We start from the raw sequence: 115343 nt of genomic DNA, 5'->3' as shown, positions 1-115343 counted from the left end.
GGTGACCCGATATTTACCGAAATTATGCACTTCGTTGATGCCCACACCCGACCGAACGGCACGAACTTCTCGGCCCGTTGCCACAAACGCATCGGACCTGCGGAACGAAGGCGTTTCAAAGCCAGGCTCACCGGCTTGGGCAAAATAATTAGGAACCTCCAGCCCATATTGCTGGCCCCAGACGGCGCCGAGATCGGTGAAAATGTCGTACATAGGCGTTGTTCGACAGGGGCGGGCGGCGGGCAGTTCCTCGTTCGGGTACGCGACACTGAAACGTTTCTGGTAGTTTTCGACCACTTTGGGGCGGGTGTAGCCTGGGCTGATCCAGTCGCCAAAACGGGCCACATCCATTGCGAACACGTCGCGCTCGGGCTCGCCTTCGATCATCCATTGCGCCAAGGTCAGACCAACGCCGCCGCCCTGACTGAAGCCCGCCATTACGCCACACGCTGACCAATAGTTGCGTAAGCCGGGCACCGGGCCCACCAAGGGGTTGCCATCGGGTGCGAAGGTGAACGGCCCATGGATCACGGATTTCACCCCGGCTTCAGCCAAAACGGGGAAGCGTTTATAGGCGAACTCAATACTGTCGGTGATCTTGTCGTAGTCATCCGGTAGCAACTCGTGTCCAAAGTCCCAAGGGGTCCCATCGACGGCCCACGGTTTGCAGGGTTGTTCATAAAAGCCGATGCACAGACCGCGTCCTTCCTGCCGCAGATAGCTCTCTCCGGCCGGATCCATGACATGAGGATGTTCACCCCCTGCGTCTATGATTGCTTCGATTTGGGGGATCGAGTCCGTCACCAGATACTGATGCTCCATCGGGTGCAAAGGAAAATAGACACCCGCCATGGCGCCCACCTCGCGGGCCCAGAGGCCACCGGCGTTGACCACATGCTCAGCGTGGATTGTGCCTTTGTCCGTAACCACGTCCCATGTTCCATCGGGCCGCTGGTTTGTTTCGCGGACCATGCAATGCGTTTCGATCGTGGCCCCACCCATACGTGCAGCTTTGGCATAGGCATGGGTCGTTCCCGATGGATCAAGGTGGCCGTCCAAAGGATCATACAATGCCCCGATGATGCCATCTGTATTGGTAATAGGGGCGATCTTTTTGATCTCATCCGGTCCGACGATTTCGGTTTCCAGACCCATGAACCGGTGTTTGGCCCGTTCGGCCAAGAGCATGTCAAACCGGTCCTGATTGTCGGCCAGCGTCACCCCGCCAACATGGTGCAATCCGCAGGACATGCCGGTAATCTCTTCCAGCTCTTTATAAAGACGGATCGTATACCCCTGTAGGGCAGCCATGTTGGTGTCGCCGTTCAGCGTGTGAAAACCACCTGCCGCGTGCCATGTGGACCCGCTGGTCAGTTCAGAACGCTCTAACAACATCACATCTGACCACCCAAGCTTGGTCAGGTGATACAGGACCGAGCATCCCACAACGCCGCCACCGATCACGGCTACCCGAGTTGTCGTTTTCATCGCATCACCTCCCATTGCATTTGGGTCAAAGCCTGTAAGGGGTTTTCCGGGTTTACTGTCCCGTTCCCGACATTCAGCGTCGTTTGAGGGGGCTTAGAGATGACGTATTTTCAGCTCGGTTATCCGATTGCCTTCGCGCGCCGTGACCTCAAAACGGAAGCCGTGAAACGAAAACACCTGACCTACAATCGGGATCATCTGCGCCTCATGGATCACCAGCCCTGCGACAGTGTTGGCTTCTTCGTCGGGCAGGGACCATTCCAGGGCGCGGTTCACATCCCGAATAGTCATTGCGCCTTCGACCAGAAACTGTCCATCCTCGGTGCGGGTGACAGGAACATCCTCTTCGATATCGAATTCATCGGCAATTTCGCCTACGATTTCTTCAAGAATATCCTCAAGCGTTATGAGACCGCGGAGCGAGCCATATTCATCCACCACCAGGGCAAAGTGGCTGTGCATCCGCAGGAATTCGCGCATCTGGTCGTCCAGAGTGGTCGTCTCGGGAACGAAATAAGGGTCGTTCGCAACTTTTGAGATATCGAATTCTTGCAGACGGTTGGTTTCGCCTTCGCTGCTGCCCGCATGGGCGTACATTGCGCGAAACAGGTCTTTTGCGTGCACGACGCCCACGATGTTCTCTGGCTCATCGCGGAAAACGGGTAACCGCGTGTGCGGGCTTTCGAGACATTGCTGCAAGATGGCTTGTGGCGCGTCGTCGGCGTCGATCATCTCGATGTTCGAGCGGTGGAGCATGATCTCTTCTACCGTGCGTTCCCCCAGATCAAGCGCACCCAAGATACGGTCGCGGTCTTCTTTTTCCACGACACCTTCCGAATGACCAAGCTGAAGAGCACCGGCAATTTCCTCGCGAACTGCAAGAATGTTGCTGTCCGGGTCGATTTGCACCCCAAACAGGCGCAAGACGCCGCGTACCAATAGCCGTACGGCTGCCACAACCGGCGAAAAGACGGTGACCACAACGCTGATGATCGGAGCAACCAGCGAGGCGGCTTTCTCGGCATTGGTGATGGCGTATGTCTTTGGAAGAACCTCGGCAAAAATCAGAACCAGCAGGGTCATAACCAGCGTTGCCAGCGCCACACCGCTTTCGCCGAACAGCCGTGTGAACAGGGCCGTCGCCAGCGATGCCGCAAGAATGTTCACCAGGTTGTTGCCCAGCAGGACCGAGCCGATCAGGCGTTCATTGTCATCCGTTATATCAAGCGCTTTTTGAGCCCCGCGCGAGCCCTTGTCGGCCTGTGCCCGTAGCTTGCCTCGTGACGAGGCCGTCAACGCCGTTTCAGAACCCGAAAAAAATCCTGACAGGATAAGCAAAAACAAAATGGCGCCGGTCGTAAACCAGAATGCGCCGTCGATCAGAGAAGAAGAGGGTTCCATCGGTCCTTGGTTGTTGGTGTTTTATGCATTCGTTATGGGGTCGCGTCCCCGCTGGATCAAGGGGTTAGCCCTTGGGTTCTGGGTCTTTCGCCAGCGGGTGATGCTCTAACACAAGCTCCGACAACCGCTCATCCAGCACGTGGGTATAGATTTCAGTCGTTGCGACATCGGCATGGCCGAGCAGAGTTTGGATCGATCGCAGGTCGGCCCCATTGGCCAGCAGATGGGTTGCGAAGGCATGTCGCAATGTATGCGGCGTGACCTTTTCCGGCGAAACGCCGCCCTGCACAGCCAGATCTTTGACCAGCTGAAAGAACATATGCCGGGTCAAATGGCCGGATTTCCCCCGGGACGGGAACAGAAAACGGGACCGTTGACCGCCATCGGCCACCACGCGATCCTCGGCCTCATCTCTGGTCTGTAGCCACAGCGCCAGCGCCTCACGAGCGGGCGGAGAGAGTGGCACCATGCGTTCTTTGCCGCCTTTGCCCATAACCAACAGCATCCTTGGATCGCCGCGTGCCGATGACACCGGCAGGGATACCAGTTCGGTCACCCGCATTCCGGTGGCATAGAGAACTTCCATCAGGCAGGTGTTGCGTATCTTGTCAGATTTCGAACGCCCGGTTTCTCGGGCGGCTTTCAGCAACCGGTCGACTTCGGGAACGTCCAGCGTTTTTGGCAGACGCTTTTTGCGTCCCGGTCCCTTAATCTGAATGGCGGGGTTTGTTTCGCGCCAACCTTCCTCAAACGCGAACCGAAATATTTGTTTTATCGCGGATAGTCGTCGTGCGCGCGTGGATTGCGACAGACCCTCAGCGTCGCAATCTATCAAATAGCGCTCGACATGATCACGCTCTGTGGTGTCAAAGGTCACCTTGCGGTGCGCTAACCAGGCTGCAAAGTCTTTCAGGTCCCGGCCATATGCCAGCAGTGTATTCGTGGCCGCCCCAAGCTCGGCAGCCTGGGCCTGCAGAAAGGTGGAAATCCAAAGCTCATATGTGGCAGGGGCGGTCATATTCAGCCATCCTGAAGGATCAGCAGGTTCAAAGCAGCCCTGCGTGCGGTGTCTTCCAGACCGACGCGGCGCAGCGTGGCAATCGCCGCTGTCAGATCGACAAGGTTGCCGCGTGACCCGTGGGCGAACAATTCCATCGTCTCCAGGATCGCTTCGCCAAGTTGGTCATTGGCCAACATGTTTTCGATATCGCGCGGAACGGGGGCCGACCAGGCAAACCCTTGTGCCACGGCATCCGCCAACGGCGAGGGAGAGCGCGCGCGCCCCGGGTCACCCTGGGCCAGCGCGGAAAGGAACTGAATGTCTTCGGCACGACTGGGTGGCTTTAACGCGGCGGTTTCGTACAGGTCGGACAGCAAAAGGACCCGCCAGCGCAGAGTTTCTGCGGCAGGGTCCGGCAGTTTCACTTGAGACAAACGGCCTGCGAAAAGCTCGGCAAAGGGCACCTCAAGGCCGACATTGCGCATCTGCGTCCATACTGTGGTCAGAGTGCGGGATATCGCGTCGGTGTCGCCAGCGTTCAATGCACTTTCAAAGCGCTGGATCGCTGCGACCCTGTCCCAGACCGCACCTGACGCAGCGGGTTTGCGTTCGGTATAGAGCCCCAGCAATTGGTTCGGTGTTAAGGCTCCGACACGGGTCAAACGCTCGGCAGCTTCGATCTGTGCCTTCCAGCCGGCAACATCCCTGAGATCGGCATTGGCAAAGGCGCGCGGCAGCGGGGCTGAAGGTAAACGTTCACCGATGGCCTCGAATAGCCGGAAGGTCAACGGATCGGGGTGGTCGGGCTGCGGCAGATACTCCGCTTCTTCAAAAAGCTCAGGACTAAGGAAGCGATCCAAGACATCCAAGTCTTCTGGTGGCAGAATCTGCAGGGCGTGCGCGGCTTCTAGTGTCAAAGCAGCCGAGGCCCAGTCACCACGGCGCGCCTTGCAGAATATCTGCGCCGCATAGTCTTGAGACAGATGAGGCTGTGCGATCAGAGCTGTGCAGCTTCGATCCTCGTCCCCGGTCAACAACGTGGCATCGAACCAGCGTTGGAACCGTTCTCGTGTATCCGTTGGACCCGCCAGTTGGACCAAAGACTGTGCAGGATCGGCGGCGCCCAAATGCATCAACCGGTCCAGCCGTGCCAAAAGCAGCGTTTCCTCGGCACCCGGTCCTGACGGCGCGCGGGCTTCGGTCAAAAGAAGCGTGAACAGCAAGCGTTGCATCGCAGGGTTATATTTGACCGGGACTTTGGCAATCAGGTCCGCTAATCGCTGGGGTTCACTGCTTTGCCACATACCCATCGGCAGACCCGTGACCTTGGAAGACACAAGGCCGAGCGGTTGCGATAGCGCTTCGAGTGAGGTGACTTCGATATCCGGTTGTATGCCGGTTTCCGACACCGGCGGTTCCAGCAGAACAGTGCCCGGCAGGTTCTCAGGCGGCTGGCTTAACCATTCTATCGCAGAAAGTGGTTCCTGTTGCGCTTGTGCCGCGCCTGCCAATAACAGCGCGATCACCGCAGCTTTATTCGACATTCAGTATTACCGGTTCACGTATTTCTTCCTGTGGCGCGGAGAAATCCACGCCAAAGACCGGCCCAAGATAGGCGTAACCCACCAGCCCGATGAAACACAGGCAAACCAGATATATCAGCAGTTTGATTAGACGGCCCATCGCTCAACGTTGCCTCAATTTTCTCTTTTGTCTCAGTTATAGCTGGCATTTTTCTTAAGATCACGTCATTCACGGTGAAATGAGCGAAATTAAGCATAACACTCACTCAGCGGACACGGTTCAGGGCTTTACCCTGCACAAAACAGTAGTTCTGGTTGGGATGATGGGGGCCGGGAAAACGGCCGTGGGTCGTGCGCTGGCCGCTCGGCTTGGTGTTCCCTTTCTGGACAGCGATGCCGAGATCGAATCAGCGGCAAATATGACCATTCCGGAAATCTTTGAACGCGATGGCGAAGCATTCTTTCGGACCAAGGAAACTCAGGTAATCAGCCGTCTTCTGGACGAAAAACGCGGTATTCTGTCGACGGGCGGCGGCGCCTTTCTTGCCCCGCAAAACCGCCACATGATCACCGAGCGCGGTGCCTCGGTCTGGTTGAAAGCCGACCTGAACGTGCTTTGGAACCGCGTCAAACATAAGGACACACGCCCGTTGCTGCGTACTGCCGACCCATATGCGACGCTGCGCGGATTGTACGAAGCACGTGTGCCAATTTATGAGCAGGCTGATCTTGCGGTGATTTCAGACGGTGAGGTCTCGATTGATAATATGGTGGACCGGGTTGTGAACGCGCTTACCAGTCGCCCTGATGTTTTGGAACGGAACTGATGCACCAAACGGTACATGTTGAACTGGGCGAGCGCTCTTACGACGTAGAAATCGGACCTGATTTATTGTCCCGCTCCGGAGGGTTGATTGCACCCTTGCTGCATCGACCCAGAGTGGCCGTCTTAACCGACGAGAACGTCGCAGCGTTGCACCTTGATGCGCTTCGTGATGGTTTGGCCACTGCCGGGGTTGAGATGACATCGCTGGCGCTACCGGCCGGTGAAGCAACGAAAAGCTGGCCCCATTTCGAACGCGCTGTCGAATGGCTTTTGGCCAAAAAAGTCGAACGCCGTGACGTCGTTATTGCCTTGGGCGGCGGTGTAATCGGAGATTTGGCGGGATTTGCCGCCGCTGTTCTGCGTAGGGGCGTGCGCTTTGTTCAAATCCCCACGTCTTTGCTGGCGCAAGTTGACAGCTCGGTCGGCGGAAAAACCGGAATTAATGCACCGCAAGGAAAGAACCTGATCGGCGCTTTTCATCAGCCTTCTCTGGTATTGGCGGACACATCCGTGCTTGGAACCATGACGCAACGGGATTTTTTGTCGGGTTATGGTGAGGTCGTGAAATACGGTCTGTTGGGGGATGCCGAGTTCTTTGACTGGCTCGAACAGAATGGAACGAATGTGTCAGGCGGTGATATGGCTGCAAGGGTCCGGGCAGTCACGCGTTCCGTTGAGATGAAAGCGGAAATCGTCGCCCGCGATGAGACAGAGCAGGGCGACCGTGCGCTGTTGAACCTTGGGCATACGTTCTGCCACGCTTTAGAGGCAGCGACAGGCTATTCAGATCGGCTTTTGCACGGCGAGGGGGTGGCGATAGGCTGTGCGCTTGCGTTCGAATTGTCGTCGCGTTTAGGGCTGTGTTCGCAAGAAGATCCAAGCCGTGTTCGCGCGCATTTGCGAGCAATGGGCATGAAAACTGATCTCGCAGACATCCCGGGAGAGTTGCCAAGCGCCGAGGCGCTGGTCGATCTGATGGCGCAGGACAAAAAGGTCATCGACGGTCAGCTTAGGTTCATTCTGGCGCGAGGAATTGGTCAAGCCTTTGTAACCTCGGATGTACCTCGTGATGCTGTTCTGACCGTTCTGCAGGATGCCTTGGAAACTGCCTGATCAGCGCCCGCTGAGAACCATCAACTCGCCGATGTTCTCGCGGGTGATATAGCCCACCATGTGCCCGGCTTTCGTGCAAACCGCTATAGCGGGTGCGCCTTGGTGCAGCTTGTCCAGTACGATTGCCAAACCGCTTGTTAATTGCACCCTGGGAATCTCTGTTTCCATGATGGATATCGCAGGTTCCGATCGTGGCGTGTCACCCGCTAGCGCGCTGAACAGGCGGTCGCGCGTGACAAACCCCAGCAAGTCGCCGCCTGTCTCGACAACTGGAAATTCGTGCTGAGTGGTGTGAATAACCGCCTGCGCCGCCGTTGCCAGAGTGTCATCAGGTGAAAGCGCCTGGAATTCAGTGATCATCGCGTCCCGGGCCAGAACCCGCCGTGTGACCGATCGCATCGCGACGTCCTGGCTCTCGGCGTTTGCGGCTACGAACACAAATACAGCGATCAGAACTAACAGTGGGTTCGCCAGACTGAGCCCCAGAAAGCCCAAGCCGACTGCAACGACTTGACCCGAGATTGCAGCGATCCGGGTGGCCTTCACCCGATCCATTTTCATGCAGAGAAGGGCACGAAAGACCCGCCCGCCGTCCATCGGAAAGGCCGGGATCATGTTAAACGCGGCCAAAAGAAGATTTACGTAAGCTAGCTGGTTCACCAGATCAGGAGTGCCGCTGTCCATTTGGGCCAAAGTTTCCATTGGCCTTCCCGCGCCGAACAGAAAAAGCACCAGCCAGATTGCAATATTAACCGCGGGTCCGGCTAGTGCGACCCAGACTTCTTGCATCGGCTTTTCCGGCATTCGTTCTAACCGGGCCAATCCGCCGATTGGCAATAGGGTGATATCCGGGGTTTTGATCCCATATCGGCGCGCCATCAACGCATGGCCGAACTCATGCGCAACGACACAAGCGAAGAGCGCGAGGACAAAGATTAGGTTTTCGAGAGCAGCGGACAGTCCGCCACTCGAAAAGGCGGCAAACCCAACCCAGGCGAGAAGCAAGAAGAAAGTGACATGGACCCTAAGTTCCGACCCAAGTAACCGGCCGAGAGAAAGGGACCACGCCATTTTATGTCTCCGTGTCGATTAGAACGGAATCTCGTCGTCGTCGATTCCGCTGGAAGCTGGGGCAGGGGAACTGGATGGCCCACCATAGGGATCGCCGTATCCGCCACCGGCCTGACCACCGCCATATCCGCCTGACTGTCCGCCGCCGTAGCCACCGCCACCGCCTTCACCTCGGGCGTCCAGCAAGGTCAGCTCACCGCGATATGGGCGTAGAACAACTTCGGTCGTGTATCTGTCCTGACCGGATTGGTCCTGCCATTTGCGGGTTTCCAACTGGCCTTCGATGTAAACTTTGCTGCCTTTGCGCAGGTATTGCTCGGCAATGCGCGCCAAAGGCTCCGAGAATATCGCTACGGAATGCCATTCCGTGCGCTCGCGACGCTCGCCAGTGTTCCGATCTTTCCAGGTCTCTGACGTTGCAATGCGCAGATTGCAAACCTTACCGCCGTTTTGGAATGACCGTACTTCGGGGTCGCGACCGAGGTTTCCCACAATAATGACCTTGTTGACTGAGCCTGCCATATACTTTCCCGTTCTTAACTGACTAGTGAGCGTCCGAATCTGACACCATGTATCCCTGCGACCCTATACGGCCTGCGTCATGGTTAAAACACAGTTGATTGGTACTGTTCTGACCGGGAATTTATTCGGATTAGATTAACCATGCTTTCATTTTTGGCTGAAATATCTATACTCAATCGGGTTCATGAGAGATCGGGACTGGCATTTATGCGTTTACGAGTTGGTTGTTTTTCGGTTCTGTGCTTTGCGCTGGTGGCTGGCCATGCGACAGCGGAAACGCTGTCGACCAAGAACCGCCGTGATATTTTCCTCAAACAATCCAAGGTTTTGGATACGCGGGCTGCAACTCAGTACCGGGGGTCGGAGCGACTTAAGCCTAAGACACCCAGACGTCAGTTCAGCCAACGCTATACCGGGAAATACAAAGGTGAGTACGTGACGCTCGCCCGTGAGGCTGCCCGAAAGCACAATGTCCCGGAAGAGCTTTTCTTGCGTCTTGTTCAGCAAGAAAGTGGATGGAACCCACGTGCCGTGTCCCACAAAGGGGCTTTGGGCCTTGCACAGCTCATGCCGGGCACCGCGCAGCTTTTGGGTGTGAATCCGCACGATCCAAAACAGAACCTTGAAGGTGGCGCGCGCTACCTGTCGTGGCAATACCGCAAGTTCAAATCGTGGCGCTTGGCGCTTGCCGCCTATAACGCGGGTCCCGGTGCCGTTGAAAAGCACGGCGGGGTTCCGCCTTACAAGGAAACCCAGAATTATGTTGAGGTTATCTGGGGCGGCTAACTCCACCGAAATGGGAAAAAAGAACCGGCTCAGAGGCCGGTTCTTTTTATGTTTCATTCGGCTGCGATTTTGATCACAGGCTCCATCTTGGCCAAAATATCCTCAGACAGATGGCATTTGACCTGATGGCCATCTTCCAGAGTCTGCACCGGTGGCACATGCGATTCACAACGGCCATCCGGTACTTCGGACTTCCAACGACAGCGTGTTTGGAACGGACAACCCGGAGGCGGATTCATGGCCGAAGGGATGTCGCCTTCCAATACGATGTGCTGTTTTTCAACGGACGTGTCCGCAATCGGAACCGCGCTCAACAGGGCCTCGGTGTAGGGATGGTAGGGTGGGCTAAAGACCTGATCGGTGGTGCCCAACTCGACCACATGGCCAAGATACATCACCATCACGCGGTCACTGAGATAGCGTACGATCGACAGATCGTGGCTGATGAACAGCAGGGTGGTCTTCTGCTCGCGCTGAATTTCCATCAACAGATCAGTGACCGCCGCCTGAACCGACACATCCAATGCAGACACAGGCTCGTCGGCCACAACGATACGGGCGTCGCCTGCAAAAGCACGCGCGATCCCCACCCGTTGTTTTTGCCCACCTGACAACTGACGCGGCATCCGGTCAGCGAAGGCCCGCGGCAACTTCACCAGATCCAACAGCTCGAGCATGCGTTTCTTGCGCTCGGCTTCAGAATTACCGACGCCGAAAATCTCAAGCGCGCGAATGATCTGTCGGCCAACTGTCATAGAGGGGTTGAGCGTATCAAACGGGTTCTGGAACACCATTTGAACCTCACCCACTGTCTTGGCATCCCGTTCCTCAATCGGAACAGCTTCGATATTGCGATTGTCCAGAAGGATCTGACCGTCAGTTGCCGTTTCAAGGCCCATAAGAACCTTGGCAAAGGTCGACTTGCCGCAACCTGATTCACCCACAATGGCGAGCGTCTCGGACTCATGTGCCTCAAAGCTGAGGGTTTCGTTGGCTTTAACGACTTTGGTTTCGCCGCCCCCAAACAAGGCGTTCGCGGCAACCTCATAGTATTTCTTAAGGTTGTCCATTTTCAGAACGGCCCGTCCAATCTCGGCCTTTTCTTTTTGCTCACCCACAGTGATTGGTGCGTTCCAGTCAATCTCCTGGAACTTCAAGCAACGCGTGTGGTGGCGGTCGTTGCCCGGCACAGCCTCCATAAGGATTTCTTTCGCGTCGCAACGGCCTTCTTCGAAATAGTCGCAACGCGGCCCGAAATTACATCCCGGCGGGCGTTCATGGGGCAGGGGAAAGTTCCCCGGAATAGCAACCAACGGGCGCGAGTTCTTATCGGCCCCGGGAAGCGGGATCGAACGGAACAGCGCCTGCGTGTACGGATGCTGCATCTCATCGAACACGTCCTTGATCGAACCGCGCTCAACCGCTTCACCCGAATACATCACACAGAGCCGGTCGCAGGTTTCCAGAACCAGCCCGAGGTTATGCGAAATAAACAGCATCGACGTGCCGTATTTCTTACCCAGATCCTTGACCAGCTCGACAACGGCGGCCTCAACAGTCACATCCAACGCTGTGGTCGGCTCATCCAGAATCAACAGCGCCGGTTTGGACATCAGCGCCATCGCGATCACGATCCGCTGCTGCTGACCACCCGACAGCTGATGCGGAAATGAGTTCAACATCCTCTCGGGGTCCGGCAAGCGCACGTCCGTCACAACTTCAAGTGCGCGGGCATAAGCTTCTTCCTGGCTCACACCTTCGTGGATCATCGGAACTTCCATCAGCTGCTTGCCGATTTTCATCGCCGGGTTCAGCGAGGCCATCGGCTCCTGATAGATCATGGCAATCTCATTGCCGCGAATGTCCCTCAGTTCTTCCGTAGTCATCTCGCCCAGATCACGGCCCTTGAACTTGATCGAGCCGCCAACAATGCGCCCGTTCTTGCCCAAATCCTGCATGACACCCAAAGCGACCGTGGATTTGCCGCATCCGGATTCACCCACCAGCCCGACGGCCTCACCCGGTTGTACACTGACCGAGAAATCCATAACGGCAGGAATTTCTCGCAGCCGGGTAAAGAACGAAATCGACAGTTTGTCGATCTCCAGAATAGGCCCGTCATAATCCGCCATTTTGCTCATCTTGTTACTCCTCGCGAGAGTCCGGGGGATCCCCTTCATCTGGCTAAAAATATCCCGGGGGTCCGGGAGCAGAGCCCCCGGCCTCGATCACAATCAGTCCTTCAGACTTTCTTCGCGCAGACCGTCAGCCAACAGGTTCAAACCAAGAACCAGAGACAACAGAGCCAACGCGGGCGGAAGGGCGGGGTGCAGGTAGATCGAAAGCAGCTTGCGCCCCTCATTGATCGTCGAACCCCAGTCGGGGCTTTCGGGCGGCAAACCCAGACCAAAGAAGCCCAATGTCCCCAAAAGGATGGTTGTGTACCCGATACGCAGACAGAAATCGACGATCAGCGGCCCACGCGCGTTAGGAAGGATTTCCCACAACATGATGTACCAAGGACCCTCACCACGCGTCTGCGCCGCAGCAACATAGTCACGCGTTTTGATGTCCAGGGCCAGACCACGGACAATCCGAAACACTGTCGGAGAGTTCACAAAGACAACCGACACAAAGACCACCAAAATACCGCCGGGAATGTCAAACAGGTCCAGATAGGTCGGCAGACCCCAGATCCCATAACTGTCCGTGCGAATGATGTATCCGTCAGTTGTTATCAAAGACAGGTAGAGCCACAGGGCGACACCCAGAACTCCGATCAGCAGGGGTGTCCGGAAATTCGGGCGCGTGTAGTAACGCGAATTGAGCAGCACGCCCAGGAAGATTATAGGGAACACGAACAGCACGGCCGCCATATAGTTCGGAACACCGGTTGCCACGATTTCAGGGGTCACCAGCAGATAGAACAGCAGGATAACAGGGAAGGCCAGGATCAGGTTGGCAAGGAACGAAAGCAACGTATCCAGACGTCCGCCATAGTAACCGGCAGGCAGGCCCAGCGTGATACCGACCATAAAGGCAAACATCGTCGCAAGCGGCGCAATCTGCACAACGATCCACGCACCCTTTACCATCCGGCTAAAGACGTCGCGCGCAAGGTTATCACCGCCCAGCAGGTACCAAGAATAGGCACCCTCTTCGGCACTTGGCAGGGGCGTGCCGGGAACCTTGTTCTTCATGCCTGAGACCTGGGACAGCGGATCATGCGTGACGATCAGATCCATCGCGCCAAAGATGCCGGTAAAGACCCAGAACATCACAAGGCCAAAGCCGATCATCCCAATCGGGCTGTCGAACAGTTTGCCGTACAAGCCCAGCTTGCGCTTAAAGGCAATCGACATGGCATAAAGGATAATCAGCGACAGCCAGACAGGCAAAAACTGTCGGGCAATTGCCCCAATGATGCCGGCGTTCGTGCCCATCACAATGCCAAGAACGATATAGCCCACGGCGATGCCGACGCTCGCCAGAAAGCTGTACCGCAAGGCGAGTTGGATCAGTATTCGCGTGCTCGAGTTGGACGTAAGTGTGCCATCGGGGTTCACGGTCATTTGGTCTTCGGGCAATACGATGCTGGCCAGCATCCAGACCACGATGGACAAAATCATCAGGCCAAGTGCCAATGCGAATAGCGGATTGAGGAAGGCAATAGAGCCGGTCCAGGTAAGTGGTTCCATGATCTAACCCTCCTTATGAAATGCGAATGCGCGGGTTGAGGTAGACATAGCCGATATCCGAGATCAGCTGCGTAACCAGCACCACAAAGACCGACACGACCGAGATCGCCAGAAGCAACTGAATGTCGTTATTGCCTGCCGCCTGAACCAGCGCCCAGCCAAAGCCCTTATAGTTGAACAGGGTCTCAACGATCACCACGCCATTCAGCAGCCATGGGAACTGCAGCATGATGACGGTGAAAGGGGCGATCAGCGCGTTGCGCAACGCGTGTTTCATGACGATGTTAGAGAACGATACACCTTTCAGACGCGCGGTCCTGATGTATTGCGCTGTCATAACTTCGGTCATGGACGCACGGGTCATGCGGGCGATGTAGCCCATCCCATAAAGCGCAATGGTTAGAACCGGTAAGAAAAAGTTCTCGAACGTCGGATTTTCCATCGCCTGCGTGGCGGTTCCCTTAAACCATTTCAACCCGACCGCGGACGAGGTGAAAATCGCGATGAATATAACGCCAGACACATATTCCGGTGTCGCTGTCGTCGTGATTGCAAAAGTCGAAAGCGTGCGGTCCGTTGCGGACCCTTCTTTCATGCCCGCAAGAATTCCAAGGACCAGCGCGGATGGAACCATCAGCAACATTACCCAGAACATCAGCCTTCCCGTCAAAGCCAAACGGTTGCCGACAACCGTCGAAACCTCTTCCTTAAAGACGGTGGAATATCCCCAGTAGCCTTGAAGAATACCACAGAAATTGGGTGACTCTTCGGCGGTTTTCCCGGGTAGGATGCATCTGCCCTGAACTGTTCCGTCCTCATTCGTGTGACGGTACGAGGGAAGAACACCAAGCCATTCGCCGTATTTTACAGGCGTAGACTGAAGGTAGCCGCCTTTTTCCAGAAAACTCTCGACCTGTTCATCCGACATCCGAAAGTTGCCTTGCGTCTTGGCCAGCTTTTCCAGATTTGGATAGAGATTGGTCAGGAAGAAGACCAAGAACGTCAGGCACAATGCTGTCAACAGCATGATACCCACGCGTCTAAGTATGAATAATCCCATGGTAGCCCCTGTTGGTCGGCTCGCGTGAATGGTTCAGACCTTCACGCTTTGCTATTTTTTGGGTCGCCTCATTCAGGACGAAAAGGCCGCACCGTTATGGTGCGGCCTGTTTGTTTTCGGCTTAGGATGTCAGGCCGAACTTATACAGCTGCGGCAGGTCCGCAATGTGCTTTTCGACGCCCACCATGTTGTCGCGGTGGTGGCGCATCGCTGTCCGCCAATAGGGCTGGATGGCGACGCCTTCGTCGATCATGATCGCCTGCAGTTTCGCCATCACTTCGCGGCGCATGTCGACATCCGCAAGTGAGTTTGCTTCGGCCAGCAGCTTGTCGAACTCTTCATTGGCAAAGCCGGTCTCGTTCCACGCAACGCCGGATTTGTAGGCCAGAGCCAGAACCTGTGTGCCCAGCGGGCGGTGGTTCCAGTTGGTCGACGAGAAGGCGTATTTCGTCCAGTCGTTCCAGAAGGTCGATCCGGGCAGAACCGTGTGCTTGGCCTTGATGCCTGCATCGTTGAGCTGAGCCACGACCGCCGCAGTGGTGTTCCGGCGCCAGTCGTCATCGATGGACTGAACTTCGTGCTCGTAGTCACCCATGCCCGCTTCGTCCATCAGCGCCTTCGCGCCCGCTGGATCATAAGGGATACGGGTCACGGCCGAGTCATACTCGGGGTGCATCGGGCCAACGTGGCAGTTCTCGGCTGGGATGCCGTATCCGGACATGCCGAGTTCCAGGCAGACCTCGTTGTCGACGGCCATGGCAAGCGCCTGACGGACGCGCTTGTCGCCATAGATCTTGTTGCCGTTTGCGTCTTCGGCCAGCTGGTTGGGACGAATGACGATGGTAAAGCCCGACGGAATTTCCGAGCGGACGAGGCCGATGCCGTCAAAGATGTCGACGAATTCGCCCACCGACTCCCAGTTCATGTCGATTTCTTCGGCTTCATAGGCCGCCAGGAACGCGGCTGGGTCTGTACCGTAGTCGATGAACTCGATCCGGTCGATATAGCCGCCTTTGCCGGCCTCATAGCCCCACCAGTCGTGGTCTTCATTACGGACAAGTACGCCTTTTACGCCCACTTCATGGCTTTCTGGCTTCATAAAGCCAGTGCCGATTGGGTTGGCCAGCATGTTGTTGGCGTCAAAGCTGCTGTGAACGATCGCGCCGGGATAGTCGGCCATGCCGGGGATAATCGTGATATCCGGTGCGCTGCACTTGAGTTTTACAGTATGCGAGTCGACGACAGTGATGGCGCCATCGGCGGCTTTCTGTGTGCTTTCGTCAACCAGAGAGGCCATCCGCGATGCCATCGAGTTGCCTTCCATCGAAGCATCACACCAACCTTCGATGTTGCGCGCCACGTCTTCGGCTGTGAAGTCATCACCGTTATTCCACTTAACGCCTTTGCGGACGTTCAGGGTGTATTCGGTGGCGTCATCATTCGCTTCCCAGCTTTCCAGCAGCATTGGCTTGAACGTACCGTCGTTGTTGTACTCAACAAGATACTCCAGCCAACCGGCGGTGTAGGTTGCGATTTGCGTCCAGTCATATGTGCGCGGGTCTTTCAGCGCGCGAACTTCCATTTGATAGCGGATCGTGCCACCGCGCTGCGGCTCTGCCGCTGCTGCCGGTGATTGCAAACCGATCATGCCATAGGCCGCCGGTACGGCTACACCCAGCGCGGTGACGCGTGCCAGGAATTCACGGCGGCTCAGATTGCCTTCCCGGTATTCCTTCGCGTGCATTTCCGCCGCCCAGTGCATCGGTGCTCCGGTCAATGTTTGGTTTTGCATTAATGTCTCTCCCTGTGACATAGATATTTTTTGATTGGATTACGGAACCGCTTTAAACCCTGTGGTGTTGGGCAGCAGGTTCGCAGGTTTTGGTTTTTTGGATACTCTTCATCCCCATGACCTCATTCCGCACCAGATTCCCGGTGAGGTCAATGTTCGAATTCGTCATTAAACGTACAAAAACGACATCGGGTCGCGTCCTTGACCGATTGTGTACCCGGTCGGTGCGCTATGGGCGGTGATTTGGTGCCATCTGAGGCAACAGATTCGAGCGCGCGAACGATTGCAAACCTGCGCAGGCAGATTTCAATCAACTATTTGTGGTATCACTTTGAGAAATCGATATGATTCCAGTTTTTCATACGTGCACGAAACCATGTGCGCTGTCGCTTGGCGAACTGTCTAGTGGAAATCGTTGCACGCTCACGCGCAGCGTCAAGCGTCAGGTCCCCATCCAGGTAGGCTATTAACTCGGGAACACCGATGGCTTTGAAGGCAGGAAGCGAAGGATCATAGAGCGCGCGCATAGCCTCGACCTCGGCCAGCGCGCCCGTCTCCAGCATTAGATCAAAGCGACGGGTCATCCTGTCCAAAAGCCATTGTTTATCCACGTCAAATACGATGGGTACAGTGTCCGCAAGGTCAAGTATCGGCGGTGGGGTACGGGCCTGCCAAGCGCGAAGCCCCAAGCCAGTGGACTGCAAGACTTCCCAAGCACGCTGAACCCGCGCACGGTTTTGTGTATCAATCGCGCTAAGCGTTTCGGCGTCTACGCCGCGGATCAGTGTCGGCAAATCCAACTGATCAGCTTCTGCTCTGACTTCCCGAGGGGTCGGCGGGATATCGACCATGCCTTCAGTCAAAGCAGAAAAATATAGACCCGTTCCACCGACAATAATGGGTCGTGGCCCGCCTTGCAGCAAAGGCTGCACGTCACGCAGCCAGTGACCGGTGGAATAGTCCTGATCATAGGTAACGTGGCCATAAAGTTGATGCGGCGCGCGGGCCTCTTCCTCGGCAGATGGGCGGGCCGAAATGACGCGCCAGCAGTCATAGACCTGACTTGCGTCGGCGTTGACGATTACGCCGCCATGGGTTTCAGCAATTTGCAGTGCCAGTGCGGATTTTCCCGAAGCTGTCGGCCCGGCAATCAGGACCGGTTTGTCGTCTGGTATGCAGGGCAGGCGGTCCCAAATCTGTTCTTCACTGGCATTGGTCATTCGGGAGTGCCTTGTTCCTTATGATCCGCATTGAACCCGCAGAGGTTTTGCTTCATTTTGCGCCGGAATTAAACCCGTGCCAGCCCGGAGCGCAACATGAGCCTTTCTCCTACAACCGACGCCGTTGAGACACCTAAAACCAAGTACAAACGTGTAATGCTGAAGATTTCCGGCGAGGCACTGATGGGTGATCAGGGGTTTGGCCTGCACCCGCCGACCGTTCAGCGCATCGCGCAAGAGGTAAAGTCGGTTCACGATCTTGGCGTTGAGATCTGTATGGTTATCGGTGGAGGCAACATTTTCCGTGGTCTGAGCGGATCGGCGCAGGGGATGGAGCGGACGACAGCAGACTACATGGGTATGTTGGCGACCGTTATGAATGCGCTGGGTATGCAGTCGGCCCTTGAAGAAGTTGGAGTATTTACGCGGGTTATCTCGGCCATTCGCATGGACGAAGTGTGCGAACCTTATATCCGCCGTCGGGCCGTCCGGCACCTTGAAAAGAAACGGGTCTGCATTTTTGCGGCGGGTACTGGTAACCCGTATTTCACGACAGACACAGCAGCGACTTTGCGAGCAAATGAAATGGCTTGCGAAGCGATCTTTATGGGTAAGAACGGCGTGGATGGGGTCTATGACAAGGACCCCAAGGAACACGCGGATGCGGTACGGTATGACACCGTTACATACGATGATGTTCTGGCCAAGCGGCTGCGGGTTATGGATGCCTCTGCGATCGCACTGGCGCGCGACAACAACCTGCCTCTGATCGTTTTCGGCTTGGATGAGCCGGGCGGTTTCCGCGGTATTCTGGCCGGCGAAGGTACCTACACAAAGGTACAAGGCTAATACCGCACCTGAGTTACTGAAAAGCCGGGCTTTGTGTCCGGCTTTTTCTTTCGTGAGTTGACCTCTGACCTGTGTCTGGGCAACGTGGCGCCGTTCTTGCACGCAGTAGGAACTGCCGACGCAATCACATCGGCTGGCTGGAAGACCTGCCATGATTTCCGAGGGGGACCGAAATCATGCCCCGGTCCCTCGTGGATAGGCTTGCATGACCAAGGAGGCACACGCCATGACCGCTCTGGATATCGAATTTGTCCGGTCTCAATTTCCAGCTTTTTCCGAGCCCAGTCTGCAGGGGCAGGCTTTCTTTGAAAACGCTGGTGGTTCATATACTTGTCAGCCGGTCTTGGATCGGCTCTTTCGGTTCTATACCCAACGAAAAGTGCAGCCGTACGCCCCGTATGAAACCAGCCGTGTGGCAGGCGCGGAAATGGACGAAGCCCGCACGCGTTTGGCTGCGATCCTTGGTGTTGACGATGACGAGCTAAGCTTTGGTCCGTCTACAACTCAGAACACATACGTGCTGGCCCAGGCGTTTCGCAGATGGATGCAGCCGGGTGAGGTGATTATTGTCACCAATCAGGATCATGAAGCGAATTCCGGCCCTTGGCGGCGTCTTGCTGAAGAAGGGATCGAAATACGAGAGTGGCAGATTGATCCGGAAACAGGTTCGTTGAACCTGCAAGACTTGGAAAACCTACTGGATGAAAGCGTCCGGCTGGTGTGTTTCCCGCATTGCTCGAATGTTATTGGGGAAATCAACCCTGTGACCGAGATTACGGCGCTTGCACATGCTGCTGGCGCTTTCGTGTGCGTTGATGGCGTATCTTACGCGCCGCACGGGCTGCCGAACGTCGGTGATCTTGGGCCAGATATCTACCTGTTTTCAGCCTATAAAACCTATGGGCCGCATCAGGGTTGTATGGTGATCCGACGCTCAATCGGAGAGCTGTTGCCCAACCAAGCCCACTATTTCAACGGAGGGACACTGCACAAACGGTTTACTCCTGCGGGCCCGGACCATGCTCAAATTGCGGCTTGCGCGGGGATGGCAGACTATGTCGATCTTTTGTGTAACCACCACGGCGGCCCCAAAACCGGTGCTACAGATCGCGGTGCATTTGTTCATGACCTGATGCGCGCGCAAGAGGTTACGTTGTTGCAGCCGCTTCTTGATGCCGTCAAGGATCGCAATGCGGTGCGTCTGATCGGTACGTCCGATGCAACTAAACGAGCCCCGACTGTCGCGATGGAGTTAAACAGAAACGCGGAAGATGTCGCCGAAGAATTGGCAGATCATGGAATTATGGCGGGGGGCGGTGACTTCTACGCTGTGCGGCCCTTGCAGGCGATGGGCGTGGATATGAACCAGGGTGTATTGCGCGTAAGCTTTACGCATTACACGTCGCAAAATGAAATCAATAAGTTATTAGGTGCACTTGACGCCGTTTTGTGATCCGCTGTTCGCTCTGCTTCGTATTGCGAAGAAAACATCGGTACCTGAATGGAAAAAGAGCAGCCACCAATCATTGTTTGGTTCCGACGGGATTTGCGCTTGTCGGACCACCCTGCTTTGGACGCGGCCGTTCGAACGGGCCGGCCGATCATTCCGGTTTTCATTCAAGACGAATTGGTCGACGCGTTAGGCGCGGCCCCAAAGTGGCGCTTGGGGCTGGGGCTGAGCGCGTTTGCGCAATCGTTGACCGAAATCAACAGCCGGCTGACCATTCGGTGTGGCGATGCGCTGGATGTCCTGTGGGATTTGCTGGAAAAGACCAAAGCCGATACCGTTTTTTGGTCGCGCAGCTATGACCCCGAATCCATCGCACGCGATACTCGAATAAAGTCGGCGCTTAAGGAAAAGGGCGTTGTGGCAAAGTCCTTTACGGGACACTTGTTGTTTGAACCTTGGGAAGTTGCCACAAAAACGGGTCAACCCTTTCGGGTCTTTACCCCAATGTGGAGGGCTGTGCAGGGTCGTGAAGTCCCAGCGCCAATCGAAGCACCCAGGGCCTTAAATGCCCCCAAAACCTGGCCCGATACCGAAAGCTTGAACGAACTTAACCTTTCCGCGGCCATGAACCGGGGTTCGACGGTGGTTTCGCGTCACGTGCGCCCGGGCGAGCAGGCCGCCTTGGACGTACTCCACAGTTTTTTGGACCGGATTAGCTCGTATCGCACTGATCGCGACAGGCTGGATGTCGATGGCACGTCGTGCCTGTCGGAATACCTTTCGCTCGGGGAAATCAGCCCTCGCACTGTTTGGTGCGCCGTTCAACGTGCTGCAATGAACGGTGCGTCCGGGACCGAGCCGTATTTGCGTCAGCTCGTTTGGCGTGAATTCGCATACCATTTGATGTTTCATACGCCGCACTTGCTTACAAGTAATTGGCGGCCAGAGTGGGACGGGTTCCCTTGGTCGACTGATGAGGATCATCCGAATGTCGCGGCATGGAAACGCGCGCAGACAGGTATCCCAATCGTAGATGCAGGCTTGCGTGAAATGTACGTTACCGGGCGAATGCACAATCGCGTGCGTATGATTGTAGCCAGTTACCTGACGAAGCATCTTATGACGCATTGGTCCGTAGGAATGAACTGGTTTGAAGAGTGTTTGGTCGACTGGGATCCAGCTTCGAATGCAATGGGGTGGCAATGGGTTGCTGGGTCTGGTCCAGATGCATCCCCGTTTTTTCGAGTCTTCAATCCGAACACACAACAAGAAAAGTTCGATCCCTTGTCCAAGTATGTACGGCGTTGGGTCGCCGAAGGGCAGAAGGATCCTCCGGTGACTGCGTTGTCGTATTTTGAGGCAGTGCCGCGTTCATGGGGGCTTAGTCCCCAAGCTGCGTACCCAAGCCCTGTTGTTGACCTAGCTTCAGGGCGGGCGCTTGCGTTGGCCGCATATGAGCGCCACAAAAACCGTTAAGGAACTGAAAACTTGCCACAAACACAAACTCAGCCTAGCCTGAAACAACAACCGCACAGGGGAGAGCGGATGATCCTTACGACGACAGATGGTCAGAAAGACTTGCCACGGTATTTTACGCAAGTGCGGAAGATGCTGGATAAAATGGAATCCGGACGGCTGGACATAGCCTTGCCTGATGGGCGCATTTTCCGATCGGAAGGTCCAAAACCGGGACCGGTCGCCCGCGTTGATATCCATAACCCGGATGTTTTTGCCCGATTGGTCCGTGAAGGCGAGCTAGGCTTTTCAGATGCCTATCTGGAGGGTGATTGGAGCACGCCTGACCTTCGTTCTTTTATGGATCTGGTGCATCTTGGCACAGAGACTGTGTATGACGACTTTACTGGCAAGTTCCTCGTCCAAGCGTATGAACGGCTTCGGTTCTGGCTGAATGGAAATAGTCGTAAGCAGGCTAAGAAGAACATCTCGTATCATTATGATTTGGGTAATGAATTTTACGGCCTATGGCTTGATGACACGATGACATATTCCAGCGCGTTGTTCGAAACCGGACAGGAAAGCCTGGAAAAAGCACAGACAGCCAAATACGCCAGTCTCGTGGATGAAATGGGCGCGAAGCCCGGTGACCATATCCTTGAAATCGGTTGTGGCTGGGGTGGGTTTGCCGAATATGCTGCGAAAGAGCGTGGCCTAAGGGTCACAGGTTTGACAATCAGCCAAGAACAGTTGAAGTACGCTCAGGAACGTATTGATAAAGCTGGTCTTTCGGACATGGTCGAGTTTAAGCTTCAAGATTATCGGGACGAGCGCGGCCAGTATGACGGAATTGCCTCGATCGAAATGTTTGAAGCCGTTGGTCAGAAATACTGGCCAGTGTATTTCGAAACAGTACGGGACCGGTTGAAACCCGGGGCACAGGCTACTCTGCAGATCATCACTGTCGCGGATCACAGGTGGGATGTGTACCGTAACGGCGTTGATTTCATTCAGAAATATATCTTCCCCGGCGGTATGCTTCCTGCGCCTTCCGTGCTGAAGGAGCAGGTGGAGAAAAGCGGTTTGAACGTTGTGACGTCCAAGGAATTTGGCAAAAGTTATGACCTGACGCTGCGCCGTTGGTATGAAACGTTCAACGACAAATGGGACGTTATTTCGGAATTGGGATTTGATGAGCGTTTCCGCCGCATGTGGAATTATTATTTGACCGCCTGCGGCGCAGCCTTTGACACCGGTAATTGCGATGTGACACAGATTACTGTAGCGAAACCAACGTAATGAACGGACCCACCCCATGCCCACCGCCTCGCGACTCGTAGCCGCCATATGCCTGATGGTTGTGGCGTTTATAGTGTCGAGCATGGTGATCCAGAACGGAGAAGAGGGCAAAGACTACGGGTACTTCACCTACGTCAACATGATCTTGGGCCTCGCATGCGGCTGGAAGATCATGGGAAAACGGGCAGGCCGCGGGTGGACATCTGCCGTTAATAACGGCCTGACCGGGATGTTGTCTTTGGTTTTCTGGGGACTTTTCGTGCAAGGTTGCTATGAGATGTTCCGCCTGGCAATGCGTCACCGCTACGATGGCCCCTTCGAGGCGCTTTTGGGGATATTGCAAATCGGTCTTGAGTTTGGACAGCAATTGCTGACGCCTGACATTTTATGGACGCTCGCCATTGGTGCACTGGTTGCGGGTCTCGCAACTGAAGAAGCCAGCCGTCGCTGGCGGTAGCACGTGTTGTTTCGAAAGTTGTGTTAGTGTCAGATTTGTTTTTCTACGGAACGCTCCGCCATATTCCACTGCTTGAGTTGGTACTGGGCCGCCCGGTTTCCGTTGCGGAAATGTCCGAAGCATTTCTAGCGGACCACGCGGTATACGCGGTGAGAGATGAAGCGTTCCCCATGATCGTTGCCGAAGAAAACGGCCGCGCACAGGGCATACTGCTAGAGGGTCTAAGCGGGGAAGACTTGCGGCGGTTAAGCTTTTACGAGGCAGGCTTTGAATATGATGTCACTCCTTTCGCTGTCGAGCGGGCAGACGGCGTGCGTGTAAAAGCCAATGTTTTCTTTCCCGAACCCGGGCTGTGGGAACCCGAAGAACCTTGGTCACTTCAGGATTGGGTGGACGAGTGGGGCGAAATGTGCCTGGCAGCCGCGCAAGAAGTGATGGGTTATTTTGGCAAGATCGATGGAAAGAAAATCGCGCGTAGTTTTCCCGCGATTGAAACCCGTGCTTGGGCGAAGATTGCCGCTCGAAAACGATTGACCGGCGATCCGCGAAACATCAGCAAAGATGTGATCCTGCACGATCGGTCTCATGAGTGCGTTGACTACTTTGGCATGGAAGCGATTGATTTCCAGCACCGGCAGTATGACGGCTCTATGGGCCCCGTCATGCATCGCAGCAGCTTAATGCAGGGCAGCGCTGTGGTTGTTCTTCCCTATGATCCGATCCGCGACGCCGTTCTTTTGGTTGAGCAGTTCCGGGCCCCAGTTTTTATGGCTGACGATCCCGAACCTTGGATGTGGGAACCTGTCGCTGGAATGATTGATCCCGGGGAAACTCCTAAGCAAGCGGCCCGTCGGGAAACGCTTGAAGAGGCTCAAGTCAATTTGCTTGCGTTGGAAAGTGCTGGTTCGGCGTATCCATCCAGTGGTTCGTCTACAGAATTTCTGTACCTATATGTTGGTTTGGCAGATCTAAACCGGACAATTGACAATGGTGGTCTGGCCTCTGAGGGTGAGAATATTCGCACTCAAATCCTGCCGTTTGTCGACTTTATGGACCAAGTGGATTCACACGGTTTCAAGGACTTACCCCTGCTTGCGTTGGCTCAGTGGTTGGGGCGCCATCGGAACCGTCTGCGCGCGTAAAGATCGCCGCTTGTGGTTGACGCACGGCATCTATAAATCTTCGTTGATACCTAAAGAAATGAGGGCGCCATGCGCATTGCACGAGACCTTGCCGACGCAGTCGGGAAAACGCCGCTGATCCGGTTGAAACGTATTAGTGAGGAAACCGGATGCGAGATTCTCGGTAAGGCCGAGTTCATGAACCCCGGTCAATCGGTTAAGGACCGCGCGGCGCTTTATATCATCCGTGACGCCATCGCGCGCGGCGATCTTAAACCGGGCGGAACGATTGTCGAAGGTACGGCTGGCAACACCGGTATCGGACTTGCGCTGGTTGGGGCCTCGATGGGCTTTAAGACAGTGATCGTTATCCCGGAAACGCAGTCGGAAGAAAAGAAGGACATGCTCCGCCTGGCTGGCGCGCAGCTTGTTCAGGTTCCAGCAGCTCCGTACCGCAACCCCAATAACTTTGTGCATTACTCGCGTCGGCTGGCCGAGGAACTGGCGCAAACGGAACCCAACGGTGCGATCTGGGCAAATCAGTTTGACAATGTCGCCAACCGTCAAGCGCATGTTGAGACGACGGGCCCCGAGATTTGGGAACAGACCGATGGTAAGGTTGACGGCTTTGTCTGCGCCGTCGGTTCGGGCGGAACACTGGCTGGGGTCGCGGATGCGTTACAGCCCAAAGGTGTGAAAATCGGTCTGGTCGATCCAATGGGCGCGGGGCTGTACTCGTATTACACTACCGGTGAAATCGCGATGGAAGGCAGCTCGATCGCGGAAGGAATCGGTCAGGTCCGCATCACCAAGAACCTCGAAGGGTTCAAACCGGACTTTTCCTACCAGATGTCAGACAACGAAGCGCTGCCATACATCTTTGATCTGCTACGCGAGGAAGGTCTGGTCATGGGTGGGTCGACCGCGATCAACATGGCAGGCGCGGTGCGTCTGGCCAAGGATTTGGGGCCGGGCCATACGATTGTGACGATCCTCTGTGATTACGGAACGCGTTATCAGTCGAAATTGTTCAATCCAGAATTCCTGCGCGAGAAAGAGCTGCCGGTGCCGGATTGGATGACAGAAGCGCCTCGTGGTATTCCCGGCGTTTTTGAGGACGTGTGATGCTGCAGCAGGTTCGCCTGTTCCTAGCACTGTTAACGCTGTGTCTTGCAGTCCTGGGCGGTCCTGCAGCCGCTCAGTTAAGCGACAGGCAAAGTGAGTATTACCAGGGCTGGATCAAGACGGCGGATCGTGCCGAAGCGGTTATCGAGGCTAATCGTGCGTCAAACGCGTCTTTAGAAAACCTGCGAGCCGAAATCCACCAATACCGCGACGATTTTAATCGGGCGCGAGGGGCGAATACTGAACGTATTCAAACGCTTGAAGCGCAAATTCAAACCCTTGGGCCCAAGCCCGAAGGCGATGCGACCGAACCGGCAGATATTGCAACCCTGCGTGCGCATCTTGAAGAGCAACTGAATACGCTTCAGGTTCCGCAGATTATTTCCGAAGAAGCGTTCAGTCGCGCCAACGGCCTAATCACTGAGATTGATCAGCTTCTACGCAACCGCCAGACCAAAGAGCTGTTGGAGCGTGGCCCTTCGCCGGTTAATCCAACCTTTTGGCACCCTGCCTGGATTGATGTGACCGAGGCTGCGCGATCACTTTTCAATGAAGCGCGCCGCAACTTTCAGACCGACGTCGTAAGAGAGCGACTGCGGGACCGTGGGCTGGGCATCTTTCTTTTAGTCGTCGTCGCCGGGGTTTTACTTGTCTATGGGCGGCGCTGGTCCGAACTGGCGGGCGAATACCTACGTCAATGGGGCGGGCAAGGTAGCGGTGTCTGGACGTTCCTGACCTCATTGCTGCGGATTGTCCTTCCTTGGGTCGGCGTTTGGCTGCTTGTAGAGGCGGTGGTTTTGACGGGGGTTCTGGGCCTTCGCGGTACGCTCCTGATGGATAACGTGCCGTATTGGGCGGCCATATTGTTGTACTTCGACTGGATTGGTCGGCAAGTCTATGTTTTGCAAAAGGCGCAGGGGTTCAAACGCCTCACGGCGAAACGTGTGGCCGAACTGCGTGTCTATCTGGATGTACTGGCGATCCTGCTGATCCTGCACGAACTGGTCAACCTGTTCGAGCAAATCGAGAATATCTCAGACGCGACGCGCGCAGTTGTTGGCTTTCCAATCACGATTGCCACTGCATTGGTTTTGCTGCGGGTCCGTTTGGTGCGCAGTACAGAAGTTCCTGTGCAGGAAGAGGATCCGTCGGCTACAGTTCGGGGGGCAGGGCTTAGCCAGTTGGTCGAATTCCTGCGTCGTGCGCTGTTCTTTTTGGGGATCGCCAGCCCAATTCTGGCGCTTATCGGGTATACAAACGCGGCCGAGGCCATCGTTTATCCAGCGGTCAAGACGCTGGTCCTGATTGCAGCATTGGTGATCGTCCAGCGGTTTTTGACATCGGTCTATGGCTGGATCACAGGGCAGGGTGAGGCCGCCAAGGATTCGCTTTTCGCCGTCTTGATCGGCTTTGGCATGGCCATCCTCGCGCTCCCTATTCTGGCTTTGTACTGGGGCGCGCGCCAGACTGATTTGCTTGAGGCATGGTCACGTCTGCTGCTTGGGTTTGATATCGGTGGCGTAACGATCTCACCCAGTAATTTCTTTACGTTCCTCGTCATATTTGCCATCGGCTACGGTTTGACCCGCATGCTCCAAAGCGGGTTGCGTACCTCGTTGCTACCCAAGACCAAGATTGACCCCGGTGGGCAGAACGCGATTGTTGCCGGCACGGGTTATGTCGGGATTTTTCTTGCCGCGTTGTCGGCGATCATGGTGGCCGGGTTTGATCTGTCGTCGTTGGCGATTGTTGCCGGTGCTTTGTCGGTTGGTATCGGTTTCGGCCTGCAGACCATTGTTTCGAATTTCGTGTCCGGAATCATCTTGCTGGTCGAACGTCCGATCTCGAAGGGGGATTGGATCGACGTCAACGGGATGATGGGCTATGTGGCCGATATCTCGGTTCGCTCGACGCGTATTGAAACATTCGACCGTTCTGACGTTATCGTTCCCAACTCTGATCTGATCAGCGGGGTTGTGACAAACTACACCCGCGGAAACACAATTGGCAGGGTCATCGTTCCGGTCGGCGTGGCCTACGGCACTGATACGCGACGGATCGAAAAGATCCTGGGCGAGATCGCGAATGCCCACCCCATGGTTTTGGCGCATCCGGCACCAAGCGTGGTGTTTCAGGGCTTTGGCGCAGACTCGCTGGATTTTGAAATCCGCGCAATTTTGCGAGATGTGAATTGGGTCCTGTCTGTAAAGTCGGACATGAATCACGAAATCAACCGCAGATTCCTTGAGGAAGGGATCGAAATCCCGTTCGCACAACGCGATGTCTGGTTGCGCAATCCCGAAACGCTGCGCGACTCAGGCCCTGCTGTTAAGCCAGAGACCGGGACATCAGGCGCTGCAACTGTCTCAACAAAGCCTGCTCGGATGACCGAGACAGACTTGTCAGACGGGGACGGCGACGAAGTTTAAGCCGTTTGTTCGGCAGGATCGGAATCGGTTGAATTTTCGCGATATTCGGGACTTGCAAATCCCCAAGCGATAGTCCAAATATCGCCCGCACGGAGAGGTGGCCGAGTGGTCGAAGGCGCACGCCTGGAAAGTGTGTAGGCGGGAAACCGTCTCCAGGGTTCGAATCCCTGTCTCTCCGCCACTTTATCATGTAAGTGTTTGAATTTAATTACTTTAATAGCGTGGTGATATTGATATCCCCCAATTTCTCCCTCTGGCGATGAGAATTGTCGGAAGACTTTCGTTGCTAGAAATGTTGGAGAAGGAAAGGCTGAATCGTGACCGCCAGGAATGATGCATCCAGCATTACCCGGTGGAATAACGAAATTTAAGTGAGAACCGTTGATTAGAAATCCATGAATAGCGGCAACGAGGAACGCGCTCATGTGTGTAGTGCCGCTCTCTCTTGCGAAATTGCGTCAACCTCGACCACCGGAGCGGTCTCGGCGCTCTAGCACAAGAACCTCGTTGCCATTGTCTCGCTACCCTGAAAAGTACACCGGTGGCAACCTTCGCTTTACAATCTCAAAGCCCGCGCCACCGTTTGTCCAGTTTGTGTGGCGAAAACACTCGGCCAATTCGTCGAAAGCTAGCTTGCTCAATCCCTTGATTCCGATTTTTGAACAAACGATGTCCCATCTTACGTCCCTGTCTATCGCAGGGCATGAGAGGAAATCGCAGAAAATTAGATAGTTCTCGCAGCTCATCCTTATTTCAAACTCTGGCGCGAGAATTCTATTTTTCATACGCTCTACAAAGGCAGCCTTAGTATCGGGGTTTATTTCCGAGCAAGAGTTGAGGATGTGTAGAGCACATAGAACTGAAAAATAGCACTGGTGCTTCCCAATCAGGACATTTTGCAGAACTCTGTCGCAACTTTTCTGGCTAACAAAAACGTCTGGGTCAACGATCAATCCCAGAATGAAGACGTTAAGAATCTCGAGTGGAAAGTCACTGTTTCGTTCATCGTAGTTAGACGCGATTAGCTCGCTCAACTCATAAACTAAGTACCCATGAGTAGCCTTCCGGTCAGATTCTGGAAACTTGTCCATCATCGAAACAACGCTCTTGATCAGAAGAGAGGCGCGTATCAGGGGCGGCACGCGGAAATCCAATGCAAGCAAATAGAAGAGCACTCTAACAACAACCTTCACGCGGCTTAGAAAGTCCTCTCTTTGCTCCGGGACTAGGTCATCAAGCGTTAAGGGCTTCAGTTCTTCGATGATTTGGCCAAGTGTTCGGAAAACTTCCGACATTGAGCTGGCCAGTAGCTTTCTTTCTGTACCACCAATGTGTCGGAGCGCATCGAGCGATGCTCGTGCGCCACTTCTCAGGTTTCGCGCTGCCTGACCATCATCAACGTCCGGGTGCGAAAGTAGGCCCAGTAGGGTATTTTTCAGGTCGGTGCATACCCTTGCTACTTCAAACTTCACGCGAGAAATGCCGGTTACGAAAGGTCTTTCGATTGTCTCAGATTTCTCCGTATTCAAAAACAGTTTGTAGTTTTCGAGTAGCTGGGCAAGCGAAGCTTCGATCCTATCGAGCTTTTCAGTTTCGTTTGCAAAGATATGAAAGTCATCGACGTATCTTCTGATTGTATAGTGTCTGTCGGCTACGTATCCGAACCGGTCTTCTAAAAAATGTTCAAGCTCAACATCAATTCTCTGTAGAATGATCTCGGCAAATATCCGAGACACTTCTGGCCCAACCAGTATTCCTGCCGTTTCATTGTAATTTGCGTGCTGCATTAAAGTGTCGAACTGCTGCTCGAACGAAAACTTTTGGCTGTACTGTTTGGAAAAATCTTTTTCTTTCAAAGCCCAACTAATGGAGTGTGTATAGATGTTAAAAAAGCAACGAGAGACGTCAAGCATTCTAAGTTTTGAATATCTTGCCTCTAGACGCACAATTTCGTTTGAAGAAAAAAATCGGTCCAACAAAAGGTACTTTCGGTACCCAAAAAATGAAGCGGAATATGGAGTTTTTATATCTTTACCGGGTTTTTCCTCCGGTAGAGCCATCGACCATCGCTTTCGTACGTCCTTGCTGCTTCCCTTAGAATAGATGCGAAGGGCTTCAGACGGATATCGGATCGAGAATGTACTTTTTGAGCAAGACTGTATGAAAGTTTGCTCAAAATTGGAATAAAACTCAGCCATTCTCAGTTGTACCGTGGGATGAATTAGGCCCAGAGTGTTTTTGCTGCGATGGGATCTATTAATCTTATACAAATATGGTTTGGTGTAGTCGCTGTTAGACCATCTAAGGGCATTCAAATATTTTTGCTGGATTTCGGACAATTCATCCTTTTTGAGTTCAGACAGAAAAAGATTCTCGTTTGTAAACCCAAAAGGTAGCTCGAATGGTAAAGTCTCGGTTAGAACCGCCCTGAGTTCGCTCATCCGCTGGTCTAGTTCATTCATCGCCCCAAACCCTATACATTGCTTTCATGCGCGCGCGAGAGAAACGACGCACTATCTGTTTCTTGTAACCTCTGGCAAAGGATATTCTGTTGAGCCTAAGCTTGTAGGCTTCAGACAAAGAGGCGATATCTTTTGAGAATTCACTGTTAGGCCCAAACAGTAGAGCTTTCAAAAATCCATCAAGTGCTACAAGTTCAAATGCGTGATGTTCAGTCTTTTGCTTTCCTTTCTTTGAGGGAGCATAGAAACCGCACTTTGGATAGTTGTAGTAAATCCCTGTGCGAACCTTTTGCCGAGTTGAACCGCGCGAGTGTTTAGTTTTGTAGACTGAATGGTTGGAACTTAGATAAACCAACCGGTCTACCAAAAGATCGGAATCTTTGTTCTTTTGGAACGCTTTTAGCGCAAGAATTACTCTGGTTCGACGCTTCGTGAGTTTTTTACTCGAAACGGAAACCGAAAACTCGCGACTCCTAAAGGACTGGGTGTGGTTACTTGCTTCTATAGAGTAACCTAGAAAGTCAAAAACTTCACTTGTTGGCGCTCCTAGTTTTGGCGGTTTTTCTGCCTGCACATATACTTCAAGAGTTTTTTCATTGAATTCCAAACCATGTGGCAACAACTTTTGCAGGTTATCCCTCAGGTTTAAGTTTGGAACAGAGAAGATGATAATATCGTCAGCAAATCTAAAGTACCGATGCACCCCTGAGATTTTTCGAACAGTTTTGTCGAACTCCCGCAAGGATAGTTCAGCTAGCACGGTACTCAACGCCAGGCCACGGGGAACAGAGTTCTGTGATACTCCTCCCCCGTGAGGATCAAAAATCCAATTGACCACGTTTCTTAAGCTGGCGTCTGTTCTAGTATCAGAAACTATGCTGCTCAATAGCGGGCGTGCGTCTGTACTTTCATAGAAAGATCGGATGTCGCACCTGGTGACGGTGTAGGGACTGCCCTCACTCACTGCTTCTAGAATACCCGATGTTATCGCGTCTCGGTTAGGAAGCCTGAGGTCATATTGTTGAGCAAGGCGACGGTAGGTTGCACGCAGAATCAAGTCAGTTTCAATATCACCGGCAAAGTAATGAACAACGCCAGATTTACTTGTCTTTGATTGTAAGGTTAGTATCGGTGGCACAGCGGACGCGTTGTGTGCCGCAGTCACCGAGATAGCTTGAAGATCATTATCTAAGTCGACTTTCCAACGGCTAGAATCGCCAACACGAAAACAACCTTTAAGTGCGTCTTCAGAATACGGCGAGGGAATCAATAGTACTTCTCATCGTGTTAATGGACTTACTTTTACATGCTTTCACTATGGTATTTACACGACATCGTGAAGGCTTACAGCGAACGGCGTCTTATGTTTGTTAAGTACCTCCACTCATAGCCAAGTGGTTCAGATGTGCAACTAAAAGGTGTCACGCACTGAAGACAGTGTTTTGATACGAATTCTCGCAAATTATTTGGTCGACAAAACCGACAAAACCGACAAAACCCGTACAAGTGTGAGTTCTGTCAGTTTTGTCGGTTTTGTCATGAGGCTGTTCACTGTTTCGCCAACTGGATCATCGGATTGACTATGTAGAGTCGAGAACGTCGCCCACCCGTTGTGCCTGAAGGTTGCTCCACCAATCGGATAATATCGCCTTCTTCCAACATCTTGAGGACTGGGTTTAATTCACCCGCTGTTGCCAATCCCGACCGGTCCAAGCGCAGAACCTCGCGAGATGTAAAGCGGTCCCAGGCTTGCTCGCGGATTACAGCCACCAAACGCCGTGCAGCCCGCTCGGTCTTGGACAGCGACGCCCTTGCATAAGCACGCTGCGCCATTGGCAAAGCGTAGGATGTGACAAACAACGCTGCCCGCTCAAAATCCGCTGCCGTGACTTGGTGCGCCTCATCTTCGATCCCCGATGCCCAATCGAGATAAGACAACACCAGGGCAAGCCGAATAGTCATGCCAGAGAGCTTACCTATATACGAGAGCAACAATCCGTCTGCTTTTGCCTCCAAGTCCCTTACGTAGCTACGTAACGTATCGAGGTGGTCGCGGGCTTCTTCCGTAAACGGAATGAGCCAAGGCCGGGTCACGTCGAATTCATCCGTTACCATACGTAGGGATAGGAGCCTGGTGAGCGCCCGATCAATAAACGCATCATCAGGAATGGATTGCGGGCGCTGTATCGGAACGGGGTCCGGCCAGATCGGTATTAACCGCGCCAACAGGCCGTCATCGTCAGAGTTGATCAGCAAGCCGTTCAATTTGTCTGGCTGGATACCACCCACCACGCCAATGGAGAGCCGGTCTATGTATACGGGATCACGCCCCATGCGTTCGACCGTATACGCGCGACCACCATAAGCTTCGAGCCAGAAAGGCCGATCCGAACCACCGCCGGAGTAGCGTGTCATGCCTTGCAGCCAACCCGCCAACTCATCCCGCGCTGCCAAAGTGCCGCGCGCCTGCTTCTCCAGGATCACAGCCAACCGCTCAACGGTGCCGTCAGCTACGCACAGACGCGGTAGAAACGGTTCTTGACCAGGATTAGCCGCATCAGGTCGTTCCGGCGGCGTGGACCCGTCTTTGATCGCGGCCTTGGTGGCTTCTTTCCAAGTGCTTTCCGCAATCTTGGCAATCTCTGCCCCCTCACGCCATTGGGCAAGCTCTCCCTCGGCACTCTTGCGGAGTTCCCGCTCAGCCTTGCGCAGCGGCGTCAGAACAGCATCCAAACCAGGAGATTTGCCGCTAGACGGCAAGCCGATTACCATCGTCCATAAAATTGGTGGTTCCGACCAGCCTGCCCAGGGAGACGCCCAACGGGTGTTTCCAATTAATGAACCGGCGACTGCCAACAGAGCGGCCACGATGTAGTCCGGCGGCGATGACTTTGCCTCAGCGGCAACCGTGATCCATTGCGCCCATTTTGGTCCAAAGACCTCTTCCAGAGGCAGCCTAGGCGCTGCGGTGCGTTCATCCCGCGAGAACCGCGATGCCGGCTCCGGCCAATCCGGCGCAAAACTCTCTTCTTTCGGATGGATTGTCATTGCGCTTTTGCCTTTCCCGTCAGCACGTCGTTCCAGTCGGTGCCGTCAGGTGCAGGCAGCAATGAGACACGCCAACCCAAGGCATAGGCACGATGAGCCAGCACTTGCGCTGCTGCGTTGCCAACCGCATCGCCATCCGACGCAATCACCAATTCGCCAGGATGATCCGGCAGGTTCAGGGATTTCATTCCGCTGGCGCTCAGCGCCGCCCAAACCTCTATGGGTCCATCCAGCAGGCCGGAAAGCAGCGACAACCCGGTTTCGATGCCTTCTGTTACCACAAGCCTACCCGGGGTATGGGTAAGCCGAACCGCGCCACCTTTTGTCGTGCCGAGCATGGCCTTACACGGGGTATACTGGGATTTGCCTGTGCCATCTTGGCTTAGGTAGGTTCGATGCACAGCATCCGATCCGCTACCCGTCACTTTGCCGACAAGCGCGGGCAGCCTTTTGGCCGCCGGATGCCAGCAATCGCCGTGAAAGCGAAGGCTTGCGGGCAATGCGCAGGTAATACCCCGTTTGCGTAGATAGGTTTCAGCCAGTGTGCCTTGTATGGGCTTGGTTTCCTGCCAGAGATTGCGCGCGATTTCTGCAAGGCGTTGCATGTGGCGGTGTTCGTTTTCACGATGCTTGTTCAAAACATCGCTGCCGATTGGCGAATTACCGACGATACCGCCTGCCAAACCCATCCCTTTGAGTGCATCCAGAACACTCACAAAGCTGCACCCGGCATGACAAGTCAGCAAAAGCTGACCTGAATGCCCGTTTGCGATGCTCAAGCTCGGCGAGTGGTCTTCATGGGCAGGACAACAAGCCGTCCCAGAACGCCCGGTCCAGCGTCCACCTAGGGCGCGCGTGATGGTTTCAGCATCCATTAATTCCAGCCTCCCGCCTTAAAGCACTCCGGGAGCGCGGCAAGTTCGGGCGATGAGACGCCCAGAAACCTGTGCTGGAACCGCAAAAGGGCGTTTCGGGTGGTGCAGTAGCCCAAGTTGCGCCACCGAGCTCCAGCACAGGTTTTAACCGTTACACGCTGTTGAAAGAGCCACTGAAGGTCATCTTTGCAAACCGCGACGCGATAGCGATCAAGGTTAAACAGTACACGTTCGTAGTTCGCCGATGTTTCGTGATGCTTTGTCATGGGTTCATGCCGCCTCGCTTGAGCGGCTTTCCAGCCAGGTCAAAACATCAGACTGACGCCAGCCCACAGCGCGCTTCCCAAGCTTGATCGGCTTTGGGAACGTTCCGTCGGCAATCATGGCGTAGATGGTAGACCGGGAAAGACCCACCAGGGATTCTACGTCTGGCCTGCGATAGATTTTGTCTTGCATTTCAATTTGCCTATTCGAGCGCCGCGCCATTTCTTTTGACGCGAACCGTTGTCGGCAGTATCGAGAAAGGCAGGGATTGCTCTAATTCCTAACTTTCCGTCGGTTCCGGTGTTGGCGCATCGGGGCCGACACGAAGCGCTAACTGCCAGTAAGCGCCGCGTAAGTCCGAATAAGCACAGCAAAAAACACCTGCCAACAGGCTCTCGAAGAGAGGGTAAAACCTTTTTGTTTCAATTACTTGTTTGGTGTCGTGGGGGACTAGGTAGGAAAATCAAGGAAAATGCAGTTTTTTTGGACGGAAATTCTAAGTGGCTGATTTTTCACTATTCTTTTTTCAAGAATTTTTCCCAGGCAACCATCATCTTACGGCGGCGCTCCAAGGCATCCGTTCTGCGGTAGGCGCGCACAACCATACTGTCTACATTATGCGCAAGTGCCAGTTCCGCCATGTGGTGATCGTAACCTTCCTCAGCCGCCCAATCGCGGAAGGTGGAGCGTAGCCCATGCGGAACGGCAGGTGATCCGCTTTTGGCGTCAAAATAGCCAGGGCCTTCTTTTGCGAGGTCAGCCTTGTGCATCTTCCGCATGACGGAAGACAACGCCATATCTGAAAGCATGCCGCCCTTGGCTCCAAAGAACATGTAGGGCGAGCCTTCGAGCCGAGGAAGCTCTTTCAGCATAGCAATCATGGAAGGGGTTAGCGGAACGCGATGCTGCCGCCGCGCTTTCATACGCGCCGCCGGTATGGTCCAGTGACCCGCCTCAAAGTCGACTTCATCCCAGACCATGCCTCTTACTTCGCCGGATCGCGAGACCGTCAGAGCCGCAAATTGTAGCGCCTTGATCGACATACCGTCCCGGCTTGAAAGGTCAGCCCACCAGCGCCCGGTGTCATTCTGCGCTAGCGCAGGGTGGTGCTTCACGGTCGTGACCTTACTTGGCTTAGGCAGGACTTCAGACAAGTTGCCTTTCCACCGCGCCGGATTGTCGCCAAAGCGCAATTCGTTTACGGTTGCCCAGGACAAGACCTTTTCGATGCGCCCGCGTAGGCGGCTGGCGGTTTCAGTCTTCTCTTCCCAGATCGGTTTGAGAACCGAGACAATGTCGGTGAGCTGGATAGCTGCCACTGACCTATGGCCGATCACTGGTATCGCGTAGGTGTCCAATGTCGCGCGCCATTGCTTCTTGTGTTTCTCGCTACGGAATTCCGCGAGCTTGGCCTCAAGGTACTTTTCGACAACGCTGGCAAAGTCTGTGTCCATTTTGGCTTTGCGTTTGTCGGCCAGAGGATCGCCGCCTAGATACGCCTTGCGTTTGTTCTCTACCGCTTGTTCCCGCGCCATCGACAATGTGACCAGGGGGTAGTTTCCAAGGCCAATTTCTCGCCGCTTGCCAGAGATTGTGATCCGCTGCACCCAATACTTGCGGCCATCTTTATCTATTCTTAGAAATAAGCCGTAACGGCTTTTGTCGAAGTATTTTCCTGGCTTGGCAATGTTCTTCACAAAGGTTGCCGTGAGGGCTTTTCCTGTTGCCATAAGTCTGTTCGTTCCGTGTTTTTATCCATCATTTTATCCCCCAATAGATGCTGGATTTTACCGGAACATACAAGACCATATCGGATGCTAAAACATGGAATTATTGTTTAAAAAAAATATCTTATTGGTATGAAGAGGATTTCATCGGATCATCAAATGGCTGCCTGTCTCTCCGCCACCAACCCTCACCACCGGTCTCTGGCGACAGGCTAACTGGCAAGCCCCCGAAACAGGCTGGCTTTTGGGCCTCAATCCGTTGTTCTGCGCCAACAACTTCCCCGAAACCCGGAGACACGCGCGCCATTTTGACGGTCTGTCTCTGCGCGTTTGATGCAAGGTCCGGTTTGGGCAATATCGGGGAATTTTTTGCCAATTCAGGTAAATAACAGGTGAGTTTGGGCCTATTAACTGGGCGTTTAACCCGTGACTTGGCGTGATTGAGACCGTGAAACGGGGTTTTTGGTCAATTTAGCGGGTAGCGCCAGCGCAGCTTCAGTCGATCAAATATTGCGCCAGCAGCTGCTTTTGCTCTGCCCAGCTTAAGGGTATGTCGAAACTCAGCAGACGCGCCAGCGTGAACTTTGTGATATGGCGTCCTTCGAAGATGACATTTTGCAACTCCGGTGCCAGAAAGGCGGGGCGGATCAGCGTTCGTCGGTAGCAGTCTTTGGAAGCATCGTCGAACCAGGGCATGCCTTTGCTGTCGCGCTCCAGCATTGCGTGCGCATCGCGCAGGGCTTTGACAAGCACCGGATCCGGGCGGCTGACAGGTGTATACGCAAGGATGATCTGTGGCGCGCCGTCTTTGCTGCCGACGCAGATGGGTAGTGACAGTCTGACCCATTTTGGATGCGCCGCATCTTCACAGACATCCTTATCCGGTTGCAGCTTTTCACGGATTTGATCGATGTATCGTCGTCCAAGCCATAGAGTCACGCGATCCGATTGCACGTCGATGCGTTTGATGAGAGATAGTTTGACTTCAACTTGTTCGGGCATCAAACGCCGCAAGGCATCGGCGAGCGCGCCTTCGAGCTTCTCCGAGGACACCCGCATAAGCGGTGTGGCATCGTCTCCGTCGTGATGCTTCACAGAATTTGCCAGATAGTAGCGGTAAAGTTTGCCATGCCGGCCGTTAGAGAACGTGGGTGTCATGGGACGACCGTGCGGGTCGAAGATGCGTCCCGCCAGTGGAGATCTGACCACCTGTTGTCGTGTCGCGCGGCGGCGGACCGAGTTCCTGTCGAGCTGCTGCTGCACGACACCGAACAAAACGGGATCGATGATCGCCGCGTGTTGGACAGGATAGCTTTTGTCCTCGTGCACGGTCTCGCCAAGATAGGTGCGGTTGCGCAGCAGGTGAAACAACGCGCCACGGCTGAAGACCTGATCGCCGCGGACCTTGCCGGCGCTGGTTACATAGCGCTTCGATCTGATGCCTGCTTTGTACAGGGTGCTTTCCAACTTGTGGACAAAGCCAAGCGCGAGATAGGTCTCGAAAATGTGCCGTACGGTATCTGTTTCTTCTGGGTTGACCTTCAGACTACGGCTTCCGGGATCAGGCGCATCGTATCCCAGTGGCAGACCGCCGCCCATCCACATGCCTTTCTTTTTGGAGGCCGCGATCTTGTCGCGGATGCGCTCCCTAGTGACCTCGCGGGTCATGTCAGATTAACTCTGCTTGAGCGGGGCAGGGCGGTCGCGAAGTTTCTGGCAATGACCAAACCTGCCTCCTTCAAGTACTTCAAAACCAGTCCCGAGATCATCTGCCTGGCGGTAATGCTGTACATCCGATTCCCGCTTTCCTTGCGTAATGTCGAAGACTTACTTCACGAACGCGGCATCGATGTCAGCCATGAAACCGTCCGATATTGGTGGAATAGGTTCGGCCCGGTGTTTGCTGCGGAGATCCGAAGAAAACGCGTCCAACAACTTCGCGCATTCTCGAAATGGAAGTGGCATGTGGATGAGGTTTTCGTAAAGGTGAACGGCAAGAGACACTATCTTTGACGCGCGGTCGATCACGAAGGTGAGGTGCTCGAAGCTGTCGTCAGGAAACGACGAAACAAATCTAAATCATTGAAATTTCTAAATAAATTGATGAAGCGCCATGGTTGCGCAAATGAGATCGTGGCCGGCCGTTTTGCATCCTATAAGACGGCGCTCCGAGAAATAGGCGCGGTGGACAAACAGCGTACGGGCAGGTGGCTCAACAACCGCGTTGAGAACTCGCATATTCCGTTCCGATGAAGAGAACGCGCCATGCAACGTTTCAGACGCATCCGAAGTTTGCAGAAATTCGCCTCCGTCCATTCCTCCGTCTACAATCATTTCAACCAGGAAAGATCAATCGCAAACAGAGACACCTTCAAGCTGATACACGCCGCGGTTCTTACCGAGTGGCGCGAACTTGACGGGGGATAAAGGACAGCCTCACTGGCCTAACAGAGACGAGTTCGAATACGTCTGACAGCACCGTTTTCGTTATATAATTACTTCAATTAGCAAGGATTTTTCGTCAGTCGAGACAACTTCAAACTAACACGCACCGCCGCACTTAGCGAGTGGCGACAACTTTGTTCAGGATAGTTTCGTGGTTTGGTTTCCCAAACCCAGTCTAAGTTGTTTGGCGAAAATACTTGAACAATATCCTCGATCGGGACCATTGTCTCGTAAAGCCCCGCACGCGACCGGTACTGGGGTTCAAAGCCTGGATAGCAGCGACTGTAACCTTGAACGCAGCGAACTCCCAAACATGATCCACAAACATCATTTCACGTCGGAGCTCTGTCCGTTTCGGCAATGCGCAGAACTGGCCACCTAGCTGCAGTGCATTCGTTTGAACCGGCCGCCGTTCTCCAAAGACTACAAAAGATACGTATAGCGTCGTTTCATCGACCAATATGCATCGCTCGGCCATGATATCTCCTGGGGCTCGGTAAGAAACGCTGTTCTGATATTGAAGTACTCAGTGCGCCGGACAACATCCGTCGGACAAAGCTTTTCGCCTACCACGCATTGAACTAATGAATTTCAACGACCAAAATTTTGCAACCGATGCTACGGCACCTCAAAAAAGACTATTGCACTTTGTTTTTCCCTTGCTGCCCAATCCTAAGCACAAAGCTAACGGTTTGCTTCAACGTCGCCACGAGCAAATAATGACGATCCATCCGTTCAGCAATTGCAGCACGGATGGTCAATTCTTAAAAGACCATAGCTTATTCAGCCCAAAGGTGACGATTAACAACAGCCCCGTTGTCAGAACCTGAGCGATTGGATAGGGCAGTCGCAGAGAAAGCGTTAGAAATGCCATTAGAACCGTATTCAGCACGACAGCCAGAAACGCGGTGAAAAAGAATTTTGGCGCGGTTTTGCGGTGCTGGGCGGTTGATTGGAAAGTGATGTTTCTGTTCAGGACATAGCTGACGATGGCACCGACAAGCGCTCCGAACAGGGACGCTGTGACCGGTTGTACCCGGGCCGCTTCGACCAGACTGAACAAAACCGCATAGTGGCAGATTGTTGCAATCGCGCCGACACTAAAAAAAGTGGCGAACTGGCGTAGTATGGATGTTTGCCTCATGCCCATGCTGACCTCATCTTGTCGAGGCTAAGCCCGCAATCGCACCGAGCAGGTTGTCACGTGTCAGCGGATCAAAGCGGAAGACAACTTGGCTCTGCTCAGCGGGGATAGGAACGGATCGAAACAGATCGTCATGTTTTACAATTTCAACCACCTGTCCGTTCACAGTGGCACTCCAGCCCGGATAGTAGAAATCGCGCAGAACGAGCGTTCCTGCGTCGCCTGAACCGACCTCCATCTCGACTTCGGAATTTTCGTAGGTTTTGACCGAGATCTCGCGTTCCAGTCCAGACCCATTGCCCGAGAGGACAACGGCACGGGGCAGAGCTTGAGTGTTTTCATAGAAGTACGCCGTGCGCCATTTGTGCTTTGCCATGCCCAAAAGGGTAAAGTGGTCGGCACTGAAACCGGGGTCGATTTCATCCAGCGGCGCGCCGCTGACGACATAGCGCAGGCCAAGCTGTTTTGCCATTTCGCTATCATAACCCGTCATTTTGTCGCCAAAGCGGCGTTTGGTGCTGGCGTTATTTTGCATGTCCGGCGCTATATGTTGCTCGAATCCAGAAAGGCGTAGTGGGTTGTAACCCAAAAGTCCCTGGGACTGGACCACTTGCGGCAGGTTCTGGACCACAGGACCCAACCCGATAATCTCGGTGCGCCAGGGCACGCCGAGCGGGTCTGTCTTCGACAACAGGGGCAGTACTTGCGCAAAGATCGGATGATCACCGGGCTGTTCGAGGACCTGGTATGCCTCGGGCTGACGGGCGTTCATGCGGGTGTTGGACGAGTGAAAGACGAGATCTGCCGCCACAATGCCCACGAGTGCGACAAGCGCCATCTGGCTTGGCCGTCCAACACGCTGCGCGAAGACAATCGCGACAACGCTGGCCGCAACAATAGCCCCCGGAACAATTAGGCTGTTGGCAAAATCTGCTAGCCGCTCATAGCTGAGCGCCAACCCAAACATCCGGCCAAACAGGGCCAGCAGGGCAATTGGGACCAGCAGAGCCAGCAGCCAATTGCGATGGGTCAGGCGTAGCAGCAGACCTTTTTGGATCAAGGCGCCGGTCAGCAGGGCCAGTGAGAACCCAAAGATGAACAAGGCGTCTGAGGGGCGGCGAAACAGATCCACGCCGGGAATTGCGTCATAGAAGACGCGAAAAACCGGTGTGTAGCGACCAAGCGCATAGATGGCACAAACCAAGCAGGCGATCGCGAAGAACCGAGCCTCTTTTGCGAAAAGCTGGCGTTTGAGGATGCCAAACCAGACGATCGCCACCAAAGGCACCATGCCGCAATACATGTGCAGCATCCCGCGATGGATCTTTAGCCCTTGTTCGCCCCAGATTTGGCTGGTCGGTCCCCAATACTTACCTCCGTCCAATCGCAGAGATCCAAAATACTCGGGCAGTATGAAGGTAAACAGCGCTGCGGGATGTAGCGATTGCCAGCTTGCCTGCAGATAGGAGAATTCGGGCCGGTTGCTGTCGTTGGCCAGTTGCAACAGCAATATCACGGGTACCGCAATCAGCAGCAGGGACACAGTTCCGCCAATTGCGACAGGCAGATGGATCTTCCGCATGGCCCCGGGACGCTGGTGCCTAAAATCGTAGAACATAGCGGCCAACCAATAGACGAATAGCAGCCACGCCCCCAGATAGGCCACGTGATTGCGGTCAATCAACACAAGCGCCAAGGCGATGCCAAAGGTCAATCCCCTCCAGACGCTGCCATAAACCAGCACGGCCTTGAGCCGCCAGAGCGCTACGGCCAGCCACATGTAACTGACGGTCATCAACATATGTTCCAGCCGCAGGCTGGAGGGTCCGGCCATCATGTAGACCAACGCGGCGATCAATGAAGCCTCCCACCGCCATCCGCTGACCTTGCCGAACCCGAAAATGGCAAACGCGCCGATCAGCAGATGCAGCAGATGCACTGCATCTACTAGATGCATACTGGGCGCAGGGCTGATCAGGATGGGAATCCAGAAGGTCGGGGTCCAGATCGCCGATTGCGGGTCGGCGATCATTGGAAAGCCGCCGTAGTGATGTGGGCTCCAATCAAAGCTGCTGCCGGAATGCCAAGCGTCAGCAACGAACCGGATCATCGGATAGAAGTGGTTTTTCGCATCGTAGGGGATGATCCGACCATCCAGAAACCAGGGCCAGCAGAACGCGAGCCAGATCACGGTGATGGCCAGCAGGCAGCAGGCCGAATTACGTTGGTCTTTGGACAGCATGAACAGGGCCCGGGTCAGGAGGACAGCTGTTTGATTTCGGCAACCTCAAGGTCGCGAGACCGGGTCTGATCAAAACCACGTTTGGTGCTGATCAGATAGAGCGGACGTTGTTTTACCTCTTGCAAGACCCGCCCCAGGTAATCGCCGATGATGCCCAAGCCTAGCAGTTGAATGCCCGAGAAGAAGCAGATGGCCACCATCAAAGACGCGTAGCCCGGAAGGTCGATGCCAAAGATCAACGTTTTGGCAAAGATGAACCCTCCGTAAGCAAAGGACGGGATCGCGAGGAACAGTCCGACATATGTCCAGATCTTCAACGGTACCGTTGAAAAAGAAGTGATGGCCCCGAGTGCGAACAGATACAGCCGCAGGATGCTCCAGGCGGATTGACCCTCGGCGCGGGGGGCGACTTCGAACGGGACGGCAACACGCTTGTAGCCAACCCATGCATACAGTCCTTTGGTGAACCGCTCTCGTTCCGGTAAGGACAAAAGCGCATCAACCACCTTGCGGTCCATCAGCAGGAAGTCCCCGAGCCCTTTCATCAATTTCACATCCGAGACCGCGGAAAATAACCTGTAGAAACTGCGTGTCATAAAGCTGCGCAGGGGGCCGTCACCATCGCGGGACGTGCGCTGCCCATAGACAAGCTCGGCCCCGTTTTTCCATTCGGCACAAAAGTTCTGGATGATTTCGGGCGGGTGCTGAAGATCGGCATCAATCTGGATGACTGCCTGACCCGAGGCATGGGTCAGCCCGGCATTCAGCGCAGCTTCCTTGCCGAAGTTCCGGCTGAATACTAGGCACTTTATCCTGTCGTTCTTCTCGGCCGCCTCAAGTATACGGGCGGCAGTGTCGTCACGGCTGCCATCGTCAATCAGGATGATCTCGTATCGCGGCTCGGTCTCGCTGACCACTTGAACCAGTCGGTCCAACAACTGATCAACGTTCTTGGCCTCATTGAACATAGGGACAATGATCGAAAGAACCGGCGGGGCCGCCGCTGGGCCGAACCGGGAAATCTCAGAGCTGAATGTCATTTGAACCCCCGATTGAGTACTTGAGTTGTTTTCTTGGAAGACCCTGTATTTGCGGATAAATGATTGAACTTGCAGAGTCGAACAATGGGCGCTCAAGCTCTCTCAACATCACGTGACAATGACCGAAGGAACCGTAACAATGATGCATTTCAGGCTGTGTTCGGATGATTTCGGACTGCATCAGGGAACGGATGACGGGATTGTCGAACTGGTCTGGGCCGGGCGTCTGAACGCGGTCAGTTGCATGAGCGTGGGCAAGACTTTGGATAAAAACGCGCCCAATTTGGTGCAGGCCGCCGCATCAGCGGAACATCATGTTCAGATCGGGCTACATCTGACGTTTACAGAGTACGCTCCGTTGGGGGCCATGCCGCATCTGGCCCCGGATGGGGTCTTGCCCACGGTCGGAACATTGATCAAGCGCGCGCATCTGAATCAGCTGAACCAGACAGAGATCGTCGAGCAGATCAAACAACAGGTGCACATCTTCTCCGAGACGTTTGGCAGATCACCCGATTTTCTGGACGGCCACCAACATGCCCATATCTTACCCGGTATACGTGACGCCGTTGTTGCAATCGCTAAAGATTTGCCGCGTGGAGTATGGGTTCGGTCCTGCGATTTGCCCTTGGCAGAGATTGGACGTCTGGGCGTAGGTGTGCGCCGCGCTGCGGTCATCTCGACCCTTTCGCGGGGTCTTAAGCGCAGGCTGCGGCGCCAAGGTATTCCCACCAATAACCTGTTTTACGGGGTAAACGATTTTGATCCGGACCAAGAGTTTGGCGGATTGATGCAACGCTGGCTGACTGCTGCCGGGAACGCGAAAAATTCGGCGCTGATCATGTGCCATCCCGGGCATGCCCATGAGTCCGGCATATGGGATCCGATCGCAGCCCGTAGGCCGGATGAGCTGTCTTACTTGGCCTCGGCGCAGTTTTTGCAGGACATGCAGGATAATGACCTAACCCTTGCTGCGCCAAGGTCCTGAGTTTGGGCTTAGAAAGCATAGTCCTGAAAGAACTCGAGCCCGACATCCGGATGCGTTGTCGCAAGCCCCAACATCCAGGTTGAGAAATCAATCGCTTCAAGCCGCCGAACCTGCAGGCTGGGATCTTTGGCGGAACATCGCCACATGAATTCCAGGTTTTCGTGTTCGTACCGGCAGGCACCGGTTTCCCACAGTGTCTTAAGTTCGGTCAGAATGGTCTGCGTCCCATCGGTCATGTCCACTGGCAGAAATCCGGCCATGATCGCGGGTGATGCTGTTTGATTGGGATTTTGACCCAACCGCGCCACGCCATAGCGGTATTTCTCAATTTGGTCCTGCTGGTCGAACACGATCTCGGACCCTGCGCCCAGCCCCCACAGACCCGCCGCCGCGCCATTGTTTTCAAACCACTGTCGGTCGGCTTTTTTCAACTCGCGCAGTTCTTCCAGAAAGGCCGGATCGCGCGCGTAGTCGCCACACAGATAGAAAGCAAACTGATGCGTGAAATGCGAAGGTACGCTGCCGCTGGGTTTACCCAGAAGCGTCAGGTTTTCATATTTCGGCATTGGCAGGTCTTCGACCTCGTCAAAATGGCTGTGCCAGAACAAGGTGGCGTCCCCTTCATTTCGGGTCAGCCGTTCGAAACGGGCCGCCATGCAAGGCAGTAGGGCGTATTCGTCAAAGGGAATGGTGGCCACACTGTCAGTAGGACGTTCGGCCTCGGCACCGTAAAAGACCAGATGGATCGAGCCCCGTTTGGGGTCTCGGATGGCCGTAGTCCAATTGGTCGACATCACCAATTGCTGTGCCAGTTGCGCTGCCCTTGGAATAGGCATGTTCTCGCGTTTGGCTTTGTCGACCAGATAATTGCTCAAAATCGCGGCACCCGCGCTGAGGATGGCGGTATCGATGGTCGAGTATTTGTCTTTGCTTCCTTTGGGCACTGCGCCCGTCTTGGCGTTGAACCAATGACGGTACCACCCATTGGCAGAACGCTCGACGGCGAAGCTCGTGTGTTGGTTCAGACCCAGCAGATGCTCAAGCGTGATCTCGGCTTTCTGCTCAGCATCAGAAATCACGCCGGTTGCGTCACCAATTGCAAGGCTGATCAATCCCATTCCGCTTGCAGCTATGGATGAAATCGGCGACCCGTTTCTGTCGTCCAGACGTATCGAGTCCAGATACTGACCAGTCTCGCCATCGCGGAATTTCTGATCATAGAGCAGCAAAGCATCCCGCAGGCGTTCAGCTGCAAAGGCGCTCAGATCATCAGCCCGGACCGGGGCTGCCAAAACCAAAGCGCATAAAAGGAAACGGAGCATGGAAATCTCTCGGTAACAAGTTGACAAAAATCAGCTATTCGTGAAGCGCCCGCTTGGCATCACACAATTTGGTGTGCACAGAAAATTGTGAATTGCCCGTGATCATCTTTGGGGTTTCGGTATCTGATGCAAGCTCTTGGGTATTAACGAGTTCAGATGCCGCGGGTGAATGAGCCTCACAGGATGGACATTGCCGCTTCGCCAAACCGAATTCACCTTGGTTCAAGCGGGCTCAAAGTTTTTCTGGAGCGCTTCTGTGTGTCTCTATCTTCAGACGTGACAATTATTGGCCTTCACAAAGCAGAAGGTTGAAAACGACTCCAACAAGTGTAGGTTGCGCGTCCCTGACCAAAGCCGTGCCCTCACGCATCAAATTGGGATGGGAATTTACCCAAAATGCACGATGTAGCACGACGCCTGATAACGGAGTCAAGATGTCGGTAGCGGTACGTCGGGCCATTCGGTTGTCACCTCCGCTTGAACCCCGCGCTCAAGATATGTTGACAGAACCACATAGCTCTTGCTGCTTTTTACACCCGGCAGAATGTAGAGCTGCGCCAAAAACTCTTCGAGCGCTTGTGCGTTCGCAGTGCGCACTTTGATGATCACACAGGTATCTCCGGCAACGGAGTGCATTTCTTCAACCTCGGGAAAGTCATGAAGTCTCATCATGCGTTCGCTTTTGCCCCAGCCATCCGCCTCAACATGAACGAAGGCGAGGAAGTTCTTTCCGCATGACGGGACATCAAGTTGCGCGCGGATCCCCTTGATGACTTGTTGCCTGAGCCGCTTTACACGCTCGTGGACGGCAGGGGCGGAAAGTCCGACCTTTTCACCGACATCAGCGTAGGTTGCACGGCCGTCGTCTGTCAGAGCGGTTAATATTTTTCGGTCGAATTCATCCAAAGGGCGCTTTGACTGAACAATTCGCTGAAGATCTTCTGTTTCTTTTGTCATGTCGCTAGATACGCCTTTTCGAAACCTTTTTCTTCGGCAATCGTACCATAATTCAAAAGGATATTCAGATGAAGTTAAGAACGATAAACCCATCCGAAGGAATTTACCCAGCAACACGTGACTATTTTCATGGGATGGAGGTCTCTGGTGCGACACGGCAATTATTCGTTAGTGGTACAATGGGTTTGTCCGAAGATGGATCTGCTCCTGCTGATCTGGACGCGCAGCTTGATTTGATCTGGAAGAATTTGCGACGCATCTTGGCTGAGGCTGATATGACAGTTGAAAACATCGTTCGTTTGACCAGCTACCTCGCTCGGCCTGAGTACGCGGAGAAGAATCAAGCGGCCCGCGAAGCTGCGCTTTGTGGCCACGTCGTGCCGACGACAGCGATAGTTGTGACAACACTCGATGCGTCTTGGCTGGTCGAGATTGAAGTGATGGCCATGAGCTAGGTTTTTCGAACAAGCGATCACTTGCGCAACCGCATCGAATGCACACTTCTTACGGGTTTTGCCAGCCTGACAAGACCAAAACGAATTGCGTTGATATCCGATTGCGGACGATCCGTTTCGGCACAGACAATATCAGTGAAGTGCCCGAAGCAGACCATTCTCTTATGGGTTAGCTTGAATGATGTGCGTCAAACAAAATGCTAAAAAGTCTCAAGGCTTCTTTCGCCTGTTCTTTTTTCAAGCCTACGGTAATCGGCAAGTATCTTCCGCCGATATCTATGTAGATATGCGGTCCGATCGTTATGTTGCGTGGCACGCCGATTGATACTGGATCGACAATGCCGCCTCCATACTCGCTTAATCCGTAGGACTGGATGTCCGCATAAGCAAAGTGCTGTTTGTTGACTCGCAAAAAGTCGCGCGAAAATACAATGTGAAATTGTCGCGGACGCCATCCTACATGCCAAGTCAACCAAAACACCAATGCTATTAAACCCGTCGCAGTTAGCACGGTAGAATAGTTGGACACTGAGAAGCCGTAGGCGATCAGCGTCATTGGTCCTAAGGATAGAAATGCTCCAACTGTCGTTGCGAACCACGACACCAATGGGTTACGCGCGCGCAGCGTTAGTTTCGTACCGTTGTCGTGTTCCTCCACAAAGAGGTCTGAGCGTTTTGATACTATATCCAATCGCGCACCAACCCGACGGTTTTCCTGTGGTTATAGTTACGCCCAATATGAATCGATATCCAAAGAATTTTGAAACTTGACCACCGCCAACCGACTGAAAGCGAATTCGGTGAGCGCCACAATCAACAATTTGCTGATAGGCTTTAGTTGCGCCATCCCAATCGAGATGATCAGTTGTAAGTACCCGAACGGGATCGCAGAACAGGATCCTTGTTCCAATAACAGGTGTACTCGGCAGGGGTTAAAAGCACTCACTCCAGCTACGGCAACGCTCAGTGGAATCGACACAGTGCATAGGACCGCGAAGGCCAAATGGCGCTCGGGCTCTGAACCTTTCAGCAGTTTGCGTAGTTGGCAGGTTAGCTCGTCAGAAAATCGCTACCACTTTGGCTGTTCTAAACCTAGCAAGGGAACGCTATGTGCTGGTTGGTTTGCAATAAATCTGTGAAAGCCAACGTTAACTCAGCGTAGGTACTTGGATTTCGGAGACCGCGCCTCGATGCTCCTGTCGAACTCGTTTTAGCGTTTTAAGTATCATTGACGAAAAAACTTGTTTACGTTTCGAAGTAAACGGACTTTAGGGCCTTGTTTTGCATCTGGATTTGCCGGAATGGCGACCTGATTGTCCAACTTCAGTCGATAAAGCTCTCACGTAATTTCCGGAGGAAACCAATGGCCAAGAACCCTGTGCTGATCGACAACCACCCCGGGCGAAATTCCCAAGCTTATGGTATTGCGCGTGAACTTGGTACGGATGAGGATTTGATCCACGCACCCTCTATTGGTGTTGTGGGCACCAAGGGCGACAGCCAGTGCTATCTTGGTGTGCAGCCGAAAGTAGAAGCGATTCACGAAGCGCTGCGGAACCAGATCGGCAAGGATGCCGGCAAGATCGCCATGCGCCTGGTCCAACCCGAGTATTCCATCGCAACGTCTGATGGTATTCGCAACGGAACCCGTGAGATGCGGTATTCTCTCATTGGACGCGAAGTGACCAATGACGTGTTTTCCGAGCACCTCTCTGCATCCGGGCTGGGTGGAACGATCGCCGTGGTCGCATGTGACAAACCGCCCGTTGGAACCTTGGCCGCACTGCTCGAGCACAATCAGCCTGCCATCATGATGTCGGACGGTTCCATTCATCCATCAAAGGACCCTGAAACTGGTGAAATGCTGGATATTATCTCGGCTTACCAGGTTGCAGGAAATGAGGACGCCGCTTACCGTAAGCGTATTGCCTGCATTGCTTGTCCGGGTATCGGATCATGTGGTGGAATCTTTACTTACAATACGATGCAAACCTTTATCGGCGTCTTGGGCATGCAACCATTGCATATGGTGGCACCGCCGTCCGACGATCCACGCCGTATGGAAGAGTTCCCATCGCAATTGGTGGGCTACCTTGCAAATCTGATCGAAAATGACACACGTCCGAGGGATATCGTCGGCCGTGACTCGCTGCGCAATGCACTGGCTGTCGCGATGGCGATAGGTGGCTCAACCAATGTTGTTCTACACGCGCCGGAAATCGCGCGCGCAGCGGGATATGCGAATTTCTGGAAGGACATTGTAACACCCGAAGAATTCAACGAATGGTCGCAGAAAGTCGTTCCGGTCCTGACCGACGCGCGCCCCTATGGCCGCTATTCAATGGTGGATATCGACCGTGTCGGTGGTGTGCAGGTGATTGTGAAGGAGTTGATAGACGCCGGTATTGTCAACGGTGATGCCCCGACCTGTACAGGCGAAAGCCTGGCCGAACAGGTCGAACGACTGGGCGCTGCTGCGCCGGATGGAAAAGTGATCTATCCCGTTTCGGCCCCGTTCAAGGAAACGGGAGGGTTGCGCCTGCTGGGCGGAAATCTGTCGCCCGAATTCAGCGCCATCCTCAAGCTGGCCGGCGTGGAGCGTGGCCTCGAGAACAACGTATTCAAAGGCAGGGCGCGGGTCTTCGAAGGTGAGGCGCGTCTACTCGAAATGCTCGATACTCATCCGATGGGGTTCGAAGACAATGACATGATCATTGTCCGATACGAGGGGCCTTCGGGTGCTCCTGGCATGCCAGAGATGCTGGATGCCACTGCGCGGATCACGACGCTGTGTCGTGAGAGGGGGATTACGGTTGCCCTAATGACAGATGCGCGTTTCTCGGGCGGGTCAGTTGGGCTGGTTATCGGTCATGTCGGGCCTGAGGCGGCGCTTGGGGGGCCAATAGCCTTGATCAAAGACGGTGACGAGATCGTTGCTGATCTGAACGTAAACGAACTTAATGCACCGGTCCTGGAAGATTCAGACAACGTCGCCGAACGCCGTGCGCAGTGGGAAGCAGAAGTCGCCGGAAATGGCGGTGTTCATCCAAATTGTGGAGTTGCGGACACCCGTCTTTTGCATCGCATGCGAACGTCTGCTGTACCCGCTGTTCAGGGCGGGGGTATACACTCAGGTCGTGAGTTGTGGCTCAACGCACCGCGGGAGCCGGTGCGCTCTGCATTTTCTCCCACAAATCGCTGGAGGAAATGACATCTCGGCCAGTGGTCTAGCAAATCCTTCAGTTCCACCTCGGCTAGTCTGGACGGTCTAAGGTCGTCACATTATCCGAATAAAGCAGTCACTTGCTAACCCCACGACATATGGCGGGTGGCTGTTTCGGACACAACAGCACAGATGTGCTCAGTAAGTAGCGGGTGCTCGCCATTTCAAACGTCTGCTTCGAGAGGGCGTAGGGTAGAATTAGCGCGCATCTTCCGGTGTCTATTTCGTACCGTTTGCCGGGCCAATATCACAACTGACTCTGCTATACGCCTTGGTTTGATAATGAAGTCGTCGGGTTCACAAAATGCAAAGTTTGTCGGATTGTCCTTGGTGTCGATTAGACCGTCGACAATGAGATACGCGAGATGTAGGCCCTTTGGACCAAGTTGCTTATCCGCCGCACTATTCAGTGTGCGTTGGGCAAATTTCGAAGGGGCAAAAACTGTTGTCTAATTGTTACCCCGAAGTGCTGCGATCGCAACCGATACAATGATTACCCTGGAACCACGTTCGGCCATCTGAGATCCTAGTCGCTTCGCGGTGGTAAAAAGGCCAAGAGCTCCGACGCGCCAACTCTGCTCGAATTCGATGTCCGAAACGCCATCAGGCGTTCAAAACTGTGCAAGGTCTGCGTTGTAGATGACGACATCAATTCCCCTTAGATCGCTCTGAACCACGGAAAGCGCATTTTTGAGTTATCGGGGTTTCCAGCGTCGTACCTGTAGGAACTGATTGAACAATAGGTTTAAACTTCGTCATCGAATGTGGTGCCCGAACGGCTCAGCAGTGCGAGAGTAACCAGCTTGCTTGAAACTCTCAGAATATGCGGCACCTAGGCTAGGGCCAAAACCGACGATGACGCAAACCTCGCCCTCAATGAATCTATATCCTCGCAGAGTTTAGTCTCTTTGCAATAGTAACATAAAACCAGTTGGTTCGTTCTTTGCAGGGAGGCAAAGATCCGCACTGCCCACATCGAGCCGACTAAGAACGCCTCAGCAGTCGACATAACGCGCTGGATATCTGGTTTGGGCCCAAAGGACCAAATTATGCTAAGACTGATTGATCTAATATTTGTTAGGCTCATTGGCGATAACGACATAGTTTGGAATTGATATGGATTGGGACAAGATGGCACGGCCTTAGCTAGAAGCTACGCCGGATTTGGAAACCGTTTTCAATGAAGTATTCGATACTATTTTTTGAAACAGCAGAACTGCGATAGGATGAAGCCGCCCTGGATTTGTAGTGTAGAACGGGTCCTGCTCTGTTCCATGCCGCCAAGTGAGTGGAAAAACACGATCGCTCAGCAGCTTTGGTTACTACCCGCCAAAACCGGCATCTCCGCGCGGACGGTTCAACTCGCCGATACGCTGAATTCCAGTTTGTCCGGCGCGACCCCTTCTCCGTTCACTGGTGTCATGTCTTGCGGACAGGCCGACATCACCGCGATTAGATCGGCTTCGGCCCGCAGCGAAATCCGATCGCCTGCGCGCGCGACCGGAGGTTCAAAGCTGGTGGATCCATCCGCCCTGAGTGGCACATTCATCCAAATGTTGAATGGGGCCGGGATAAGTGGCGTCTTCAGTCCGATGGCGATAAGCGCCATGCGCAGGTTGTCTGCACAATTGTCGTGATAGCCTTCGCATTTCAGTTCGCGATATCTTGCGTGGTCGCAGCATGCGATAACTGTATCGTGCACCCCCGGCGAAGTGTCCGCAGTGATCGTCAACAAAGACCGCCGCTGGTTGCTGACCAAGACGTCGCCGACCTTCGGGAAGATTGATGCAATCGAGGTGTGCAGATGGGGCATCGACAGATGTTCGTGCAGGTCCTTGGCGGCAAAGGCGAAGAAGTCACAAACCTGATGACCGCTTGGATTGATGATATTGAGAGTTTGCCCCCGTGCAAGCCTGACCGCGATACCGCATCGGGCAGGTATCTCGTAGGTGCGTCCCACTTCCGCAGTTCCGTCTGTTGAGATGGCGATATCAAGGCTCTGGTTTGACCCGTGCGGGACCGAAAAATCGGTGCTGCTCACGTCAATCTCCTTTTTTTCGAATGATCGCTTCGATCAACCGCCAAAAGATTTTCGCTGCGGGAAATGAAACACAGTGATGGTTGTCTTGCATTGAAGTTCCGCTCGTCTGTAGCCTTTAATCATTACGAAGAATTCGTGTTCGTCCAATCGCAACTTTTCTAGATTCAGAAAAAAGGCGCAATTATTAGAGCAATAATAATCTAAAAAATTCACAATTTTTGCACTGTAGCGAGGTGCAATTTTGTCACCATGCGTAACTTCCACGAATCTCGTAATGAGCCAAGCAATGCAAGTCGGCATTAATGCCCTAACAGTGGCAAACATACTCACCATGAGCATTGGTAGTTTTAAAGATTTAGCGGCGAAAAAAGAGGTATTCAGCCCGCATTTACTTCATTTTCTACTGTATAAGTTCCAAGGCTAGTGCGGCTTCAAAGATGATTGTGCGAGCGCTATCGCACGCGATTCAAGATGGTCGGTGCAATCAAATGCGGCATTATGTTCTTAAAGTTGAATATGATCTTTGCGACACACAGCAATCGATGTTGGTGCGGACCTGCCGGCCGTCGGATCAACGAAGTTCGGTGTTATTAATCGCCTTGAAGCGATGCCATCCTTGTCTCGCGACACATTTCTATATGATCAGTGGGTTAAGCGTCTTACTTGGACCCTAAAGTGGAGTGGGTCAATAGAGTCATAGATGAGGAGGCACGTCCACCGATGGCGGTTCATCCTTTGCTTGTTTTGACAGAAGTAGCGAACTGATAATCCAACAACGGTTACTGCGCGCACGCCCATGGATACGAAACGTTTTCCAATATTGAAGAAACCTTCAGTAGTGAGCACGATGTCTCCAATCGAGTTGTTTGACAGAACAGGTTGTGAGCGAGTTTAATCCGGTGCGAGCGACGGTTCGCACGGAAAAAAACGTGGATAAGGTCAGTATGGGCTCAAAAATGCGTGTTTGGCTTATGGCCGATAAGTAGCTTTTGGATCAGCAACACCGCTTACAGGGAAGGCGTCTCGCTGGATTTGGTTTTTGAAAATAGACGCATCGCAATTCGGACGCAGGCGAAGCCGATCTGAAACACGACACCGAAGGCAAATACACCGATCGCAAAGACCAACATTTGATCGCCAAGGGTCGAATGTCTTTCGGCCTCGCGAAGGACGACAGCGATGCCTTCATTTACACCTATTGCCACGCCAGCACTGGACGACATAACCAGAACAACGAAAGCGCGGACAAGATTAGGAATGAACAACAGCGCCGCTTCACGCGAACCGCCGCGCAGTTCGACTATGGCGCTCATGCCGTTATCAGCCACATAAGCCGCAACGTAAGGTACCAGCGACAATGCTACGATCAGCTCGGGTGAAAGCACCACGTTGAATTCAAAAACCTGAAATTGCCGGGGGATAATGTTCAACAAAAAAAACATCACGACAAAAGTCGGAGCTGCGCGCATTAAGCCGATGAGCGGATTAACTGCGTGCCTCCAAACACGCCCCATGAGTAGTAAAAGCACGCAGGGTACACCTAAAACCAATCCAAGCGTCAAGGCAATCAACGCGATCTGGAAGTTAACGACCATGCCAGTTAGCAACTCGATTGGATAATCCGAGCTAAGCAAATTCATCAGGTCGGTCATGGTTTGGCCTCCTGCAAACGCACATCAAGCCGTTTGCGCATGACCTCGCAAACCCGGACGACGCAAATCACAACAGCAATATAAAATAGCAAGACCAACGTGTAGGTCGTGGCTCGGCCAGCCGCGAAAGAGGTGATGTCAGTTAAAGCACTGAGAAGCTCAGGTGCGCCGGTGAAACTGGCAATTGGTGTGCCTTTGGCGGCGTTGACCAAAAACGAAAGCAGTTGTGTCAGAGACCGCCTTACAGCCTCGCGGAACAGTGATAAGTCAAAACGGCTGCCATTCTGCCCGTCTCGCCGCAGAGTATCTGCGGCTTCACCGATTGCTTGACCCGCGTTGCAACCGTTCATTAGGCCGAGCGCAACTATTGCAGATCCCAAGGCCACTGCAGGAGAGTATGTGAAAATTGCGTTTGCAACCGCGGCGACTATAACCAGCGTCAGGATCACTGGGGAAGACTGAATGACCGAGATAACGCTCCAGGCCAAAAAACGCGCCAAACGGTTTGGAAACGCGGCAAGAAGACCGATGATCAAGGCAAAGCCAAGCGTTGCGAGCAGCGACCCTATTACAAGAATGAAAGAATTAAATATGCCGGCGGTGAAGAGGTCGAACGCCGGTTGGCTTGTGAGCATTGGCAAGGTCGGGGAAAAACCAAGATTGTCTTCCATCCAATTGCTTGCCGAGTGGACGGTGTCAGCAAAAGCAGTCGGAGGTGGAGTCGCGTCAAGAGCAGGTAGAACGCAGGCAGGGTCTCGCAACGCAGCCACCGTTGAACACTCCGATGTCTGCCAGAGTTTGCTTTGCTCTGCCAAGAATTGTGTAAAAATACCGTTCTTGCGCGCGAGTGCCAGGAACTCACCGTCGCGGTGCATTATCTGACTGATAAGCTCCAACGCCCGGGCCAGATCGTCGCTTTCGGTTTGTGCGACCGCTATTCCCCAAGGCACCGGATCGAAACCGAATTTGGGTTCGAACCGCGCGCCAAAAGATGGTTCCGAAAGATAAGAGGCCAGAAAACTGTCGTCATGCGCCACCAATCGGCAGACTTGTTCATTCAATGCTTCCGGTAAGCGACCAGCATCTTCGAACAACATCAAGCGAACACCTTTTGTGACCAGATGCGCATTCGCGTAGTTTCCGATGGTGGTGCAGACACGGCGTTCGGCAACATCCGACCAAGCTGAAACGTCCGTTTCGCGCGGGCCTACTATGATTGTTTCCGATTGATAATAGTGGGGACGTATGAACCTTGCCTGACTGTCACGACGCGTATTGTGCCCCATGGTCGCGATCACCACGTCAGCGCCGTCTTCTGCCAAAGTAGAAATTCGGGTCGCGGCGCGCACATGTACCCATTCAGGTTGTACGCCAAACCGTTTTGCAATGGCCCGAGCCACATCTGTGTCATAGCCTACCCGGTCGGATCGATCTGCATTGCGCGTGGCGAACAAAGGGTAGTGGCCTCTGACCCCGACGCGCATACGGCCTGAGCACAGTATTCGAACCAGATGATCAACCGTTGGATCGTCGCACGCTGTAGGCAACTTGGCTTGCGCCTCGGCCAATAGTGTGTCGAGGGCTTCATCTGGTGTTTCGGCGCTGGCGGGCGGAGTCATCAAGGCAGAGGCCAGAAGCCAGACGGCCAAAATAATTACAGCCGCACTTTTCACAGAAATTCCCCATCGGCTGGAGATTTGGCAAGCGACAACACAGCCACCTCGCCAAAAGTATGGTTGCCGAAACGAATGATCGATTTCCCGGTTTCCCGCATCAGGACATCGCGGGTCATTAAGTCCAGTTTGGGTTGGGGCAATGGGACGAGAAAGGCGTCGAGAATGCTGAGTGAGAGGCCAAGTGTGAAAGCTTTCTCTTTTGTTTTTTCAAGATCGATGAAAGCATTATGCACAATTATCGCGCGGCCTTGTGGTGCAAGATGAGGCGGCAGACCTTCAAGGAATTGGTCCAGCAGCTGACGACCGCTGGGGCCGCCGGCGCTCCACGACGCTAGACGTCCTTCGAGCGCGGTTTGATCCATTGGAAAGTGAGGAAGGTTAGCCAAAATCAGATCGAACTGCCGAAAATTCAAAGGAATAAAGAGCTGGCCTTGATGAATGTCGTAGGGCACCGAAATTCCCTGTTTTTTCAACAAGTCGATGGTTGCCGCGGCCGCTGCGGGCTCAATATCGACACCTGTCAGCTGTGCTGCACCTATTGCGCCTGCAGCTGCAAGCAGAACTCCGCTGCCGCAACCCACATCAAGAACGCGGGCGCCACTGACTATGTCGCTATTATCTTGAAGACACCTTACCATCGCGGCTGAGTAGTCGCTGGGCCGAAACGGATCCGCCATAGAGGTAACGTGTAGGTTATTCATCGTCGACTTCTCGTATCCAGGCGCGTGAGCCCGTACCGGCTTCGTCCGCTTCCAGCCGTTTCACATGAAAGCTGGCCACCGGATCTTCAGGCCAGCTTTCCAAAACTTGCCGATAGGCTACGAGAGCGGCAGAATGATCTTTTGCGACCAGGGCTTCAAACCCGCGCCGACTTAGACGAGCGACCTCCACAGTTTTCTCTGATGGCTCGAACTTTTCACCGGCCCCATAAGCCCCCAGAAGTTCGTAGATTGTAACAAGAGAGCGTCGTCCCTTTACCTGCAACTCATCAATCGGACGTACGCACAATCGATCACCGGCTTCGCGGAATGTGTCGTGGCTGATGCAGATCTGTGTTCCATAAATCTTGTTACAGTCTTCCAGGCGAGCCGCGATATTTACCCCGTCGCCCAGCACAGTGTAACTCATGCGTTCGCTTGAGCCGACATTGCCAACCAAAACCACGTCGGAGTGTATACCGACCCTTAGGCGCATCTCAGGCTCGTCGGATTTACGCCAATCTTGATTCAAACGCTCCAGATCATGCTGAACAGCCAATGCCGCTACACAGGCATGAAACGCGTGTTCATCCAGAGGTGAAGGCGCCCCCCAGAAGGCCATCACACCATCGCCAACAAACTTGTCGATTGTACCCTTTTCCTCAAGCACACGACGGTTGAACATCCCCAAAAGCGCGGAGACGCGATCCAGCAAATCTCGCGCTGCAATTCGTTCTGCCAAGGTTGAAAACGCTTCGACGTCGCAAAACAAGACAGACAGAAAACGACTTTGCCCGCCCAGTTCAAGCTTTTGGTCTGACTTGAGCAATTGTCGTACCAACTCAACGGGGACAAAACGGGCAAAAGCCTGCACTGCCGTATCCAGCGTCTCGATTGCTGACGAAAGAATTTCAATTTCTCGAACGTGCGAACGAACGACCGCGAGATCCGAAGCCCTGTCTAAGGATTGTATCCGCTTAACCTTGCGCGCCAGCCGCTGGAGAGGGGAGGCGACGAGGCTAGCAATAATCGCAATAACGGTGAGTTGGAAGGCAACGGCGGCCAGGCCAATAATAAGCGTTTTGCGATTGCTCGCGTGAAATTCAGCCGTAAAGTCATCAAGTGGCGTAACAACCATCAGCCGCCAGGGTTTGCCCAGGTTTTCGTGGAACGAGGACAGCGCAACGACGAAATCCCGACCTTCATAAGAAAAATCGTATACTTCCGCTCCTGCCGTTTCATGGCTCTGACCATAGGCTCTGGCTGCAATTCGATTTGTAGCGTCTGCAACATGTGTCAAAGCCACTTGGTTGTTGTCGCTACCAAATTGCGTCAGGCCGTCCGAGGCCGCCAGAACCAGCCCACTATTGTCCAGCATATAACTAACGCTGTTTTCGCTTACGGGGTTTTCGGCCAGGTACTGCGAAAACCGATCCAGTGTAACATCTGCCGCTACAACGCCCAGCAACTCACCGTCTACAGCGTAAGGTTCGGCAACAGTAAATCCTACAAGACCAAAAGCCCAGAAAAGCTCGGGGTCTGTGATGATAACACCACCCGCTTCCGCGGCTTCGTTATACCAAGATCTGCGGCGGGGGTCATAGTCGCTATCGATCCCGACGTCGCCAAGAACGGTTTGTTCTCCATCAAGAAAGATATACCTGTCTAGTATTGGCGGGCCTTTGGACGGTTCGACCAAACGATAAGCATAGAGCGCACCTTCCGGAGGCTTGGTTCCGTGAAACGACGCATCGAGATCATGAATGCGCCTCGCTTGGCGAAACTCTCCATCGTTTGTACCGACGTATATGTTCAACAGCGTTTCGCTGTAGCCCAACATCTCGAATAGATAGACGAGTGCTCTGCTGTCGGTGAACAGGTCCGGAGCTTGTCGACCAAGCTCTGCCGCAGTTGCGACAAGCGATTTCAATGCTTGAAACTCCGAGTTTATTTGTCGGATTGTTTCGTTGCGGAACCTCTCAACAATCTCTGTGGCATGATTTCGGAGTACACGTTCACTCGATTGGTAATTAATCTGAATTATGGCCACCAGAACCGGAACTGTTGTCAGAAAAAAAACAACGAGAATTGTCGCCTTGAGCGGAACTGAAAAGCGCCGTGTAGGTACATTCGACGCTTTGGAAGGCGTGGCATTGGCTGGACTTTCCTGAATGTTTCGCATTGAACCAAGCCCCGGTGGTACTTCAACTGAACATAACACACGCATTGTGCGAAGGTTCCAATAGGAATGTTTGGCTGCAATCGGTCAAACCGCTCTCACACGCACAAAATTTGAGCGCATGCGGTGGAATACACACGTTTGACGCGCTTGCATTACACATAGAGTCCGTAGGGTTAAGGCTCGGGTTAGCAGTGCTTAAACGGCTCACTTGCGACCGCTGATGATGCAGGATTTTAACCGTCTTCAACCGACTTTATTTCGATGCGCCGTTAAGATTTTGTCAGAGGAGCTTGGGTTGAGGAAAGTATATTGTTCTCCCAACCTTAACGCGTTTGAAAAAAACGCCACCCAAATACTTCAATATTAGATCAGGGGTGATTTACGTGGCATTGATGCTGTGCGATCGATTCTCTCGGTTTCTTCGAAATGCACAACACCGATTGCACGAACGCGTAGTTGAGGTGAAGCATCAAACAGTTGGACGTTGGTGGAAAAGTTCAGCCCACCGTCTGCTTCCAACAGCTGAATAAAATTAGTTAAGCAAATTAATGCTTTATCGAAACAGAAATGGCACGGTCATGAGGATTTTTGCGAAGGTGCATGGTAGGAACATTACTTTTGGTGGAACGCAAAGAATGATGCCCAAGTGCAGTGAGAACTCGTTACCAGATGACGAAATATGTGGGCATAATAGAAACTTCTCAGAATATTAATGAAGCTTCATGGTTTTGCGGAAAAGATCGTGAAGGAACGATTCGAGGCCGCTATCAGAAAAATGAGCACGCTCAAAAAAAGAAAGTGTAGATGGATCGAAAGACTCGTTGAGAAGTCTCATCCGTCGTTTCGACGCCTCGAAGGCGACATTCAACTTGCGAGAAATTAGCGCAGTGTACGGCAGTTAGCCACCGCGCGCAGCAACTTCAACTAAAAAGTTCGCCAATCAGTTGTGACGCCTTAAATTGGAAATTTCCTTCCACCAAATCAGCTTTAGCGTGATCCGGCTGCCTCGACCTCAGAAATCCAATCCCAGGTCAATCGTTCGATAGGAATGGGTCAAGGCACCGGACGAGATATAGTCCACGCCTGTTGCAGCTATGGCGGCTACGGTATTTTGGGTCACATTTCCCGATGCCTCGGTCACAAGCCGCCCATCTACAAATTTCAACGCTTTTTCCAATGTGCTTGGCTGCATGTTGTCAAGCAGCACGACATCGGCGCCTCCGACCTCAAGAATCTCAGCCAGTTGGTTTAGGTCATCGACTTCGATCTCGACTTTCATCATGTGAGATGCGCGCGCTTTTGTCACCTCAAGCACAGGGCGAATCCCGCCCGCAGCTGCAATTTGGTTGTCCTTGATCAGGATAGCATCAGACAACGAAAACCGATGGTTGAAACCGCCACCGTGCAGGACGGCTTGTTTTTCCACCAATCGAAGGCCGGGGGTTGTCTTACGCGTACAGGTTATGCGCGCATTGGTGCCCCTTGTTTCGGCAACAAGCGCCGCGGTTGCAGTAGCTACACCGCAGAGACGACCGGCAAAGTTCAGCGCCACACGTTCGGCGGATAGGATTGAGGCAGCGCGACCCGTGATCTGCATCAGGGTGTCGCCCTTGCTGCAACGTTCACCGTCTGTGCGCAATGGCTGGATTTTGAGTGTTGGATCAACCAACCGAAAGGCCAGCGCGGCAACCTGCATTCCGGACACGAGGGCCTCTTCCCGCGCATTCAGGCATGCAGTGCATGTCGTTTCAGGCGGGATAACTGTCAGAGACGTAACATCACCGTTTGCCCCAAAATCTTCCATAAGCGCAGCGCGGACCAGCGGTTCGAGGATCATGTCGGGCAGGGAATAGGGAGAAGGCATGCGGTTTCCTTTGCAACAGTTTCGCGCAGGGCCATAGCGTCGCGCAGCGTCATGATTGAACGTTGTCCTTGTTTCGCCGCTGCCTGTGGAAAATCAGATCTGTAATGAGCGCCTCGGCTTTCCCGTCGCAGCAAGGCGGCAGCAGCGATCAGAGTTGCAGTTGCCGTCATGTTCAGAAAGGTCTGTGATTGCAATTGTTGCGCTTCGATTTTGGCGATCTTCTGCAAAGCAAGAACCAGACCGGATTCGTCACGTACAACGCCGACCAGATCGGTCATCAGTGCACGTAGCTGTGCCTCGACACACGGATCAATACGCTGCCCGCCAGTTTCAAGAGGCAAGTCCACAGGCTCGGCTGGTTGGGCGGTCTTACTGTCCGCGATATCGCGGGCGCAGGCGCGGGCGAAAACGAGCGCCTCGAGCAATCCGTTAGAGGCCAGCCGGTTGGCGCCGTGCAATCCGGTCGAGGCAGCTTCGCCACAGACCCAAAGCCGCTTCAAACTGCTGCGTCCGTTCATGTCCACTGCTACCCCGCCCATGTGGTAATGCGCGGATGCCGTTACCGGGATAGGGTTCTTGGTCGGGTCAAGACCATTGCGCAAACACGCTTCGGTGACAGCCGGGAACTGCGTGGCAATCAAATCTCCAATGGCTTTGCGCGTGTCCAATGCCGGCCGATTACCGGATTGGGTATGTTGGAACACGGCCCGGGCGACGATATCTCTGGGTGCCAGTTCTGCGTCTGGATGAAGGTCAGGCTTAAAGCGGTAGCCATTGCGATCGACAAGCACCGCTGCTTCGCCACGCAATGCTTCGGTGGCCAGTGGGGTTGGATCTTCGCCGACATCAATGGCGGTTGGATGAAATTGAACGAACTCGGCATCCGCAATTTCGGCCCCCGCGCGCGCGGCCATACCGACACCCAGCCCCCGAATTCGGGCCGGGTTGGTCGTTTGTGCATAAAGCCCGGCCGAACCACCTGTGGCCAGAACATATGCTGAACCGCGCAACACTATTGGTGATGCGTTCGGCGCATTTGTGGGAACAATACAAACACCACTTACCCCAAATCCGTCGCTATCCAGCGCAATGGCAAGTGCGCCTTCGATGATCTGGACAGAAGGGGTCTGCCGGAGTTCTTGGATCAATGCCCGCATGATCTCGGCCCCGGCTTGATCGCCTTTAACTCGAACGACCCGGGCGGCCGAATGCGCAGCCTCTTGCGACTGCACAAAACCTCCGTCCGGGGTGCGGTCAAAACCGGTGCCCAAGTCGGACAGATCCAGAAAGTGGTCCGGTGCGGCGCGCGTTACGAAATCTGCCACTTCGCGTAAAACGGCACCTGCACCTGCACGCATAGTATCTTCTGCGTGCGCTTCGGGGCTATCGAGGGCGCTCATCGCGGCAGCGACACCGCCTTGTGCCCAGGACGAACTAGCACCTGCACCCAATGGCTCGGGTGAGATCATTACAACGTGATGAGGGGCCAGTTTCAGCGCGGCGTACACAGCGGCAAGCCCGGCACCTATGATTACCACCCGGGTGGTTTCAACCTCGTTCATTCGACCGGCTAAATACCCAATTGACGCGAGAGGTCGATCATGCGCTGCACGGCCAGTCGAGCTTTTTCGGCCACATGTTCGTCGACCTCAACCTGACCCGTCATAGTGTCCAGCGCATACAGCACTTTTTCCAGAGTGATCTTTTTCATGTAGTGGCACATGTTGCAGGGACCTACGAATTCGACCTCGGGCAGTTCATCGGTGATATTGGATGCCATAGAACATTCGGTAATCAGCAGTGCCTTTTCTGGCTTTTCGTCGGTGACGTATTTGATGATTCCGCTGGTTGATCCAGAAAAGTCAGCCTCAGCGACTACGTCCGGCGGGCACTCTGGGTGCGCGATAAGACGTGTTCCGGGGTTCCGTTCGCGGAATTCTCGCAAATCGTTTGCGCTGTATTGTTCGTGAACGACGCACGAACCTTCCCACCAGACCACTTTCTTTTGCGGAACATCCCGTGCCACGTTTTGTGCAAGGTATTGGTCTGGCGTCATAATGATGGTGTCACTGTCCAATGCAGCGACGATCTGGGCGGCATTGGAAGACGTACAGCATATGTCCGAGGCCGCTTTGACCTCTGCCGTCGTATTGACGTAGGAAACAACTGGCGCCCCTGGGTATCGGCGGCGCATTTCGGCAATGCCCTCGGCGGTAATGGATTCAGCCAGAGAGCAGCCGGCCTGCATATCCGGCATGAGAACAGTCTTTTCGGGGCTGAGGATCTTGGACGTCTCAGCCATGAAATGAACACCGCATTGCACAATAACGTCTGCTTTGACTTCGGTTGCTTTGATGGCCAGTTGCAAGCTGTCGCCGCCGAAGTCAGAGATGCCGTGGTATATCTCGGGCGTCATGTAGTTATGGCCAAGAATAACGGCATTGCGCGTGGTTTTCAGGTCGTTGATTGCCTTTACGTAAGGAGCAAAAACCATCCGGTCCGCCGGAGACACAACGCGAGATATGCGCGCCTAGATATCCGACATATCGGCGGCCAGTTCTGCCGAGGGTTTGAGGTCGTATTTTTCGGAAAGGTGTGCGCGTTGCGCGGGTAGGTCGAACACGGGTCTGTATATCTGCCTCTTGTACACTCGCGCTATTGAATATGAGGTTTGCGCTTTTAAGGCCACTGCGCTTGTTGGAAGAATGTTCCAAATTTTCCGCCTGATTGGAATGATCCTATTTTTATGGAATGTCGCGCCCAATTCAGATCAGTTTTTGTGAATTGGTTCCAAATTCGCTTTAATCTACGGTTTGACAAAAGAATGGCGTATTGCTGCCACATCGTATCGGCAAGAACGGATCAAACGTGAGGCTTGGACACCGTTTGAGCCTGGCAAAAGGGATGTGTCGCATCGGTAACTACGAATTGAAAACTCGCACAAGCCGATTAGCGACGAACTATTGTTGAGATATCAAGGGCAGCGACCCAAAACGAAAGAAAAACCAAAGCGACGTGTTCCGGAAAAGGCGAGTAAATCGCACAAAATCGAGCAGGACAGATCGCGTTCGGAGGTTAAATGTTACTGTCAGTCGTCGTTCCGTGCATGAACGAAGAGGCATCTCTTCCTATGCTTGTCGAGCGTCTTGTTGCAGCTACTGAATCTTGGGCAGATGATACGGAAATCTTGCTGGTTGACGATGGATCAACCGACGAGACCTGGCGCGGTATCTGTGCGCAAAGTGCGCAACACCCTCGTGTGCGTGGTATAAAGCTATCCAGCAACCGAGGTCACCAAGTGGCGTTGACTGCTGGGTTGATGGCCGCGCGCGGTGATCGCATTTTCATGTTGGACGCAGATCTACAAGATCCGCCAGAGCTGCTATCAGACATGATGGCAATGATGGATCGCGGCTATGACGTGGTTTACGGGCGCCGCAGTGAACGGAAAGGCGAAAGCTGGTTCAAAAAGCTGACGGCGCATGGGTTTTATCGCATTCTCAACCGTTTGTCGGATGTTCCTATTCCAAATGACACGGGCGATTTCCGCCTTGTCAGCCGTCGTGTGCTGGACGCGGTGCTTGATATGCCAGAGCGCGCGCGATTCATTCGTGGGATGTTTGCGTGGGCAGGTTTTAAGCAAATCGGGATCGAGTATGTGCGTGACCCGCGCATGGCTGGCGAAACCAAGTATCCATTGTCCAAGATGGTCAAGCTTGCTTTTGATGCGTTGTCGAGCTTTTCGATCAAGCCTTTGCAGGTAGCGACGCGGCTGGCATTCTTGACCCTGGTCATCGCGGCCCTCATGGCAATCTACGTTTTCTGGTCCCTTATCCTGTACAGTACGGTCGCTGGTTGGGCGTCGACCGTTCTTGTCATCAGTTTCTTCTCGGGCATCCAACTGCTGACTTTGGGGATTATCGGCGAGTATCTTGGGCGTCTTTACATCGAAGCCAAGGGCCGTCCGTTGTTCTTTGTGGACGAACAAGTCGGTGACCCGCTGGAAGAGCTGCCCGAAGACATGAGCAAACGCGCATGAGCGAACGCCGCCGCATATTCCGGTTCGCCGTGGTCGGCACAGTTGTCGCGGGGTATTACTTCGTGGCTTACCTAGGGTTGTTGCAGCTGTTCGGTTCAGCCTGGATTGCGAATTTTCTGGCCTTTGGTTCTGCGATCCTGATCCAGTACATTGGCCAAACCGCTTGGACATTTGGCAAAACACTGGTTGCACCGGGCCAATTCGGGCGGTTTCTGTGCATGATCGGTATCGGCCTTATCGTATCCTCGATCATTACTGCCATTGCAGGTCCAAAACTTGGGCTAAACGAGCCACTTACGGCCGCCTTGGTCGTGGTTGTTCTTCCCGTCATCAATTTCGTGATCCTGCGCCTTTGGGTCTATCGCGAAGAAAATTCCATTTAGAGAGTGATCATGTCGCATATCTATTCCAACGAGTTTTTCGACTACATCGATCGCGGCGCGCGGCAGTCTGCGGTTAAACTGATCGGAAGTTTGCAAAAATGGGTCACCCCCGACAGCGTCGTTGATTTCGGGTGTGGCCGCGGCGTCTGGTTGTCCGAATGGATCGCCGCCGGTTGCAAGGACGTCGCCGGCGTGGATGGCGACTATGTCGATCGCGACCGTCTGGCGATCCCGCGTGAGTCCTTTTTCGGTGAGGACTTGAGTAAACCGGTTGAGCTGGGCCGCAAGTTTGGCTTGGCACAATCCTTGGAAGTGGGCGAGCATCTTCCAAACTCAGCTTCGCCCAGTTTAGTTCAGAGTTTAACGACCCACAGCGATCTGGTTCTGTTCTCGGCCGCGGTCCCAGGGCAGGGCGGAGAATTCCATGTAAACGAACAGCCGCTATCTTTTTGGCAAGGTCTTTTCGAGGAACAAGGCTACACAGCCTACGACTGTCTGAGGCCGATCTTGTTCAACGATGCATCCATCGAGCCTTGGTACCGGTACAACAGTGTCCTCTATGCCAACGAAGCAGGGGCTCAGGGTTTGCCGTCGGAGGTCTTGCAAACCAAGGTCGGGTCGGGCGCGTTGAAAGAGGTTGGCAGTCTCGGCTGGAAGCTTCGTAAAATGATTGTTCGTCGTTTACCCCAAAAGACGGTAACGCAGATTGCCCAAGCGCGCGCATCGGTCATTGCGCGCTCTCACCGGAGCAAATGATGCAATCAGGTTCGTTAGGGCGGGACGTCGCCCGCTTTTCTTTGCTTGGCCTCTGCGCGTTGTTGATTGTTTACGCGCCGTTGCTCATGGATCCACTGGTCCGTCACGACGATTTCCCAGCCTTGTTGGGAACACGCGACATGGCATATCGGAAAGCACTGGACGAAGGCCGCTGGCTAAATTACTGGTGGCAATTTCGCCCTATAATCTGGTCTTCACCTGTAAGCTTTGCGTTGTATCTTATTGGTTGGTCTATATTTTCGGCGTGCACCTCTGTTGTCGCGTTCGGATTAGAGGCACCCCGTTGGTACAAGGGCTTTTTTGCCCTGTTCGTGGCTCTTTCTCTGCCGGCCTTCATGATCGGTTTCTGGTTCAACACCCTTCTTCCAGGTGTTTGGGTCATTGCCCTTTATGCTCTGGCAGTTGTGTTTCTTCCGCATCGTGCCGCATTGGCATTGCTGTTGGTTGCTGTGCCACTTTCTTTCATGGCGTACACAACCTATCCGTTTCTACTAATGACCTTGGTGCTTTTGTCGCACAAGGCGCCTAAAACATACAAAAGCATTGCGATCACACTGGTTGTTTTCTTCGCAGGCCTCGGTATTGCTGTACTTTCAGTATATTCCTTAAATTACTTACATCATGGAGTTTTTGGCATTCCGATCGCTGAGTGGCGGTCGCCGTCAGAGGTTGAAACTCTGGCGGATTTGGTCGAAAATCTAGGGAAACTGCAAGTATACCTGCAAAGTACCGTTCGACAGTTCGGAGGTGGCACACCCGGAAGCGGAGCCGTTCTTCTTCTAATCGTCGCGTTGGCTTGGGCTGGTCTATACAAGGCAGACCGATTTACAGCGATGACGGTTGTGATTGCAGCTGTTGTCGGTTTGGGGCCTTTGCTTGGAAAATCCTTGATGTCTGGTGTTTTGGTGCCGGTGCGGGCCTTCGGCTGGATTTGGATTCTGTTTGGGTTCACTCTTACAGCGGTGACACTGCACATTTCCAAGACGCCAGGTAGGTGGGCAAGTATTGCCAGAATTACAATACTTTATGTGTTGTTGATAAAAATGATCCTCTTTGGACGTTCCACATACTTTCGCATTCCAGAATGGCAAAACACCACGCGTGAACTCGCGGCGTCCATACCGGCAGAAACCGAAGAGGTTTACATCTATGGCCACTATCTGGGGCTGAACGGTGCGGGTCCCGCTGGGATTCAATTTCCCCGAGGTCTTCGCTTGCGGCTGACCTATCTGAATGGTGTGAAAGCTATTATGTGCGACGAAACACCAAAGGACTGCGAAGACTTGAATCCCCCGTTTGACTCAGGTGGATGGACCTATGCTCCGATTATCGAGACGGAAGGCAAGACCACCTATATTTTGCTACCTGATCCTCCGGTCGGACCTTGAATTAGGGACAATCGGGCATGCGCGCGACACGTCCATTAAATTAATGGCCGTGTTTACGTGTGTTTTGTCAATTTGAGCGTCGGGTCCTTAGTTAAGGCGGACGCGTTGAAGAAATTTTTGACCGAACGCAATTTTTGAGCCGAAAAGTAATTTGTAACGGTTTCAAGAAGGTTTTATGAACTCATTTCGATTTGGTACTTTGCGAAACATGTGAATTGACCGGGTTCAGGTCTAAGGCAGTGAAATGATTGATCTCAGTAAACTTAAGCCACTGCGCAAAAGTCGGAATTACTTGTTGTTCGATCACCCGGAGCAGAATGGCGCTTTGCTGAAAGTCCGGTCCGATGTTCCGGTGCGCGATCATGCTATCCCACGCTATGCAGAACGCAGATATGGAAACCTGCGGCAATGGAACCGCGAGGCGAATGAGTACCTTGCTGCTCTGCACCGGGGCTGCCCCGAGATTGAGCGTTTGGCGCGTTTCATGGGTTATGCGCCGACCTCTCTAGGTCCTGCGCTTGTAGTTGAGAAATTTACCGGGCCCGATGGTCGCTTGGCGCCAACTGTTCATGCGGAATGGCGTCAGGTAAAAGATGATCCTCAGGCTCTGAAACGTTTGCATGATGATTTTGCAGAACTCATGGACGACCTAGAGCGTGGGCGCATCATTGTGGGCGACATGGGGCATGAAAACGTGGTTCGCGCGCAAGAGCGGGGCGGCAGACTTGTCGTCATTGACGGCGTCGGAGAACGGGTCCTGTTTCCTCTGGCATTGGTCAGCGATTTTGCCTTCCGCAAGTCCATTAAACGACGTCGCGAGCGGATGCTCAGTGGGTTGCGCCCTAAAACAACCTGAAGCCTGCCGATCATGATCACACCGCTCCACTAGAATAGACTTATGAAAGTTGGATGTTTTTTCTGACTGCGGCTACGGCGATGCGTCTGCCGAGCCCAGAAGTGCCGAAAACCACGCAGTAAACGCATCGACTTCGCTGGAGCGACGTTGAACGGCCAAAAAGTACCCCTCTGACGCTTGCGCCAATACGTCGCTTGCCACGACAACTGTCCCTCGGCGTAATGCATTATCGGCGATTATGGTGTTAACCAAGGCGACGCCATTACCAGAAACTGCCATCTGTAGTGCAAGCCCATATGAGTCCACATAGTAACTGGGTGCGCCGATCTTTCTCCCGGATGCTTCGGCCCATGTTGTCCAGTTGTCCGACGTGCCGACGGACTCAATAAGCGGCAAATCGTCGATACTGCCTTCCAAAGTGGGGGCCTTGACTGGCACTAGATTGTTGGGCTTCAAGGCGACGGCATTTCCACCAACTTGCTTGGCCGATCCAAAGCGAATTTCCACGTCCGCGCGTGAGGCGGCGTATTCATCGGGCCAGATAGTACTAACAAAGCGTACAGATGTGTCGGGATGCAGCTTTCGAAACTCGGGCAATGCTGGTGCGATCACCCATTCTATGATGCTGATCGATGCGGCAATTGTAATGTGTCTCGACTTTTCCTCGGTCAAATACGGAGAAGCTGCCTGGCTCAGCATCTCAAGCGCGGCCTCGACCTGCGGCAACAGCTTGCGGCCCTCATCGGTCAGGCTGAGACCTCGCGCGTGTCGGTGAAACAAGACGACCCCCAAGCGCGTTTCAAGCGACCTGATCTGCTGGCTGACAGCTGATTGGGTCAACCCGATTTCGTCTGCGGCAGCAGTTGAACTCAGCCGTCTTGCAGCAGCTTCGAAGGATCTGAACCAGGTCAGCGGGGGTAGAGTTTTGGCCATCGGTAATTAACCTATAAGTGGTGTTAATACCTAAGGCTCAAGTTCTTTCGTTTGTCAAAAGATGATTCAGGCAGAAATATTTTCCCAAGTTTGAATGGGAGAGCTCTGTGCAGCCAAATATCCGCAAAATTGTCACCTTCGACGAAGAGGTTCTGGTCGAAGGGTTCCGTCAGGCAGATCGCCCGTGGCGCATGTTCGCAGTTGCTGCCGTTGTTCAGAATCCGTGGGCGGGTCGATATGTCGAGGATTTGCGGCCCGAAATCCTGGCGTATGGCCCTGTGTTGGGTGAAATGCTAACCGACCGGATGGTGGCCTTGGCAGGTGACGGTGACGCGATCGAGGCTTATGGGAAAGCTGCGGTTGTCGGGCTGGATGGTGAGGTCGAGCATGCTTCGGGCCTGATCCACACGCTGCATTTCGGAAATTTCTACCGGCAGGCGGTTGGCGCAAAGTCGTACTTGTCTTTCACCAACACTCGCGGGCCAGCGAATACGCCGATTATGGTTCCAATGATGGACAAGAACGATGCCGGTCGACGGTCGCATTACCTGACACTGCAGTTTGCCATTCCCGATGCTCCTTGCGCTGATGAGGTCGTGGTCGTGCTGGGTGGTGCCACATCCGGGCGCCCGCATCATCGTATCGGAGACCGTTATCAGGACCTGAAGGATCTGGGACATGACGTGGACAACCCAGCCTCGGTCTGAGATCGGCAACCTTGCGGTGATCGCAGAGGGCAGCGGACCTTTGGTGGTTTTGCTGCATGGTGTCGGGTTGCGCAGCGAAGCCTGGGGGGCGCAGATCGCCCCTCTGGTCTCATCTGGGTACAGAGTTATTTGCCCGGACATGCTGGGGCACGGAGAGACGCGGTTTTCTGAGCCTGAGACTTTGGAAAGCTATGTCGCGCCGATCTTGGAGGTTTTGCAAGAACCGGCGGTGCTTGTGGGGCATTCCATGGGTGCGTTGATCGCCTTGCTGATCGCGGCATCGGGCCATGACCACATAAACGGCGTGGTTGCTTTGAACGCCGTTCACCAGCGAACGTCTGCGGCCCATCGGGCTATTCTGCAGCGCGCAGAGAGTTTGAATGCAGACCGTGTAAACGACCCGACGCAAACTCTCACCCGCTGGTTTGCCAATCAGCCGTCGACTGAGCGTGAAGCCTGTGCCCGTTGGCTGACCGAGGTAAACCCCAAGGCATACAAGGCTGCGTATTCTGCGTTTGCTACCAGCAATGGGCTGAGTTCAACCCAGTTAAGTAACATCATATGCCCTGCGCTTTTCATGACGGGCGGTGACGAGCCGAACTCCACTCCTGAAATGTCCCAGCGTATGGCTGGATTGGTTCCGGATGGTCGGGTCGAGATTGTTGAGAACGCGGCGCACATGATGCCAATGACACATCCTGAACTGGTCAATTCGGCTCTGATGCGCTTTCTGAAGGAGGTCGGTCATGTCGCAGTTTGATCCCCGCGCTCTGCGGGATGCGTTTGGCAGTTTCATGACCGGAGTAACCGTGGTCACCAGCCGGGATAGTGCAGGTAATCCGATTGGCTTTACGGCCAATTCTTTCTCATCGGTCTCACTGGACCCGCCGCTATTGTTGGTATGCCCCGGAAAGTTCCTGTCGACGCATGATATCTTTGCTGGGTGTACACACTTCGCGATCAACATTCTGGCCGAGGACCAGCGGGACATCTCGAATACTTTCGCGGGATTTAAAGGTGATCGTTTTGCCAAGGTTGCCCATCACAACGGACAGTTCGACCTGCCATTGATTGACGGCGCTTTGGCGCAGTTTTGTTGTGAAACCCATCAGGCCATTCCGGCCGGAGACCACACGATCCTGATCGGGCAGGTGGCTGATTTTGCACATGGCGAAGGAAACGGTCTGGGCTATGTCGGCGGGTCCTATTTTAGCCTTGGGCTCGAGCAGGAGATGGACGCCGAACGACCTACGATTTGCGGAGCCATTATTCGATCCGGCGAAAAAGTTCTGATGGAGCTGCGCGACGGCAAATACTCTCCGGTGCAGGTTTCCGGAGCTGAACCGGGCGGGCAGCGGCTAAGGCTTGAACAAGAACTGTCGGACCGCAGTATCACTGCGCAACTTGATCAGGTCTATTCTTCGTTCAGCGATGCCAAGACGAAGCAGCATTATACGTTTTTCCTTGCAAGCTGCGATCAGATCACGCCGACATCCGGCGCTGAATGGGTAGACGTCAGCGCGCTGCCCAACTTGAACTACGCCACGCAAAGCGTTGGGAAAATGATGACCCGCTACGCTCTTGAAGCGCGCGAGGGAAATTTCTCTTTGTACCTCGGAGACGCGCAACAGGGTGAATTACATACTTTCGACAAAGGAGCCGGTTGATGGAGTTTTCTCTGTTTGCCCACATGGAGCGTCTAACGCCCGATCAACCTCATGACGTGTTGCATGATGAGTTCGTCGGTCTTGTGAAAATGGCTGATGAAGGGGGCATGCGAGCCGTTTGGACCGGTGAACATCACGGAATGGAATTCACGATAGCGCCCAATCCCTTCCTGTCGCTTGTAGATCTGGCGCACCAGACCCGGAACGTGCGTTTGGGCACCGGTACGGTTATTGCGCCGTTCTGGCACCCGATCAAACTGGCCGGAGAGGCCGCAGCGGCTGATCAGATGACGAAAGGTCGGATCGAGCTGGGGATCGCGCGTGGTGCATATTCCTTTGAGTATGAACGCCTGATGCCGGGAATGGATGCGTGGGAAGCAGGGCAGCGTATGCGAGAATCTACCCCGCTTATTCCGAAGATCTGGCAAGGCGACTGTGCGCATGAGGGCGAGTTTTATTCCTTCCCTCCAACGACTTCTGCGCCAAAGCCGCTGCAAGAAAACGGCCCGCCTATCTGGATTGCCGCACGGGATCCCAACAGCCACGAATTCGGGGTGCACAATGGGTTCAACATTCAGGTGACGCCGTTGTGGCAGGGGATGGAAGAAATCGAGACGTTGATGAGCCGTTTCAACGATGCCTGTGACAGCTACGATGGACCGCGGCCCAAGATCATGTTGTTGCACCACACCTATGTCGGAGCAGACGAAGATGACGTGTCCTTGGGGGTTCAGCAGTTGCGGCGGTACTACAATTACTTCGGCGCTTGGTTCATGAACAAACGACCAATACAGCAAGGGCTGATCAAGCAATTGACGGATGCAGAAATGGACGCCAACCCCATGTACACGAACGAGAAACTGGCGCAGGATCTGACCGTTGGCACGGCTCAGCAGGTGATCGATCGGATCAAACGATATGAGGATCTGGGTTATGATGAGTTTTCATTCTGGGTCGACAGCGGAATGACCAATGAACGCAAGCGCGCCTCGCTGGCGCGGTTTATCGACGACGTCATGCCAGCTTTTCAGTGAGGACCATCATGGGAAACTTACCGCATTTTCAGCTTTTCATTGATGGACAATGGAGCGAGGGCGCCGCTTCACAAGTCATGACATCTGAAAACCCAGCCACAGGGCAGGGATGGGCCACCTTTGCATGTGCAGCGCAAGAGGATGTAGATCGTGCTGTTGCCGCAGCCAAACGCGCCTTGTCTGATCCGGCATGGCGGGATTTGACTGCAACCGCGCGGGGCAAGCTGTTGTATCGCCTCGCGGAACTTATTGCTGAACACGCCCCCCGTTTAGGTGAGCTTGAGACGACGGACAGTGGCAAGTTGCTGGCCGAAACTGCGGCCCAAACCGGGTATGTGGCGGACTATTATCGTTACTTTGCAGGTTTGGCGGACAAGGTGGAAGGCACCGTTCCGCCGATCGACAAACCGGACATGCATGTCTTTACGACCCGGGAACCCGTTGGGGTTGTTGCGGCGATTGTCCCGTGGAATGCGCAGATGTTCCTGACGGCAACAAAACTTGGACCTGCATTGGCTGCAGGATGTTCCGTGGTTTTGAAGGCATCAGAAGTTGCGCCGACGCCACTGCTGGAATTTGCGCGTCTGATCGAACAGGCGGGATTTCCACCCGGTGTTGTCTCGGTGATTACAGGTGACGCTGAAAACTGCGCTATTCCTTTGACCCGGCATCCGGACGTGGATCGCATCGCCTTTACAGGCGGGCCAGAAACGGCACGGCATGTGGTGCGTAATTCGGCTGAAAACTTTGCTGTAACCTCGTTAGAGCTTGGCGGAAAATCTCCGATCCTAGTCTTTGAGGACGCCGATCTGGAAGGTGCCGCGAATGGGCTGATTGCTGGGAATTTCGGCGCTGCTGGCCAAAGCTGTGTTGCAGGCACCCGCGGTTTGGTCCATCGGTCGATACTCGAGCCGCTGATTGCGAGGATCAAGGAAAAGACCGCAACCATTCGGTTGGACGACCCCTTGAATGCAGACACGCATGTCGGGCCACTATGCACGAAGGCGCAGGTGCGTCGGATTGAAGAAACGCTGGCCAAGACCCAAAGGCAGGGTGCGACCATTCATATCGGGGGGCAAACGGCTGATCGTCCTGGCAACTTTATGAACCCAACATTGGTCGAATGCACAACGCCCGAGACTGAGACACTCAAGGTCGAGATGTTCGGACCCGTGATGTCCTTGTTGCCTTTTGACACCGAAGAAGAAGCAATCGCTTTGGCAAATGACTCGCCCTATGGTCTGGGGTCCGGCGTTTTCACAGAAAATCTGGCACGTGCTCACCGCGTCTCGCGGCGTATTCGGGCGGGTATCTGTTGGGTGAATACGTACCGGGCAATCTCGCCGATCGCTCCGTTCGGGGGGTTCAATCAATCGGGATATGGCCGCGAGGCAGGTGTTGAGGCGATACTGGATTACACCCGCACGAAAACGACCTGGATCAGCACGTCGAAAGAGCCAATGGCGAACCCGTTCGTGATGCGTTAAGTCTTTGGAAAGGCAAGGATGGGAATGCGGCAATGAAGTTAACAGATCCGAAGTTCAAAGCGCCGGTTGATGCGCAGGAACGCAAAGCGATTGCTCCGGTCATCTGTTATCCGCCTGATACATTGCCGCAACCTGACATCGCCTCTCTGAACGCGCTGCGCGAGATGGCTGTGAAAACAGGCGAGGCGACGGCTGCGCCACGTGACGCGGCCTGCATTGAGGTTCCGGCTGGTGCCTTTATTCGCGTCGTTTCCGTTGATGGTCCGCAGGTCGGTGATCTGAACATGTGGAACAAGCATGATCTGACCGAACGGTTCTATTCGGGGAAAACACGCGCCTTGCATGGCACGCATTTGTCGACTGGTGATCGAATGTGGTCAAGCTTTCCGACCTTGCGCCCAATGGCGACGATCATTGGGGATACGTTGGACTGGTATGGGTTCGATGCCTTTGGCGGCTCGGTTCATGATGTGATCGGAACCCGGTGTGACCCTTATACCGGCAGGTTGCTGTCTGGGGATGACTATCACTATTGCTGCCATTCAAACCTGACGCGTGCGTTGGCCAGCCACTGTGACCTACCGCTGCACGAGGCAGAGACGCTTGTGCATGATGTACTCAACGTTTTCATGTGCACGGGGTTCACTCGTGATACCGGGCAATATTTTATGAAGGCCAGTCCGGTTCGGCCCGGAGACTATCTGGAGTTTTATGCCGAAATTGATCTGATTGTCGGTTTGTCCGCTTGCCCGGGCGGCGATTGCTCATCCGAGCATTCGTCGGATGCGGCGGCTTGCTTCCCATTGTTGATGGAAGTCTACGACCCCGGGGAAGAGGCGCGTGCCGCCCATATTCAGCCGGCGCCCTCACCCTATGATCGCACGCATGGTGTCGTCTAAGCGGTCAGTCGATGACCCAGCCGATCCAGCATACGGCAGCATAGGTCCAGTTGCTCGATCTCGACGTACTCATCGGCCTTGTGCGCTTGTGTGATAGATCCCGGTCCGCACACGATCGAATGGACGCCCAATTGTTGGAACAGTCCGGCTTCGGTTGCAAAGGATACAACGCCAGTTCCGTTCGCCCCGGTCAGTTCCGCTACCAGTTTACGAGCGGCGTTTTGATCCATCGGCTCAAGCCCTGCGACTTCGGCAGTGATATCCTGAGTGATGCTGGCCTCAGAGTGCACAGATTGCATCTCGGGCAACAGGGTGTGCGTCACGTAGTCCGACAGGGTTTGATTGACGAGATCAGCGTCGCTGGCTTGAACTGGTCGCATCTCCCAACCGACTTCGGCTTTGCTGGCTATGACGTTATGTGCAACGCCGCCATTGAAAAAGCCTATGTTGATCGTTGTCCAAGGCGGTTCAAAAGCACTTCCTTTTGGTGCGCGTGATTTCAGAATGCCGCGTAATTCCAGCAGCTTGCCGACATAGCGGGCGGCATATTCAGCCGCATTTACCCCATCATCCGGGGCTGAACTGTGGCCTTCTAGCCCAACAAACCGCGTGGTGTATTCATAGCAGCCCTTATGCCCTTCAATCAGGCGCATCTCGGTCGGTTCACCGATGATGGCGATGTCCGGGACAATGCCGCGCTCGGACAGGTCGTTAACAAGGTTCTGCGCGCCCAGACACCCGGTTTCTTCGTCGTAGGTGAAGGCAAAATGCAGTGGCTGGTTCAATTTGGTGGTATCCAGCGTTTCCGCAAAAGCCAGGGATGCAGCGATGAACCCCTTCATGTCACAGGTGCCACGCCCGTAGAGTTTTCCGTCCCGTTCGGTCATCTCGAACGGGTCCGATGTCCAGTTCTGATCTGCAACGGGCACAACATCAGTATGGCCCGAGAGAAGAATCCCTCCCGGCATATCTGGTCCAAGCGTTGCAAAGACATTCGCTTTTGTGCCGGTCTCATCCCGGGTTTCGATGCAGCGTGCACCAAGTGCCTTAAGGCGGTCGGAAAGGTATTTGATGATCTTCAGATTGCTGTCTGCCGACACGGTTTCAAAAGCGATCAGATCGGCAAGGATTTCTTTGGTTCGTGGCAATGTCATGGTTTTACAAACAGCTTTCTGGGGCGGTTACAGAAACACTCGGTGGCACCTGTTTCAGTGATCAGAATGGACTCGGTAATTTCAAGACCCCAATCGTCCATCCAAAGGCCGGGCATGAAATGGAACGTCATTCCGGGTTCCAAAACGGTTTCATCCTCGGGGCGCAGGGAAATGGTACGCTCGCCCCAATCTGGCGGGTAGCTAAGGCCAACGGGATAACCACAGCGCGCACCGCGTTCGATCTCCGCGCGTTCAAGCGGGGCGGCCAGCGCCAACGCAATGTCACGTGCCTGGTTTCCGGCCCGTGCGGCATCCAGACCAGCCTCTAGCCCTTCGACCAAGGCAGCCTCGGCCCGACGAAGATGATCAGGAGGGTTCCCCAAAAAGACCGAGCGACAAAACGGAGCGTGGTATCGACGATAACAGCCCGACAACTCGAAAAACGTGCATTCGCCGGATTTGAACGGAGCGCCGTCCCACGTCAGATGCGGCGCGGCCGCATCGGGCCCCGATGGCAGCAGCGGAACAATTGCGGCGTAGTCACCCCAAATCCCGTCAAGGCCGGAAATGGCATCCTGATAGATTTGCGCCACCAGTTCATTTTTGCGCAAGCCGGGCTCGACCCGTTGGATCACGCCGTCGATGATATGTTCTGAAATGCGCGCAGCCTTGCGCATCAACGCGATCTCTTCATCAGATTTGACCGCGCGCTGCCAATTCACCAAAGCATTGGCATCCACCAAACGGGCCTCGGGCAGTTCGGCCTCCAACGTCAGGTGTGCCTTGGCAGAGTAATAATAGTTGTCCAGCTCAACACCGATGCGTTTACTTGCCAGCCCATTGTCGCGGATCAGCCGGGCCAGATCCTGCATCGGATGCCGCACGGTGGATTGAACAAACTCGTCGGCATAGCTGTGTATACGGTTATCATTCATCCAAACCGTGCGCCGCGCGCCGTTGGAATCTTGGCTGCGGCCCCACCAAATTGGATCGGCATCGTGCTGAACCAATACGCCTTGGTGGACGTAAAACGACCATCCTTCATACCCGGTCAACCACGCCATGTTCGAGGGGTCTTCGATAAACAAAGCGTCCAGATCTGCCGCGGCCATTGCCGCGCGTGTTTTGGAAAGTCGGCGGTCATATTCGGCCTGTGTGAATGCCGGGTCAGCGTGCGCCATATGCTGTTTCCTGTAGCGGTGGAGTTCTGTTGACAGAACTTGAGGAATACGGTCACGTCAATGGGCAACACAGGAAAGGCCCTCATTTGAAAATCACGCATAATCCTTATCGCGGCGGTCAGAAGCTTGTCGCCGAGGCGCCGTATCCATCGACGAATGCAGCCCGTGTTGCCGAACTGTTGGCAAAGTGCCCCGCTGCAGCTGAGACTGATCTGATCGAAGTTGACGGTTTGGCAGAGGTGTCAAAGCTGTGGGTCAAGGATGAACGGAGCCGCATGAACCTTGGGTCATTCAAAGCCCTTGGCGCGGCTTACGTTATCGCGCGACATGCCGCAGAAATCAGCAAGGAACCAAACGAAACGACGCTGAAAGACCGCACTTACGTGACCGCAAGTGCTGGAAACCACGGAATGAGCGTCGCAGCCGGTGCACGTGTTTTTGGCGCAGAAGCTGTGGTTTACATAGCAGAAACCGTGCCTGAGAGCTTTGCGGAACGTCTGCGCGCGCAGAACGCGCGCGTGGTCCGGCAGGGAGCAGACTATGCCGCCAGTATGAACGCCGCCAGTCAGGCTGCGGTAGAAAATGGCTGGACGCTGCTTTCTGACAGTTCGTGGGACGGGTACTATGACTTGCCGCATACGCTGATGGAGGGATACCTGCAGATGGCCGCCGAGGCCACTCGGCAATGTCCAGAGGTACCCACGCACATCATGCTGCAAGCCGGTGTCGGTGGATTGGCCGGGGCTGTTGCGGCCCATATCCGTGATGTCCACGGTGATGTCCCCGAGATTGTCGTCGTCGAACCCGACGCTGCACCAGCGCTGCAAGCCAGTATCGAAGCGGGGTCTTGCGTTTTTGCCGACGGACCAGACAGCATAATGGGGCGATTGGATTGCAAAGAGCCCTCACTAATCGCGCTGAATGGGCTTGCACGCGATGCAGACAGCTTCCTGACCCTGACGGATGACGAAGTGAGCCAGTATTTACCTGCAATGGCGGCGGCTGGGATTTCGACGACTGCTTCGGGCGGGGCTGGGGTCGCAGCGGCAATGAACCCTGATGTCCGCCGCGATTTGGGGATTGGGCCCGACGCTCGGGTTTTGTGTTTCCTGTCTGAGGTGGCTGAATGAGGGGGTTCGAAACGTCGGAGTATAGCGCAAGGGTCAATCGTGCTCAGCATATGATGGCTGATGCAGGGCTTTCGGCCTTGTTGCTCACGACTGAGCCAGAGGTGCGCTACTTCACGGGTTACCTGACCCGGTTCTGGGAAAGCCCAACCCGACCTTGGTACCTGATCGTTCCGTCCAGCGGAAAACCGATTGCGGTCATACCCTCGATCGGAGCCGATCTGATGGGGCAGACATGGATAGATGACATCCGAACCTGGAGCGCACCGGACCTGAAGGATGACGGAATAGGTCTGTTAGCTGATACTTTGTCAGAGATCACACCGGCTGGCGCGATGATAGGTATTCCAGACGGACACGAAACGCACGTTCGAATGCCACTGGCGGACCTGACGCGTTTGAAATCCATGATGAAACCGCGTTCCCTTGAAGGGGATGCGGGCATATTGCGTGCGTTGCGAATGATCAAATCGCAGGCCGAAATCGCAAAGATCGAAACCGCCTGTGATATCGCGGCCCGCGCCTTTCATCGCGTGCCTGAGGTTGCTGGCGCAGGCCGTTCGCTTGATGATGTATTTCGCCGGTTTCAGATGCTTTGCCTTGAAGAAGGTGCTGACTGGGTTCCCTATCTTGCGGGTGGAGCGGGGCAAGATGGGTATTCAGACGTAATCTCTCCGGCCAGTGAAAACGCTTTGCAACATGGTGATGTCTTGATGCTGGACACGGGTTTGGTTTGGGATGGCTACTTCTGTGACTACGACCGCAATTGGTCAATAGGTCCAGCTTCGGGTAAGGTTTCTTCAGCTTATGCCGCGTTGATCGAGGCTTCGGATGCGGCTTTCGAAGAGGCTCGACCGGGCGCGACAGCATCCGATCTGTTCCATGCAATGAACTGTGTCTTGTCCGGGCAAAGCGGCGAAACGGGCGCGGGGCGTCTGGGTCATGGTCTGGGTATGTCTCTGACCGAATGGCCATCCCTGATACCGGACGATCATACGGTGCTCGAACCCGGAATGGTTTTGACGCTCGAGCCCGGAATTGCCGTTGGTGAAAAGATCCTGGTGCATGAAGAGAACATTGTCATAACGGAAACCTCGGCGCGTTTCCTCAGCCCTAGGATTGGCCCAGAGATTCCCGTGATATGAAATACTTACCTTACGAACTTGAAAAAGATGATCCTGAGGCGTCACCAATGGGCCTCATCGTTTTGCAGACCGATGAGACAATTGAACCTGAATTCAACGCCTATTTCGCTGATCGTAAGTTTCCAATCTACGTGTCCAGAATTCCTAGCGGCTCTGAAGTCACGACAGATACGCTTTCAGAGATGGAAAAAGCACTGCCTGCGGCGGCCGATTTGCTACCCAAAGCCCGAAGCTACAAGGTCGTGGGGTACGGGTGCACTTCGGCAAGTTCTGTGATCGGTTCTGACAAGGTCGAACAGATGGTTCAAAAGACCTGCAACACGGCCGTGGTCACGAACCCGTTGCGGGCCGCGTCAGCCTGCGCGGCGCATTTGGGAGTGTCCAAATTTGCGTTGTTGTCACCTTATATCGAAGAAGTGAATGAGCCTCTGCGGCGAGCTTTTGCTCAGAACGGAATTTCCATGGATTTATTTGGTTCTTTCGGAGAGGCAGAAGAGTCCAAGGTCGTTCGAATCTCTCGACAATCCGTGGTTGACGCAGCTCTCAAATTGGGAGCTGATCCGATGGTTGAAGCTGTTTTTATAAGTTGTACAAATCTAAGAACAATCGACGCAATCCACGAGGTTGAAAAGAGGCTAGGGAAGCCAGTTCTTTCCAGCAATCAAAGCCTTGCATGGCACATGCGCGTTTTGAATTCCGCCTGAATAACAGGCGCGTGATAAAATCATTGTCATGGGTCTGACACATTTTGGTTGCGCGATGCCGCTTGCATGTCCTTAAATAGCTGCGACAGGTCCTTGAGATCCGGATAAACCGGGCGACCAAGGGCACACAGGGGAGCCAAGTTGGTAATGTCTAATGACGCAGCGTTCGTCGAGTTTCAGCGTGTCCAGAAATCTTACGACGGCGAGATCCTTGTCGTAAAAGATTTAAACCTATCAATGCCAAAAGGCGAGTTCCTGACAATGCTTGGCCCGTCAGGGTCTGGCAAGACGACGTGTCTGATGATGTTGGCAGGGTTTGAAACCGCGACGCATGGCGAAATCATGTTGGACGGGCGGCCTATCAACAATATCCCACCACATAAGCGAGGGATCGGCATGGTGTTCCAGAACTATGCTCTGTTTCCGCACATGACAGTTGCCGAAAACCTCTCTTTCCCGTTGGAAGTTCGGAAGATTGGGAAAGAGGCGCGGGAAGAAAAGGTAAAGCGCGCATTGGACATGGTTCAGATGGGTGCCTTTGGCAGCCGTCGTCCGGCCCAATTGTCCGGGGGGCAGCAACAGCGTATCGCGTTGGCCCGTGCGCTGGTTTTTGAGCCCGAACTGGTTCTGATGGATGAACCGCTGGGTGCGTTGGACAAGCAGTTGCGTGAGCACATGCAATTCGAAATTACCCGTCTTGCGCATGAGCTTGGGATTACAACTGTTTACGTGACACACGACCAGACCGAGGCGTTGACGATGTCAGACAGGGTGGCGGTGTTCGACGACGGACGGATTCAGCAATTGGCCCCGCCGGATCTGCTGTATGAGGAACCAGAGAACAGCTTTGTCGCTCAATTTATAGGTGAAAACAACACCTTAGAGGGTGTGGTTAAATCGATAAACGGTGATTCATGTGTGGTTACCTTGGACGACGGATCAGAGATCGATGCAAAGCCGGTCAATGTTACGTCTGCTGGGGAACGGACCAAGGTTTCGATCCGGCCCGAGCGGGTGGAATTCAACAAAGACCGCCTGCATGCGGATGCGCATACGCTGAAAGCAAAAGTGAAAGAATTCATCTATATGGGCGATGTTTTCCGGTTCCGTATGTCGGTGGCCGGAAATGATGACTTCATCATCAAGACCCGTAACGCACCCGACGCGGTACGGTTGTCGCCTGGACAAGAAGTGGAAATTGGCTGGCTTGCGCACGATTGCCGCGCGCTTGACGCCTGAGTACGGAACACCCTGCGCCAAACGCAGGGATGAAGCTTGGTTGGGTTGCCCCGTGGCCCGGCCTCAGGAAGAAAATCAACGGGCATAACAGGGAGTAAATCATGAAAGTAAAAACCACTCTTATGGCAAGTGCGGTTGCGGCCGTTGCCGGCGGTGCGATGGCGGAAGAGATGACCATCGTATCCTGGGGCGGCGCGTATTCCAAATCGCAGCTCAAGGCGTATCACGAGCCCTATTCGGAAAAGACGGGTGTCACCATTCTGAATGATGACAGCTCGGCAGAAGCGGTTGCAAAACTGCGGGCGATGAACGAAGCGGGCAACATCACGTGGGATGTGGTGGATGTTGTTGCAGCAGACGCGATCCGCTTGTGCGATGAAGGCTTGGCGCTTGAGATTGATCCGGACACCATGCTGGCACCGGCACCGGATGGAACGCCTGCTTCGGATGACTTTGGCGAACTTCTGGTCAGCGATTGCTTCATCCCGCAGATCGTCTACTCGACGACTTTCGGCTATCGCACGGATTTGGTGGGTGACAATCCTCCGACTGAAATCTGCGCAGTGTTTGATCTGGAAAACTACCCGGGTAAGCGTTCGCTGGAAAAGCGTCCGATCAACAACATGGAATGGGCACTTCTGTGTGACGGCGTGGCCAAGGACGATGTCTATGACGTTCTGGCAACCCCGGAAGGACAGGATCAGGCGCTGGCCAAGCTGGACACCATCAAGGACAGCGTTGTCTGGTGGTCAGCAGGTGCCGACACGCCGCAGTTGCTGGCAGATGGCGAGGTCATCATGGGCTCGACCTATAACGGTCGCCTGTTCAGCGTGATCGAAGAGCAGAAGCAGCCCGTCGCTATGCTGTGGGACGCGCAGGTGTTTGACCTTGATGGTTGGATCATCCCCGCGGGCCTGAGCGAAGAGCGTCAGCAGCGCGCGCTGGACTACATCATGTTCGCGACGGACACGCAGCGTCTGGCAGATCAGGCCAAGTACATCTCGTACGGTCCGGCCCGTGCCTCGTCAGCGCCGCTGGTAGGTCAGCACGCCGATCTGGGTATCGACATGGCACCGCACATGCCGACCGATCCGGAAAACGCAAAGAACACGTTCCTGTATAACTACGAGTTCTGGGCAGATTACCGCGACGACATCGACGCCAAGTTCCAGGCGTGGTTGGCGCAATAAGCTGACTTAGAGAACATGGTTGGGGCCGCTATTGGCCCCAGCCCACCAAAGACCAAGGGACGCAGATGACTGACGCTACGCAAACCGGCCCTATGTTGGCCGCCGATGGTACGCCTCTCAAGAAATCGTTGGCACGGTCTTTGCGCCGCCGCAAATTGCGCGCTTTGGCACTTATTGCGCCCTTGTTGTTATTCGTCTTGCTGTCTTTCGTAATACCAATAGTCTCGATGCTTTTCCGGTCGGTGGAAAACAGCATCGTTGCAGAAACCCTGCCGCTGACTGTCGTCGAGCTTAGAAACTGGGATGCGGAAAGCGGAGAACTGCCGGATGAGGCGCTATATGCTGCATTCACCAAGGACATGGTCACCGCGATTGACGCGAAAACCCACACCCGACTTGGATCTCGATTGAACTATGAGCAGACCGGCATGTCGTCAATGTTCCGTCGGTCGGGCCGTCAGATCAAAAAGCTGGACCCGGAGACGGATGGGCCTTTCAAAGACAAGCTTATCGAAATCCACGATGGTTGGGGCGACGTGGATACATGGCGCACGATCAAGACGCATTCTGTCCCAATAACGAACGGATATTTCCTCAATGCAGTCGACATGCGTCGTACGCCGGAGGGGGCTCAGGCGCAGCCAGAAGATAAGCAAATTCTGATCAAGCTATTCGGCCGCACATTGATGATGTCTTTGATCATTACCGGTGCGTGTATCATCCTGGCTTACCCGGTATCGTACCTGCTCGCCACATTGCCTATGCGGGTGTCCAACCTGCTTATGATATTGGTGTTGTTACCCTTCTGGACATCTTTGCTGGTGCGAACCTCAGCGTGGAAAGTCATGCTGCAACAGCAAGGTGTGATCAATGAAACCCTCGTCTGGCTTGGGCTGGTGGCCGATGATGCGCGGTTAGTCATCATCAACAACCAGTTCGGGACAATCATTGCGATGACGCATATCCTGCTGCCGTTTATGATTCTGCCAATGTATTCGGTGATGCAGACCATTCCGCCGTCTTACACCCGTGCGGCCAAATCGATGGGTGCAACGAACTGGACGACCTTCTGGCGTATCTACTTTCCGCAATCCATTCCGGGCATTGGTGCGGGGTCAATACTCGTGTTCATTCTTGCCATCGGCTACTACATCACGCCGGAAATCGTCGGCGGTACCAAAGGTGTCTTTATCTCGAACCGGATCGCCTATCACATTTCGTCCTCGTTGAACTGGGGACTGGCAGCCGCCTTGGGGACAATCCTGCTGGCGGTCGTGCTGCTGCTTTATTGGTGCTACGACAAGATCGTAGGTATCGACAACGTTAAGCTGGGATAAAGACGATGGCTGCACTTACACCAATATCCCGCAAACCGTTGTCCGTGGTTCTACCAGCAGTCGCCATCGCCGGAGGTCTGGTTGGTATGTTCGTCGGGGCCGGGCAGGGCAGTGTTCTGCTTGGTATCCTGATTGGCGCTGCCCTTATGGCAGGTCTTGCGTGGGTCTATATCACCATGTTGGACAACGAGCGCGCCGCCCGCTGGATTACCATTCTGGGGATGGCCGCACTTGGCCTATTGTTTGCAGGATTGACCGGTTTGATTATCGGCCTTTTGGTCGGCTGGTTCTTTGCCTTCTTCATTTTCTGGCTGTACGAAGGGCGCTACCGGCAGAAACTGTTGCCCTACCTGACCGGGCAGCAAGTGTTCTGGCATTATGCGTTCCGTGTCACCTGCGGCGCGATCTTTGTGTTCCTGATCACGCCGATCCTGGTGGTTCTGCCGTTGTCGTTCAACGCACAGGACTTCTTCACCTTTACGCCAGAGATGCTGCGACTTGATCCAGAAGGGTATTCGTTGAAGCACTATCGCGACTTTTTCACCAATAACGAATGGCAGCGAAGCTTTAAGAACTCTTTGATCATTGCGCCGATCGCCACCATCATCTCGGTCTCGTTGGGGACGCTTGCCGCGATTGGGTTGAGCCAAAGCCATGTTCCCGGGCGGCGTGCAATCATGGGAATTCTGATTTCACCGATGATTGTTCCGTTGATCATCTCGGCCACGGGTATGTTCTTTTTCTACAGCGATATTGGCCGGTTCCTGGAAGGGACCCTTGGCATGGACAAGAACTTTGTCGGCTATGTAAAGGTCATCTTGGCGCATGCGGTGCTGGGTATTCCGTTTGTCATCATCACTGTCACCGCGACTCTGGTCGGGTTCGATCAATCGCTGACACGGGCAGCCGCAAACATGGGGGCAGGGCCTGTTCGCACCTTTTTCAAAATTCAGATGCCGCTGATCCTGCCGGGTGTTATCTCGGGCGGTTTGTTCGCGTTCATCACATCCTTTGACGAAGTTGTCGTGGTGCTGTTCGTGGGATCGGCCAGCCAGAAAACGCTGCCGTGGCAAATGTTCACCGGCCTGCGTGAGCAGATCAGCCCGACCATCCTGGCGGTTGCGACTATTCTAGTGGTTCTGTCCATTGCGCTGCTCACGACGGTAGAGCTGCTGCGGAGGCGGTCAGAGCGCCTGCGTGGGTTGAGCCCGGCTTGACGCAGGCCGAAACCTGAAATAGCGATACGGTATGTAGCCCGGTCACGATGGCGTCGTGACATCTTAACGGGCGCATGGCTCTCGGTTCCCGAGGCCGCTTGTCCTGAACGCCGGGGCTTGTGGCCGGGCACTGCCTGTCCGGCAAGAGGAGAGACCATGATGACTGATCTGAGCGACCGCCCCGAATTTTTCACCAGCCACAATGGCGATAAGGCCGCTTTGCCCTTTAGTAAGGCCGAGTATGAAAGGCGCCTGACAGCTCTGCGCCAGATGATGGCCGCGCGAGATATTCCTGTGGTATTGCTAACATCGATGCACAACATCGCGTACTATTCGGGGTTCTTGTACTGCTCTTTTGGCCGTCCGTATGGCTGCGTCGTGACGCAGGATGCCTGTACGACGGTGTCGGCCAATATCGACGCGGGGCAACCATGGCGTCGCTCGGTCGAAGACAACGTGATTTACACCGACTGGAAGCGGAACAACTATTGGCGCGCGGTTGCCAGCCTGATCGGCTCTGCGCGCAGGATCGGGGTTGAGGGCGACCACCTGACGCTGGCTATGCGCGATACCGCTTTGGACATGCTGGGCGCGGTCGAACTGGTGGATATTGCACCGGACACGATGGCCGCCCGCATGGTGAAGTCATCCGAAGAGATTGAGCTGATCAAAGGGGGCGCGCGCACCGCAGACATTGGCGGAGCCGCCATTCACGCCGCCATTCGCGAAGGCGTAACCGAGATCGAGGTTGCGATGGCGGGCCGCGATGCGATGGAGGCTGAGATTGCGCGGGCTTACCCAAACGCGGAATACCGTGATACCTGGGTTTGGTTCCAATCTGGTTTGAACACGGATGGCGCACACAATCCGGTTACGAAACGCGCGCTGCAACAGGGTGACATCCTGTCATTAAACACCTTTCCGATGATCTCAGGCTATTACACCGCGCTTGAACGCACCCTGTTCCTGGGCGAGCCTGACGCGGACAGTCTTCGCGTTTGGCAAGCAAACGTTGCTGCACATGAACTGGGGCTTAGCCTCATCAAACCGGGTGCGACCTGTTCCGGCATTTGCGCAGAGATCAACCGGTTCTTTGCTGATGAGGGCTTGTTGCAATATCGCTCATTTGGGTATGGTCATTCGTTTGGTGTTCTTAGCCACTACTACGGACGTGAGGCCGGCTTGGAACTGCGAGAAGATATCGACACCGTGCTTGAACCCGGCATGGTCGTCTCAATGGAGCCGATGCTATGGGTCCCCGAAGGACAACCCGGCGCGGGTGGCTATCGCGAGCATGATATTCTGGTGGTCGATGAAACCGGCGCGCAAAATATCACAGGCTTCCCATATGGGCCGGAGCATAACACAATCCGTGCGTGATCGGTTGGCAGGAGGGGCTTATTCCCTCCTGCTGCGTTCGTGGAAAATGAACCCAATAAAGTTCAACAACACCTGAGCAGCTAAAATCTGAGTGCTTTCTGTAGGGTCATAATTCGGTGCAACCTCGACCAGGTCGATCCCGACCACATTGCCTTGTCCTGCGAGACCCTGCAGAATCTCCAGAACGTCATAGTAAAGAAAACCACCGTGGCTGGGCGTACCGGTCCCAGACGCGATCGAGGGGCAGAAGGCGTCAATGTCGATCGTGACATAGTACCGAGCGTCGTTGGGGATACGCGCCAAAACGCCCTCTGTACCCAGCTTTCGCACCTGACGTACCGATAGAATGTCTGAACCGCGCGCGCGCGCGTCGTCATAGCCTTCCTTCGCGGTCGAAGATACGTTGCGGATCCCAAGCTGGGTCATTCCGCTGACATAGGGCTTTTCGATCGCACGCCGCATTGGGTTTCCATGCCCTGCTGTAACACCATGCCGTTCGTCTACGAAATCCAAGTGGGCGTCGATTTGGACGACATGAATAGGGCCGTTCTCTTCGCAGTCGTCAGCAAAAGCATTGATGCAGGGAATGTTGATCGAGTGATCGCCGCCAATCGTCACGGGCAGGGCGCCTGCGTTCAGAATCTTTTCGACTCCAAACTGGATATTGGCGTGGCTTTCGTCGGTCTTGGTGTGAATGATATCCGCATCACCAATGTCGACCATTTGTACCGAGCTATCCAGATAAGTGGCGTCATCCTCATGGTCATACGCACCGGCGTGGCCAAAGCTGAACAGGGTCGACGCCTCGCGAACGGCGCGCGGACCGAACCTTGCCCCGGATCGCCATTGCGTCCCGAAGTCGAACGGAGCACCCAATATGGCGACGTCCGCGTCGATTTGATCCCAATCCTCGATGTAAGGAGATTTTCCAAACGTTGAAATCCCGACAAAAGGTAGGTTCAAACGACCACTTGAGTACCCATGCGATGACATTCCGCGATCCTCGTTTCTTGTTCTTCCAAAGCAACTTAGTTGAGATCACACGCTGTGAATAGCGGCGAGGTTTCGGAAGGTCAGCTTGAATGTTTCCCGCTTCAATGTCTATCTGACAGGGACGTTGGAAAGGAAACGCCTTGGAAGCTTTTGAACTGCCACCGGAAACGGGTGTTTTTTACATCAACCTTGACCGCGTTCCGGCCAGACGAACCTTTATGGAGGCGCAGTTCGCCCGTGCCGGTCTGGCTGGCGCAACGAGATTCAGCGCCACAGATGGGCAGGTGTCAGGTGCTTTGGACGGAAACGGCTATGTTCCGGGAACCGGCAGCCGCTGGGGTTTGAAGCAAAGTGAAATCGCCTGTTTCGAAAGCCACAGAGCGGTTTGGAAAGCTGCGGTAGAAAAAGGTTTGCGCGCCGTCGCGATCTTTGAAGATGACTTGGAAATGTCGGAAACTGCCGGGCGTGTGATAGTCGATATACTGCAGCGTGAAATGGAGTACGACTTTGTCAAACTGGATTATTCACCGCGTTCTTTACGTTTCGGCGCGACGACACAAATTGGTCCGGTGACGGCCCGTCCGATGTTGGAAATGGCACCGAGTGCGGCGGCTTATATTCTGTCACAAACGGCTTGTCGTAAACTGTTGGATTGGTCTGTCGAATACTCGGACCACCTGGATGATTTTGTGTCTATTCCGCGTCCGGACTGGCAGATGTTTCAGGTTTTTCCAGCGGTAGGCGTGCAGGTCATCTGGTCCAAACAACAGGCCGAAATCGTGGAAGAGGTTAAGGTGAGCGAACGGTCTCAGGACCATAAAACGAACAGTGGTCTGAACAAGGGCCCAACCTGGTTTCGCCTTCGGCGAGAGGTCAGGGCCACTGGCCGTAAACTCTACTGGCGTTTTGGCGGTCAAAAACGGTTGCTGGAGCAGGGCGGCTATTGCGGCTTCATCCCTTGCGCCGAGGACCTGAGCGTCTAAGCGCGCAATCTCTGGGCAGGGTCTATCAATCCCTTAGACATCAAGCCTATTAACGTTAACAAAACTGTCGATTTGATATATCGTTGCGGTGTTGTTGTAGGTTAATGCTAGGGTTTTGGGTATGGGCCAGACGATTTACGACAGATATGGCGGCTTCAAAACGATCAGCAGGGTCGTGATGACCTTCTATGAGATGGCCTTGGATTCCGACCAGATTGGCGATCATTTTGAAGACATCGACATGCCTAGGCTAATAGATCACCAGACTAAATTTGTGTCCTCACTGGTGGGTGGGCCCGCGTCTTTTAGCGATGATCGGATTCAAGCAGTTCACCAGCATCTCGACATCTCGCATGCGGATTTCGACGAAGTTGCGAACTTGTTCGCGCAGGCGCTGGAAATGCATGGCATGGAAGACGACCATATTGAGATTGCCGTTGCAGCTATCGAATCCAAACGTGCGATTATCGTTACGCGTCGCGCGGCATGAGCATTCTCGAGATAAACGAACAATTACTGCGCGCGATCGGCGTCGGAGTGGCCGTGGTCAGGGCATCAGATTTCGGCTTTGTCTTCGTAAATGGCCCCTTCTCGGAATGGTTCGGAGCACCCAGTGCCGGGCAGACGCTATTGGATGTTTTCCCCGATCTTGATCCACGCGAGTTGGAAGACGTCAAACAGTCGGGGTTGCGATACTCGGTTGAAATGCAGATGAAACCCAAACGCAGGACATTGGTCTTTGCGACCGCGGTGTCCCTTGCGACCGGGGCCGAAGAACAGCTGCTGGTCATCGAGTGTCAGAACATCACCCGGATTCGAGAGCTGGAGAGTATGATCGACAGCTACTCAACCATGGTCGAGCGCAATACGCGAGAGTTGGAGCGCGAAAAAGAACGTGTCGAAAAGCTGCTACTGAACCTGATGCCGCGCGCGGTGTATGAGGAATTCAAGACTTTCGGCGTCGTAAGCCCCCAACTGTATGAGCAAGTGTCGGTGGTCATGCTGGACTTTGTCGGGTTCACGGATTTCGCGGCCCGAACTGACCCGACGGTAACGCTGAGCGAACTGAATGATATTTTTACCGCCTTTGACAGGATCGTTGAACAGTTTGGGTGTGATCGGATCAAAACGATAGGCGACGCCTATCTTGCCGTTTCCGGTATGCCTGACGCGTCACCAGACCACGCGACCTCTGTTGCGCATTGTGCTGTGCGGTTTCTGCGCTATCTGGAGCGTCGGAATGAAAACCATCCCCACAAATGGCAGGCCCGCGTCGGGCTTGGAATGGGGCCGGTCGTAGGTTCCGTCGTTGGTATACAGAAATACGTATATGACGTGTTCGGGCCTGCAGTGAACACGGCTGCACGCCTGCAAGTATTTGCAAATCCGATGGAAATAGTTGCTCCGAACGAAATGAAATATGCGCTGATCGATGAATTTCAGGTGTCCGACCTAGGCCGCGAAAACATCAAGGGTATGGGCGAAATGGATCTTATTAAGGTGTCGTCCGGCCTGAGCATGCCGCAGCCTAAATCGGTAGTCTAAGCCTGCTTATTCATCTGGTGGAACCAAACCCAAGCCCCGCAGATATATACCAATACCGGTTTCCAAAAGTTCCTCTGGCGGGAAAGGAGAGCTTGCTCCGGTATTGCGTGCGAATAATTCAACCACGCCATGACTCATTGCCCAAATATGCGCGCTGAACATCGAGGCAGGCGGGCGTTTTTCAGGCGGGATGTGTTGCGACAGATCGGCCGCGGCTTTTTCCAATACGTTTTTTGCGCGATTTGACGCCAACGAAAGCTCGGGTGTGCGGTTCACCGAGATACCGCTTTCGAACATGGCGATGTAATGCCCGGGGTGTTTGCGCGCAAATGCAAGATAGGCGCGGCCCGTTGCCTCAAACGCAGCCAGCGCAGAAGGCTGGCCCTTGTCGTAGGCGTATTGCATGAGGTCGGCAAACATCTCAAAACCCTGACGGGCCGCCTCGGCGATCAGATCTTCGCGCCCTTGGTAATGCCGATAGACTGCGGCGGGCGTCACACCGGCGGTTTTGGCGGCCTCGGACAAGGTGAAACCAGTGGGGCCCTTATTTTCGATCAAAGACAAGGCTGCCTCGATCAACGCTTGCTTGAGATTTCCGTGGTGATAGCCGCGTTTTGTCATCCCCTGATCAGTCGCCTTTTTTGTTTTGCCTGTAAAATCAAGACATAGTGTGTCTTCTCGCCCGGGTCCAACGCGCCTTTGGGGTATTCAGGTTTACTGCGCTTCCCAGATTTCCGGACCGCCGCAAATACTGGGATCATTTTCGCCAATAGCATCGGTGTCTTTGGCATCATAGTCCACCGCGTGCAGGACCGTTCTAATCGCAGCGAGGCGGGCGCGTTTTTTGTCGTCGGAACGAACGATAGTCCATGGGCAATTCTCAGAGTGCGTTCGGGTGAGGGTTTCTGAGATTGACTGGCTGTACTCATCCCACTTAGCAAGCCCGGCTATATCGATTGGGCTTAGCTTCCAGTGCTTCAAAGGGTCTGTTTCACGGGCGAGAAAGCGGTTCAACTGTTCTGCGCGGCCTACATTCAGCCAGAATTTGAATAGCTGAATTCCATCATCAGCCAACCCAGTTTCGAGCGGCAGGACCTGTCGGAAGAAAAGCTCTCGTTCTTGCGGCTCACAAAACCCAAATACGTTTTCAACCACGCCTCGGTTGTACCAACTTCGATCGAAGAAAACGATTTCACCTGCGGACGGCAAATGGGACACGTAGCGTTGGAAATACCATTGGCTTCGTTCTTGATCTGTCGGTTTGCTTAGGGCGACGTTTCGTGCGCCTCGGGGGTTAAGGTTCTCGCGGAAGCGTTTGATAGTGCCACCTTTTCCGGCAGCATCCCGACCTTCGAAAACCATGGCGATGCGATTGCCTGTTGATTTGACCCAAGCCTGCATCTTGACCAGCTCAATCTGCAAAGCCTCCATCTGTTTTTCATAGTCCTTACGCTTCATTTTTTCGTCGTAAGGATAGGTCGGGTTCAGGATGTCGTCTTTTCCCGCGTTCTCAATCGCTTGCCGAACATCTTTGGGGGCATCTTCGCGAAAGTATTTTTCGATGGCATCGTTTTCGGAACGGCTCATGAGGTCCCCCAAATAAAATCCATATCTTACTATGAATTAGCCGGGGGATTAACGCAAACCCGCGCGTTGTGCGGCCCGGTCAATGGCTGCGGCAACCTCGGGCGCTGCAACGACCTGCGGCATGTGGCCGACCCCTTCAAGTTCGATCAATTCCGCGCCGGGGATTTGGTCGATCAAACGATTGGAGTGCCAGTCCAAACCAACCGTGTCATCCGCCGTTCCGTGTACGATTTCGGTGGGAACGTCTATCTCACCATAGCGCGGCTGTAGCGCGCGTACTTCTTCCAGCAGGTTGGCCCTTTGCTTGGCGTTTGCATGCATCGAGGCGCGTCGGATTGTAAGGCCGGGGCCGAAGTGATCCGCGTATCCCTCGGGCGCTGTCTGGGGGGCAAACACGCGATCCAACGCATTTTCGACATACCAGCTGGGTACGAATGCGCTGATCAGGGGCAGGGCTAGCGCATTCCCTGTTGGCGTTGAGGCCATCTTGTTAAAGCCATCCAATGGTGTTTCCCAAGGGATGGCGGCAGCAGCGATCAACACAAGCCCAGAGATGTTATCGGGGCGCGTTACAGCCCATGCCAATGACACCGATCCGCCATAGCTTTGACCGGCGACAATCGGTTTTTCGGCCCCCAAAATCGCTGCAGCTTTTTGCAGGACTTCCGCCTGTTCCGTTATGGTTTCACCATCGGGGTTGAAGCTGGCACTGTACCCCAGTCCCGGCCTGTCAAATACAATGACGCGATAGTTCTGGGCTAGAATAGGTGCCAAAGCAAAGGTCATATCGCGGGTATTGCCGCTGGACCCATGGATCAAAACGACGTCTGGTCCTTGGCCCATGACCACCGCGTGAACAGGTATGCCATCAACGTCGACAATCTGCCCTTCGGGTGGAAAATCCACCTCGGTCTGAGCTTCATTCCGGTTGGCGCGCCAAACTGCAAGACCCCATAGCAGGACTAAAACCGTAAGGGTTATAACGCCTGCGCGTATCATTTCGTCAGGCCCTCAGATCGGTCGTATCAACGCCGATCCGACTGATGTCATAGGGCGTGGTTCCGTAGATTTCACTGATCCAGTTTCCGTACAACAAATGCGCATGGCTGCGCCATCTGTTTTGCGGCGTCTGGGTCGGATCGTCATCCGGGTAATAGTTGGCAGGAACGTTGATCGGCGTACCGTTGGCAATGTCCCGGTCGTATTCCTGTTTCAACGTATCCCGATCATACTCAAAATGGTTAAAGATATAGAGCGCCCGATGGCTCGGGTCTTCGACAAGACATGGCCCGACTTCCTCGCTGCCCAATAGGGTGGTGAGCCCCGGGGTATTGTCGATCTCTTCCTGTTTCATCTCGGTCCAACGGCTGACAGGTATGAAGCAATCATCGGAGAACCCGCGCAAAAATGGTGATGCCGCATCCAGATTGCGGTGGCGGAAACAACCAAAAGCCTTGGCATCCAGCATGTGTTTGCGGACGCCGTGGAAGTGGTTGATCATCGCCATACCACCCCAGCATACGCCGAAGGTCGAATGCACGTTGGTCTGTGTCCAATCAAATACTTCGCTAATCTCGTCCCAGTAGGTAACGTCATTGAATTCCAGATGCTCAATCGGTGCCCCGGTTATGATCAGGCCGTCGAACTTTTCGTCTTTGACCTCCTGAAAAGGACGATAGAATTCGGCCATATGCTCGGCAGCCGTATTCTTTGTCCGGTGTTCGGTCATGCGGATCAGCGACAGATCTATCTGCAGCGGTGTTGCCCCGATCAGGCGGGCGAACTGGTTCTCTGTCTGGATTTTCTTGGGCATCAGGTTCAGCAAACCGATGCGCAAGGGGCGAATATCCTGACGCATTGCTTGATCCTCGGCCATGACCATGACGCCTTCTTTGCTGAGGACGTCGAATGCAGGCAGGTCAGAGGGAATCTTGATCGGCATCAGGTACAAGCCTTTGGAAACAGAGTGTAAGAGGGGTAATTAAGCGCGGTTTGGCTGTGTCTCAAGAGTGCGTTCGATCAACTCGTCGAAATCACCTGCATCACGGACGTTGTGCATGTCGTCTGCCGTGACGGAAACGCCCCAGTTTTCAGCCATAGCCTTGTACCGCGGCTGACGGTGCGCCAAGGCTTTTGCGTAAGTCCAGCGGACAAAAGCATCGGGGTCCACTTGCGACGGCTCGCAACCCTTTTCCTGAAGGTATTCATCCCACACGCGGGTCAGAAACTCGGGCTGATAGGACATGGGTTTAGGCGCCTTGTCGAACCGGCGGATCAGCTCAGCCGTATGATCCTCATCCCCCTTGAGCCAGATCATCAGGGTCTGACGCGAAAGCTCGGAGAGTACCTGATCGCGGGGGTCATCGGGATCAACCCACTCGCAGATAGAACCGCCGGTATCACAGATGAAATTGGGGTATTGGTACAGTCGCTCCGCACGGTCAATGAAGTATTCTGTGTCCAGAAGAGCGTGGATTTCGGCCAGGCGAAACTGCTCCTGACGCCGGCGATACTCAGACAGTTCCAACCCGCCCAAGGCTGGATCACCGGGTTTGCCAAGATACGCGGCCACGGGGGTCAGGTTTTCGAATGAGATATTTGAGCCAATGTAGATTGAGTCGGACAACAGCAGTTCTCGCAAGAAGGGGACCTTCATCGCCTCAGCCTTGGCGTTGTCGGTGATGTATTCCCCCATGTATCGGGTGCCGATCCGGTAATCGATGGAATAGTGGAACCAATTGCCCGAATCTCGCAGGACGTTCGATACGTACGTTTTTCCAAGGCCGGACATGCCGAAGAACAGCACTTTTTTACGCGGGGCGTTTCGCCAGTCTTTTGCCGAGCTATAAATCATCGACCCATATCCCTTTTTCCGACCTTGCTAAAACGGGCAGGGGGCGGCGTCAATCGGATCGACCTGAGCGGTTGAGCATAAGTAGTCCCAGCGCAAGAATTGCAAAGCCCAGAAAGGCTTGCGGTGGAAGGGTTTCGTCGCGCAGCAGTGACCCCAGGACAATAGCAACGGGCGGAATGACTAGTGTCACAAGCATCAGGTTTCCCGCGCCTGCAAGGGCCAGTACCCGGTAATACAACAGGTAAGCACCAGCCGTTGCAATCAACGCGTAGTAGCCAATCGCTGCCCATGTAATTGCGGGTAAACTCAGCGAGGGTGCACCATCCACAAACAACGTGATTGGAAGGATAAAAAGCGTCGCCCCTGTCAGCATTCCGGCAGCAGCCACAACCGGTGGCAAGCCTGACAAAGTCGCGCGGGCCCAAGCACCTGCAAGGGCATACGACACGGTTCCAGCCAAGATCGCCAGCTGCGCGTAGCTGCGGATGTCAAAGTTGGTGAAGTTCTGCCAGCCTATGGCTGTGGTCACCCCTACAAAACCAAGGCCAACGCCGATGACGCGCGCAAGGGTTAGGCGTTCATCTGGGAAAAAAAATGCCGCGACTAACACACCGAAAATCGCAGTTGTTGCGTTCAGGATCGAAGTCAGGCCCGTTTCGATGTGTAGCTGTCCCCACGCCATAAGTGTGAACGGCAAGGCGTTGTTCAGTAGACCCATGACTAGGAACGATAACCAAATGCGCGGCGACGTTGGGACTGGCAAACCCCTTAGCCAGACCACTAGCCACAAAGCCAAAGTTGCCCAGAGCACCCGGTGAAGAACCGATGTCATAACGGGAACCGTATCCAGCGCGATGCGGATCGCAATAAAGGATGCTCCCCAGATCAGTCCGAGTAACAAGAGTTCTGCCCATGCTTTGGCAGAGAGGTGTTTTTGCGTGCTCATGACTTTGTTTCGCACCCCTGCGCAGACCGCGCGACCCGAAACATGCGAAAACGGCCCCGCCCAATAGGCGAGGCCGTTGTTTGTTGTTTTTTTCGCTTAATTCAGAGCGTATGTCAGCTGGAGACCAACGCTCCAAGCCGAGTTGCCCGAAAACTCACCGCCGGTGGTTGTCGTCGCGTCGCCGATATCAGTGTAGCGCAAACCACCTGAGATCTGAGCGTTTTCAATGGTGTAAGTTCCGCCTACGCCGACGCTCCAGAAACCATCTGTCGGGCCAAGGTTTGATACCTCGGAACCTGTGGTTCTTTCATAACCGACCGACAACGCACCTGAGAATGCATCTGAGAACTGGTATCCAACACCAAGTGTATAGGTGAAGGTGTCGTCCTCAAAGTTCACAAGGTCCGTTCCCCCAGTCAGAGTTGAGAATACATCGGGCGCAACGGCCGCCTGCGGCCAGTCCACCCAGCGTATCGAACCGAAGACAAGGGTTTTCGGCGCAACACCTGTCTGGAAGTCAAGGTTCACAGACTGCGGTGTTTCAATTTCCGTCGTGCTTTCCGTAGTAACTGGCTCAACACCAACTGGCGGGGCACCGGGTGGGACAGGCAGGTCAAACGTCTCTGTCGTGCCAAGGTCATGGGTAATTTTCGAGTTGTATACCAGCGAAACACGCGCGGCGATTTCCGGGCGTTCCCATGCGACACCGACCAGATACCCGAAATCAATTGCGTCGTCGAAATCGACTTCGTAACCGGCCACGAAGGGAACCGAAACGTTAGCTTCCGCGCGCTGGCCGCGAATACCGCCAATCGCACTGAAACCGCTGCCCAGCTTATAGCGCAAAACGGCTGTCAGGGCGTCTACATCCGCGTCCGCACTGAGAACTCCTGTGCGACCGCCCAGTGGTGCAAGCGGGTTGATGGACAACGGAAAGTTGGAAGGATAGGCAATATCTGCGCCAAATGGCTGATCGTAGATAAGAGCAAAATCCAAAGTGTCAGTAAGGGCGCGCTTGTATGCCAAACCAGGTGAGAAGAAATTCTCGCTCACGTCACCCGACTCGACGCCGTTTTGTTCGCCGCTGATATCGGGTGTGGTGAACCCCAGCCGAGCTTGAACGACCGAGCCGTCCTCAAAGATCACGTTGATGCCCTGTCCGCTGCGATCAAGCCCCCCAGCCTGAGCGCCGGTCGCGCCAACGCATAAAGCGCACGCCTGTAAAAGCGCCTTTTTCATCGAATTCCTCCCATCTTCTGTCCTGTGAGCTGCGCCGTAATGTGGTGTAAAACGCGCAGAAAGATTACTTGTGTCGCTCGATATTCACTCGTCGTTCATTTTAGCGTCAACTGGTGACGGTGCGTTACTTGACACGACTGTTACGCAAAACTGTTGCTAAACTGTTACGATTCTCGGCGTGAACGTTCAGAAAGATACCCGAGAAGATCACGAGAGCGCCCAGAAGCGTCCAATGATCCAGAGGTTCGTGGTAAAGAATCACCCCAACAATCGCGATTGTAGGCAGACGGGCAAAGTCAAACGGGATGACCACTGTGGCCGGAGCAATAGCCAGCGCGTTGGTGATACAATAGTGGGCCAGCAAACCGGCCAAACCGACGAGCAACAGAAACGGGGCGGTGTCCAAAGTCGGCAGAGTGATGTGCCCATCAATGCCCGAAGCAACCAATCCCAATACAGCCTGAATCACTGTCAGCCAGAACATGATGCAACCTATGCTGGCGAATTGGGTCAGCTTCTTTGTTGATATTGTAGTCAGCGCGAAAAACACAGCTGAAGCCGCCGCAGCGAAGATGCCTGCGCTGAGGGGAACGGCTCCGGGGCGTGCAACAATTAGGATGCCCGCAAAGCCAATCAAAGCGGACATGACCCGAACTGTTGTCAGACGTTCTTTCAACAACAAGGGTGACAATAAGATGACCCAAATCGGTTGCGTAAATTCCAGCGCAAATACCTGTGCGAGTGGTGCAACAGAAACCGCATAGAACCACAGGTTTTGTCCCGCGAAATGCAGCACGTTCCGAACGCCGTGTAGCCCCAGTCGATGAGTTGAGACTTGGTGCCATTTGCTGGTGACTGTCAAAATCAGGGCCACCACGCAAATCCCGACGAGGCTGCGGAAGAACATGATTTCAAAGGTGTCGTGCGTCACGCTAAGTTCGCGCCCGGCGACAGCCATGGAAGAAAACGACGCAATCGCCCCGGTCATCCAGAGTGCAGCTTTGCCGATCTGAGGTTTTCTGGTGTCCATGACGCGTCTTTACATGCGTGGAGTTTCGACTTGGGAACAAAACAGAGTTCCGAGTTTTCGCAATAAAAAAAGCCGGGTCAGTGCCCGGCTTTGCGTTATTCCCATTCGATCGTTCCCGGAGGCTTCGACGTGATATCATAGGTACATCTGTTGATACCTTTGACCTCGTTGATGATCCGCGTTGCGGTCTCTCCCAGAAACTCGTGGCTAAAGGGATAATAGTCTGCGGTCATTCCATCTACCGAAGTTACTGCGCGCAGCGCACATGCATAATCGTAAGTGCGTCCATCGCCCATAACGCCGACAGTGCGGACCGGAAGGATCGCGACGAAAGCCTGCCAGATCTCATCATAAAGACCATGTTTCCGGATTTGGTCGATATAGACCGCGTCAGCTTCGCGTAGAATATCAAGTTTTTCACGCGTGATCTCACCGGGGCAACGAATGGCCAAACCGGGACCGGGGAAGGGATGGCGGCCGATAAAGCTTTGGGGCAGGCCCAATTCACGACCCAATGCGCGCACTTCGTCTTTGAACAACTCTCGCAGTGGTTCAACCAGTTTGAGGCCCATTTTCTCGGGAAGGCCGCCGACATTGTGGTGAGACTTGATTGTTACGGAAGGACCGCCAGAGAAAGAGACCGATTCAATCACATCGGGATAAAGCGTGCCTTGGGCAAGGAACTCAGCCCCGTCAATTGTATCTGCGTGTTTCTGGAACACGTCGATGAACAGCTTGCCGATGATCTTACGCTTGGTTTCAGGATCGCTTTGCCCTTCAAGCTCGCCGAGGAAAAGTTCACTTTCGTCTGCGTGGATCAGTTGGATGTTGTAATTGTCCCGGAACATTCCGACAACTTCATCCGCCTCATTCTTGCGCAACAGCCCGTGATCAACAAAGACGCAGGTCAATTGGTCGCCGATCGCTTTGTGGATCAGGATTGCCGCGACCGAGCTATCAACGCCGCCGGACAGACCACAGATGACCTTTTTATCGCCGACCTGTGCACGAATTTGCTCGATCATCTGCTCGCGGTAGGCACCCATGGTCCAGTCGCCGCTGAACCCGGCCAGTTTTACAAAGTTCTCGTATAGTTTTGCGCCCTTGGGGGTGTGGTGCACCTCGGGGTGGAACTGAACGGCATAGAAGTGCCGGTTCGGATCGGCCGTGATTGCAAATGGTGCGTTGGGTGAGGTTCCGTAAACCTCAAAACCCGGTGCGATCTGGCTGACATGGTCACCGTGGCTCATCCAGACCTGTTCGTCGCCTTCGGCAAACCAGCCGTCCAGAATATCCAGTCTGTTATTGGGTGTAACGAACGCCCGCCCGAACTCGGCAGTGCCGTGCCCGCTTTCGACTTTGCCGCCCAATTGATGCATCATGACCTGCTGGCCATAACAAATCCCAAGGATAGGAACGCCGTAATCAAAGATCTCTTGGGGCGCGCGAGGGGATCCGTCGCGCGTTACGCTGTCTGGGCCGCCCGAGAAAATCACAGCCTTGGGGGCCATTCCGCGCACAAATTCCATTGTGACGTTCTGATAAGGGTGGATTTCGCAATAGACGTTCAACTCACGCAGGCGTCGCGCAATAAGCTGCGTTACCTGGCTGCCGAAGTCGATAATCAGAAGGCGGTCATGCGTGTCTTGGGTCATGGTTGGCTATTAGGTTGCAAGCCTTGCATGTGCAAGCTCTATGACGCCAATTATGCAGGGTGAAACCCGGAAAGAGGTCGAAATGCCTGAGATCACCTTTCGACGCGCCATCCGAGATGACGCAAACAGCGCGACCGAGTGCATTCGGGCTGCATATGCCCAAGCGTTGGCGGATATCCCTGACATGCCAGATGTCGCTGGCGGAGTGGCAGATGATATCACCAGTCATCAAGCCTGGGTTGCCGTGTCCGGGCGTGATGTGGTGGGCTTCATCGTTTTTGATCAGGTCGATGATTGCGTCATGATTTTCAATCTCGCCGTTTCGCCTTTGGCGCAGGGAGAAGGGCTTGCAAGGAAACTGATGAACCTGGCTGAAAAGGCGGGTAAGGACGCGGGCTTGCAGTACCAAAGGCTTCGGACACATCAAAAGATGCAAAAGACAGTTTCCATGTACCACCATCTGGGCTGGGTGACGGTCGAGGTTTCGGGAAACAGCATCCTGATGGAAAAACCTTTGGATTGAGGTGATGGCGGGCTTGTCAAAAGACGCCGCTTAGATGTCGCTTTTTCCCCTATAGCGCCGCAATCCATATGCTTGGCATTGGTCGGTTCCTTTAACAAAATCATCAAATCAACCAATAGACGGGATCTTCTCATGGCTGAGGCAAACACCCGGCGTCGGGCAAGAGGTGGCGGTGGCGCCGCTCGCCGGGCCGAACGCACTGCGGTTCGCATCGAAACCGCCAAATACATCGAACGTAATATTCCGAATTTCGAAGTTCTGAACGAAGAAGCGTTGCAGATCATCGAAGCAAACGCGGAAACAATTCTGGCTGAAGTCGGCGTAAACTTTGTCGACAACCCGTCAGCGTTGGAGCGGTGGAAAAACGCGGGCGCAGATGTGGATGGCGAACGTGTTCGCATCCCTCGCGGCTTGGCGCGCGAGTTGATCAAGACAGCGCCCAGCGAGTTTACGCAGCATGCGCGTAACCCCGAAAAATCGGTGGTTATCGGCGGGCGAAATCTGGTTTTGGCCCCCGTTTATGGCCCCCCGTTTGTACGGGATGCTCAGGGCGGTCGTCGTTATGCTACGATGGACGATTTCAACAAGTTCGTGAAACTGGCATACATGTCCAAGTGGCTGCACCACTCGGGCGGAACCGTGTGCGAGCCGACGGATATTCCGGTGAACAAGCGTCATTTGGATATGCTGATGGCCCATATGACCTTGTCGGATAAACCGTTCATGGGGTCCGTTACCGATCCAAGCCGCGCGCAAGACTCTGTCGAAATGTGCGAGATTCTGTTCGGCAAAGACTTTGTTCAGCAAAACACGGTCATGACGTCGCTGACCAACATCAACTCGCCGATGACCTTCGACGATGTGATGATGGGGTCGCTTGAGGTTTACGCCGCAAACAACCAAGCATGCATCATCTCGCCCTTTATCGTCGGGGGCGCGATGGCGCCCGTGTCGGTTGCCGGGACCTTGACGCAGGTTTTGGCCGAAGTTCTGGCCGGTGTCTCGTACAGCCAGATCGTGCGACCGGGTGCACCAGCGATCTTTGGTGCTTTCGTATCTTCGATCGACATGAACTCTGGGGCGCCGACGTTTGGAACGCCCGAAGCGTCGATGGTGACCTATGGGGCAGGGCAACTGGCACGCCGCCTTGGGCTGCCGTTCCGTTCGGCCGGCTCCTTCTGTGGTTCCAAACTGCCCGACGCGCAGGCGGCGTTCGAGACTGCGAACTCGTTGAACATGGGGCTGATGTCCGGTGTGAACTTTATGCTTCATGCCTGCGGTTGGCTCGAAGGCGGCCTTGTCGCTGACTTTGAGAAGTTCGTGATGGATGCCGACCAGTTGGGCGTTTTGCACGGCCTCGCCAAAGGGATCGCCTATGACGAAAACGCTCAGGCGATGGACGCGATCCGTGAAGTTGGGCCCGGTGGTCACTATCTTGGGTGCGCGCACACGCAGGCGAACTTTAAGGAAGCGTTCTGGAAGTCCGAGTTGCTGGACTACAAACCCTATGAGACCTGGGAAGACGAAGGCGCGCGCGACACGCGGCAACTGGCCTCGGAACGGGTCGAACACTTGTTGGCCAACTACCAACAGCCGCAGCTCGACCCGGCAATCCATGCCGCTCTGAACGAGTACATTGAAAAGAAAAAAGCATCCATGCCGGATGCCTTCGCCTGATTACTGATACTGCGCGGCGCGGCTGGCTTTGTACAGCTGCGCCTCGCCCAAAAGTGCGATGAGTACATCTAGGTGCCGTGCCAGCGAATATGCGGCATCCTCGGCCAGACGTAGCGCGTTGACTTCTTTCTCCAGCTCTAAAAGTCGGACAAGCGCAGCGCCTGTGCTTGGCAAAGAACCGTAGCCCAGCAGACGTTGAAGGTGGCGATCCCGATCATAATCCCGCGCCCCATGTCTTGCGGCTCGCGCCAAAAGGCGAGGGCGGCGAAGGGCTGTAATCATGGTCATCAGGTCCTGCATTTTCTGGATTCCTTGTCCGAATGAAAGTCGCCACTTTTGTAACACAACTTTAACGGGTGTTGCCTTGGGTGCTTTCCCTCCGAACTCTGACTTCACCAGTGTTTATGATTTTAAATCAAATCTGGCACTTACCGCCTTGGGTTAACGAACGAGTAACGAAAGCAACTCTAGTTAGTTTTGGTTAACAAATTCATCGGGGGCGATTGAGAACGGAATTGTTTTGTCGACGAGGGCAAGTAACTATGGAAAACAACATGGCTTTCACCATTCCGGCTTGGGTACCTGAAGGCGCGCAGCGATATCTGGCGCATACCGAGACCGGTCAGTCGATCCGCGACATCGCGCGATCAGCGGGGTGCCATGCTTCGACAATACTCAGACAAATACGCCGTATCGAAATGCGGCGCGATGATCCGCTGGTAGATGCCGCGCTACAGACTCTGGCTGCGGATCATTTTTCGGAAAAAGGGATACCAGAACGCTCGTTTGCAGCGTTGCAAGAAGAAGATGCGGAAGCCGCCGAAGAAGATTTCAATCGCGAGGCACTGCGCGTACTTCGCCGCCTGTGCGAAACTGGTGCCGTTCTGGCTGTTGCCGAAGACATGGACAAGGCCGTCGTCGTGCGCGATGCGGGCGAATGCGGCACCACCAGAACGGCTGTTGTCGAATGCAAGACCGCGCAGGCGTTGGCATTGAAGGACTGGATCACCTGCGACAACCACGGTCGCATCTCGCGCTATCGAATTTCCGCTGCGGGTCGCAATGCGCTTAGTCAATTAATCGCAGACACAGAGAATAAGGCCCGAACACGTAACGAGTTTGGGATGGCCGAAGCTCAGGCTTCGTTCAAGGCTGCCCCATCCCGCGCGCAGCCGGGACTGGATAGCAATCAAAGACAACGGCGTATTCGGTACAGCACAGCCGAAAGCCCTTTGCTTGCCTTAGCGCGCCGACGTGATCGTGACGGCAAACCCTTTCTCGACGAGAGCCTTGTGCGCGCCGGAGAGCGTTTGCGCGAAGACTTCGAGATTGCGCAGATTGGGCCTCAGGTCGCGCAGAACTGGGATAGCTTTTTAACCGCAGGTGGGCGCGGAAGTTTTGGATCGGGTATATCGGACGGTCGAGGATCCTCTGACGCACGTGATCGGGTTGAACGCGCGCTGTCAGACCTTGGACCCGGTCTGAGTGATGTTGCCTTGCGCTGTTGCTGCTACCTTGAAGGGTTGGAATTAGCTGAGAAACGCATGGGGTGGTCTGCGCGATCCGGAAAGATAGTGTTGCGGATCGCGTTGCAGCGCCTCAAACGCCACTATCATGATCAAGCGGAGAAGAGCCGTTTGATTGGCTGAAAGCCATAATTCAGGGTTGAAGGATTGGGCGGTGGTGATAGTCAAAGGTTATGAACTTTACGCTCCGCCAGCTTCAATACTTCAACGCTGTCGCAGAACAGCGCAACTTTGGGCGCGCGGCACAGGTTTGCAATGTGTCTCAGCCAGCGCTTTCGGTGCAGGTGAAGTCGTTGGAAGATACGCTTGGTGGTGCGCTTTTCGAACGACAGGCCCGGGATATTCTTTTAACACCGCTCGGACGCGATGTTCTGGAATACGCACGGCAGGTATTGGGATCGGCACAAAGGCTGGATCAGTTCGCACGGGATCATTCCGGCGGGCACCGGTCCTTGTCTATTGGGATTATCCCCACGATTGCGCCTTATCTGCTACCGGGCGTTCTGGCAGGGCTCAGATCGTCTGATGTGTCACTCAGGGTGCAAGTGCGAGAGGCGCGGACTGAACGATTGCTGGCGATGCTGCGGGCCGGAGAGATTGATGCCGGGATCGTTGCGCTGCCAACAGGTGACAGTGAACTGATCGAGCTGCCTTTGTTCGAAGACCGGTTCTTATTGGCGGGCAGCGCGGGTCGTATTCAGGATATGGCTCAGGATCCTGAATCATTACGGCCGGTCGACCTCAAAACGTCTCAATTGATGCTGTTGGACGATGGGCATTGTTTGACTGATCAGGCCCTGGAGGTTTGCGGGCAGGATCGCAGTAGCGGTTTGATCAACATGGGGGCATCTTCTTTGGCCACGTTGTCGCGCCTTGTGGCAGAAGGGTTTGGGTTAACCCTGATGCCGGAATTGGCGGCGCGTGCTGAAACGCACGCTGTTCCCGGTCTTGTATTGCAGCGTTTTGGCACGCCACAGCCATCCCGTACCGTTGGGCTTGTTCGACGTGTATCGACAGCAACAGAGGATTGGTTCGACAGTCTGGCAAATGTTATTCGCGTTGTCGGGGACGAGATCGTGACTGCCACCAGAATGCCATAAGGCCCGCCAAAAAGCGGGCCTTTGAACGCTAGAATTTAAGCAAGTGCGGGTTCTTTGGCTTCGTTCAGATGTGTCATCAGGTTTTCAGGGGACGACACGCCATAAGGATCCTCGGGGCAATTATCCATCAAACCGGGTTCTTCGAACCAGGCCTCGACGACGCCGTCGTTGACAATCGCCGCATAGCGCCACGAGCGCATGCCAAAGCCTAGGTTATCCTTGTCGACCAGCATTCCCATCTTGCGAGTGAACTCACCTGAGCCGTCTGGGATAACCTTGACGTTCTTCAACCCCTGATCCTGAGCCCATTTGTTCATGACAAAGCTGTCGTTTACCGACATGCAGTAAATCTCATCAATGCCTTCAGCTAGGAAATCTGCATAGCCGTTTTCAAATCCGGGCAGCTGATAGGTAGAGCATGTGGGCGTGAAAGCGCCCGGTAGCGAAAATAGAATGACCCGCTTACCCGCAAAGTAGTCCGCTGTGGTTTTATCCTCCCAGCGGAAGGCGTTCGTGCCTTCGATCTGTTCGTCGCGTACGCGGGTGTGAAAGGTGACCGCGGGCAGTTTCGCGCCAGTCTTCATTTATGAGCTCCGTTAAGCTTTTGGTGTTTTTTGGCGGTGTCTAAAACAGTTGTGGAGCGGCTTCAATGTGCGATTTTCTGCAAGTGAGAGAATCTTAGTTGTCTGAAAAATATAGCTTAAAACGGACTTTTAGGTATTATTCGATATTATGAATGCTGTGCTGCAGCATTTTCGTTGCATGGCGGATATGTCTCAGTGGCATAGTACACATGGGTGTACTATGTTACAGGTCAGCAAATTGACCCAAAGTCAGGAAAGCCAGCTGTGCGTGATCTGAAGATCCCCGAACAACGTCACCCTGAAAAAGCGCATAAACCCGATAATGCGCAACCGAAGAAACCGAACTGGATTCGTGTAAAGGCGCCAGGCGGAAAAGGGTATGCCGACACGCGCCGGATCATGCGCGACAATAATCTCGTAACTGTGTGCGAAGAGGCCGGGTGCCCGAACGTTGGCGAATGCTGGAGCCAGGGCCACGCGACCATGATGATCATGGGCGAGATTTGTACCCGTGGCTGCACATTCTGCAACATTGCAACAGGTCGCCCGGATGCGCTGGACGTTTTCGAACCGGGCCGGGTTGCGCATGCAGTCGAAAAACTGGGCCTGAACCACGTGGTTATCACCTCGGTTGACCGGGACGATCTTGAGGATGGCGGGGCGGATCACTTTGCTCAGACGATCCGTGCCATTCGCCACCGGTCGCCGAAAACAACGATCGAGATTTTGACACCGGACTTTCTGAAATGCGCACCGTCGGTGCTGGAAGTTGTGGTTGAGGCCAAACCGGACGTGTTTAACCATAACCTTGAAACGGTTCCCGGATTGTACCCCGAGGTGCGTCCTGGTGCGCGTTACTTCCACTCGCTGCGCTTGCTGCAGCGGGTCAAGGAACTGGATCCGTCGATCTTCACAAAGTCCGGTATCATGGTCGGCTTGGGCGAAGAAGAACAGCAGGTGCGTCAGGTAATGGATGATATGCGCGCAGCTGATATCGATTTTCTCACGATTGGTCAGTATTTGCAGCCGACCCCGAAACACCATGCTGTGGATCGCTTCGTTACACCGGATGAGTTCGCATCTTACGAAAAGGCGGCATATGGCAAAGGTTTCCTGATGGTATCGGCCACGCCGTTGACGCGATCATCCTACCATGCCGGCGACGATTTCGCCCGCTTGCGGGATGCGCGCCAAAAGGCACTGACACAAGGTTGAGCCCGGACACACTGACGAAGCTGACTGCGCTGCGGCGCGAGTTGCACATGTATCCTGAACTGTCTGGTCAGGAGCAACACACGGCCGCCCGTATGATTGATCTGCTGTCCAAGGCCGGTGCAGATCGGGTAATGACACAGCTTGGTGGTCATGGTGTGGCAGCGGTGTTTGACAGTGGCCAGCCGGGTCCGACGGTCGCGATCAGGTGTGAACTGGACGGATTGCCGATCGAGGATTTGGGTCAGTTCGATTACACTTCGCGTGTACCGGGCAATGGTCATCTGTGTGGGCATGATGGGCACATGGTAATGGTGCTTGCCGTCGCCCAATCACTGGGGCAAAGACGTTCGGCAAAAGGGAAAGTCGCCCTTGTTTTTCAGCCTGCCGAAGAAACGGGGCAGGGTGCGATAGCTTATCGCAACGATCCACGTTTTGCCGAGATTGCGCCTGACTACATCTTTGCGCTGCACAACCTGCCGGGATTGGATCTCGGAAGGATCGAATTGTGCAAGGGCCCGACCAATTGCGCTTCGCGCGGCATGCGGATCACGTTGACTGGAAAGACGTCTCACGCAGCCGCGCCGCAAGATGGCATTTCACCGGCCAAAGCGGTGTCGTCTCTTATGCCATTGCTTGCAGATTTGGGTGCAGGAGGGGATCTGAACGCCGAATTTGCGCTGACCACGGTAACACACGCCAATTTGGGTCAACCGACTTTTGGCGTCTCTCCGGGTCAGGCAGAGATTTGGGTCACCTTACGCACCGTGTCCGACACTCGGATGCAGCAACTGGTGACCGAGGCAGAGCATATCGTGAACCGCACTGCCGCAGAGCACGGTTTGCAAGTTAACATCGCGTATGACGACGTATTCGAGGCTTGTGTGAACGATAGCGAGGCCGTTTCCGCGCTGGTATGCGGCTTTGAAGATCAGGGTGTGCATTTTGAACTGACGTCGCTGCCACAAAAGTTCTCTGAGGATTTTGGACAATTCGGCAAGGGCGCCAAAGCGGCCATGTTTTGGTTGGGGGCTGGCCGTGACCACCCGCAACTCCACAATCCCGACTACGACTTTCCAGACGAATTGATACCGGTTGGATCAGGGGTATTCCTGTCGACCATCCGACATTTGCTGGGCTGAGCTAGGGCTTGAAGCGGGTCCATTCCCCCTTGGCCCAATCTGGCCACCAGCCCATGTATTCGATCCCGCCAATCAGCAAGACAACAAGCACGATACCAAACACGAACTTTACGCGCTTTTCCGAAGGCGGTTTTCGCGCCCATAACGACATTCGAAAAAGGTGGCGTGGATTCATTCCGACCTCGATCAGTCTTCGGTGAAACGCACTTTGCCGATAAAGGGCAGGTTGCGGTTACGTTGCGCGAAGTCGATCCCGTATCCCACGACAAATTCATCCGGAATCTCAAAGCCGATCCAATCCGAGCGGAAATCGACCTCACGACGACTGGGTTTGTCCAGCAATGCGATGGACTTCAATCGGCTTGGTTTTCGACTGCGCAACAGCTTGGTCACGTGATTCAATGTGTGGCCCGTATCCACGATGTCTTCGACAACAAGAACATCCCGGCCTTCAATTGCGCCGCGCAGGTCTTTCAGAATACGCACCTCGCGGCTGCTTTCCATCGCGTCGCCGTACGAGGATGCCTCAAGAAAGTCGACCTCGATAGGCAGGTCCAGCTCTCGCACTAGGTCGGCAATAAACACGAAACTGCCACGCAGCAGTCCGACCACGACCAGCTTGTCGGTATTGCCGAATTCCAGCGTGATTTCGCGACACAGCTCTTCGATCCGGGCGGCGATTGCCTTTGCCGAGATCATCTCATCTATCACATATGCGCGGTCGCTCATCGTTGCCCCCTTGATCTTTGGCGCGCAACATACGAAATCACGCGCCATTGTCACCTGTTAATACCGGACGCCATGCCTACCCATTCGGAAACCCGACACCTGCCATATACCGCTCAGCAGATGTATGATCTGGTGGCCGATGTGGCAAAATACCCCGATTTTTTGCCATGGTGTGCCGCTGCCCGCATCCGCCGAACGTATGCTGCGGGTGAAGCTCAGGTGATGGAAGCCGACCTGATCATATCGTTCAAAGTGTTTCGCGAACGTTTTGGCAGCCGGGTTACATTGTTTGCCGAACAGCGCAGGATCGACACCGAGTATCTGGACGGCCCCTTCAAATACATGAAGTCAGACTGGCAGTTCGAGGACGCAGCGGACGGAGGATGCAACATCTCGTTCCACGTGGATTTCGAATTTAAGAACGCAATCCTGCAAGGCATTATCGGGGTTGTTTTCAATGAGGCCATGCAGCGTGTTGTCCGCGCTTTCGAAAGCCGTGCCGCAGATTTGTACGGCTAAGGCTTTACCCCTGGTCGGCGCGCGCTAGACTGCGCTGCATGTCCGATTTTACCTCTGCCATTGCCGGGTTTGCGGCAGCACCCGTTTCGACATCTTCTGACGCGCGGGTTGTTACATCCTTGTCCGCACTCGATTGGATTGCCGTTGGACGGGCCGGGCGGAATGAGCCCGTTTCCAAGACCGTGCGCGATCTGGTGTTGGAGGAAGGGGGAACGGCCCAAGCTCATCTCTTTGGTGGTGGGTGCGTACCTTTGCGCGCGGCCGCTTTGGTCAATGGGACCGTTTCACATGCGTTGGATTACGACGATACACACTTTTCCCATATAGGGCATCCATCCGTTGCCGTATTGCCAGCCGCGCTGGCATTTAGCGAGTGGGACGACCGGATACTGGTGGATTTTCTGGAAGCGTCGCTTGTTGGGATGGAGGTCTCAATTCGCGTGGGCCTGTGGCTGGGGCGTGACCACTACCAAGCCGGATTTCATCAAACAGCTACGGCAGGTGCGTTCGGCTCGGCCATAGCAGCGGGCCGGCTTCTGGGTTTCGATGCCGAGCAAATGCGCAAGGTTCTGGGATTGACGGCGACACGCGCTGCGGGGCTAAAAGCGCAGTTCGGTACTATGGGCAAACCTTACAACGCGGGGCTTGCTGCGAGCGCAGGTGTCGAAACTGCTTTGCTTGTTTCCAAAGGGTTCGAGCCAAGCGCGAACGCGATGGGAGGGCCATTTGGCTTCGGCGCGACGCATAACGGACAGGATGATACAACCGCTGCATTGCAAGGGCTTGGCGATGAGTGGTTGTTTGAAGCCGTCAGCCACAAGTTCCACGCGTGCTGCCACGGCCTTCACGCGGCACTTGAGGCCGCGCTGGAACTGGATATCGCGGAACCCGAAGTTGCAGAGATCAAGATCAAAACCCATCCACGTTGGATGAGCGTATGCAACCAAATGTCGCCGACCACCGGATTGGGTGCCAAGTTCTCGTACCGAACCGTTATCGCAATGCAGGCGCTTGGTTATGATACGGCTTTACCAAGCAGCTATTCCGAAAAGGTCTGTAGCGACGGTCGTCTGCTGTCTCTGCGCGAGCGCATATCGGTCGAAGCTGACGATAGCTTGTCCGAGACCCAAGCCCATCTGACACTGCTGCGCCGGGACGGAGCACGGAAAGAGGCCGACTACGACCTGCTCGCCCCCATGACCTTGGCAGATCGCGAAGAAAGGGTCCGTAAAAAGGCGGCCAAGCTGATTGGTGGCGATGATGCGGACGCTATCTGGTCCATGCTGCGAACCGGAGGTCGCGCCCGCGATCTGGCGGCTTTACTGGCGGGTTAAACGACGCGCCAATGTAAAGGGAAGCCGGGATCGAAAACCGTAACCGGTCCGTCACCAGATTCGATCTTGTCCGGATAAGAGACAGGAGCGCCTTTTGTCAGTGTGATCGTTTCGCCATTCACCGGTAGCCCATAGAAGGCTGGCCCATTCAACGAGACGAACCCTTCCAATTTATCCAAAGCGCCTGCGCGATCGAACATTTCAGCCACAAGCGACATTGTGTTTGTCGCGGTAAAGCACCCGGCGCAGCCGCAGGCCATCTCTTTGTTGGCGTCTGTGTGCGGGGCGCTGTCGGTGCCAAGGAAGAATCGTTTATCGCCCGATGTCGCAGCGGCCAACAGCGCCAAACGATGTTCCTCGCGTTTGGCGACCGGCAAGCAGTAATAATGCGGTTTGATCCCACCAACCAGAATGTGGTTCCGGTTGATGATTAAGTGGTGCGCGGTGATGGTTGCGCCCAGGTCGGTTTCATTGGCCTTGACGTATTCCACACCGTTCGAGGTCGTAATGTGCTCCATCACCACGCGCAGACCCGGGGTCGTCTTGCGGATCGGGTCCAGAACGCGGTCGATAAACACAGCTTCGCGGTCGAAGATGTCTATGTCGGAATCGGTAACCTCGCCATGCACGCACATCGGCAAACCGATTTCGGCCATCTTTTCGAGGACAGGCCGCACCTTGTCAAAATCCCGCACACCCGAGGCAGAGTTGGTCGTTGCACCAGCCGGGTAGAGCTTAACCGCCTTGATCAATCCGCTTGCATGGGCTGCGGCGACATCTTCGGCGTCTGTGTCTTCGGTCAGATACAGGGTCATCAGGGGCTCGAAACTCATGCTGTCGGGCAGGGCTGACATGATGCGATCGCGATACGCGGCGGCCTGATCACCACGCACCACAGGCGGCACAAGGTTAGGCATGATGATCGCGCGGGCAAAGTGGCGCGCAGTTTCGGGCAGGACGGCCTGCAACATCGCGCCATCGCGCAGGTGCAGGTGCCAGTCGTCGGGGCGGCGGATCGTGATGCTATCGGTCATGCTGCTCCGGCTAGCACAGAGGGGACGCCCGTAAAAGGCCTTGTCAACACGTCGGAACGTCGTAGGTCTGGAAAAGACCACGGCCTTGACGTGCGCACGCGGCCATGACCTGTTGTGGCAAGGGAGAATATCATGACGCAGCCAAATTCCATCGACGCGGTTCAAACCATGCTGGGCGAGCAAGGCTATGTGTGCGGGCGCGCCCTTGCGACGGTGGTTTTCCTGTCGTTGAAACTGGGGCGTCCACTGTTTCTGGAGGGTGAGGCCGGTGTGGGCAAGACAGAGATTGCCAAGGCGCTAGCCGCCGGGCTGAATCGTCGATTGATCCGGCTTCAGTGCTATGAGGGTCTAGACGCGTCATCGGCGGTCTATGAATGGAACTTTCCGGCGCAGATGGTTGCGATCCGCACCGCAGAAGCATCAGGCGGCGCGGACCGTGGCGCGCTGCAAACGGAACTGTTCTCGGACGACTACCTGATCGAGCGCCCGCTTTTGCAGGCCATGCGTCCGGACGAGCAGGGCGCGCCGGTTTTGTTGATCGATGAACTTGACCGGACGGATGAACCGTTTGAAGCCTTCCTGCTGGAGGCACTCAGCGATTTTCAGGTGACGATACCAGAGCTTGGCACAGTCGTCGCTCCGGAACCTCCGATTGTGATCGTCACGTCAAACCGGACGCGCGAAGTTCACGATGCGCTCAAGCGTCGGTGTCTTTATCACTGGGTGGACTATCCGGACTTTGAACGCGAGATTGAAATTCTGCATGCCCGAGCACCAGAAGCAGCTGAGGCGCTGAGCCGTGAGGTTGTCGCCTTTGTTCAACACCTTCGCACCGAAGATCTTTTCAAAAAGCCCGGCGTGGCAGAAACAATCGACTGGGCCAAGTGTCTGCTTGCACTGGACGTGATTAACCTTAGCCCTGAGGTGATCGGGGATACTTTGGGCGCGATCCTCAAATACCAGGACGATATCCAAAAATTGCAAGGCTCCGAGGCGAAACGGATACTGGATGAGGCGAAAGCCACTCTTGAACCGGCCTGATGTTTTCTCTGGTTGAACATTCTGCGGAGGATTGAGGGCTATACCCCCATAAGCGTTGATGGCTGAACAACTTCCCCTCGACATACCCGATAACCCGAAGCTGGCGCAGAACATCACGCACTTTGCACGCGCGTTGCGAAAGGCGGGTTTGCCGATCGGAACAGGGCGTGTGGTTGATGCAATCCGCGCGGTTCAGGCTGCCGGGTTTTCGGAAAAGCGGGACTTCTACTGGACGCTTCACGCGTGTTTCGTGAACCGTCCGGAACACCGCACCGTCTTTGCGCAAGTGTTTCGCATGTATTGGCGCGACCCACGGTATATGGAGCACATGATGTCCATGATGCTGCCTGCCATTCGTGGTGTGCAGGAGGAGCGTCAGGCTGATGCCGCCGAAAAGCGGGCGGCTGAGGCGTTGTTGGATGGCGTCGAACAGGACCTGCCCGAGACCGCAGAGACCGAGGAAGAGACAGAACTTGAGATCGATGCATCTCAAACCGCGTCGTCCGAAGAACGCCTGCGCAGTCTTGACTTCGAGCAGATGAGCACCGCGGAAATCGCGCAAGCGAAACGTATCCTTGCCCGGATGACGTTGCCTGTGAAACCCATTGAATCGCGGCGTGGTCAGGCCAGCCATCTTGGTCACCGTATCGATCGCGCCGGGACTTTGCGGGCTGCCATGCGTCAAGGCGGCGAGATGCATGAAATTGCCCGGTTGAAGCCCAAGCAGCGTTGGCCGAACCTTGTTGTGCTATGCGATATTTCGGGGTCGATGAGCCAGTACAGCCGGATCATCCTGCATTTCCTGCACACCGTATCGAACGCTAAGGGCGCAGGCTGGGCCAAGGTGCACGCGTTTACGTTCGGAACGCGGCTGACAAATATCACCCGCCATCTGCAACAGCGCGATGTCGATGCCGCGTTGGCCGCCGCCGGAGCCGAGGCACAAGATTGGGAGGGCGGCACGCGGATTGGTGAGTGCCTGCACGCCTTCAATCGGGATTGGTCACGACGGGTTATGGGGCAGGGTGCCGTCGTACTTTTGATCTCGGATGGATTGGACCGCGGCGCGCCCGAGGCGTTGGGAAAAGAGATGGAGCGCCTGCATTTGTCTGCGCGCCGTTTGATCTGGCTTAACCCTCTCCTCCGGTGGGATGGTTTCGCCCCCAAAGCGCAAGGAGTGGCCGCGATGTTGCCGCATGTCGACAGTTTCCGTGCCGGGCATTCTATTTCGTCGCTCGAAGATTTGGCAACGGTGATCTCCAAACAAGACGATGTCGGTGAGAAAGCGCGGTTGTTATCCGCGCTTTCCGGCTAACCGTCAGCTCAGTTGTTCCTGATTGCACTTGCGGGCCATTTCCATGGCTTTGAATGTGCCGGTCAGATCAACGGTGAACGCAAATTCCTTTTCCGGAAACACGATCATTACTTCTTTCTTGGCAATGTCTTCGGCAAATTGGGGGTCGTCTGACAGGACATAACCACCCGAATACCCTTTGGTAATATTGCCCTTCATGCCCGTCGCTTCGCCGATATAAATGTTGTCACCCAACAGGATGGCAACGGCCTCTTTGTCGCCCCGTTTGATATCGGTCTTTGCTTTGGTGAACACACCAACATAGCCAACACCGCGATCTTCGGTGAGGCCCATCTGCACAACGTTTTCCGAGTCGTCCACGGCCTCGATCAGACAGGATTTCTTGTCTTGGTCGATAAAGACCTTCCACCCTTCCACTTCGCCGTAACGCAAGAAAGTATCAGCCGTAGCTGCGGTAGACGCCAACAAGCCGAGGGCCACTCCAAATGTTAAAATGCGTTTCAACTCTCTGTCTCCATTGAAAAAAATTATGGGGCATACTGGTACTTCCCAGTTGCTTGTCTAAGGTAGAATCTGACATCTCGACAATCAATAACTTGCATATGTTGACTCAATCTGAGCTCTTTTATGCCGATCACGTGCGCAGATAGATCAGCTTTAGAATGTGCGCTGAACATATTGGTCTTTAGGCTGACTTTTCATTACGCCAAACCTCCCTATGTTGGATCAGAACACGCCGGGAGGGTGCAATGGACAGATTCGACAACAGCCCTGAGACGGCTTTGCGCTGGGTAAAAGAAGGGCGAAAGGCCGCGCTTGCAACAGTTGTGGAAACCTGGGGCAGTGCACCGCGCCGCGTGGGGGCGCAACTGGTCATAGGCGGAGACGGCCGGATCGAAGGCTCAGTTTCTGGTGGCTGTGTCGAAGGTGCGGTGATCGTAGAAGCCCTTGAAGCGATCGAAGAGGGCGAGGCCCGTTTGCTTGAGTTCGGTGTGAGTGACGAAGACGCATTTGCCGTAGGCCTCGCGTGTGGCGGAAAGATACGGGTGTTGGTCGAGCCGATTGGCAGCGTCATGCCCGAACCCATGTTGCAAGAACTTGTCGAAGCCCGCGCAAACCGCGAGCCGCTGGTTTACGAGGTCAACGTTGAATCGGGACGACGGGCTTTGCGCCGCGATGCGCATCTGGATCGCTTGCGGATGGACCGGTCGGGCTTCGAAGAGGATGGCAAGACGTTTGTAGCCGTCCACAACCCGCCACTGCGCTTGATTGTTGTCGGGGCCGTTCACATTACACAAGCTCTGGTGCCGATGGCGCGCATTGCCGGATATGATCCTGCGATCATCGATCCAAGGGACGCTTTCGCCTCGGACGCCCGTTTTCCAGGCGAAACTATCCTTACAGACTGGCCAGATGAGGCCGTCGCTAAGCTTGGTCTTGATGCGCGTACGGCCGTGGTGCTGCTGACCCACGATCCAAAACTGGATGATCCTGCGCTTGAATCCGCCCTTCAAGCGGGCGTTTTCTACATCGGTGCGCTGGGTTCCACCCGGACCCATGCAAAACGCGTGGCTCGAATGATTGAGACCGGTTTTACCCAAGAGCAGATCGCCCGTATTCACGGCCCTATAGGTCTGGATATTGGCGCTGCAGATCCATCGGAAATCGCCGTTGCTATTCTTGCCCAGATGACAGCCGTGTTACGGGGTAAAGCGTGAAATTCGGACCCATTCCCGTCGAAAAAGCGCAAGGTGCCATTCTTGCGCATTCCGTGCAGATCGACGACAAAAAACTTCGCAAGGGAATCGTTCTGAGCGCCGAACACCAGAACCAGTTGATTGGGGCCGGGCATACCTCGGTCATCGCTGCCCGGTTGGAACCTGGCGATTGTCACGAAGATGAAGCCGCTCAGATGCTGGCAGCCGCTCTCGCACCCGATCCTGCGGCAGTTGGGCTGCGTGTCACGCAACCCTTCACCGGACGCGTCAATCTATTGGCGGACGGGCCGGGTGTGGTTGTTCTGAATGTCGAGGCGCTTGAAGACTTTAATCAGGTCAATCCAATGATTACCGTCGCAACAGTCCCACAGCACCAGCAAATGAGTGCGGGCGGTATGGTTGCGACGATCAAGGTCATTTCATATGCGGTCCCGGCAGATGATGTAGCACGTGCATCGCAGCTTGCGCAGGCGTCAATTCGGTTGGCGTCGCCGGTCCACGAAACGGCGGGTTTGGTTGTCACAGATATTCCCGGCGGGCCGTCGAATGAAAAAGGCATTGCGGCCATTCGGGGCCGCGTAGAGGCACTGGGCATGTCGCTGAAAGATGTCTGCATCGTTCCGCATGAAACGGGGCAGCTGGCCAAAGCCGTTTCAGAAAACACCGGGGACATTGTCATGATCCTGACCGGGTCAGCCACATCAGATGTATCTGACGTCGCGCCCGAAGCCGTTCGCAGGGCTGGTGGTCAAGTAGATAGATTCGGAATGCCGGTTGATCCGGGTAATCTTTTGTTCCTTGGCTCTATTGGTGCTCGACCCGTCATTGGGCTGCCGGGCTGTGCGCGTTCTCCGGCCCTCAATGGGGCGGATTGGGTGTTGTCGCGCGTGGCCTGCGGCGTTGAAACCTTGGGGCGCGACATCGCAGGTATGGGCGTCGGTGGTTTGCTGAAAGAGATCCCAACAAGACCGCAACCCCGATCACAGCGCAAGCGCTAGACAGTTCGCGGTATCAGGAAAAGCCCCCGGCTTTGCTCAGTTTTCTGTTCTCAAATGAAAACCCCCGTGTTTAACTCGGATCAAGGGAAAACACGAAAAGGGAGGATTTCATGGCACAGGTCTCGATGACTGTGAACGGCGTAGCTGTGAGCGGTGAGGTTGAGGGTCGGACGTTATTGTCTGGATTTTTGCGTGATCATTTGAGTTTGACAGGGACGCATGTTG

General features: G+C 54.5%; 99 protein-coding genes, 1 tRNA gene and 3 pseudogenes (1 of these 103 running past the window's edge). 51 read left to right on the top strand and 52 right to left on the bottom strand.

Translation table 11 applies throughout. The features are described 5' to 3' along the window. From ACR0DG_RS10135 to ACR0DG_RS10115, 5 genes are all read right to left on the bottom strand, one after another. Positions 1-1488: the 5' portion of a GcvT family protein gene (locus ACR0DG_RS10135; protein ID WP_480697470.1), read on the bottom strand. It extends 930 nt beyond the left edge of the window; 1488 of the gene's 2418 nt are visible here — the first part of the coding sequence; its start codon is at positions 1486-1488; its stop codon lies off the left edge, out of view. A 93-nt stretch (positions 1489-1581) separates the two neighbouring features. Then, positions 1582-2889, bottom strand: a complete 1308-nt coding sequence (locus ACR0DG_RS10130; protein ID WP_480697468.1) for an HlyC/CorC family transporter — start codon at positions 2887-2889, stop codon at positions 1582-1584. 64 nt (positions 2890-2953) lie between these two features. Further along, positions 2954-3907 (bottom strand): site-specific tyrosine recombinase XerD, encoded by a 954-nt coding sequence (locus ACR0DG_RS10125; RefSeq protein WP_480697466.1) that lies wholly within the window; start codon positions 3905-3907, stop codon positions 2954-2956. A gap of 2 nt (positions 3908-3909) precedes the next feature. After that, on the bottom strand, positions 3910-5433 hold the full coding sequence (locus ACR0DG_RS10120) for a hypothetical protein (RefSeq protein WP_480697464.1): 1524 nt from the start codon (positions 5431-5433) through the stop codon (positions 3910-3912). Beyond that, complete coding sequence (locus ACR0DG_RS10115) at positions 5423-5572, bottom strand: hypothetical protein (RefSeq protein WP_480697462.1); 150 nt, start codon at positions 5570-5572, stop codon at positions 5423-5425. Before ACR0DG_RS10115 ends, ACR0DG_RS10120 begins: the two co-directional genes overlap by 11 nt. Positions 5573-5651: 79 nt before the next feature. Between ACR0DG_RS10115 and ACR0DG_RS10110 the strand changes: the two genes are divergently transcribed. Together ACR0DG_RS10110 and aroB are read left to right on the top strand one after the other, a co-directional pair. Beyond that, a complete protein-coding gene (locus ACR0DG_RS10110) occupies positions 5652-6239 on the top strand; it encodes a shikimate kinase (protein ID WP_480697460.1) in 588 nt (195 codons plus the stop codon). Continuing rightward, positions 6239-7351 carry a 3-dehydroquinate synthase gene (aroB, locus tag ACR0DG_RS10105; protein ID WP_480697458.1) on the top strand — a complete coding sequence of 371 codons (1113 nt, stop codon included), beginning with the start codon at positions 6239-6241 and terminating at the stop codon, positions 7349-7351. The genes ACR0DG_RS10110 and aroB overlap by 1 nt, the downstream gene beginning before the upstream one ends. On the opposite strand, the gene ACR0DG_RS10100 is transcribed toward aroB, so the two are convergent. Together ACR0DG_RS10100 and ssb are read right to left on the bottom strand one after the other, a co-directional pair. Continuing rightward, on the bottom strand, positions 7352-8422 hold the full coding sequence (locus ACR0DG_RS10100) for a site-2 protease family protein (protein ID WP_480697456.1): 1071 nt from the start codon (positions 8420-8422) through the stop codon (positions 7352-7354). It abuts the gene before it with no gap. An 18-nt stretch (positions 8423-8440) separates the two neighbouring features. Continuing rightward, entirely contained in the window at positions 8441-8944 is a 504-nt protein-coding gene (gene ssb / locus ACR0DG_RS10095) for a single-stranded DNA-binding protein (protein ID WP_480697454.1), read from the bottom strand. Between the two features lie 207 nt (positions 8945-9151). Here ssb and ACR0DG_RS10090 point away from each other — a divergent pair, with 207 nt between their 5' ends. Further along, on the top strand, positions 9152-9730 hold the full coding sequence (locus ACR0DG_RS10090; RefSeq protein ID WP_480697452.1) for a lytic transglycosylase domain-containing protein: 579 nt from the start codon (positions 9152-9154) through the stop codon (positions 9728-9730). Positions 9731-9783: 53 nt separating this feature from the next. On the opposite strand, the gene ACR0DG_RS10085 is transcribed toward ACR0DG_RS10090, so the two are convergent. From ACR0DG_RS10085 to miaA, 5 genes are all read right to left on the bottom strand, one after another. Beyond that, positions 9784-11871 (bottom strand): dipeptide ABC transporter ATP-binding protein, encoded by a 2088-nt coding sequence (locus ACR0DG_RS10085; protein WP_480697450.1) that lies wholly within the window; start codon positions 11869-11871, stop codon positions 9784-9786. Positions 11872-11964: 93 nt separating this feature from the next. Beyond that, the gene (locus ACR0DG_RS10080; RefSeq protein ID WP_480697448.1) at positions 11965-13428 is read right to left on the bottom strand and encodes an ABC transporter permease; all 1464 of its coding nucleotides are present in this window, start codon (positions 13426-13428) and stop codon (positions 11965-11967) included. Positions 13429-13441: 13 nt separating this feature from the next. After that, positions 13442-14488 carry an ABC transporter permease gene (locus ACR0DG_RS10075; protein WP_480697446.1) on the bottom strand — a complete coding sequence of 349 codons (1047 nt, stop codon included), beginning with the start codon at positions 14486-14488 and terminating at the stop codon, positions 13442-13444. Positions 14489-14609: 121 nt separating this feature from the next. Then, entirely contained in the window at positions 14610-16280 is a 1671-nt protein-coding gene (locus tag ACR0DG_RS10070) for an ABC transporter substrate-binding protein (protein ID WP_480697444.1), read from the bottom strand. Positions 16281-16606: 326 nt separating this feature from the next. After that, positions 16607-17500 (bottom strand): tRNA (adenosine(37)-N6)-dimethylallyltransferase MiaA, encoded by an 894-nt coding sequence (gene miaA / locus ACR0DG_RS10065; RefSeq protein ID WP_480697442.1) that lies wholly within the window; start codon positions 17498-17500, stop codon positions 16607-16609. 96 nt (positions 17501-17596) lie between these two features. Here miaA and pyrH point away from each other — a divergent pair, with 96 nt between their 5' ends. The 9 genes from pyrH to ACR0DG_RS10020 all read left to right on the top strand — a co-directional run bounded on the left by pyrH (position 17597) and on the right by ACR0DG_RS10020 (position 27866). Then, positions 17597-18349 carry a UMP kinase gene (gene pyrH, locus ACR0DG_RS10060; RefSeq protein ID WP_480697440.1) on the top strand — a complete coding sequence of 251 codons (753 nt, stop codon included), beginning with the start codon at positions 17597-17599 and terminating at the stop codon, positions 18347-18349. 226 nt (positions 18350-18575) lie between these two features. Beyond that, a complete protein-coding gene (locus tag ACR0DG_RS10055; RefSeq protein ID WP_480697894.1) occupies positions 18576-19802 on the top strand; it encodes an aminotransferase class V-fold PLP-dependent enzyme in 1227 nt (408 codons plus the stop codon). Between the two features lie 48 nt (positions 19803-19850). Beyond that, the gene (locus ACR0DG_RS10050) at positions 19851-21275 is read left to right on the top strand and encodes a cryptochrome/photolyase family protein (protein WP_480707136.1); all 1425 of its coding nucleotides are present in this window, start codon (positions 19851-19853) and stop codon (positions 21273-21275) included. Between the two features lie 69 nt (positions 21276-21344). Further along, positions 21345-22553, top strand: a complete 1209-nt coding sequence (locus ACR0DG_RS10045) for a class I SAM-dependent methyltransferase (RefSeq protein ID WP_480697436.1) — start codon at positions 21345-21347, stop codon at positions 22551-22553. Between the two features lie 16 nt (positions 22554-22569). Further along, a complete protein-coding gene (locus ACR0DG_RS10040) occupies positions 22570-23010 on the top strand; it encodes a TrgA family protein (protein ID WP_480697434.1) in 441 nt (146 codons plus the stop codon). Positions 23011-23036: 26 nt separating this feature from the next. Then, complete coding sequence (locus ACR0DG_RS10035) at positions 23037-24152, top strand: NUDIX domain-containing protein (RefSeq protein ID WP_480697432.1); 1116 nt, start codon at positions 23037-23039, stop codon at positions 24150-24152. A 69-nt stretch (positions 24153-24221) separates the two neighbouring features. Continuing rightward, positions 24222-25256 (top strand): cysteine synthase A, encoded by a 1035-nt coding sequence (locus tag ACR0DG_RS10030; RefSeq protein ID WP_480697430.1) that lies wholly within the window; start codon positions 24222-24224, stop codon positions 25254-25256. After that, positions 25256-27685 (top strand): DUF3772 domain-containing protein, encoded by a 2430-nt coding sequence (locus ACR0DG_RS10025; protein ID WP_480697428.1) that lies wholly within the window; start codon positions 25256-25258, stop codon positions 27683-27685. The genes ACR0DG_RS10030 and ACR0DG_RS10025 overlap by 1 nt, the downstream gene beginning before the upstream one ends. 91 nt (positions 27686-27776) lie before the next feature. Next, positions 27777-27866, top strand: a tRNA-Ser gene (locus ACR0DG_RS10020). A 340-nt stretch (positions 27867-28206) separates the two neighbouring features. On the opposite strand, the gene drt3b is transcribed toward ACR0DG_RS10020, so the two are convergent. From drt3b to ACR0DG_RS09985, 7 genes are all read right to left on the bottom strand, one after another. Next, entirely contained in the window at positions 28207-30147 is a 1941-nt protein-coding gene (gene drt3b, locus ACR0DG_RS10015; RefSeq protein ID WP_480697427.1) for an antiviral reverse transcriptase Drt3b, read from the bottom strand. Next, positions 30140-31417, bottom strand: a complete 1278-nt coding sequence (gene drt3a / locus ACR0DG_RS10010; RefSeq protein WP_480697425.1) for an antiviral reverse transcriptase Drt3a — start codon at positions 31415-31417, stop codon at positions 30140-30142. Before drt3a ends, drt3b begins: the two co-directional genes overlap by 8 nt. 278 nt (positions 31418-31695) lie before the next feature. Beyond that, entirely contained in the window at positions 31696-33195 is a 1500-nt protein-coding gene (locus ACR0DG_RS10005; RefSeq protein WP_480697423.1) for a DUF3987 domain-containing protein, read from the bottom strand. After that, positions 33192-34070: a DUF7146 domain-containing protein gene (locus ACR0DG_RS10000; protein ID WP_480697421.1), complete on the bottom strand. Its 879-nt coding sequence runs from the start codon at positions 34068-34070 to the stop codon at positions 33192-33194. Before ACR0DG_RS10000 ends, ACR0DG_RS10005 begins: the two co-directional genes overlap by 4 nt. A 270-nt stretch (positions 34071-34340) precedes the next feature. Beyond that, entirely contained in the window at positions 34341-34526 is a 186-nt protein-coding gene (locus ACR0DG_RS09995) for a helix-turn-helix transcriptional regulator (protein ID WP_480697419.1), read from the bottom strand. A 323-nt stretch (positions 34527-34849) separates the two neighbouring features. Beyond that, a complete protein-coding gene (locus ACR0DG_RS09990; protein ID WP_480697417.1) occupies positions 34850-36064 on the bottom strand; it encodes a tyrosine-type recombinase/integrase in 1215 nt (404 codons plus the stop codon). 492 nt (positions 36065-36556) lie between these two features. After that, a complete protein-coding gene (locus ACR0DG_RS09985; protein WP_480697415.1) occupies positions 36557-37729 on the bottom strand; it encodes a recombinase family protein in 1173 nt (390 codons plus the stop codon). A gap of 51 nt (positions 37730-37780) precedes the next feature. Between ACR0DG_RS09985 and ACR0DG_RS09980 the strand changes: the two are divergent. Beyond that, positions 37781-38488, top strand: a pseudogene (locus ACR0DG_RS09980) (IS6 family transposase). 775 nt (positions 38489-39263) lie between these two features. Here ACR0DG_RS09980 and ACR0DG_RS09975 read toward each other — a convergent pair. The 3 genes from ACR0DG_RS09975 to ACR0DG_RS09965 are packed head-to-tail and all read right to left on the bottom strand — an operon-like array spanning position 39264 to position 42932. Beyond that, positions 39264-39656 carry a GtrA family protein gene (locus tag ACR0DG_RS09975; RefSeq protein WP_480697413.1) on the bottom strand — a complete coding sequence of 131 codons (393 nt, stop codon included), beginning with the start codon at positions 39654-39656 and terminating at the stop codon, positions 39264-39266. 7 nt (positions 39657-39663) lie between these two features. Beyond that, the gene (locus tag ACR0DG_RS09970) at positions 39664-41892 is read right to left on the bottom strand and encodes a glycosyltransferase family protein (RefSeq protein ID WP_480697411.1); all 2229 of its coding nucleotides are present in this window, start codon (positions 41890-41892) and stop codon (positions 39664-39666) included. Between the two features lie 14 nt (positions 41893-41906). Beyond that, a complete protein-coding gene (locus tag ACR0DG_RS09965; protein WP_480697409.1) occupies positions 41907-42932 on the bottom strand; it encodes a glycosyltransferase family 2 protein in 1026 nt (341 codons plus the stop codon). Between the two features lie 118 nt (positions 42933-43050). Between ACR0DG_RS09965 and ACR0DG_RS09960 the strand changes: the two genes are divergently transcribed. Further along, positions 43051-43920, top strand: coding sequence for a ChbG/HpnK family deacetylase (locus tag ACR0DG_RS09960; RefSeq protein ID WP_480707134.1), 870 nt, complete (start codon positions 43051-43053; stop codon positions 43918-43920). Positions 43921-43928: 8 nt separating this feature from the next. On the opposite strand, the gene ACR0DG_RS09955 is transcribed toward ACR0DG_RS09960, so the two are convergent. Then, positions 43929-45242, bottom strand: coding sequence for a hypothetical protein (locus tag ACR0DG_RS09955; RefSeq protein WP_480697405.1), 1314 nt, complete (start codon positions 45240-45242; stop codon positions 43929-43931). 429 nt (positions 45243-45671) lie between these two features. Further along, entirely contained in the window at positions 45672-46292 is a 621-nt protein-coding gene (locus tag ACR0DG_RS09950) for an Lrp/AsnC family transcriptional regulator (RefSeq protein ID WP_480707132.1), read from the bottom strand. Here ACR0DG_RS09950 and ACR0DG_RS09945 point away from each other — a divergent pair. Further along, positions 46268-46654 (top strand): RidA family protein, encoded by a 387-nt coding sequence (locus ACR0DG_RS09945; protein WP_480697402.1) that lies wholly within the window; start codon positions 46268-46270, stop codon positions 46652-46654. The two genes, ACR0DG_RS09950 and ACR0DG_RS09945, sit on opposite strands and share 25 nt — an antisense overlap. A 169-nt stretch (positions 46655-46823) precedes the next feature. Here ACR0DG_RS09945 and ACR0DG_RS09940 read toward each other — a convergent pair whose 3' ends face one another. Continuing rightward, positions 46824-47210 carry a hypothetical protein gene (locus ACR0DG_RS09940; protein ID WP_480697400.1) on the bottom strand — a complete coding sequence of 129 codons (387 nt, stop codon included), beginning with the start codon at positions 47208-47210 and terminating at the stop codon, positions 46824-46826. A gap of 807 nt (positions 47211-48017) precedes the next feature. Here ACR0DG_RS09940 and ACR0DG_RS09935 point away from each other — a divergent pair. Then, on the top strand, positions 48018-49865 hold the full coding sequence (locus ACR0DG_RS09935) for a dihydroxy-acid dehydratase domain-containing protein (RefSeq protein ID WP_480697398.1): 1848 nt from the start codon (positions 48018-48020) through the stop codon (positions 49863-49865). Between the two features lie 1369 nt (positions 49866-51234). Here the strand turns inward: ACR0DG_RS09935 and ACR0DG_RS09930 are convergent. From ACR0DG_RS09930 to nadA, 8 genes and pseudogenes are all read right to left on the bottom strand, one after another. Continuing rightward, positions 51235-51918 carry a DUF1989 domain-containing protein gene (locus ACR0DG_RS09930; protein WP_480697396.1) on the bottom strand — a complete coding sequence of 228 codons (684 nt, stop codon included), beginning with the start codon at positions 51916-51918 and terminating at the stop codon, positions 51235-51237. A gap of 1007 nt (positions 51919-52925) precedes the next feature. After that, positions 52926-53570, bottom strand: a complete 645-nt coding sequence (locus ACR0DG_RS09925) for an ABC transporter permease (RefSeq protein WP_480697394.1) — start codon at positions 53568-53570, stop codon at positions 52926-52928. Further along, on the bottom strand, positions 53567-55189 hold the full coding sequence (locus ACR0DG_RS09920; protein WP_480707130.1) for a transporter substrate-binding domain-containing protein: 1623 nt from the start codon (positions 55187-55189) through the stop codon (positions 53567-53569). Before ACR0DG_RS09920 ends, ACR0DG_RS09925 begins: the two co-directional genes overlap by 4 nt. Before the next feature lie 50 nt (positions 55190-55239). Beyond that, positions 55240-55923, bottom strand: coding sequence for a 50S ribosomal protein L11 methyltransferase (locus ACR0DG_RS09915; RefSeq protein WP_480707129.1), 684 nt, complete (start codon positions 55921-55923; stop codon positions 55240-55242). Positions 55924-55939: 16 nt separating this feature from the next. Then, entirely contained in the window at positions 55940-57874 is a 1935-nt protein-coding gene (locus ACR0DG_RS09910; protein ID WP_480697391.1) for an adenylate/guanylate cyclase domain-containing protein, read from the bottom strand. A gap of 1264 nt (positions 57875-59138) precedes the next feature. Further along, positions 59139-59990, bottom strand: a complete 852-nt coding sequence (gene nadC, locus ACR0DG_RS09905) for a carboxylating nicotinate-nucleotide diphosphorylase (protein WP_480697390.1) — start codon at positions 59988-59990, stop codon at positions 59139-59141. Further along, complete coding sequence (locus ACR0DG_RS09900; protein ID WP_480697388.1) at positions 59960-61552, bottom strand: L-aspartate oxidase; 1593 nt, start codon at positions 61550-61552, stop codon at positions 59960-59962. Before ACR0DG_RS09900 ends, nadC begins: the two co-directional genes overlap by 31 nt. A gap of 8 nt (positions 61553-61560) precedes the next feature. After that, a pseudogene (gene nadA / locus ACR0DG_RS09895) lies at positions 61561-62613 on the bottom strand (quinolinate synthase NadA). Positions 62614-63069: 456 nt separating this feature from the next. On the opposite strand from nadA, the gene ACR0DG_RS09890 reads away from it, so the two are divergent. The 5 genes from ACR0DG_RS09890 (at position 63070) to ACR0DG_RS09870 (ending at position 67433) form a co-directional block, all read left to right on the top strand. Continuing rightward, positions 63070-64029 (top strand): glycosyltransferase family 2 protein, encoded by a 960-nt coding sequence (locus ACR0DG_RS09890; RefSeq protein ID WP_480697386.1) that lies wholly within the window; start codon positions 63070-63072, stop codon positions 64027-64029. After that, entirely contained in the window at positions 64026-64412 is a 387-nt protein-coding gene (locus ACR0DG_RS09885; RefSeq protein ID WP_480697384.1) for a GtrA family protein, read from the top strand. Before ACR0DG_RS09890 ends, ACR0DG_RS09885 begins: the two co-directional genes overlap by 4 nt. 9 nt (positions 64413-64421) lie before the next feature. Further along, the gene (locus ACR0DG_RS09880) at positions 64422-65168 is read left to right on the top strand and encodes a methyltransferase domain-containing protein (protein ID WP_480697382.1); all 747 of its coding nucleotides are present in this window, start codon (positions 64422-64424) and stop codon (positions 65166-65168) included. After that, positions 65168-66577: a hypothetical protein gene (locus ACR0DG_RS09875; RefSeq protein WP_480707127.1), complete on the top strand. Its 1410-nt coding sequence runs from the start codon at positions 65168-65170 to the stop codon at positions 66575-66577. The genes ACR0DG_RS09880 and ACR0DG_RS09875 overlap by 1 nt, the downstream gene beginning before the upstream one ends. A 244-nt stretch (positions 66578-66821) precedes the next feature. Next, the gene (locus tag ACR0DG_RS09870) at positions 66822-67433 is read left to right on the top strand and encodes a YrbL family protein (protein WP_480697378.1); all 612 of its coding nucleotides are present in this window, start codon (positions 66822-66824) and stop codon (positions 67431-67433) included. A gap of 72 nt (positions 67434-67505) precedes the next feature. On the opposite strand, the gene ACR0DG_RS09865 is transcribed toward ACR0DG_RS09870, so the two are convergent. Then, complete coding sequence (locus ACR0DG_RS09865; RefSeq protein WP_480697377.1) at positions 67506-68366, bottom strand: LysR family transcriptional regulator; 861 nt, start codon at positions 68364-68366, stop codon at positions 67506-67508. 107 nt (positions 68367-68473) lie between these two features. On the opposite strand from ACR0DG_RS09865, the gene ACR0DG_RS09860 reads away from it, so the two are divergent. Genes ACR0DG_RS09860 through ACR0DG_RS09835 form a run of 6 tightly spaced genes read left to right on the top strand, consistent with a single transcriptional unit; the run spans position 68474 to position 74160 of the window. Continuing rightward, positions 68474-69073, top strand: coding sequence for an amino acid synthesis family protein (locus ACR0DG_RS09860; protein ID WP_480697375.1), 600 nt, complete (start codon positions 68474-68476; stop codon positions 69071-69073). Further along, positions 69045-69833 (top strand): alpha/beta fold hydrolase, encoded by a 789-nt coding sequence (locus tag ACR0DG_RS09855; RefSeq protein ID WP_480697374.1) that lies wholly within the window; start codon positions 69045-69047, stop codon positions 69831-69833. Before ACR0DG_RS09860 ends, ACR0DG_RS09855 begins: the two co-directional genes overlap by 29 nt. Continuing rightward, the gene (locus tag ACR0DG_RS09850; protein WP_480697372.1) at positions 69820-70740 is read left to right on the top strand and encodes a flavin reductase family protein; all 921 of its coding nucleotides are present in this window, start codon (positions 69820-69822) and stop codon (positions 70738-70740) included. The genes ACR0DG_RS09855 and ACR0DG_RS09850 overlap by 14 nt, the downstream gene beginning before the upstream one ends. Next, positions 70740-71774, top strand: coding sequence for an LLM class flavin-dependent oxidoreductase (locus ACR0DG_RS09845; RefSeq protein ID WP_480697370.1), 1035 nt, complete (start codon positions 70740-70742; stop codon positions 71772-71774). Before ACR0DG_RS09850 ends, ACR0DG_RS09845 begins: the two co-directional genes overlap by 1 nt. Before the next feature lie 8 nt (positions 71775-71782). Then, a complete protein-coding gene (locus ACR0DG_RS09840; RefSeq protein ID WP_480697368.1) occupies positions 71783-73261 on the top strand; it encodes an aldehyde dehydrogenase in 1479 nt (492 codons plus the stop codon). Between the two features lie 32 nt (positions 73262-73293). Continuing rightward, positions 73294-74160, top strand: a complete 867-nt coding sequence (locus ACR0DG_RS09835) for an urea carboxylase-associated family protein (protein WP_480697366.1) — start codon at positions 73294-73296, stop codon at positions 74158-74160. Here the strand turns inward: ACR0DG_RS09835 and argE are convergent. Together argE and ACR0DG_RS09825 are read right to left on the bottom strand one after the other, a co-directional pair. Beyond that, positions 74157-75314 (bottom strand): acetylornithine deacetylase, encoded by a 1158-nt coding sequence (argE, locus tag ACR0DG_RS09830; protein ID WP_480697364.1) that lies wholly within the window; start codon positions 75312-75314, stop codon positions 74157-74159. The genes ACR0DG_RS09835 and argE overlap by 4 nt on opposite strands. Next, positions 75311-76495 (bottom strand): M24 family metallopeptidase, encoded by a 1185-nt coding sequence (locus ACR0DG_RS09825; protein ID WP_480697362.1) that lies wholly within the window; start codon positions 76493-76495, stop codon positions 75311-75313. Before ACR0DG_RS09825 ends, argE begins: the two co-directional genes overlap by 4 nt. A gap of 86 nt (positions 76496-76581) precedes the next feature. Here ACR0DG_RS09825 and ACR0DG_RS09820 point away from each other — a divergent pair, with 86 nt between their 5' ends. The 8 genes from ACR0DG_RS09820 to ACR0DG_RS09785 all read left to right on the top strand — a co-directional run bounded on the left by ACR0DG_RS09820 (position 76582) and on the right by ACR0DG_RS09785 (position 85834). Then, positions 76582-77625 (top strand): pyridoxal-phosphate dependent enzyme, encoded by a 1044-nt coding sequence (locus ACR0DG_RS09820; RefSeq protein WP_480697893.1) that lies wholly within the window; start codon positions 76582-76584, stop codon positions 77623-77625. Beyond that, a complete protein-coding gene (locus ACR0DG_RS09815; RefSeq protein ID WP_480697360.1) occupies positions 77622-78767 on the top strand; it encodes a M24 family metallopeptidase in 1146 nt (381 codons plus the stop codon). The genes ACR0DG_RS09820 and ACR0DG_RS09815 overlap by 4 nt, the downstream gene beginning before the upstream one ends. Next, the gene (locus ACR0DG_RS09810) at positions 78764-79471 is read left to right on the top strand and encodes a maleate cis-trans isomerase family protein (RefSeq protein WP_480697358.1); all 708 of its coding nucleotides are present in this window, start codon (positions 78764-78766) and stop codon (positions 79469-79471) included. The genes ACR0DG_RS09815 and ACR0DG_RS09810 overlap by 4 nt, the downstream gene beginning before the upstream one ends. Before the next feature lie 147 nt (positions 79472-79618). Next, positions 79619-80710 carry an ABC transporter ATP-binding protein gene (locus ACR0DG_RS09805; protein ID WP_480697356.1) on the top strand — a complete coding sequence of 364 codons (1092 nt, stop codon included), beginning with the start codon at positions 79619-79621 and terminating at the stop codon, positions 80708-80710. A gap of 101 nt (positions 80711-80811) precedes the next feature. Beyond that, positions 80812-81900: an extracellular solute-binding protein gene (locus tag ACR0DG_RS09800; protein ID WP_480697354.1), complete on the top strand. Its 1089-nt coding sequence runs from the start codon at positions 80812-80814 to the stop codon at positions 81898-81900. Between the two features lie 65 nt (positions 81901-81965). Continuing rightward, complete coding sequence (locus ACR0DG_RS09795; protein ID WP_480697352.1) at positions 81966-83237, top strand: ABC transporter permease; 1272 nt, start codon at positions 81966-81968, stop codon at positions 83235-83237. A 5-nt stretch (positions 83238-83242) separates the two neighbouring features. Continuing rightward, entirely contained in the window at positions 83243-84454 is a 1212-nt protein-coding gene (locus tag ACR0DG_RS09790; RefSeq protein WP_480697350.1) for an ABC transporter permease, read from the top strand. 159 nt (positions 84455-84613) lie between these two features. Continuing rightward, entirely contained in the window at positions 84614-85834 is a 1221-nt protein-coding gene (locus tag ACR0DG_RS09785) for an aminopeptidase P family protein (RefSeq protein ID WP_480697892.1), read from the top strand. 18 nt (positions 85835-85852) lie between these two features. Here ACR0DG_RS09785 and speB read toward each other — a convergent pair whose 3' ends face one another. Beyond that, complete coding sequence (speB, locus tag ACR0DG_RS09780) at positions 85853-86827, bottom strand: agmatinase (RefSeq protein WP_480697348.1); 975 nt, start codon at positions 86825-86827, stop codon at positions 85853-85855. A 140-nt stretch (positions 86828-86967) separates the two neighbouring features. Here speB and ACR0DG_RS09775 point away from each other — a divergent pair, with 140 nt between their 5' ends. The 3 genes from ACR0DG_RS09775 to ACR0DG_RS09765 all read left to right on the top strand — a co-directional run bounded on the left by ACR0DG_RS09775 (position 86968) and on the right by ACR0DG_RS09765 (position 89355). Beyond that, positions 86968-87810 (top strand): glycosyltransferase family 25 protein, encoded by an 843-nt coding sequence (locus ACR0DG_RS09775; protein ID WP_480697346.1) that lies wholly within the window; start codon positions 86968-86970, stop codon positions 87808-87810. 121 nt (positions 87811-87931) lie between these two features. Then, on the top strand, positions 87932-88300 hold the full coding sequence (locus ACR0DG_RS09770) for a group I truncated hemoglobin (RefSeq protein ID WP_480697344.1): 369 nt from the start codon (positions 87932-87934) through the stop codon (positions 88298-88300). Further along, positions 88297-89355 (top strand): adenylate/guanylate cyclase domain-containing protein, encoded by a 1059-nt coding sequence (locus tag ACR0DG_RS09765; protein WP_480697342.1) that lies wholly within the window; start codon positions 88297-88299, stop codon positions 89353-89355. Before ACR0DG_RS09770 ends, ACR0DG_RS09765 begins: the two co-directional genes overlap by 4 nt. Before the next feature lie 6 nt (positions 89356-89361). On the opposite strand, the gene ACR0DG_RS09760 is transcribed toward ACR0DG_RS09765, so the two are convergent. The 9 genes from ACR0DG_RS09760 to guaA form a co-directional block, all read right to left on the bottom strand. Then, positions 89362-89976 carry a TetR/AcrR family transcriptional regulator gene (locus tag ACR0DG_RS09760; RefSeq protein ID WP_480697340.1) on the bottom strand — a complete coding sequence of 205 codons (615 nt, stop codon included), beginning with the start codon at positions 89974-89976 and terminating at the stop codon, positions 89362-89364. A gap of 93 nt (positions 89977-90069) precedes the next feature. Continuing rightward, positions 90070-90942: a polyphosphate kinase 2 gene (gene ppk2 / locus ACR0DG_RS09755; protein ID WP_480697338.1), complete on the bottom strand. Its 873-nt coding sequence runs from the start codon at positions 90940-90942 to the stop codon at positions 90070-90072. Positions 90943-90990: 48 nt separating this feature from the next. Beyond that, positions 90991-91941: an alpha/beta fold hydrolase gene (locus tag ACR0DG_RS09750; protein WP_480697336.1), complete on the bottom strand. Its 951-nt coding sequence runs from the start codon at positions 91939-91941 to the stop codon at positions 90991-90993. 4 nt (positions 91942-91945) lie between these two features. After that, positions 91946-92884: a homoserine O-acetyltransferase MetA gene (gene metA, locus ACR0DG_RS09745; protein ID WP_480697334.1), complete on the bottom strand. Its 939-nt coding sequence runs from the start codon at positions 92882-92884 to the stop codon at positions 91946-91948. A gap of 39 nt (positions 92885-92923) precedes the next feature. Next, on the bottom strand, positions 92924-93796 hold the full coding sequence (locus tag ACR0DG_RS09740) for an ATPase (RefSeq protein WP_480697332.1): 873 nt from the start codon (positions 93794-93796) through the stop codon (positions 92924-92926). A 49-nt stretch (positions 93797-93845) separates the two neighbouring features. After that, positions 93846-94742 carry a DMT family transporter gene (locus ACR0DG_RS09735; protein WP_480697330.1) on the bottom strand — a complete coding sequence of 299 codons (897 nt, stop codon included), beginning with the start codon at positions 94740-94742 and terminating at the stop codon, positions 93846-93848. Positions 94743-94838: 96 nt separating this feature from the next. Further along, complete coding sequence (locus tag ACR0DG_RS09730; RefSeq protein ID WP_480697328.1) at positions 94839-95981, bottom strand: OmpP1/FadL family transporter; 1143 nt, start codon at positions 95979-95981, stop codon at positions 94839-94841. 124 nt (positions 95982-96105) lie between these two features. After that, positions 96106-97011 carry a DMT family transporter gene (locus ACR0DG_RS09725; RefSeq protein ID WP_480697326.1) on the bottom strand — a complete coding sequence of 302 codons (906 nt, stop codon included), beginning with the start codon at positions 97009-97011 and terminating at the stop codon, positions 96106-96108. A gap of 95 nt (positions 97012-97106) precedes the next feature. Then, on the bottom strand, positions 97107-98666 hold the full coding sequence (gene guaA / locus ACR0DG_RS09720; protein WP_480697324.1) for a glutamine-hydrolyzing GMP synthase: 1560 nt from the start codon (positions 98664-98666) through the stop codon (positions 97107-97109). Between the two features lie 40 nt (positions 98667-98706). Between guaA and ACR0DG_RS09715 the strand changes: the two genes are divergently transcribed. Further along, entirely contained in the window at positions 98707-99189 is a 483-nt protein-coding gene (locus ACR0DG_RS09715; RefSeq protein ID WP_480707125.1) for a GNAT family N-acetyltransferase, read from the top strand. Positions 99190-99321: 132 nt separating this feature from the next. After that, a complete protein-coding gene (locus tag ACR0DG_RS09710) occupies positions 99322-100866 on the top strand; it encodes a trimethylamine methyltransferase family protein (protein ID WP_480697320.1) in 1545 nt (514 codons plus the stop codon). Here ACR0DG_RS09710 and ACR0DG_RS09705 read toward each other — a convergent pair whose 3' ends face one another. After that, a complete protein-coding gene (locus ACR0DG_RS09705) occupies positions 100867-101166 on the bottom strand; it encodes a DUF6477 family protein (RefSeq protein WP_480697318.1) in 300 nt (99 codons plus the stop codon). It abuts the gene before it with no gap. Positions 101167-101408: 242 nt separating this feature from the next. Between ACR0DG_RS09705 and ACR0DG_RS09700 the strand changes: the two genes are divergently transcribed. Then, a complete protein-coding gene (locus ACR0DG_RS09700) occupies positions 101409-102515 on the top strand; it encodes a DUF6456 domain-containing protein (RefSeq protein ID WP_480697316.1) in 1107 nt (368 codons plus the stop codon). A 50-nt stretch (positions 102516-102565) separates the two neighbouring features. Beyond that, on the top strand, positions 102566-103492 hold the full coding sequence (locus tag ACR0DG_RS09695; protein ID WP_480697314.1) for a hydrogen peroxide-inducible genes activator: 927 nt from the start codon (positions 102566-102568) through the stop codon (positions 103490-103492). Positions 103493-103527: 35 nt separating this feature from the next. Here the strand turns inward: ACR0DG_RS09695 and ACR0DG_RS09690 are convergent, their stop codons facing one another. After that, positions 103528-104076, bottom strand: a complete 549-nt coding sequence (locus tag ACR0DG_RS09690; protein WP_480697312.1) for a redoxin family protein — start codon at positions 104074-104076, stop codon at positions 103528-103530. Between the two features lie 264 nt (positions 104077-104340). Between ACR0DG_RS09690 and lipA the strand changes: the two genes are divergently transcribed. Beyond that, on the top strand, positions 104341-105291 hold the full coding sequence (gene lipA, locus ACR0DG_RS09685) for a lipoyl synthase (RefSeq protein ID WP_480697310.1): 951 nt from the start codon (positions 104341-104343) through the stop codon (positions 105289-105291). Next, positions 105288-106430, top strand: coding sequence for an amidohydrolase (locus ACR0DG_RS09680; RefSeq protein ID WP_480697308.1), 1143 nt, complete (start codon positions 105288-105290; stop codon positions 106428-106430). Before lipA ends, ACR0DG_RS09680 begins: the two co-directional genes overlap by 4 nt. Position 106431: 1 nt before the next feature. Here the strand turns inward: ACR0DG_RS09680 and ACR0DG_RS09675 are convergent, their stop codons facing one another. Both ACR0DG_RS09675 and hpt read right to left on the bottom strand, forming a co-directional pair. Further along, positions 106432-106581, bottom strand: a complete 150-nt coding sequence (locus ACR0DG_RS09675) for a hypothetical protein (protein ID WP_480707123.1) — start codon at positions 106579-106581, stop codon at positions 106432-106434. A 35-nt stretch (positions 106582-106616) separates the two neighbouring features. Beyond that, entirely contained in the window at positions 106617-107159 is a 543-nt protein-coding gene (gene hpt / locus ACR0DG_RS09670; RefSeq protein ID WP_480697304.1) for a hypoxanthine phosphoribosyltransferase, read from the bottom strand. 72 nt (positions 107160-107231) lie between these two features. Between hpt and ACR0DG_RS09665 the strand changes: the two genes are divergently transcribed. Together ACR0DG_RS09665 and ACR0DG_RS09660 are read left to right on the top strand one after the other, a co-directional pair. Then, a complete protein-coding gene (locus ACR0DG_RS09665) occupies positions 107232-107678 on the top strand; it encodes a type II toxin-antitoxin system RatA family toxin (protein ID WP_480697302.1) in 447 nt (148 codons plus the stop codon). Between the two features lie 38 nt (positions 107679-107716). After that, complete coding sequence (locus ACR0DG_RS09660; RefSeq protein ID WP_480697300.1) at positions 107717-109012, top strand: MmgE/PrpD family protein; 1296 nt, start codon at positions 107717-107719, stop codon at positions 109010-109012. Here the strand turns inward: ACR0DG_RS09660 and pyrC are convergent. Beyond that, on the bottom strand, positions 109009-110046 hold the full coding sequence (gene pyrC / locus ACR0DG_RS09655) for a dihydroorotase (protein WP_480697298.1): 1038 nt from the start codon (positions 110044-110046) through the stop codon (positions 109009-109011). The genes ACR0DG_RS09660 and pyrC overlap by 4 nt on opposite strands. Positions 110047-110178: 132 nt before the next feature. Between pyrC and ACR0DG_RS09650 the strand changes: the two genes are divergently transcribed. Together ACR0DG_RS09650 and ACR0DG_RS09645 are read left to right on the top strand one after the other, a co-directional pair. Continuing rightward, positions 110179-111087 carry an AAA family ATPase gene (locus ACR0DG_RS09650; RefSeq protein WP_480697296.1) on the top strand — a complete coding sequence of 303 codons (909 nt, stop codon included), beginning with the start codon at positions 110179-110181 and terminating at the stop codon, positions 111085-111087. A 58-nt stretch (positions 111088-111145) separates the two neighbouring features. Beyond that, positions 111146-112402 (top strand): vWA domain-containing protein, encoded by a 1257-nt coding sequence (locus ACR0DG_RS09645; protein WP_480697294.1) that lies wholly within the window; start codon positions 111146-111148, stop codon positions 112400-112402. 3 nt (positions 112403-112405) lie between these two features. Here ACR0DG_RS09645 and ACR0DG_RS09640 read toward each other — a convergent pair whose 3' ends face one another. Further along, the gene (locus tag ACR0DG_RS09640; RefSeq protein ID WP_480697292.1) at positions 112406-112906 is read right to left on the bottom strand and encodes a hypothetical protein; all 501 of its coding nucleotides are present in this window, start codon (positions 112904-112906) and stop codon (positions 112406-112408) included. A 245-nt stretch (positions 112907-113151) separates the two neighbouring features. Here ACR0DG_RS09640 and ACR0DG_RS09635 point away from each other — a divergent pair, with 245 nt between their 5' ends. From ACR0DG_RS09635 to ACR0DG_RS09625, 3 genes and pseudogenes are all read left to right on the top strand, one after another. Beyond that, the gene (locus ACR0DG_RS09635; protein WP_480697290.1) at positions 113152-114120 is read left to right on the top strand and encodes an XdhC family protein; all 969 of its coding nucleotides are present in this window, start codon (positions 113152-113154) and stop codon (positions 114118-114120) included. After that, complete coding sequence (locus ACR0DG_RS09630) at positions 114117-115118, top strand: molybdopterin-binding protein (RefSeq protein ID WP_480697288.1); 1002 nt, start codon at positions 114117-114119, stop codon at positions 115116-115118. The genes ACR0DG_RS09635 and ACR0DG_RS09630 overlap by 4 nt, the downstream gene beginning before the upstream one ends. A gap of 110 nt (positions 115119-115228) precedes the next feature. Then, positions 115229-115343, top strand: a pseudogene (locus ACR0DG_RS09625) ((2Fe-2S)-binding protein); the annotation flags it as partial.

Source organism: Ruegeria sp. BG8, assembly GCF_056538325.1.
The sequence above is the reverse complement of the archived record's forward strand: the minus strand, read 5'-3'. Positions and strand labels throughout refer to the sequence as shown.

Coding starts and splice junctions, on each gene's coding strand:
- ACR0DG_RS09690 (WP_480697312.1), bottom strand. CDS start 104,076: ATGAAGACTGGCGCGAAACTGCCCGCGGTCACCTTTCACACCCGCGTA.
- ACR0DG_RS10075 (WP_480697446.1), bottom strand. CDS start 14,488: ATGGGATTATTCATACTTAGACGCGTGGGTATCATGCTGTTGACAGCA.
- ACR0DG_RS09675 (WP_480707123.1), bottom strand. CDS start 106,581: ATGTCGTTATGGGCGCGAAAACCGCCTTCGGAAAAGCGCGTAAAGTTC.
- ACR0DG_RS10040 (WP_480697434.1), top strand. CDS start 22,570: ATGCCCACCGCCTCGCGACTCGTAGCCGCCATATGCCTGATGGTTGTG.
- ACR0DG_RS09705 (WP_480697318.1), bottom strand. CDS start 101,166: ATGCAGGACCTGATGACCATGATTACAGCCCTTCGCCGCCCTCGCCTT.
- nadC (WP_480697390.1), bottom strand. CDS start 59,990: ATGCCTTCTCCCTATTCCCTGCCCGACATGATCCTCGAACCGCTGGTC.
- ssb (WP_480697454.1), bottom strand. CDS start 8,944: ATGGCAGGCTCAGTCAACAAGGTCATTATTGTGGGAAACCTCGGTCGC.
- ACR0DG_RS10025 (WP_480697428.1), top strand. CDS start 25,256: ATGCTGCAGCAGGTTCGCCTGTTCCTAGCACTGTTAACGCTGTGTCTT.
- ACR0DG_RS09870 (WP_480697378.1), top strand. CDS start 66,822: ATGATTGATCTCAGTAAACTTAAGCCACTGCGCAAAAGTCGGAATTAC.
- ACR0DG_RS09750 (WP_480697336.1), bottom strand. CDS start 91,941: ATGATACGCGCAGGCGTTATAACCCTTACGGTTTTAGTCCTGCTATGG.
- ACR0DG_RS10070 (WP_480697444.1), bottom strand. CDS start 16,280: ATGCAAAACCAAACATTGACCGGAGCACCGATGCACTGGGCGGCGGAA.
- aroB (WP_480697458.1), top strand. CDS start 6,239: ATGCACCAAACGGTACATGTTGAACTGGGCGAGCGCTCTTACGACGTA.
- ACR0DG_RS09770 (WP_480697344.1), top strand. CDS start 87,932: ATGGGCCAGACGATTTACGACAGATATGGCGGCTTCAAAACGATCAGC.
- ACR0DG_RS10110 (WP_480697460.1), top strand. CDS start 5,652: ATGAGCGAAATTAAGCATAACACTCACTCAGCGGACACGGTTCAGGGC.
- ACR0DG_RS09710 (WP_480697320.1), top strand. CDS start 99,322: ATGGCTGAGGCAAACACCCGGCGTCGGGCAAGAGGTGGCGGTGGCGCC.
- ACR0DG_RS09985 (WP_480697415.1), bottom strand. CDS start 37,729: ATGACCCGCGAGGTCACTAGGGAGCGCATCCGCGACAAGATCGCGGCC.
- ACR0DG_RS10080 (WP_480697448.1), bottom strand. CDS start 13,428: ATGGAACCACTTACCTGGACCGGCTCTATTGCCTTCCTCAATCCGCTA.
- ACR0DG_RS09665 (WP_480697302.1), top strand. CDS start 107,232: ATGCCTACCCATTCGGAAACCCGACACCTGCCATATACCGCTCAGCAG.
- pyrH (WP_480697440.1), top strand. CDS start 17,597: ATGAGCCTTTCTCCTACAACCGACGCCGTTGAGACACCTAAAACCAAG.
- ACR0DG_RS09900 (WP_480697388.1), bottom strand. CDS start 61,552: ATGAACGAGGTTGAAACCACCCGGGTGGTAATCATAGGTGCCGGGCTT.
- ACR0DG_RS09950 (WP_480707132.1), bottom strand. CDS start 46,292: ATGGGTTTATCGTTCTTAACTTCATCTGAATATCCTTTTGAATTATGG.
- ACR0DG_RS10055 (WP_480697894.1), top strand. CDS start 18,576: ATGACCGCTCTGGATATCGAATTTGTCCGGTCTCAATTTCCAGCTTTT.
- argE (WP_480697364.1), bottom strand. CDS start 75,314: ATGACATTGCCACGAACCAAAGAAATCCTTGCCGATCTGATCGCTTTT.
- ACR0DG_RS09885 (WP_480697384.1), top strand. CDS start 64,026: ATGAGCGAACGCCGCCGCATATTCCGGTTCGCCGTGGTCGGCACAGTT.
- ACR0DG_RS10050 (WP_480707136.1), top strand. CDS start 19,851: ATGGAAAAAGAGCAGCCACCAATCATTGTTTGGTTCCGACGGGATTTG.
- ACR0DG_RS09940 (WP_480697400.1), bottom strand. CDS start 47,210: ATGACGCTGATCGCCTACGGCTTCTCAGTGTCCAACTATTCTACCGTG.
- ACR0DG_RS09715 (WP_480707125.1), top strand. CDS start 98,707: ATGACGCCAATTATGCAGGGTGAAACCCGGAAAGAGGTCGAAATGCCT.
- ACR0DG_RS10090 (WP_480697452.1), top strand. CDS start 9,152: ATGCGTTTACGAGTTGGTTGTTTTTCGGTTCTGTGCTTTGCGCTGGTG.
- ACR0DG_RS09920 (WP_480707130.1), bottom strand. CDS start 55,189: ATGACTCCGCCCGCCAGCGCCGAAACACCAGATGAAGCCCTCGACACA.
- ACR0DG_RS09810 (WP_480697358.1), top strand. CDS start 78,764: ATGAAATACTTACCTTACGAACTTGAAAAAGATGATCCTGAGGCGTCA.
- hpt (WP_480697304.1), bottom strand. CDS start 107,159: ATGAGCGACCGCGCATATGTGATAGATGAGATGATCTCGGCAAAGGCA.
- ACR0DG_RS09840 (WP_480697368.1), top strand. CDS start 71,783: ATGGGAAACTTACCGCATTTTCAGCTTTTCATTGATGGACAATGGAGC.
- ACR0DG_RS09740 (WP_480697332.1), bottom strand. CDS start 93,796: ATGATTTATAGCTCGGCAAAAGACTGGCGAAACGCCCCGCGTAAAAAA.
- ACR0DG_RS10045 (WP_480697436.1), top strand. CDS start 21,345: ATGATCCTTACGACGACAGATGGTCAGAAAGACTTGCCACGGTATTTT.
- pyrC (WP_480697298.1), bottom strand. CDS start 110,046: ATGACCGATAGCATCACGATCCGCCGCCCCGACGACTGGCACCTGCAC.
- ACR0DG_RS10000 (WP_480697421.1), bottom strand. CDS start 34,070: ATGGATGCTGAAACCATCACGCGCGCCCTAGGTGGACGCTGGACCGGG.
- ACR0DG_RS09875 (WP_480707127.1), top strand. CDS start 65,168: ATGCAATCAGGTTCGTTAGGGCGGGACGTCGCCCGCTTTTCTTTGCTT.
- ACR0DG_RS10030 (WP_480697430.1), top strand. CDS start 24,222: ATGCGCATTGCACGAGACCTTGCCGACGCAGTCGGGAAAACGCCGCTG.
- ACR0DG_RS09990 (WP_480697417.1), bottom strand. CDS start 36,064: ATGGCAACAGGAAAAGCCCTCACGGCAACCTTTGTGAAGAACATTGCC.
- ACR0DG_RS10130 (WP_480697468.1), bottom strand. CDS start 2,889: ATGGAACCCTCTTCTTCTCTGATCGACGGCGCATTCTGGTTTACGACC.
- speB (WP_480697348.1), bottom strand. CDS start 86,827: ATGTCATCGCATGGGTACTCAAGTGGTCGTTTGAACCTACCTTTTGTC.
- ACR0DG_RS09765 (WP_480697342.1), top strand. CDS start 88,297: ATGAGCATTCTCGAGATAAACGAACAATTACTGCGCGCGATCGGCGTC.
- ACR0DG_RS10085 (WP_480697450.1), bottom strand. CDS start 11,871: ATGAGCAAAATGGCGGATTATGACGGGCCTATTCTGGAGATCGACAAA.
- metA (WP_480697334.1), bottom strand. CDS start 92,884: ATGCCGATCAAGATTCCCTCTGACCTGCCTGCATTCGACGTCCTCAGC.
- ACR0DG_RS09660 (WP_480697300.1), top strand. CDS start 107,717: ATGTCCGATTTTACCTCTGCCATTGCCGGGTTTGCGGCAGCACCCGTT.
- ACR0DG_RS09805 (WP_480697356.1), top strand. CDS start 79,619: ATGTCTAATGACGCAGCGTTCGTCGAGTTTCAGCGTGTCCAGAAATCT.
- ppk2 (WP_480697338.1), bottom strand. CDS start 90,942: ATGAGCCGTTCCGAAAACGATGCCATCGAAAAATACTTTCGCGAAGAT.
- ACR0DG_RS09825 (WP_480697362.1), bottom strand. CDS start 76,495: ATGGCGCACGCTGACCCGGCATTCACACAGGCCGAATATGACCGCCGA.
- ACR0DG_RS09835 (WP_480697366.1), top strand. CDS start 73,294: ATGAAGTTAACAGATCCGAAGTTCAAAGCGCCGGTTGATGCGCAGGAA.
- ACR0DG_RS09915 (WP_480707129.1), bottom strand. CDS start 55,923: ATGGCGGATCCGTTTCGGCCCAGCGACTACTCAGCCGCGATGGTAAGG.
- ACR0DG_RS09935 (WP_480697398.1), top strand. CDS start 48,018: ATGGCCAAGAACCCTGTGCTGATCGACAACCACCCCGGGCGAAATTCC.
- ACR0DG_RS09955 (WP_480697405.1), bottom strand. CDS start 45,242: ATGCTCCGTTTCCTTTTATGCGCTTTGGTTTTGGCAGCCCCGGTCCGG.
- ACR0DG_RS09790 (WP_480697350.1), top strand. CDS start 83,243: ATGGCTGCACTTACACCAATATCCCGCAAACCGTTGTCCGTGGTTCTA.
- ACR0DG_RS09800 (WP_480697354.1), top strand. CDS start 80,812: ATGAAAGTAAAAACCACTCTTATGGCAAGTGCGGTTGCGGCCGTTGCC.
- ACR0DG_RS09815 (WP_480697360.1), top strand. CDS start 77,622: ATGAGGGGGTTCGAAACGTCGGAGTATAGCGCAAGGGTCAATCGTGCT.
- ACR0DG_RS10115 (WP_480697462.1), bottom strand. CDS start 5,572: ATGGGCCGTCTAATCAAACTGCTGATATATCTGGTTTGCCTGTGTTTC.
- ACR0DG_RS09945 (WP_480697402.1), top strand. CDS start 46,268: ATGAAGTTAAGAACGATAAACCCATCCGAAGGAATTTACCCAGCAACA.
- ACR0DG_RS10005 (WP_480697423.1), bottom strand. CDS start 33,195: ATGACAATCCATCCGAAAGAAGAGAGTTTTGCGCCGGATTGGCCGGAG.
- miaA (WP_480697442.1), bottom strand. CDS start 17,500: ATGACCAATGCCAGTGAAGAACAGATTTGGGACCGCCTGCCCTGCATA.
- ACR0DG_RS09695 (WP_480697314.1), top strand. CDS start 102,566: ATGAACTTTACGCTCCGCCAGCTTCAATACTTCAACGCTGTCGCAGAA.
- ACR0DG_RS09975 (WP_480697413.1), bottom strand. CDS start 39,656: ATGGGCATGAGGCAAACATCCATACTACGCCAGTTCGCCACTTTTTTT.
- ACR0DG_RS09635 (WP_480697290.1), top strand. CDS start 113,152: ATGGACAGATTCGACAACAGCCCTGAGACGGCTTTGCGCTGGGTAAAA.
- ACR0DG_RS09730 (WP_480697328.1), bottom strand. CDS start 95,981: ATGAAAAAGGCGCTTTTACAGGCGTGCGCTTTATGCGTTGGCGCGACC.
- drt3b (WP_480697427.1), bottom strand. CDS start 30,147: ATGAATGAACTAGACCAGCGGATGAGCGAACTCAGGGCGGTTCTAACC.
- ACR0DG_RS10120 (WP_480697464.1), bottom strand. CDS start 5,433: ATGTCGAATAAAGCTGCGGTGATCGCGCTGTTATTGGCAGGCGCGGCA.
- ACR0DG_RS09845 (WP_480697370.1), top strand. CDS start 70,740: ATGGAGTTTTCTCTGTTTGCCCACATGGAGCGTCTAACGCCCGATCAA.
- ACR0DG_RS10125 (WP_480697466.1), bottom strand. CDS start 3,907: ATGACCGCCCCTGCCACATATGAGCTTTGGATTTCCACCTTTCTGCAG.
- ACR0DG_RS09965 (WP_480697409.1), bottom strand. CDS start 42,932: ATGACATTCAGCTCTGAGATTTCCCGGTTCGGCCCAGCGGCGGCCCCG.
- ACR0DG_RS09855 (WP_480697374.1), top strand. CDS start 69,045: ATGACGTGGACAACCCAGCCTCGGTCTGAGATCGGCAACCTTGCGGTG.
- ACR0DG_RS09795 (WP_480697352.1), top strand. CDS start 81,966: ATGACTGACGCTACGCAAACCGGCCCTATGTTGGCCGCCGATGGTACG.
- ACR0DG_RS09890 (WP_480697386.1), top strand. CDS start 63,070: ATGTTACTGTCAGTCGTCGTTCCGTGCATGAACGAAGAGGCATCTCTT.
- ACR0DG_RS09650 (WP_480697296.1), top strand. CDS start 110,179: ATGACGCAGCCAAATTCCATCGACGCGGTTCAAACCATGCTGGGCGAG.
- ACR0DG_RS10100 (WP_480697456.1), bottom strand. CDS start 8,422: ATGGCGTGGTCCCTTTCTCTCGGCCGGTTACTTGGGTCGGAACTTAGG.
- guaA (WP_480697324.1), bottom strand. CDS start 98,666: ATGACCCAAGACACGCATGACCGCCTTCTGATTATCGACTTCGGCAGC.
- ACR0DG_RS09850 (WP_480697372.1), top strand. CDS start 69,820: ATGTCGCAGTTTGATCCCCGCGCTCTGCGGGATGCGTTTGGCAGTTTC.
- ACR0DG_RS09700 (WP_480697316.1), top strand. CDS start 101,409: ATGGAAAACAACATGGCTTTCACCATTCCGGCTTGGGTACCTGAAGGC.
- ACR0DG_RS09785 (WP_480697892.1), top strand. CDS start 84,614: ATGACTGATCTGAGCGACCGCCCCGAATTTTTCACCAGCCACAATGGC.
- ACR0DG_RS09865 (WP_480697377.1), bottom strand. CDS start 68,366: ATGGCCAAAACTCTACCCCCGCTGACCTGGTTCAGATCCTTCGAAGCT.
- ACR0DG_RS09880 (WP_480697382.1), top strand. CDS start 64,422: ATGTCGCATATCTATTCCAACGAGTTTTTCGACTACATCGATCGCGGC.
- ACR0DG_RS09735 (WP_480697330.1), bottom strand. CDS start 94,742: ATGAGCACGCAAAAACACCTCTCTGCCAAAGCATGGGCAGAACTCTTG.
- ACR0DG_RS09760 (WP_480697340.1), bottom strand. CDS start 89,976: ATGACAAAACGCGGCTATCACCACGGAAATCTCAAGCAAGCGTTGATC.
- ACR0DG_RS09925 (WP_480697394.1), bottom strand. CDS start 53,570: ATGACCGACCTGATGAATTTGCTTAGCTCGGATTATCCAATCGAGTTG.
- ACR0DG_RS09725 (WP_480697326.1), bottom strand. CDS start 97,011: ATGGACACCAGAAAACCTCAGATCGGCAAAGCTGCACTCTGGATGACC.
- ACR0DG_RS09645 (WP_480697294.1), top strand. CDS start 111,146: ATGGCTGAACAACTTCCCCTCGACATACCCGATAACCCGAAGCTGGCG.
- ACR0DG_RS09995 (WP_480697419.1), bottom strand. CDS start 34,526: ATGCAAGACAAAATCTATCGCAGGCCAGACGTAGAATCCCTGGTGGGT.
- ACR0DG_RS09970 (WP_480697411.1), bottom strand. CDS start 41,892: ATGCTGTCCAAAGACCAACGTAATTCGGCCTGCTGCCTGCTGGCCATC.
- ACR0DG_RS09960 (WP_480707134.1), top strand. CDS start 43,051: ATGACCGAAGGAACCGTAACAATGATGCATTTCAGGCTGTGTTCGGAT.